Annotated in this window: 84 protein-coding genes, 1 tRNA gene, 1 rRNA gene, 1 pseudogene and 1 riboswitch (1 of these 88 running past the window's edge); of the genes and pseudogenes, 32 read left to right on the top strand and 55 right to left on the bottom strand. The window is 72.7% G+C overall.

Annotation, left to right across the window (positions count from 1 at the left end; all coding sequences use genetic code 11):
* On the top strand, positions 1-138 hold the 3' portion of the coding sequence (locus D7044_RS23405; RefSeq protein ID WP_120690204.1) for a GGDEF domain-containing protein. 510 nt of this gene lie to the left of the window's left edge; only the last 138 of its 648 coding nucleotides appear in the window; the start codon falls outside the window, past its left edge; it ends in the stop codon at positions 136-138.
* A gap of 863 nt (positions 139-1001) precedes the next feature.
* Positions 1002-4355, top strand: coding sequence for a glycosyltransferase (locus tag D7044_RS23395; protein ID WP_120690202.1), 3354 nt, complete (start codon positions 1002-1004; stop codon positions 4353-4355).
* Between the two features lie 71 nt (positions 4356-4426).
* Here D7044_RS23395 and D7044_RS23390 read toward each other — a convergent pair whose 3' ends face one another.
* The 3 genes from D7044_RS23390 to D7044_RS23380 form a co-directional block, all read right to left on the bottom strand.
* Positions 4427-4696, bottom strand: coding sequence for a hypothetical protein (locus tag D7044_RS23390; protein WP_120681806.1), 270 nt, complete (start codon positions 4694-4696; stop codon positions 4427-4429).
* Positions 4697-4870: 174 nt separating this feature from the next.
* A complete protein-coding gene (locus tag D7044_RS23385) occupies positions 4871-5344 on the bottom strand; it encodes an SRPBCC family protein (RefSeq protein WP_120690201.1) in 474 nt (157 codons plus the stop codon).
* Positions 5328-5672: an ArsR/SmtB family transcription factor gene (locus tag D7044_RS23380; protein ID WP_120690200.1), complete on the bottom strand. Its 345-nt coding sequence runs from the start codon at positions 5670-5672 to the stop codon at positions 5328-5330. The genes D7044_RS23385 and D7044_RS23380 overlap by 17 nt, the downstream gene beginning before the upstream one ends.
* A gap of 154 nt (positions 5673-5826) precedes the next feature.
* Here D7044_RS23380 and D7044_RS23375 point away from each other — a divergent pair, with 154 nt between their 5' ends.
* On the top strand, positions 5827-6477 hold the full coding sequence (locus D7044_RS23375) for a flavodoxin family protein (RefSeq protein WP_120690199.1): 651 nt from the start codon (positions 5827-5829) through the stop codon (positions 6475-6477).
* 194 nt (positions 6478-6671) lie between these two features.
* On the opposite strand, the gene D7044_RS23370 is transcribed toward D7044_RS23375, so the two are convergent.
* The gene (locus tag D7044_RS23370) at positions 6672-7166 is read right to left on the bottom strand and encodes a type II toxin-antitoxin system PemK/MazF family toxin (protein WP_120682002.1); all 495 of its coding nucleotides are present in this window, start codon (positions 7164-7166) and stop codon (positions 6672-6674) included.
* Positions 7167-7437: 271 nt separating this feature from the next.
* Between D7044_RS23370 and D7044_RS23365 the strand changes: the two genes are divergently transcribed.
* Positions 7438-8634 (top strand): serpin family protein, encoded by a 1197-nt coding sequence (locus D7044_RS23365; RefSeq protein WP_233563407.1) that lies wholly within the window; start codon positions 7438-7440, stop codon positions 8632-8634.
* Positions 8635-8711: 77 nt separating this feature from the next.
* On the opposite strand, the gene D7044_RS23360 is transcribed toward D7044_RS23365, so the two are convergent.
* From D7044_RS23360 to D7044_RS23315, 10 genes are all read right to left on the bottom strand, one after another.
* A complete protein-coding gene (locus tag D7044_RS23360) occupies positions 8712-14231 on the bottom strand; it encodes a non-ribosomal peptide synthetase/MFS transporter (RefSeq protein WP_120690198.1) in 5520 nt (1839 codons plus the stop codon).
* Positions 14228-17353, bottom strand: a complete 3126-nt coding sequence (locus D7044_RS23355; protein ID WP_120690197.1) for a non-ribosomal peptide synthetase — start codon at positions 17351-17353, stop codon at positions 14228-14230. The genes D7044_RS23360 and D7044_RS23355 overlap by 4 nt, the downstream gene beginning before the upstream one ends.
* Positions 17350-17538, bottom strand: a complete 189-nt coding sequence (locus tag D7044_RS23350) for an MbtH family protein (protein ID WP_120681792.1) — start codon at positions 17536-17538, stop codon at positions 17350-17352. The genes D7044_RS23355 and D7044_RS23350 overlap by 4 nt, the downstream gene beginning before the upstream one ends.
* The gene (locus D7044_RS23345) at positions 17538-18491 is read right to left on the bottom strand and encodes a TauD/TfdA family dioxygenase (protein WP_120690196.1); all 954 of its coding nucleotides are present in this window, start codon (positions 18489-18491) and stop codon (positions 17538-17540) included. Before D7044_RS23345 ends, D7044_RS23350 begins: the two co-directional genes overlap by 1 nt.
* 26 nt (positions 18492-18517) lie before the next feature.
* Positions 18518-23983, bottom strand: coding sequence for a type I polyketide synthase (locus tag D7044_RS23340; protein WP_120690195.1), 5466 nt, complete (start codon positions 23981-23983; stop codon positions 18518-18520).
* A 10-nt stretch (positions 23984-23993) separates the two neighbouring features.
* On the bottom strand, positions 23994-27509 hold the full coding sequence (locus tag D7044_RS23335; protein ID WP_120690194.1) for a non-ribosomal peptide synthetase: 3516 nt from the start codon (positions 27507-27509) through the stop codon (positions 23994-23996).
* Positions 27506-29815, bottom strand: a complete 2310-nt coding sequence (locus tag D7044_RS23330; RefSeq protein ID WP_120690193.1) for a lantibiotic dehydratase — start codon at positions 29813-29815, stop codon at positions 27506-27508. Before D7044_RS23330 ends, D7044_RS23335 begins: the two co-directional genes overlap by 4 nt.
* Entirely contained in the window at positions 29812-32961 is a 3150-nt protein-coding gene (locus D7044_RS23325) for a thioesterase domain-containing protein (protein WP_120690192.1), read from the bottom strand. The genes D7044_RS23330 and D7044_RS23325 overlap by 4 nt, the downstream gene beginning before the upstream one ends.
* Positions 32958-36434 carry an AMP-binding protein gene (locus D7044_RS23320; RefSeq protein ID WP_120690191.1) on the bottom strand — a complete coding sequence of 1159 codons (3477 nt, stop codon included), beginning with the start codon at positions 36432-36434 and terminating at the stop codon, positions 32958-32960. The genes D7044_RS23325 and D7044_RS23320 overlap by 4 nt, the downstream gene beginning before the upstream one ends.
* Positions 36435-36763: 329 nt before the next feature.
* On the bottom strand, positions 36764-37168 hold the full coding sequence (locus tag D7044_RS23315; protein ID WP_120681780.1) for a DUF2267 domain-containing protein: 405 nt from the start codon (positions 37166-37168) through the stop codon (positions 36764-36766).
* 455 nt (positions 37169-37623) lie between these two features.
* On the opposite strand from D7044_RS23315, the gene D7044_RS23310 reads away from it, so the two are divergent.
* A complete protein-coding gene (locus D7044_RS23310; protein WP_158610028.1) occupies positions 37624-38796 on the top strand; it encodes a hypothetical protein in 1173 nt (390 codons plus the stop codon).
* A gap of 235 nt (positions 38797-39031) precedes the next feature.
* Here the strand turns inward: D7044_RS23310 and D7044_RS23305 are convergent, their stop codons facing one another.
* Together D7044_RS23305 and D7044_RS23300 are read right to left on the bottom strand one after the other, a co-directional pair.
* A complete protein-coding gene (locus D7044_RS23305; protein WP_120690189.1) occupies positions 39032-39940 on the bottom strand; it encodes an NAD(P)-dependent oxidoreductase in 909 nt (302 codons plus the stop codon).
* Positions 39937-40806, bottom strand: a complete 870-nt coding sequence (locus D7044_RS23300) for an NAD(P)-dependent oxidoreductase (protein ID WP_120690188.1) — start codon at positions 40804-40806, stop codon at positions 39937-39939. The genes D7044_RS23305 and D7044_RS23300 overlap by 4 nt, the downstream gene beginning before the upstream one ends.
* A gap of 149 nt (positions 40807-40955) precedes the next feature.
* Here D7044_RS23300 and D7044_RS23295 point away from each other — a divergent pair, with 149 nt between their 5' ends.
* A complete protein-coding gene (locus tag D7044_RS23295) occupies positions 40956-41315 on the top strand; it encodes a winged helix-turn-helix transcriptional regulator (RefSeq protein WP_120690187.1) in 360 nt (119 codons plus the stop codon).
* Between the two features lie 22 nt (positions 41316-41337).
* On the opposite strand, the gene D7044_RS23290 is transcribed toward D7044_RS23295, so the two are convergent.
* The 3 genes from D7044_RS23290 to D7044_RS23280 form a co-directional block, all read right to left on the bottom strand.
* Positions 41338-42648 (bottom strand): MGH1-like glycoside hydrolase domain-containing protein, encoded by a 1311-nt coding sequence (locus D7044_RS23290; RefSeq protein ID WP_120690270.1) that lies wholly within the window; start codon positions 42646-42648, stop codon positions 41338-41340.
* A 161-nt stretch (positions 42649-42809) separates the two neighbouring features.
* On the bottom strand, positions 42810-43628 hold the full coding sequence (locus D7044_RS23285) for a sugar phosphate isomerase/epimerase family protein (protein WP_120681770.1): 819 nt from the start codon (positions 43626-43628) through the stop codon (positions 42810-42812).
* Complete coding sequence (locus D7044_RS23280; RefSeq protein WP_120681768.1) at positions 43625-44665, bottom strand: zinc-dependent alcohol dehydrogenase; 1041 nt, start codon at positions 44663-44665, stop codon at positions 43625-43627. Before D7044_RS23280 ends, D7044_RS23285 begins: the two co-directional genes overlap by 4 nt.
* Positions 44666-44782: 117 nt before the next feature.
* Between D7044_RS23280 and D7044_RS23275 the strand changes: the two genes are divergently transcribed.
* The 4 genes from D7044_RS23275 to D7044_RS23260 all read left to right on the top strand — a co-directional run bounded on the left by D7044_RS23275 (position 44783) and on the right by D7044_RS23260 (position 48748).
* Positions 44783-46177 carry an ABC transporter substrate-binding protein gene (locus tag D7044_RS23275; RefSeq protein ID WP_120690186.1) on the top strand — a complete coding sequence of 465 codons (1395 nt, stop codon included), beginning with the start codon at positions 44783-44785 and terminating at the stop codon, positions 46175-46177.
* Positions 46174-47133: a carbohydrate ABC transporter permease gene (locus D7044_RS23270; RefSeq protein ID WP_120690185.1), complete on the top strand. Its 960-nt coding sequence runs from the start codon at positions 46174-46176 to the stop codon at positions 47131-47133. Before D7044_RS23275 ends, D7044_RS23270 begins: the two co-directional genes overlap by 4 nt.
* On the top strand, positions 47133-47999 hold the full coding sequence (locus D7044_RS23265; RefSeq protein ID WP_120690184.1) for a carbohydrate ABC transporter permease: 867 nt from the start codon (positions 47133-47135) through the stop codon (positions 47997-47999). The genes D7044_RS23270 and D7044_RS23265 overlap by 1 nt, the downstream gene beginning before the upstream one ends.
* A 143-nt stretch (positions 48000-48142) precedes the next feature.
* Positions 48143-48748 (top strand): class I SAM-dependent methyltransferase, encoded by a 606-nt coding sequence (locus D7044_RS23260; RefSeq protein WP_120681760.1) that lies wholly within the window; start codon positions 48143-48145, stop codon positions 48746-48748.
* A 47-nt stretch (positions 48749-48795) separates the two neighbouring features.
* Here D7044_RS23260 and eccB read toward each other — a convergent pair whose 3' ends face one another.
* Positions 48796-50181 carry a type VII secretion protein EccB gene (gene eccB, locus D7044_RS23255; RefSeq protein WP_120690183.1) on the bottom strand — a complete coding sequence of 462 codons (1386 nt, stop codon included), beginning with the start codon at positions 50179-50181 and terminating at the stop codon, positions 48796-48798.
* A 114-nt stretch (positions 50182-50295) separates the two neighbouring features.
* Between eccB and D7044_RS23250 the strand changes: the two genes are divergently transcribed.
* The gene (locus D7044_RS23250) at positions 50296-50637 is read left to right on the top strand and encodes a hypothetical protein (protein WP_147434709.1); all 342 of its coding nucleotides are present in this window, start codon (positions 50296-50298) and stop codon (positions 50635-50637) included.
* Between the two features lie 48 nt (positions 50638-50685).
* The gene (locus tag D7044_RS23245) at positions 50686-51402 is read left to right on the top strand and encodes a polyamine aminopropyltransferase (RefSeq protein ID WP_120681754.1); all 717 of its coding nucleotides are present in this window, start codon (positions 50686-50688) and stop codon (positions 51400-51402) included.
* Between the two features lie 69 nt (positions 51403-51471).
* Here the strand turns inward: D7044_RS23245 and D7044_RS23240 are convergent, their stop codons facing one another.
* The 4 genes from D7044_RS23240 to D7044_RS23225 form a co-directional block, all read right to left on the bottom strand.
* On the bottom strand, positions 51472-53283 hold the full coding sequence (locus tag D7044_RS23240) for an acyl-CoA dehydrogenase (protein WP_233565093.1): 1812 nt from the start codon (positions 53281-53283) through the stop codon (positions 51472-51474).
* Positions 53284-53497: 214 nt separating this feature from the next.
* Entirely contained in the window at positions 53498-54250 is a 753-nt protein-coding gene (locus D7044_RS23235; protein ID WP_120681750.1) for a dienelactone hydrolase family protein, read from the bottom strand.
* A 564-nt stretch (positions 54251-54814) separates the two neighbouring features.
* Positions 54815-56647 (bottom strand): ricin-type beta-trefoil lectin domain protein, encoded by a 1833-nt coding sequence (locus D7044_RS23230; protein WP_120690180.1) that lies wholly within the window; start codon positions 56645-56647, stop codon positions 54815-54817.
* 158 nt (positions 56648-56805) lie between these two features.
* Positions 56806-57645, bottom strand: coding sequence for a bifunctional 5,10-methylenetetrahydrofolate dehydrogenase/5,10-methenyltetrahydrofolate cyclohydrolase (locus D7044_RS23225; RefSeq protein ID WP_120690179.1), 840 nt, complete (start codon positions 57643-57645; stop codon positions 56806-56808).
* Positions 57646-57667: 22 nt separating this feature from the next.
* Positions 57668-57747, bottom strand: a riboswitch (ZMP/ZTP riboswitch).
* Between the two features lie 173 nt (positions 57748-57920).
* Here D7044_RS23225 and D7044_RS23220 point away from each other — a divergent pair.
* The gene (locus D7044_RS23220) at positions 57921-58679 is read left to right on the top strand and encodes an SDR family NAD(P)-dependent oxidoreductase (protein WP_120690269.1); all 759 of its coding nucleotides are present in this window, start codon (positions 57921-57923) and stop codon (positions 58677-58679) included.
* A gap of 1 nt (position 58680) precedes the next feature.
* Here D7044_RS23220 and D7044_RS23215 read toward each other — a convergent pair whose 3' ends face one another.
* The 3 genes from D7044_RS23215 to D7044_RS23205 form a co-directional block, all read right to left on the bottom strand.
* Entirely contained in the window at positions 58681-59031 is a 351-nt protein-coding gene (locus D7044_RS23215) for a MerR family transcriptional regulator (RefSeq protein WP_120690178.1), read from the bottom strand.
* Positions 59032-59150: 119 nt separating this feature from the next.
* Positions 59151-59684, bottom strand: a complete 534-nt coding sequence (locus D7044_RS23210; RefSeq protein WP_120690177.1) for an orotate phosphoribosyltransferase — start codon at positions 59682-59684, stop codon at positions 59151-59153.
* 141 nt (positions 59685-59825) lie between these two features.
* Positions 59826-60470 (bottom strand): HNH endonuclease family protein, encoded by a 645-nt coding sequence (locus D7044_RS23205; protein ID WP_233563403.1) that lies wholly within the window; start codon positions 60468-60470, stop codon positions 59826-59828.
* A gap of 167 nt (positions 60471-60637) precedes the next feature.
* Between D7044_RS23205 and D7044_RS23200 the strand changes: the two genes are divergently transcribed.
* The 7 genes from D7044_RS23200 (at position 60638) to D7044_RS23170 (ending at position 65817) form a co-directional block, all read left to right on the top strand.
* Positions 60638-60979 carry a VOC family protein gene (locus D7044_RS23200; protein ID WP_120690176.1) on the top strand — a complete coding sequence of 114 codons (342 nt, stop codon included), beginning with the start codon at positions 60638-60640 and terminating at the stop codon, positions 60977-60979.
* A 136-nt stretch (positions 60980-61115) separates the two neighbouring features.
* Complete coding sequence (locus D7044_RS23195; protein WP_120690268.1) at positions 61116-61541, top strand: GNAT family N-acetyltransferase; 426 nt, start codon at positions 61116-61118, stop codon at positions 61539-61541.
* A gap of 81 nt (positions 61542-61622) precedes the next feature.
* Positions 61623-62204 (top strand): DUF3592 domain-containing protein, encoded by a 582-nt coding sequence (locus D7044_RS23190; RefSeq protein ID WP_120681736.1) that lies wholly within the window; start codon positions 61623-61625, stop codon positions 62202-62204.
* Between the two features lie 125 nt (positions 62205-62329).
* The gene (locus tag D7044_RS23185; RefSeq protein WP_120690175.1) at positions 62330-63580 is read left to right on the top strand and encodes a glycosyltransferase; all 1251 of its coding nucleotides are present in this window, start codon (positions 62330-62332) and stop codon (positions 63578-63580) included.
* Between the two features lie 219 nt (positions 63581-63799).
* A complete protein-coding gene (locus tag D7044_RS23180) occupies positions 63800-64834 on the top strand; it encodes a questin oxidase family protein (RefSeq protein WP_120690174.1) in 1035 nt (344 codons plus the stop codon).
* Positions 64835-64898: 64 nt separating this feature from the next.
* The gene (locus tag D7044_RS23175) at positions 64899-65252 is read left to right on the top strand and encodes a hypothetical protein (RefSeq protein ID WP_120681729.1); all 354 of its coding nucleotides are present in this window, start codon (positions 64899-64901) and stop codon (positions 65250-65252) included.
* A gap of 118 nt (positions 65253-65370) precedes the next feature.
* Positions 65371-65817, top strand: a complete 447-nt coding sequence (locus D7044_RS23170) for an Rv0361 family membrane protein (protein ID WP_120681727.1) — start codon at positions 65371-65373, stop codon at positions 65815-65817.
* Between the two features lie 178 nt (positions 65818-65995).
* Here D7044_RS23170 and D7044_RS23165 read toward each other — a convergent pair whose 3' ends face one another.
* Positions 65996-68797, bottom strand: a complete 2802-nt coding sequence (locus tag D7044_RS23165) for a M20/M25/M40 family metallo-hydrolase (RefSeq protein ID WP_158610027.1) — start codon at positions 68795-68797, stop codon at positions 65996-65998.
* A gap of 745 nt (positions 68798-69542) precedes the next feature.
* Positions 69543-70289 (bottom strand): sigma factor, encoded by a 747-nt coding sequence (locus D7044_RS23160; RefSeq protein WP_120690172.1) that lies wholly within the window; start codon positions 70287-70289, stop codon positions 69543-69545.
* A 368-nt stretch (positions 70290-70657) separates the two neighbouring features.
* Here D7044_RS23160 and D7044_RS23155 point away from each other — a divergent pair, with 368 nt between their 5' ends.
* The 8 genes and pseudogenes from D7044_RS23155 (at position 70658) to D7044_RS23120 (ending at position 80607) form a co-directional block, all read left to right on the top strand.
* Positions 70658-71776 (top strand): NAD(P)/FAD-dependent oxidoreductase, encoded by a 1119-nt coding sequence (locus D7044_RS23155; protein WP_120690171.1) that lies wholly within the window; start codon positions 70658-70660, stop codon positions 71774-71776.
* Positions 71777-71846: 70 nt separating this feature from the next.
* Positions 71847-72599 (top strand): SDR family oxidoreductase, encoded by a 753-nt coding sequence (locus D7044_RS23150; RefSeq protein WP_120690170.1) that lies wholly within the window; start codon positions 71847-71849, stop codon positions 72597-72599.
* 215 nt (positions 72600-72814) lie between these two features.
* Positions 72815-73690 (top strand): endonuclease/exonuclease/phosphatase family protein, encoded by an 876-nt coding sequence (locus D7044_RS23145; protein WP_147434708.1) that lies wholly within the window; start codon positions 72815-72817, stop codon positions 73688-73690.
* Between the two features lie 680 nt (positions 73691-74370).
* Complete coding sequence (locus tag D7044_RS23140) at positions 74371-76917, top strand: S8 family serine peptidase (RefSeq protein ID WP_120690168.1); 2547 nt, start codon at positions 74371-74373, stop codon at positions 76915-76917.
* 333 nt (positions 76918-77250) lie between these two features.
* Positions 77251-77770 (top strand): annotated as a pseudogene (locus tag D7044_RS33450) (site-specific integrase); the annotation flags it as partial.
* 444 nt (positions 77771-78214) lie between these two features.
* Positions 78215-78481: a hypothetical protein gene (locus D7044_RS23130; protein ID WP_120681713.1), complete on the top strand. Its 267-nt coding sequence runs from the start codon at positions 78215-78217 to the stop codon at positions 78479-78481.
* A gap of 539 nt (positions 78482-79020) precedes the next feature.
* The gene (locus D7044_RS23125) at positions 79021-79512 is read left to right on the top strand and encodes a hypothetical protein (RefSeq protein ID WP_120690167.1); all 492 of its coding nucleotides are present in this window, start codon (positions 79021-79023) and stop codon (positions 79510-79512) included.
* 180 nt (positions 79513-79692) lie between these two features.
* Positions 79693-80607: a YwqG family protein gene (locus D7044_RS23120; protein ID WP_233565092.1), complete on the top strand. Its 915-nt coding sequence runs from the start codon at positions 79693-79695 to the stop codon at positions 80605-80607.
* Between the two features lie 261 nt (positions 80608-80868).
* Here the strand turns inward: D7044_RS23120 and D7044_RS23115 are convergent.
* From D7044_RS23115 to ald, 9 genes are all read right to left on the bottom strand, one after another.
* Positions 80869-80942 (bottom strand) — tRNA-Pro (locus tag D7044_RS23115).
* Between the two features lie 333 nt (positions 80943-81275).
* Positions 81276-82679, bottom strand: a complete 1404-nt coding sequence (gene der, locus D7044_RS23110) for a ribosome biogenesis GTPase Der (protein ID WP_120681697.1) — start codon at positions 82677-82679, stop codon at positions 81276-81278.
* Positions 82676-83356, bottom strand: a complete 681-nt coding sequence (gene cmk / locus D7044_RS23105; RefSeq protein ID WP_120690165.1) for a (d)CMP kinase — start codon at positions 83354-83356, stop codon at positions 82676-82678. Before cmk ends, der begins: the two co-directional genes overlap by 4 nt.
* 189 nt (positions 83357-83545) lie before the next feature.
* On the bottom strand, positions 83546-84310 hold the full coding sequence (locus tag D7044_RS23100) for a pseudouridine synthase (RefSeq protein WP_120681693.1): 765 nt from the start codon (positions 84308-84310) through the stop codon (positions 83546-83548).
* Positions 84297-85256: an SMC-Scp complex subunit ScpB gene (gene scpB, locus D7044_RS23095; protein WP_120690164.1), complete on the bottom strand. Its 960-nt coding sequence runs from the start codon at positions 85254-85256 to the stop codon at positions 84297-84299. Before scpB ends, D7044_RS23100 begins: the two co-directional genes overlap by 14 nt.
* A 4-nt stretch (positions 85257-85260) precedes the next feature.
* Entirely contained in the window at positions 85261-86364 is a 1104-nt protein-coding gene (locus tag D7044_RS23090) for a segregation and condensation protein A (protein WP_233565107.1), read from the bottom strand.
* A gap of 299 nt (positions 86365-86663) precedes the next feature.
* Positions 86664-87587, bottom strand: coding sequence for a ParA family protein (locus tag D7044_RS23085; RefSeq protein ID WP_120681686.1), 924 nt, complete (start codon positions 87585-87587; stop codon positions 86664-86666).
* A 189-nt stretch (positions 87588-87776) separates the two neighbouring features.
* Positions 87777-88769, bottom strand: coding sequence for a site-specific tyrosine recombinase XerD (locus tag D7044_RS23080; RefSeq protein WP_120690163.1), 993 nt, complete (start codon positions 88767-88769; stop codon positions 87777-87779).
* A 12-nt stretch (positions 88770-88781) separates the two neighbouring features.
* A complete protein-coding gene (gene ald, locus D7044_RS23075) occupies positions 88782-89897 on the bottom strand; it encodes an alanine dehydrogenase (RefSeq protein ID WP_120681992.1) in 1116 nt (371 codons plus the stop codon).
* Between the two features lie 230 nt (positions 89898-90127).
* On the opposite strand from ald, the gene D7044_RS23070 reads away from it, so the two are divergent.
* On the top strand, positions 90128-90466 hold the full coding sequence (locus D7044_RS23070) for a TM2 domain-containing protein (RefSeq protein ID WP_325050912.1): 339 nt from the start codon (positions 90128-90130) through the stop codon (positions 90464-90466).
* Positions 90467-90533: 67 nt separating this feature from the next.
* Here D7044_RS23070 and D7044_RS23065 read toward each other — a convergent pair whose 3' ends face one another.
* From D7044_RS23065 to recN, 9 genes are all read right to left on the bottom strand, one after another.
* On the bottom strand, positions 90534-91139 hold the full coding sequence (locus D7044_RS23065) for an NUDIX domain-containing protein (RefSeq protein ID WP_120681680.1): 606 nt from the start codon (positions 91137-91139) through the stop codon (positions 90534-90536).
* Positions 91136-92875: a CTP synthase gene (locus tag D7044_RS23060; protein ID WP_120681678.1), complete on the bottom strand. Its 1740-nt coding sequence runs from the start codon at positions 92873-92875 to the stop codon at positions 91136-91138. The genes D7044_RS23065 and D7044_RS23060 overlap by 4 nt, the downstream gene beginning before the upstream one ends.
* Positions 92876-93035: 160 nt before the next feature.
* Positions 93036-95465 (bottom strand): hypothetical protein, encoded by a 2430-nt coding sequence (locus D7044_RS23055; protein WP_233565091.1) that lies wholly within the window; start codon positions 95463-95465, stop codon positions 93036-93038.
* The gene (locus tag D7044_RS23050; RefSeq protein WP_120681676.1) at positions 95465-96631 is read right to left on the bottom strand and encodes a glycosyltransferase family 4 protein; all 1167 of its coding nucleotides are present in this window, start codon (positions 96629-96631) and stop codon (positions 95465-95467) included. The genes D7044_RS23055 and D7044_RS23050 overlap by 1 nt, the downstream gene beginning before the upstream one ends.
* Positions 96628-98322, bottom strand: coding sequence for a murein biosynthesis integral membrane protein MurJ (murJ, locus tag D7044_RS23045; protein WP_120690266.1), 1695 nt, complete (start codon positions 98320-98322; stop codon positions 96628-96630). Before murJ ends, D7044_RS23050 begins: the two co-directional genes overlap by 4 nt.
* A gap of 1 nt (position 98323) precedes the next feature.
* The gene (locus D7044_RS23040; RefSeq protein WP_120681674.1) at positions 98324-99190 is read right to left on the bottom strand and encodes a hypothetical protein; all 867 of its coding nucleotides are present in this window, start codon (positions 99188-99190) and stop codon (positions 98324-98326) included.
* 49 nt (positions 99191-99239) lie between these two features.
* A complete protein-coding gene (locus D7044_RS23035; RefSeq protein WP_120681672.1) occupies positions 99240-100181 on the bottom strand; it encodes a copper transporter in 942 nt (313 codons plus the stop codon).
* A 25-nt stretch (positions 100182-100206) separates the two neighbouring features.
* Positions 100207-101385 (bottom strand): putative cytokinetic ring protein SteA, encoded by a 1179-nt coding sequence (steA, locus tag D7044_RS23030; protein ID WP_120681670.1) that lies wholly within the window; start codon positions 101383-101385, stop codon positions 100207-100209.
* 119 nt (positions 101386-101504) lie between these two features.
* Entirely contained in the window at positions 101505-103262 is a 1758-nt protein-coding gene (gene recN / locus D7044_RS23025) for a DNA repair protein RecN (RefSeq protein ID WP_120681668.1), read from the bottom strand.
* Between the two features lie 70 nt (positions 103263-103332).
* Between recN and D7044_RS23020 the strand changes: the two genes are divergently transcribed.
* A complete protein-coding gene (locus tag D7044_RS23020) occupies positions 103333-104319 on the top strand; it encodes a helix-turn-helix domain-containing protein (protein WP_120681988.1) in 987 nt (328 codons plus the stop codon).
* A gap of 46 nt (positions 104320-104365) precedes the next feature.
* Here D7044_RS23020 and D7044_RS23015 read toward each other — a convergent pair whose 3' ends face one another.
* From D7044_RS23015 to D7044_RS22995, 5 genes are all read right to left on the bottom strand, one after another.
* On the bottom strand, positions 104366-108082 hold the full coding sequence (locus D7044_RS23015; RefSeq protein ID WP_120681666.1) for a S8 family peptidase: 3717 nt from the start codon (positions 108080-108082) through the stop codon (positions 104366-104368).
* A 190-nt stretch (positions 108083-108272) separates the two neighbouring features.
* Positions 108273-109157: an NAD kinase gene (locus D7044_RS23010; protein ID WP_120681664.1), complete on the bottom strand. Its 885-nt coding sequence runs from the start codon at positions 109155-109157 to the stop codon at positions 108273-108275.
* A 94-nt stretch (positions 109158-109251) separates the two neighbouring features.
* Positions 109252-110106, bottom strand: a complete 855-nt coding sequence (locus D7044_RS23005) for a TlyA family RNA methyltransferase (RefSeq protein WP_120681662.1) — start codon at positions 110104-110106, stop codon at positions 109252-109254.
* 13 nt (positions 110107-110119) lie between these two features.
* Entirely contained in the window at positions 110120-110404 is a 285-nt protein-coding gene (locus D7044_RS23000) for a hypothetical protein (protein ID WP_120681986.1), read from the bottom strand.
* 28 nt (positions 110405-110432) lie between these two features.
* The gene (locus D7044_RS22995) at positions 110433-111089 is read right to left on the bottom strand and encodes a phasin family protein (protein ID WP_120681660.1); all 657 of its coding nucleotides are present in this window, start codon (positions 111087-111089) and stop codon (positions 110433-110435) included.
* A gap of 113 nt (positions 111090-111202) precedes the next feature.
* Here D7044_RS22995 and D7044_RS22990 point away from each other — a divergent pair, with 113 nt between their 5' ends.
* Positions 111203-111541, top strand: a complete 339-nt coding sequence (locus D7044_RS22990) for an SCP2 sterol-binding domain-containing protein (protein ID WP_120681658.1) — start codon at positions 111203-111205, stop codon at positions 111539-111541.
* An 18-nt stretch (positions 111542-111559) separates the two neighbouring features.
* Here the strand turns inward: D7044_RS22990 and D7044_RS22985 are convergent, their stop codons facing one another.
* Both D7044_RS22985 and D7044_RS22980 read right to left on the bottom strand, forming a co-directional pair.
* Complete coding sequence (locus tag D7044_RS22985; RefSeq protein WP_120681656.1) at positions 111560-112579, bottom strand: HAD-IIA family hydrolase; 1020 nt, start codon at positions 112577-112579, stop codon at positions 111560-111562.
* Complete coding sequence (locus tag D7044_RS22980; RefSeq protein WP_411710994.1) at positions 112576-113664, bottom strand: tetratricopeptide repeat protein; 1089 nt, start codon at positions 113662-113664, stop codon at positions 112576-112578. Before D7044_RS22980 ends, D7044_RS22985 begins: the two co-directional genes overlap by 4 nt.
* Between D7044_RS22980 and D7044_RS32700 the strand changes: the two genes are divergently transcribed.
* Positions 113623-114993 carry a hypothetical protein gene (locus D7044_RS32700; RefSeq protein ID WP_199716756.1) on the top strand — a complete coding sequence of 457 codons (1371 nt, stop codon included), beginning with the start codon at positions 113623-113625 and terminating at the stop codon, positions 114991-114993. The genes D7044_RS22980 and D7044_RS32700 overlap by 42 nt on opposite strands.
* Positions 114994-115219: 226 nt before the next feature.
* On the opposite strand, the gene rrf is transcribed toward D7044_RS32700, so the two are convergent.
* A 5S ribosomal RNA gene (rrf, locus tag D7044_RS22975) occupies positions 115220-115336 on the bottom strand.
* Between the last annotated feature and the right edge of the window lie 7 nt (positions 115337-115343).

The following is a 115343-nucleotide window of genomic DNA, read 5'->3' as shown; positions in this document are numbered from 1 at the left end:
GGCCTCGCCCCGGTGACCGGCGCGGCCCAGCTGACCGAGGCGCTGCGCCGGGCGGACGCGGAGATGTACCGGGCGAAGAGCCTGAGCCCGGGGCGGCAGGCTCGGCAGCTCGTCGACATCGGACACCTGCCCGAGTGACCCGTACGCCTCGGACCGCGCAGGGGCCACGCCCGTTCAACGCGCCGGAACGGCAAACGCGACGGCCACGGCGTCGATGCCTCAAGCCGCCGTCCCCTCTCGCACCGTCGGCGAACAATCGTCGCGAAAGTGCACGTAACTGACGAGCTGTTACCTACCTGCCTGTAACGGGCGAATATCAACGTTTGCGGACGTCCCTACCGGTCAATCCGGTTGTTCGGAATATGAAATCCCGACCATCCCCTCATCCCCACAAAGTGGACATAAGCGGCTTTCCTCCTCCCTAGCCTCGTCCGGGTGGTCGTTCACATTCACGCCGGCAACTCGCCCGCACCCCCCGGCCAAAGCGCCGCTTCCCGCATCCCGATGCCGATCTTCGTGGACGCGACCGGACGACGTGCGCGCCTCATGCGGTGGTGTGGTGTCCTCCTGGCCGCAGGCACCCTCGCGTACGTGCCGATCGTCGGCGTCGCCGTCCTGACTGGACCCTCGCTGCCCCGCTCCGCGCCACTTCTGGACGACGAGACCGGCATGGAGACCGGTGACCAGCCGCCCGAGCAAGTCGGCCCGCGGGCTCTGCCCGTGTCGGCCGGCGACGAGTCCGCGGGCCCCGTCTCCGCGCTGCCCAACGAGGCACTTCCCCGACCGTCCCTGCTGCCCGAACCGGAGCCGGAGCGTGACCGACCGGTCCCGGCCCCACCACCGCCGACGTCCGACGGAGAACCGTCCCCGCCGTTGCCCTCGACCGCGGCGCCCACCCCGCCGCCCCCGTCCGTCGCGGCCCCGAGCCCGTCTGCCCAGACTCCCCCGCCCGCCGTGACGCCGACCGCGCCCGCTCTCCTCCACGCCGCCGCGAGGGCCCGATGACCGGGACGACGGCGGCGGCGTCCGCGCTGCCCAGAAAGCGACGTCGGCTCCGGCTTCCGCTGCGGACGAGCTGGGTGGTAACCGGGACCCTGGTCACCGTCCTGCTCAGCCTGCTGCTGGTCGAGGCCTACGCGAACTCCGAGTTCACCCCGGACCACTTCCGGGAGGTCGGCGATCAGAGTTCGGTGCCGGCCGAGATCATCTCTGGCGGGCCGGTGATCGACACCACCGGAGGCCGGACGCAGTCCTACCGCATGCCACCTCGCACCATCGCCCTCACCTTCGACGACGGTCCCGATCCGACGTGGACGCCGCGAATCCTCGACGTGCTGCGACACCACCAGGCAAAGGCGACGTTCTTCGTGGTCGGCAGCCAGGTGGCGCGCCATCCCGACCTGACCGGACGGGTCGCTGCCGAGGGTCACGAACTCGGGGTACACACCTTCAGCCACCCGGAGGCGACCCTGCTGCCCAGTTGGCAACGGCGGCTCGAGTACACCCAGACCCAGATGGCGATCATGAACACCACGGGGGTCCGGACGAACCTGCTGCGCTTCCCGTACTCGTCGCGGGCCGACGCCGTGGACAACGAGGCGTGGGCGGCCATCCGGCAGGCCGGAGGCCTCGGTTACCTCACGGCGGTGAACGACACCGACAGCCAGGACTGGGCCAGGCCCGGGGTTGACACGATCGTGCGGAACATGACCCCGCCGACCGGGCAGGGCGCCGTCGTGCTGCTGCACGACGCGGGTGGCGACCGGGCCCAGACGGTCGCCGCGCTCGACCGGTTCATTCCGGCGATGCTGGCCCGCGGCTATGACTTCGTCACGGTCGGAGAAGGCCTCAACCAGACCCGGGACGAGGCAGACGACGACGGCGTGGCAGCGGTCCCCGCGAACCGGCCGGTGTCGGAGGCCGAACGCTGGCGCTCCGGGTCGGCCGTCATGGCGGTGCGGGTCGCCGACCTGTTCATCGCCACGCTCCGGGTGCTGTTCGTGGTGGCCGGGCTCCTGATGCTGCTTCGTACGCTGCTGCTGCTCGTCCTGGCACCCCGGCTGGCCTGGCGTCGTCGGCGCGGGTACTGGGGGTCGCCGGTCACCGAGCCCGTGTCGATAATCGTGCCGGCCTACAACGAACAGGCCGGCATCGTCGCGAGCGTCCGGTCACTGGCCAACGGCGACCATCGCGGAATCGAGGTCATTGTCGTCGACGACGGCTCGACCGACGGAACAGCCGACCTCGCGGAGGCGCTCGGACTGCGCAACGTGCGGGTGATCCGCAAGTCCAACGGCGGCAAGCCGAGCGCTCTCAACACCGGCATCGCCCACGCCAGCCACGAGATCATCGTGATGGTCGACGGCGACACGGTGTTCGAGCGGGACTCCGTACGCCGGCTGGTGCAGCCGTTCGCCGACCCGTCGGTCGGTGCAGTCGCCGGCAACGTCAAAGTGGCCAACCGGCGAGGCCCGCTCGGGTGGTGGCAGCACATCGAATACGTCATCGGCTTCAACCTCGACCGCCGCCTGTACGAGACGCTCGGTTGCATGCCGACCGTGCCGGGGGCCATCGGGGCGTTCCGCCGACGGGTGCTGCTCGCCGCGGGCGGCATGAGCGACGACACCCTCGCCGAGGACACCGACATCACGATGGCGATCCTCCGAGCCGGCTGGCGCGTGGTGTACGAGAAGCGGGCCCGAGCATGGACCGAGGCGCCCGCCTCCCTGACACAGTTGTGGCGCCAACGGTATCGCTGGAGCTACGGCACCATGCAGGCGATGTGGAAACACCGCCGGGCGATGTTCGACACGGGGCCGTCCGGCCGGTTCGGCCGATTCGGTCTGCCGATGCTCGCCCTGTTCGGTGTGGTCCTGCCACTGCTCGGGCCGGTACTGGACGTGATGGCCCTCTACGGACTGTTCTTCCTCGGCGCCACCGAGACCGCCGTGGCGTGGCTGCTGATGCTGGCCGTACAGGCGGTCACCGCCCTGGTGGCCTTCCGCCTCGACCGTGAGCGCCTCCTGCCCCTGCTGGCGCTCCCTCTGCAGCAATTCGCATACCGGCAGCTGATGTACCTGGTCCTGCTCCGGTCGACGATCACCGCGCTGACCGGCACCCGGCTGCGGTGGCGAAAACTGAAGCGTGCCGGTGACCCGCCGACCGATCGCCGCGGGCACGTAGTGGACGGGAGCCTGATGCACGCAAGCGTGGCACGACCAGAGGAGACCGATCGCGCCACCGAGCCGCCCGCCGCCCGAGCAGGCCGTGACCGCTGGTTCGACACACTCCGCGCCCTGGCCCTGACACGGGTGATCACGTACCACATGTGGGGCTACGCCTGGATGAGCTTCGCGTTCCCCGCCATGGGCGTCATGTTCGCGCTCGGCGGCTCGCTGATGGCCCGGTCCCTGGACCGTACGTCCGTTCAAGCGGTCAACAGCCGACTGCGGCGGCTGTTGCCGGCGATGTGGATGCTGGGCGCGGTGCTCGTGCCGGTGATGGTCTGGCAGGGCTGGCCCGATCGCCCGGCGTGGCCCGGGCTGTTGACCTGGCTGATACCGATCGCCCAACCGGCGGGCAGCGCCTGGGCGCAGGACGTGACCGGTGTGCTGTGGTACCTCGTCACGTACCTCTGGCTCGTCCTGCTCTCCCCCGTGCTCCTCGGGCTCTACCGCCGATGGCCGCTACCGACCGTGCTGCTGCCCCTGGCCGCCGTCGTGATGCTGCAGACCACGTCGCCACCGCTCAGCGGCGGCGTCCACTCGGTCGTCGTCGACCTCGCCACCTTCGGCGCATGCTGGCTCGTCGGATTCGCCCATCGCGACGGTGCGCTGCACCGCATTCCCCTGCCGGCACTGGTCATCGCGGCGGCCGTGTGCCTGGGGATCGGGGTCGGGGCCGGGTGGACAGTGGCGGGTTCCGCGGGAGGCATGGACCTGAACGACATCCCGGCCGCGCAGGCGTTCTACTCGCTCGGCTTCGTGCTCCTGCTGCTCCGGGCCCGCCCCCCGATGGCGTGGCTGGCCCGGGCCCGACCACTGGACCGCCTGGTCACCTGGCTGAACAGCCGGGCCCTGACCATCTACCTCTGGCACAACGCGGCGATCGCGGTCTGCTTCGTCGTCGGCGACCGGATCGACGCCTGGCGGCTCGGGCAGGTCGGATACCTGGCGGTGGCGCTCGTACTGCTCTTCGTCGTCGTGCTGCTGGTCGGCTGGATCGAGGACGTCAGCGCTCAGCGGCGTCCCCGGCTGGTGGGATGGCCGTCCCGCACCCCCGCGGCGACCCCGCGCGCCCGACGCGCGTCGGTCCCCGCCACAGCGCGGCAGGTCCGGGCGAGCACCCGGACCTGACCACGGGTCACAGCAGGAAGGAGGTGCACGCGGAACGGGCTCCGACCGGTGGGCCGGAGCCCGTCCGCCCGTCAGAAGGGGCGTCGCTGGCGGGGAAGCCAGCCCGTGAAGCGTTGCTGCAGTACGTCCACCGGAACGCGGCGCAGCTCCGCGGACGCCGCGGCGAGGCAGCTCGCCAGATAGACACCGAGCGCCGCCCGGTCGTGCCCGTACTCTTCCAGCAGCCGACTCTGCTTGGTGGCACAGGGCCAATCTGCACCACAGGTCGAGCAGATCCAGTCCGCCGTGACCGGCAGATGATCGTCGGGGGAGGCTGGGTGTGGACGTGTGCCACCGTTCATCGCGGCATCCCTCTCCGTCTCCGACGGCGATCCCCTCGCCGTCCCCGTGCGGAACCCGGAACGCCTCCCCAGTGGCATAATGAGCAGCGCTCGCGATCCGGTAGGCGTTACAGCACCATCCGACAGAGACGGATCGGGCACGGCGGGGCACCCCGTCGGATGCCCCGCCGTACGTCAGACCAGGGTGGCCAGGTGCCGCTCCAGCGCGGCGTACGACTCGGCCGCACCCTGCGTCATACCGGTGTCGAGCATCCCGTCGCGCTCCTGCTTCGTGTCGAAGCGGCTGGTGCTGGAGACGACGGTCCGCCCGTCCTGCTCGGTGAAGGTGAGCGTCTCCTCCAGCACGTGCCCGGGCATCCCCTCGTACTCGAAGGTCTGCACGATGCGCTCCGGCGCCACGATCTCCCGGAACTCGCCCCGGAACGCGTAGGAGTTGCCGTCCTGGGCGTGCTCCACGAACCGGTACCGGCCGCCCACCCGGAAGTCGATCTCGATGTCGAGCGGGTTGCCCCGCCCCCACCAGTGCTTCAGGTGCTCCGCCTGCGAGTGCGCGGCGAAGACCAGGTCGCGCGGCGCGTCGAAGGCCCGGGTGAGGGTGATCTCCAGGTCCGACGGCAGTTCGATCACGAGGTCACTGAGCTGGCTCATCGTCTTTCCCCTTCAGGTTGTCGAGGTATGCGTCCAACGTGTCGTAACGGTCGTCCCAGAGTTTTCGGTACTGGTCGACCCACTCGGCGAGGGTGCGCAGCGGGGCCGGCTCCAACCGGCACCGCCGCCACTGCGCCTCCCGGGTACGCACGATCAGCCCGGCCCGCTCCAGCACGTTGAGGTGCTTGGAGATGGCCTGGACGCTGACCGGGAACGGCGCCGCCAGCTCGTTGACCGTCGCCTCTCCGGCGGCCAACCGGGCGAGGATCGCCCGGCGGGTCGGGTCCGCGAGGGCGGCGAACACGGTGCTGACCGGATCTGCTGTCATCGCCTTCTCTCAACCACTTGGTTGATAAACCGATGAGTTGAATATACGCCGACCCGGCACGCCGTCAAGCCGAATCGCGCAACTTGGTGCCTCAGGTGTTTCGGACGTCCGGGCGGGTAACAGACACAGAACGCGACACCGGGGAGGAACGAACGTGGCGACGATCCGTGCCCTCGTCCTCAACTGCACGCTCAAGCGGTCACCCGCACCGTCCAGTTCGGAGGTGCTCGGCCGCGAGGTGCTCGACGCCCTGGCCGAGCAGGGTGTCGACGGTGAGCTGATCCGAGTCGTCGACCACGACGTACGCTTCGGGGTCACCACCGACGAGGGCGACGGCGACGGCTGGCCGGCGATCCGGGCCAAGATGCTGGACGCCCGGATACTCGTCATCGCCACCCCGATCTGGCTCGGCCAGCCCTCGGCCGTCACCAAGATGGTGCTCGAACGCCTCGACGCGGAGCTCTCCGAGACCGACGACGAGGGGCGTCTGCTCACGTACGGGAAGGTGGCGGGCGTCGCCGTGGTCGGCAACGAGGACGGCGCCCACCACACCATCGCCGAGGTCCAGCAGGCGTTGAACGAGGTCGGCTTCACCTGCCCGGCCGCCGGCGCCACCTACTGGGTCGGCGAGGCGCTGCAAACAGTCGACTACCTCGACGCACGCCCGAAGCCGGACACCACCGACCGCACCACCAGGGCCCTGGCGCTCAACAGCGCACACCTGGCGCGGTTGCTGGCCGAGCAGCCGTACCCGCCGCCGGACGCGCGGTCCGCTGCGGTCGGGTCGAGCCGCGAGCCCGCCTGACACCCGCGGCCGCGAGGCCGCGGCCCTACTTCCCTACCGGGTTGATACCTCAGAGTCATAAAGATGCCTCTGGGGTATCAAGCTCACAGCGATGCGGGACCCCAGAGCGAGGCCGGCAGAGCCTACGGTGACGCCGCGGGTCGCCGTCCGGGGAGCGGTCCAACAGCGGCCGGGCAGCGACCGGTCGACCAGGATCAGCGCCAGCCGTAACCGGCGCGCAGCGCCCTGCCGATCCGATCGAAGCGGGTCCGGTCCAGGATCGCGCCCTCGCGGCGGATGCTGTCCTCCCGCATGGTGAGCACCCGGTCCAGCCGGATCCAGCTGGGCCGCTTGTCCCGGTCCCACTCGCCGGGGCCGAGCGCGAGCCAGTGCCGCTGCCCGTCCCGGTCGCTCTTGCTGGAGAGCATCAGCCCGAACAGCGTCCGGCTCTTGCGGCCGACCACCAGCACCGGACGATCCTTGCCCTGGCGCGGGTCGTCCTCGTACGGCACCCAGGTCCAGACGATCTCGCCCGGGTCGGCCTGCCCGTCCAGCTCCGGCGCGTACGACAGCTCGCGGCGCTGCAGCGCGGCCACCTGGCGTCGGCGCGCGACCTGGGCCGGCGTGGGCTCGGCGCGTCGCTGGCGGGGAATGACCGCCCCGCCCGCCCGGCTGATGCGTGCCGCCACGTTCCTCAACAGACCTGCCACGGCCAGGAAGCCTATCCGCCCGGTCCGGGCCCTCCGCGCCCAGGGACACGCGACGCCGGCGGGCGGGCGAGCCCCGACCACGCTGATCAACTCGGGCTCCTTGAAGTCGGGGTGACGCTGGGCCCGGGACACCCCGACTTCACCGAAGCCGAGTTGATCTTCGCCAACGACCGTCCCGGGACGGTACGGCGGGGCTGACGGGAGCGCCGGCAGCGGGCACAGTGGAGCGGTGATGTCTTCCACCGGGCCTGTGGTCCGATACGCGGAACAGATGCACCGTCTGATCGGCGGCGAGCACCACATCGCCTCCCCGCTCGGCGCCTGGCTGCTGCTCGCCCTGGTCGGCCCGGCCGCCGCCGGCGGCACCCGGGCGGAGCTGGAGGAGGTGCTCGGCGCCGACGCGGACCGCGCCGCCGCGACCGCCCGCGCGCTGCTGGACACGCCGCACCCGCTGGTCGCCTCGGCCAGCGCGCTGTGGGAGCGTGCGGCGATCGAGGCCCTGGCCCAGTGGCGGGCGGCGTTGCCCGAGAGCACCGAGACGGGTCCGCTGCCCGACCAGCCCGCGTTGGACGCGTGGGCGCGGGAACGCACCCTCGGCATGATCGAGAAGTTCCCGCTCACGGTCGGCCCGGAGACCCTCCTCGTCATGGCCACGGCCCTGGCCACCCGGGTCGCGTGGGCCACCCCGTTCCAGGTGTCGCCCGCCGACGCGCTCGGCCCGGCCAGCGCCTGGGCAAGCGAACTGCGGCAGGTGCTGCGGACGCCGTGGCACGGCCACACCTGTTGGATCGCCGGCACCGCCCGGGCCGGCGACGTCGCCGTGCACGCCGCTGAGGCGAGACCGGAGCGCGTCGACGGCCGGGAGTCCGGGCTCCTGGTCGTCTCGGTCGCCGCCACGCCGGACGTACCCGCACCGGACGTGCTCGCGGCCGCCCACGAGGTGGCGACGAACGCGACGACGTTCCCCGGGCGGGGGCGACGCTCCCTCTACGATCTGCCGCTGGGCGAGACGCCGCTCTGGACGATCCGTGAGGAGCACACCCGGTCCTTCGGGCGTGAGGAGCTGTTCAGCGCCCTGCTGCCGTGCTGGAAGGCGGAGAGCCGGCACGACCTGACGGCGAAGGGGCTCGGCTTCGACACGGCGGTGCGAGCCCTCGGCGAGCTGATGGGCGCTCCGGACCTCGCCTACGAGGCGACTCAGGCCGCGGTCGCCCGCTACGGCCGGTACGGCTTCGAGGCTGCCGCGGTGACCGCGCTCGCGGCGGTGGCCGGTCTGCCACCGGAGGCCGTCGTCCGCGCCGCCGAGCTGCGCTTCGGTCACCCGTACGCCGTCGTGGCCGTCGCCACCGACACCCGCGACGGCGTGCCCGCCGGCCCGTGGCACGGCCTGCCGGTCTACTCGGCGTGGGTGGCCCGGCCGGAGGAGCTGCCCGCTGCGGACCTGTCCGATCGGCCCGACCTGCCTTGACCTGCCGTCGCCGCCGCCCGTCGCCGACGATCGGCGGGGCTGCGGTGGGCCTCCGGCCACGGCCGGAGGCCCACCGCTCACGCGGCTACCGGAACCTTCTCCTCCTGCTCGGCGGCGCGGGCGGCGAGCCGCCGCTCCCGCTCCTGCGCGCCGATCAGGTCGTCCGGCAGCGAGTCCTCGACCTCGAGGTCGAACCGGCGCAGCAACCGGATGGCGAAGCCGCCGACGGTGATGAGTACCAGCATCGCGCCGAAGCAGACGTACGCGAACGCGGTCCCCCGCCCCGGCCCGGTGCCGATCACCGCGCCCACCGAGTCGGCGAGCGCCCCACCGGGGGCGAACATCGGCTCGAAGAGGCCGGTGGCGGCCGGTGCGAGCAGCGCGAACCCGATCGGCAGGGTCGACCAGGAGATGGTCTGGTTCAGGCTGAACACCCGGCCGTGGAAGCGCTGCGGCACCTTGACCTGCACGATGGTGGCGTAGATGGACTGCGCCGTGGTCATCGCCATGGCCAGCCAGAACACCCCCACGCAGATCATCGCGACCGAGGCGTCCAGACCGATCAGGATGCAGCCGATCGCGGTGCCGAGGTTACCGACGAGCACGCCGATCATCCGCCGACGCCGAGGCCCACCCCAGAGCGACATCAGCACACCGCCGGCCACCGCGCCGAGCGCCTCCGCGAGCGCCACCTGCGCCACCTGGGTCGCGGTGCCGAACGACAGCACCAGCGGCGTGATGAGCACCAGCGCCGGGGCCAGGAAGATGTTCCCGAGCGCGAAGTAGCCCAGCATCAGCCGGAACCCGCGGTGCTGCCACGAATAGCGCAGCCCGTTGGCGATCGCCACCAGCAGCCGCTCCCGCGGTCGCCAGCCCAACGCGTCCGGGAAGCGGACCAGGGCGAGGGTGAGTACGGCCACGACGTAGCTGGCCACGTCCAGCAGCACGATGCCCTTCAGCTCGATGGCGGCGAGCAGACCGGCGGCGAAGACCGGCATGAGCAGCATGGCGAAGCCGTTGGAGAGCTGCGTGATGCCCATCGCGTGGCCGAGGTAGCGCTTCGGCACCAGCTGCGGCACGGCCGACTGGAACGCGATCCGCTGGAAGGAGCCGGCCACCTGGCTCAACGCCACGAGACCGTAGATGTGCCACAACGCCAGGCTGTCCGTCCAGAGCAGGGCGGCGAGCACCACCTGCACGGAGCCGGCGCTGCTGCTGGCGATCATCATGATCTTCCGCCGGCTCACCCGGTCGGTGATCGCCCCGGCGATCGGCAGCATCAACACGCCGCAGATCAGGGCCAGCGCCCAGAGCATGCCCAGGTTCGCCACCGACCCGGTCTGGTTGAACAGCCAGATCGGCAGGGCGAAGGCGGTCAGCGCCGACCCGGTGGTGGAGACGAGCTGCCCGGCGGTGACCGCGACGAAGCGGGCCATGCTCGGCTTGACCGTCTCCGCCCGCGGCTGCTCCTCCACGCCGACGCGCAACGTGTCGTGCACGGCCCAGCTGGCGTCCTCGCCCCGCTCCTCCCGGCTGAGTTCGGCGGTGGTCCCGTCGCCGACGGCCCGGTGCGTACGGGTGACGATCTCCGCCAGCTCGTCCGCCCGGTACTTCAGGAAGAAGTGCCCGGCCTGGTCGAGCACGACCAGCGCCAGCGTGTCGCTGAGGAACCGCCACTCCGTGTACCGCTCGATGTAGTAGTCGGTGACCGGATCCTCGGAGCCGACCACCGAGACGATCGGGGCGCGCAGCTTCGTCGCCTGCCGGTCGAGCAGTCCGGTGAAGTACTCCTCCGAGGCGCGGGAGTCGGCCCGCATGTTGCTGATGATCCGGTCGGCCTGCTCCGGATCCAGCTCGTCGGTGTCGACCCCCATCGACTTCAGCCAGCTCGCGTAGTGCCGGTTGCTGCGCAGCGCCTCCAGCCGGGTGCGGATCGCCGCGAAGATCCCCTTCGGGCGGGCGAACGGGAACATCGCCCCGATGTAGAGCGCCTCCAGCTCACGGCCGGCGGCCTCCACCTTGCGCGCCACCTCGGTGACGATCGCGCTACCGACCCCGCAGTGGCCGTAGAGCACCAGCGGGCCCTCGACCCGTTCCAGGATCTCCTCGGCCACCCGGGTGGTCAGCTCGTCGAAGGGCAGCGCCTCCTCGGTGAGCCCGACGTCGTGCCCGGGAATGGCGAGCGACCAGAGCGCGTGCCCGGCCGGCAGGGCGTCGGCGAGGGGCTGGTAGACGATCGCGCTGCCGCCGCCGTACGGCACGCAGACGTACGAGACGACGCGCTGGTTCGCCGGAATCGGCTTGGTCAGCTCGTAGAGCAGCCGGCGGGGCCCCTCCTCACCGGTGGCGCCGGACATGAAGGCGGCCAGTTCCCGGATGGTGCGCTGCTGGAACAGGTCCATCACACCGACCGGCCGGCCGCCGTGCTCCGCCTTGCGGATCTTCGCGACCACCTGGGTGGCGAGCATCGAGTGCCCGCCGAGGTCGAAGAAGTCGTCGTCGATGCCGAGCGTCGGCACGCCGAGCACCTCCGACCAGATTCCGGCGAGCAGCCGCTCGGTGTCGTCGCGCGGCTCGACCAGCGCCACCGACGCCTCGCGGGTCACCACCGGCGCGGGCAGCGCCTTGCGGTCCAGCTTGCCGTTCGGGCTCAGCGGCAGCGCGTCGAGAGTCACGAACGCGGCCGGCACCATGTACTCCGGCAGCGTCTCCTTCAGCGCCGCCTTCACCTCGGTGTGCTCGGCCGCGCCCACCAGGTACGCGGTCAGCCGCTTGTCACCCGGGGTGTCCTCCCGGACGATCACGGCGGCCTCGGTCACCCCGGGCTGCTCCCGCAGCGCGCTCTCGATCTCGCCCAGCTCGATCCGCAGGCCGCGCAGCTTGACCTGGTGGTCGATGCGGCCGAGGAACTCGATCACGCCGCCGGTCGCGGTGGCGTCGCCCGCGGCGGGCGCGAGCCGCCAGCGGGCCAGGTCACCGGTGCGGTACAGCCGGGCGCCCGGCTCACCGGAGAACGGGTCGGGCACGAACCGTTCGGCGGTCAGCGCCGGCCGGCGATGATAGCCGCGGGCCAGCCCCACCCCACCGATGTGCAGTTCGCCGGCGACCCCGACCGGGCACTCGTTCCCGGCGGCGTCGAGCACGTGCAGCCGCAGGTTGGCGATCGGCGCGCCGATCGGCACGCTGCTCAGCCCGCCCAGCAGCGCCGGATCGCAGTGCCACGAGCTGACGTCGATGGCCGCCTCGGTGGGGCCGTACAGGTTGTGCAGCCCGCACCACGGCAGCCGGGCGGTGAAGTCGACGGCGGTCGCCACCGGCAGTTCCTCGCCGGAGCAGATCACCTGCCGCAACGCGGTCGCGGCCTCGACGCCCTCCTCACTCAGGAAGACCGTCAACATCGACGGGACGAAGTGGGTGGTGGTCACCGCCTCGGCGACCAGCAGGTCCCGCAGGTAGCCGGCGTCCTTGTGCCCACCCGGCTTCGCCAGCACCAGCCGGGCGCCCTCGCGCAACGGCCAGAAGAACTCCCACACCGACACGTCGAAGCTCGCCGGGGTCTTCTGGAGCACCGCGTCGGCGGAGCCGATCAGGTACCTCTTCTGCATCCAGTCGAGCCGGTTGACGATGCCCCGGTGGGTGTTCGGCACCCCCTTCGGGCGGCCGGTCGAGCCCGAGGTGTAGATGACGTACGCGAGGTGCTCGGGGCCCGCCACCGGGGCCGGATCGGTGGTCGGCTGATCCGCCCAGGCCCGCTCGTCGTCGAGGACCAGCACGGTCGCGCCGGTCTCCGGCAACACGTCGCGCAGGTGCTCCTGGACCAGCACCACGGGGGCGGCCGCGTCCGTGACCATGAACGCCAGCCGGTCGGCCGGGTACTCCGGGTCCAGCGGCAGGTACGCGCCGCCGGCCTTCAGCACCGCGAGCAGCGCCGCCACCAGCTCCACCGAGCGCTCCGCGCAGACCCCGACCAGGGTCTCCGGGCCGACACCGGCCGTACGCAGCCGGTGCGCGATCCGGTTCGCGGCGGCGTTCAGCTCGGCGTACGTCACCGAACGGCCCTCGAACCGCAGCGCGACCGCGTCCGGGGTGCGGGCGGCCCGCTCCTCGATCGGCGCGTGCAGCGTCTGCGTACGCGGGAAGTCGGCGGCGGTGTCGTTCCAGCCCGCCAGCAGCTCCCGTTCCGCCGGGGCGAGCAGCCCCAGCGCCGAGATCGGGGTGTCCGGGGCGGCCACCACGGCCCGCAGCAGCGCGCCGAGCCGGCCGGCCATCCGCGCGACGGTCTCCCGGGTGAACAGGTCGGTGTTGAACACCAGCTTGCCCCAGAGCCCGTCGACGGTCTCCACCGCGTGCAGCTCGAAGTCGAACCGGGTGGCCCGCAGCTCCATCGGCGTCCAGTCGAACGCCACGTCGCTCTCCCCGGGCACCTCCGCGTACCGGCCCATGTCGTAGTTCTGCAGCACGAACATGGCCTGGAAGACCGGCGACCGGCTGACGTCGCGGGGCAGCCCCAGCTCGTGCACCACCTTCGCGAACGGCACCTCGCCGTGCTCCAGCGCGTCCAGCACACTGCGCCGGGTGCGCTCGAGCAGCTCCGCGAAGGTCGGGTCGCCCGCCAGCTCGGCGCGTAGCGGCAGCATGTTGATGAACATGCCGACGACGTTCTCCAGCTCCGGCGCGGAGCGGCCGGCGACCGAGGCGCCGACCGCGAAGTCCTCCTGCCCGGCGTGCCGGGCGAGGAACACCTGGTACGCCGCGAGCAGCGTCATGAACAGCGTCCCGCCGTAGCCGCGGGTGAGCGCGTTCAACCCGTCCGTGGTCGCCTTGTCGAGGGTGAACTCCACGAAGTCGCCACGGTAGGTCTGGGTGGCCGGTCGCGGCAGGTCCAGCGGCAGCTCCAGCGGGGTGATCCCGGCGAGTCGCTGCTTCCACCACTCCAGGTGCCCCTGCGCGGCCGGACCGGCCAGCTCCTCGGCCTCCCAGACCGCGAAGTCGCCGTACTGGACCGGCAGCGCCGGTGGCTCGCCGCCGCGGTAGAGGGTGATCAGGTCACGCAGCAGCAGGTCCACCGACCAGCCGTCACCGACGATGTGGTGCTTGCCGAGGAAGAGCACGTGCTCCTCCGGGGCCAGCCGGATCAGCAGGGCCCGCAGCAGCGGCCCGTGCGCCAGGTCGAACGGCTCGGCGGCGGCCGCCTCCACCAGCTCCTGCGCGGCCGTCTCGTCGGCGGCGTCCACGATGGTCAGCGGGACCTCGACGGTCTCGTCGACGACGACCGTCGGCCGGCCGTCGGCGTCGGCCGGGAAGCGGGTACGCAGCGACTCGTGCCGCCGGGTCAGGCCGTCGAGCGCCGAGCGCAGCGTCGGCACGTCCAGCGGGCCGCGTACCCGCATCGGCACCGCGATGTGGTACGCCGCCTCCCCCGGGGCGAGCTGGTCCATGAACCAGACCCGTTCCTGGGCGTACGAGAGCGGCACCTCGGCGTCGGTGGGACGCACGGTGATCCGCGCCGCGGGAGCGGCGGCCTGCCGCCGCCGCAACCGCTGCGCGATGAGGGCCTGCCGGGCGGCATCCCGCGCGGGGTCCTTCAGGTCGGTCATGAGGGCTTGTCCTTCTCCGCCGCGAGCAGCGCGGCGACCTCGGTCTCGGAGAGCCCGTCGAGCTCGGCGGCGATCCGCTGCTCGATCTGGGCGGCCAGGTCGGCCACCACCGGGCTGGTGAACAGGGCCCGCATCGGGAGTTCCACCTCCACCTCGGCCCGGATACGGGCCATCGCCCGCATCCCGCGTAGCGAGTTGCCGCCGAGGGCGAAGAAGTCGTCGAGCGCGCCGACCTTGTCCACCTGCAGGATCTCGGCGTAGACCTCGGCGACCAGCGCCTCGGCCTCGGTGCGCGGGGCGACGAAACCGTCGGCGGTGGGGGTGCCGGCCTCCGCTGCGGGCAGCGCCGCGACGTCCAGCTTGCCGTTCGGGGTGAGCGGCAACGCGGGCACCGCCACGAAGGCGGCCGGCACCAGATGTGCGGGCAGCTCCCGGGCCAGGTCCGCGGCGAGCGTCGCCGGGTCGGCGGTGCCGACGAGGTAACCGACCAGCTCCGGCTCACCGGAGTCGGATCGGACCACCACCGCCGCCTCGCGCACGTCCGGCCGGGCCAGCAGCGCCGACTCGATCTCGCCGAGTTCGATGCGCATGCCCCGGATCTTCACCTGGTTGTCGCGCCGACCCAGGTACTCCAGCGTCCCGTCCGGCCGCCGGCGGGCCAGGTCCCCGGTGCGGTACATCCGCTGCCCCGGCGCCCCGTACGGGCAGGGCAGGAAGCGCTCCGCGGTGAGGCCGGGCCGGCGCAGGTAGCCGCGGGCCAGCTGGTCTCCGGCGATGTACAGCTCGCCGACGACACCCGGCGGAACCGGGTTGAGCCCGGCGTCGAGCAGGTACGCCTGCGTGTTCCAGGTGGGCCGGCCGATCGGCACCGGGCCGGCGGGCACCGGCTCCCCCGGCGCGATCCGGGCCGCGACGCAGCCGACGGTCGCCTCGGTCGGGCCGTACTCGTTGATCACCGCGACGTCCTCGTGCCCGGCCCGCCAGCCGGCCAGCTGCTCCCCGGTGAGCGCCTCGCCCCCGATCACCAGGTCGGTGGTGGGCGACAGCTCCGCCTCCAGCAGCGGCAGGTGGCTCGGGGTGACCTTGAGGAACGTCGGGCGGCCGCCGGTGCGGGCGGCGGGGTCGTCGAACGCGGCCAGCCGCACAGTGCCGCCGGCGGTGAGGGTGCCGAGCAGCCCGGTGACGGTCAGGTCGAACGAGACCGGCGAGTGCAGCAGCGCGGTGCCGGCCAGCCCCGGATAGGTGTGCCGGGCCCAGGCCAGGTACGCGGCCACCGCCCGGTGCTCGACCACCACACCCTTCGGTCGTCCGGTCGAGCCCGAGGTGTAGAGCACGTACGCCGGGTGCTCGGGACGCAGCGGGGCGCGCCGCTCGGCGTCGGTGAGGTCCCCGCCGGCCAACTCCGCACCGGTGCCGGCGTCGAGCACCAGCGCCCCGGACGGGACCAGACCGGCGGTGGCGGAGGTGGCCAGCACCAGCGCCGGTTCGGCGTCGTCGATCAGGTACGCGATCCGGCCGGCCGGATACCCGGTGTCGACCGGCACGTACGCGGCGCCGGACTTGAGCACCGCGACGATGGCCACCACCAGCTCCGCCGAGCGGGGCAGCGCGAGCGCCACCCGGGTCTCCGGTCCGGCGCCCCGCCCCACCAGGAGCCGCGCGAGCCGGTTGGCCCGGACGTTCAGCTCGGCGTAGGAGAGCGCGACGCCGTCGTGGACCAGTGCGGTGGCGTCCGGCGTGGCCGCCGCCCGCCGCTGCAGCTCGTCCACCACAGTGGTCGCGGGCACCGCCTGCGCGGTGTCGTTCCAGGCGGTCAACGCCCGCTCCCGCTCCGCGTCGTCGAGCAGCGGCAACGCGGAGACCGGCCGCCGCGGTTCGGTCACCGCGGCGTCGAGCAGCCGGACGTAGCGGGTGGTGAGCGACTCCGCAGTGCCCCGGTCGAAGAGCGCGGTGCGGTAGACCAGCCGGCTGGTCGTGGTGGTGATGTCGAAGGCCAGGTCGTCCTTCGTGGTGCCCAACGCGACCGGGTCCAGGCCGGAGTCGGGGATGTAGTTCAGCGCCGTCTGGAAGATCGGCTGCACCGACGGGTCCCGCTGCGGGGCGACCGCCTCGACGAGCCGCTGGAAGGGTGTCTGCCCGTGCTCCATCGCGTCGACCAGCCCGTCGCGCACCCGGGTCAGCAGGTCGGCGAAGGTGGGGTCGCCGGCCAGGTCGCAGCGGAGCGCCACCGGGTTGACGAACATGCCGATCAGCGGGGCCAGCTCCGGGTTGTCCCGGCCGGCGGTGGAGACCCCGACGACCACGTCCTCGTCGCCGGAGATCCGGGACAGCAGCGCGGCGAACGCGGCCAGCAGCACCATGTACGGGGTGGCCGCCGCGCCCGTGGCGAGCGCGGTCACCCGGTCGAGCAGCCCCTCGGGCAGCTCGAAGTGGACCTCGTCGCCGGCGAAGCCGAGCTGGGCCGGCCGGGGTCGGTCCAGCGGCAACCCGGTCGCGGCGGGCGCCCCGGCCAGCCGCTCCCGCCAGAAGGTGAGCTGCCGCTCCAGCTCCGCGCCGGTGAGCTGCTCGCGCTGCCAGACCGCGAAGTCGGCGTACTGGACGGGCAGCTCGGGCAGCTCGGCGGGCGCGCCGGTCAGCGCGGCGCGGCTGAACGCGGCCAGTTCGGCGGCGAGCAGCACCGCCGAGTGGCTGTCGAAGACCGCGTGGTGCACCACGAAGAGCAGCCCCACCTGCTCGTCGGTGAACCGGAGCAGCCGAGCCCGCCACAGCGGCGGGGCGTCCAGCGGGATCGGCGTGCGACCGAGCGCGGTCAGCTCGGCGTCGTAGCGCCGCGCCTGCTCGGCGCCGTCGAGGCCACGCAGGTCGACCTGGGGCAGCTCGAAGCGCTCCGCCGCGCGGACGACCTGCACCAGCGCGCCGTCGTCGACCCGCAGGTAGCTGCGGAGCGCCTCGTGCCGGGCCACCAGCCGGTTGACCACGTCCTCGGCCTGCTCCGGGGTGATGCCGACGGGGAACCGCCACGGGTTGGAGACGTTGTAGACCGGCGAGGCCGCGTCGAGCTGGTTCGCGATCCAGATCCGCTCCTGGGCGAACGACGCCGGGAAGGCCCACTCCTGGGTCATGACGCCGTCTCCCGTACGCTGCGCGGCCGCATGTCGGTCCAGACGGTGTCGACGTGTGCCAGGCACTCCTCGCGGCTGCCGGTGAACCCGGCGTCGTGCCAGCCCGCGGGCAGTTCCCGGTCGGTCGACCAGATCGAGTACTGCTCCTCGTCGTTGCGGACGACGAGGAATCGGGGTTCGGCCATCACTTCGCTCCGTTGCTCTCAGGGGTGTGCGGCTCGGCCATCGCGACGGCGATCTTGCGGGGGCCGGTGAACGGCTCACGGCCGTGGGCGGCGGTCATGTTGTCCACCACCAGCACGTCGTCGCGCTGGTAGTCGAAGCGGACGCTGGCGGCCCGGTACGCGGCCCGCAGGTGGTCCATCACGTCGGCGGGGATCTCCCCACCGTCGCCGTAGTAGGTGTTCGACGGCAGCTGATCGGCGCCGAACATGGCGAGCAGCCCCTCCTGGTAGTCCTTCGGGAGGGTGCTGAGGTGGAAGAACGTCGCGTGGTTGAACCAGCGCGGGGTCTCCGAGCCGGGGCGCAGGTGCACGGCGTCGCGTACCGCCCGGGTGCGCAGCCCGTTCCTGCCGCGCCACTCCAGCTGGATCCGGTTCGCCGCCGCGTACGCCTCGACCTCGGCCCGGTCGTCGGTGTCGAAGACGTGCTGCCACGAGGTCCCGAAGTCCTCGTGGAAGTTGCGCACCAGCATCCAACCCCGCCGGACGAACTCCTCCCGCACCTGCGGGTCGATCTCCCGGTACACCTGCCGCACATCCGCCAGGGGCGTCGCGCCCTGCGTCTCGGGCGCGGTGACGCAGTAGAAGAACAACGTCAGCGGCCAGCGGGCCTGGTACGAGTTCTCGTTGTGCAGGAAGATCTCCTCGTCCGGCGGGTAGTCGGTCGAGGTGTAGACCTTGCCCTTGATGGCGTGCCGGGGGGACGAGCGCTCGGTGTAGGTCAGCGGCTCCCCGGAGAGGGCGCGCACGACCTGGTCGAATCCGTCCACCCCACCCACGTCGAAGCCGCGGAACAGCAGTCCGCCGTGCTCGACCAGGGCGGCGCGCAGCTCCACCCGACGGTCGGCGATGAGTTCGGTGAGGGCGCGGCCGTCGTTCTCGACGACCACCGGCAGTGTGGCGATCGTGTCGCTCATGGGTTCTCCAACTCCTGTTCTCGTGGTCAGGCGCGCGGCAGTCGCGGGATGGCGGGGATGGCCGCGGGGGTCGGCGGCTCGTCGGTGGCGGGAGCGGCGGCGCGCAGCTCCTCGATCCGGGCGGCGAGGCCGCCCACGGTGGGCGTCTCGAAGAGGCTGCGCATCGGCAGCCGGACGCCCGTGGCCTTGCGCATCGCCGCGATCAGCTGCACCGCCACCAGCGAGTTGCCGCCGAGGGAGAAGAAGTCGTCGTCGACCCCCACCTCGGCCACCCCGAGGGCGTCGCGCCACACCTGGGCGATGGCGATCTCCAGCTCGCTGCTCGGGGCGGCGGAGCCCGCGCCGGACGCCACCGGCGCGGCGGCCGCCTCCGGCTCCACCTCGAGGCTCTCGGTGGTGACCCGGCCGGCCCGAGCGCGGATGTCGGCCACCGGCCGGGTGGCGATGACCACCTGCGCGCCGAGTCCGGCGGTGAGCGTTCGGCGGAACGCCTCCGCCCCGTCCACCGGACGGATGTCCTCGGCCGGGCCGGCCGGCGTCGCCTCGGCCGGTGTGGTCGCGGTCAGCCCACCGGTGACCGCGCCCCGGTCCACCCGCCGCAGCACGAAGTCGCTGATCGCGACCAGTTCGTGGCCGGTCTCGTCGCGCAGCGTCAGGTCGGCGGCGACCACCTCGTCGGTGGCGGCCGCCCGGTGCCGCAGGTGGCTGGTGAAGCGCGCCGGCAGCGGTCCGCGTACCACGATCCGGCCGTACGACAGCGGCAGGTAGGTGCCGGAGCCCTGGCCGCGGCCGAACGCCGTGGCCACGTCGAGCAGGGCCGGGTGCAGACCCCAGGCCGGCAGGTCGGCGGCCGCCTCTGCGGGTGCCTCGACGCGCGCCAACTCCTCCCCCGCACCCAGGTGGTGCTCCCGCAGCGACGTCCAGCGTGGACCGAACGTCAGCATGCTGGTGCGGCCCCGGCCGAACGACGCGTCGTCGTCGACCCGGCGGCCGTCGACGGTCACCTCCCGGGCGGGCGGGGCCGGTTCGGCGGTCCAGCCGGCGCTGCCGTGCACGTGGGTCCGTAGCTGCCCGCCGGCGAGGCTGCGCACCGTGAAGTCGACGCCGTCCTCCGTGGGGGTGAGCTCGACCCGGTACTGCGCCAGCGTGCCGTCCGGCACCGCGAACGGCTCGAGGAAGGCGACGTCGCGGAGCTCCACCACGGCGTCGGCGGCGGGGGCGGGCACGGCGGCGACCACCGCGGCGCGTACCGACTCCAGGTGCGCGGTGCCCGGCACCACCGGCACTCCGCCGATGCGGTGCTCGTCGAGCAGCCAGTGGGTGGCGGCGGAGACCAGCCCGTGCAGCACGGTGCCGTCCGGCCCGGTGACCCGGGTGGTGAGCACCGGGTGGTCGACGCTGCTGGTCACCGTCTCCCGACCGGCGGCCCGGAAACCGGCCGGCATGTCGGTCTCCACGGCCATGCCGACCTCCGCCCAGCCGCCCCAGTTCTGGGAGAGCACCGGGGCCTGCCAGCCCTGGCCGGAGCGGGCGTGCGCGTCCAGGAAGGCGTTGGCGGCGCAGTAGTCGACCTGCCCGAACCCGCCGATCACCGAGGTGATCGACGAGCAGAGCACCACGAAGTCCAGCGGCAGGTCGCCGAAGACCTGCGCCAGCGCGAGCGTCCCGGCGATCTTCGGCGCGAGCACCCGCTCGGCCTCGGCCCGCTCCTTGACCTCGGCCATGCCACCGCCGGGCAGGCCGGCCGCGTGCACGATACCGTCGATCCCGCTGTACGCCTCTTCCGCGGCGGCCCGTACCCGGCGCAGGTCGTCGGGGTCGGTGACGTCGGCGGCGAGCACCAGCACCTGGGCGCCGGCCGCCTCCATCCGGCGGATCGCGGCGATCGCCCGCCCGGACCGGTCGTCGCTGCCGTGCACCGCGAGGTGGTCGTCCCACTGCTCGCGCGGCGGCAGTCCGGAGCGGGCCAGCAGCACCAGCCGCGCCCGGGCCCGGCGGGCGAAGTCCTCGGCGAGGGTGATGCCGATGCCGCCCAGACCGCCGGTGATGACGTACCGGCCGCCGTCGCGCAGCGCACCCGGCTCGCCCTCGGCGTCCAACGTGACCTGCTCGTACTCGGCCACCCAGCGGCGACCGCCGCGCAGCGCCAACTCGGCCCGCGTCGGGTCGTGCGGGCGGCGCAGCTCGGCCACGAGGGCGCGTCCGCCGTCGTCGGTCGGGTCGGCGTCGAGCAGCCGGACGGCGAGCCCGGGGAGTTCGGCGGGGAGCACCCGCGCCAGCCCCGCGAGGGTGGCGTGCTCCGGCCGGACCAGGTCGTCGCCGCGTACGTCGCCGACGCCGGCGGTGACCAGGTCCAGCGTGACGGTCTCCTCGGCGGCGGTGAGTCCGGCGCCGGCGAGCGCCTGCACCAGGTGCAGCGCGCTGAAGAAGCCCAGCTCCTGCGCGGCCCAGGTCGCCGTGAGGTCGGTGCCGGCCGGCTCACCGTCCAGGGTGAACGCGTGCACGATCCGGGTCGGTACGCCGTCGGCGGCCAGCGCGGTGACCAGCGCGTCGTGGTCCTCCCGCGCTCCGGGGCGCAGCCGGTAGCCGTTCGGGGTCGCGGCGAACGCGTCGCCGGGGCGTACCTCCACCGGGTCGGCGCCGGCGGCCCGCAGCCCGGCCAGCAGCGCATCGCCGCGCGGACCGGCGACGAGGACCAGGCAGCGGCCCAGCGGCTCGGTACCCGGCTGCGGGGCGGCCTGCCGCCAGACCGGCACGGCGAACCACTCCGGCAGCGGCCGCGGCCCGGTCTCCACCGGCGTCGCCACCTGCTGCTCCGGGTCCGGGTCGATCCAGTAGCGGCGCCGCTCGAACGGGTAGGTGGGCAGCGGCACCCGACGCGCCTGCGGGTCGACGCCGAGCCGCACCGACGTGCCGGAGCACCAGAGCACGGCGGCGGCGCCGAGCAGGGTGGCCAGGTCGCCGGTGGTGTCGCCGGGGCCGGGGAGGCTGCCCAGCGGGGTGAGTCTGCGCTGCGCGGCCGACGCCTTGGCGACCTGCATGCGGGCCAGGTTGGCCAGCTGCTTGCCGGGGCCGCACTCGACGAGCTGCCAGGTTCCCTCGGCGAGCAGGGTCGCCACGCAATCACCGAAGCGCACCGGCCGGCGCAGGTGCGACGCCCAGTACGCCGGATCGGTGGCCTGCTCGTCGGTGATCCAGGTGCCGGTGACGTTGGAGAGGAACGGCACCGCGGGCGGGCGCAGGGTCACCGACGCCATCAGCGCGGTGAACTCGTCCAGGATGGGCTCCATCATCGGCGAGTGGAAGGCGTGCGAGGTGCGCAGCAGCTTGCTCTTGCCCTTGAGCAGCTCGGCGAAGGCGGCGACGGCCTCGGTCTCGCCGGCCACCACGCAGGTGCCGGGGCCGTTGACCGTGGCGACGGCGAGCCCCTCGGGGAGCCGCTCGGCGATCGCCGACTCGTCCAGCGAGACGGCGAGCATCGAGCCGGCCGGGAGGGACTGCATGAGCCGGCCGCGGGCGGCCACCACCCGCAGCGCGTCGGGGAGGGTGAGCACACCGGCCACGGTCGCGGCGACGTACTCGCCGATGGAGTGCCCGATCATCGCCGCCGGCCGCGCCCCGGCCTCCTGCCAGAGCCGGGCCAGCGCGTACTCGATCACGAAGAGCGCGGGCTGGGTGTAGCGGGTCTGCGTCAGCTTCTCGCCCGCCTCCGGCTCACGGCCCAGGATCAGGTCCCGGATGTCCAGCCCCAGCTCGGGGTGGAGCAGTTCGGCGCACTCGTCGACGGTCGCCGCGAAGCCGGGCTCCTCGGCGTAGAGCTGCGCGCCCATGCCGGCGTACTGGGAGCCCTGCCCGGAGAAGAGGAACGCCAGCCGGGGCGCGGACCCCTCGACCACTCCACGCTGCACGCGGCGCGGGTTGCCGAGCGCGGCCACCGCGTCGGTCAGGTCGGTGACGGCCACGGCCGCCCGGTGCGGGTACTCACGCCGGCCCACCCGCAGTGTGTGCGCGACGTCGGCGAGGTACTCCGGGCCGGCGTCGGCGGCCTCGCCGAGGCGTGCGGTGAGCCGCCGCACCGCTTCGTCGAGCGCGTCGGCGGTCTGCGCCGAGACGTGCAGCAGCTGCGCCGGACGCACCCGGCGGGCGCTGCGGTACGCCGCCGGCGCCTGCTCCAGCACCACGTGGGCGTTGGTGCCGCCGATGCCGAACGAGCTGACCCCGGCCCGGCGCGGACCGTCCTCCGCGTCCCACTTGGTGAGCGTGTTCGCCACATAGAACGGGGTGTCGGCGAAGTCGACGGCCGGGTTCGGCGTCTCGTAGTTGATCGTCGGCGGGATCAGGCCGTGCTCCATCGCGAGCACCGTCTTGATGACGCTGACGATGCCGGAGGGCTGGCTGAGGTGGCCGATGTTGGACTTCACCGAGCCGATGCCGCACCAGCCCCGGTCGTCGGTCTCCCCGCCGTACACCGCGGAGAGCGCGGTCACCTCGATCGGGTCACCCAGGGCGGTGCCGGTGCCGTGTGCCTCGACGTAGCTGATGGTGCGCGGGTCGATGCCGGCCATCGCGACGGCCTGGGCGATCGCCTCGGTCTGCCCGTCGATGCTCGGCGCGGTGAAGCCGACCTTGCCGGCGCCGTCGTTGTTGATCGCGTTGCCGAGCACGACCGCTCGGATCGGATCGCCGTCGGCGATGGCGTCGGAGAGGCGCTTGAGCAGGGTGACCCCGACCCCGCTGCCCCACACGGTGCCGTTCGCGCCGGCGTCGAAGGGTCGGCACCGGCCGTCGGGCGAGGTGAAACCGTCCATGCCGAGGTAGCCGACGTGCGGCAGCTCGACGTTCACGCCGCCGGCGAGCGCCATGTCGCACTCGCCGTTGCGCAGCGCCTCGCAGGCCAGGTGGAACGCGACCAGCGAGGTCGAGCAGGCGGTGTGGACGGTGAGGCTCGGCCCGCGCAGGTCCAGCCGGTACGACACGTTGGTCGCCACGTAGTTCGGCGAGTTGCCGGTGGCGATGGAGACCGCGCTGTGCGGGCTGCCCCCGACACGCTTGTTGCGCAGCACGTAGCGGTGCAGGTACGTGTTGCCGCCGGTGCCCGCGTACACGCCGACCGCGCCGTCGTAGCGGGACGGGTCGTAGCCGGCGTCCTCCAGCGCGGCGTGGCAGGACTCCAGGAAGAGGCGGTGCTGCGGGTCGGTCATCGCCGCTTCCCGCTCGGTCATCCCGAACAGCCCGGCGTCGAACTCGTCGTACCCGTCGATGAGCGGAGCCCGGTTGACCCAGCCGGGGTCGTCCACCTCCTCGACGGTGGCGCCTCGGGCCAGCTGCTCGTCGCGGGTGAGCTCGGTGACCGACTCCACCCCGTCGACCAGGTTGCGCCAGAACTCGTGCACGTCCGCCGCGCCGGGCAGGCGGGCGGCCAACCCGACGATCGCGATCGGCTCGATGCCGTCGCCGTCGCCGGACACTTCGGTTGCGGTCGAAACGTCCATCAGTTGTCCTTCAGTGCGTGGTGCCGCCGGGGCGGCGGGGTGGGTTACGACGGGTACGGCTGCGTCGGGCGGCGGCCCGCAGGGCGGCGCGGGCCAGCTCCGGCCGGTCGGCGGCGCCGTCCAGGCCGGCGGCGAGCGCCCGGATCGTGGGGTGGCGGAACAGGTCGAGCATCTTGATGGAGCGGCCGGTGGCGGCGGTCAGCCGGGCGTGCACCTCGGCCAGGGCGAGCGAGTGCCCGCCGATGTCGAAGAAGTTGTCGGTGACGGCAACCCGGTCGCGTTCCAGCACCTCCCGCCAGATGCCGGCGATGAGCTCCTCGGTCTCGGTGAGCCCCTCCGGGCCGGTCGGCAGCACGACCCGGGGCGATTCGGCGGCGGCCACGGTCATGGCGCCGAGCTGGGCCACCCGGACGGTGGGGCGGGGCAGCTCGGCGGCGACCTGGCGGGCCGGCGCGTCGGGGTTGGCGGCGAGCACGCCGACCAGGGCGGCGAGGTCGGCGAGGAGCGCGTCGATCCGCTCCCCGTCGAAGAGGTCCGGATTGTGCACCACCTCGACGCCGACCCGCCCGGCACGCTCGACCACGTAGACGGTGATGTCGAAGGGTGAGCCGGGCTTCGGCACCGGCGCCGGCTCGGCGGCGAGGCCGGTGAGCGCCAGCCGGGGCGGCGCGAAGTTGAGCACGTTGAAGAGCACCTGCACCAGCGGCGCACGGGAGGTGTCCCGGCCGACGCCGAGCGCCTCGACGATCCGCTCCAGCGGCGCGCCCGGGTGCGTGGTCACCTCGTGCAGCTCGGCGGCGCACCGGTCGACCAGCTCGGCGAAGCTCGCGCCGCCGGTGCGTACCCGGACCGGCACGGTGTCGATGAAGAAGCCGATCACGTCGTCGAAGGCGGCGAGCCGCCGGTCGGCGACGATCGCCCCGAGCACGTGGTCGTCCCCGCCGGTGAGCCGAGCGAGCAGCTCGCCGAAGCCGGCCAGCAGCACCGCGGCGACCGTGGTGCCCAACCGTTCGGCCAGGGTCCGCACCGCCCGATCAGTCGCCTCGGGCAACCGCACGGCGGCCTCAGCCCCGACATAGGTCTGCACGGCCGGGCGCGGGCGGTCCCGCGGCAGCTCCAGCACGGTCGGCGCGCCCTCGAGGTGACCCGTCCACCAGGCCAGATCCGCCTCTCCCCGGCGCCGGTCGCGCTCCGCCCGCCACACCGCGTAGTCCGCGTAGCCGGCGCCCAGCGCCGGCAGCCGCGGCGTACGCCCCGCCACCGCCTGCTCGTACGCGGCCCCGAGGTCGTCGTAGAGGACCGCCTCGGACCAACCGTCGAAGACCGCGTGGTGCAGGGTGATCGCCAGCACGTGCTCGGCCGGGCCGAGCCGGTAGACGGTGACCTGCCAGGGCGGCCCGGTGGCCAGGTCGAACGCGTGCCCGGCCCCGGCGGCGAGCATCTCCGCCAGCTCCCGCTCGCGGTCGGCGCCACCGGTCAGGTCGACCACCGGCACCGCCACGTCCGTCGGCTCCTCACGGACGGCGTACGGCACGCCGCCGGTCTGCGGGATCCGCCAACGCAGCACGTCGTGCCGCTCCGCGACCGCGCGCAGCGCCACCCCGAGCGCGGTGACGTCGAGCGGGCCGTGCAGCCGGTGCGCCACCGCGATGTTGTACGGCGCGCTGGACGGGGCGAGCTGGTCGACGAACCAGAGCCGTCGTTGCGGCGGGGAGAGCGTCGGCGGGTTGCCGGTGGTGAGCCCGTCCCCGTCGGCCGCCGCGGCGGCGGCGACCAGTTCGAGCAGGCCGGCGAAGGTCCGACCGGTGAGGACGTCCCGGGTGTCGACGTGCCGGCCCAGCTCGGCCCGCAACGCGGCGACCAGCCGCATCGCCGCGATCGAGTTCCCACCGGCGGCGAGGAAGTCGGTCTCCGCAGTGGGGGCGGCACCGAGCAGCCGCGTCCAGATGCGCCGCACCGCCGCGTCGAGCGGTTCGTCCGGGTCGACCGGCGACCGCGCCGGATCGTCGGCCCGGTCGGCGGCGGCGCGCGCACGCAGCGCCGCGCGGTCCACCTTGCCGCTGATCGCGCTGATCGGCAGGTCGGCCAGGCGCAGCACCCGGGCCGGCAGCATCGCGGCGGTCAGCCGGGGCCCGGCGTGGCCCCGCAGCCGCTCGTCGTCGGGAGCGTCCGCCGGGGTGACGAACGCGACCAGCTCCGCGCCGGAAGGGCCCGGCACCGCCTCGACCACCACCCGGTCCACCCCGGGCAGCTCGGCCAGCACCGCCTCCACCTCGCCCAGCTCGATCCGCTGGCCACGGATCTTGACCTGCCGGTCGGCCCGCCCCAGGTAGACGATCCGGCCGTCCGCGGCCTGACGGACGAGGTCACCGGTGCGGTAGAGCCGCGCCCCCGGCTCGTCGGAGAACGGGTCCGGAACGAACCGCTCGGCGGTCAGCCCCGGGCGGTTGAGGTAGCCGTCGGCCAGGCCGGGGCCGCCGATCAGCAGCTCGCCGGTCTCCCCCGGCGGCACCGGACGCAGGTCGGCGTCGACCACGTAGGCGCGGTGGTTGGGCAGCGGCCGGCCGATCGGCACCGGATCGGTCACGTCCGCGGTCAGCGGTCCGCTCACCGCCAGCACCGTGGTCTCGGTCGGCCCGTATCCGTTGAGGAAGGTACGCCCCGGCGCCCAGCGGGCGGCCAGCTCGGCCGGCACCGCCTCGCCGCCGCAGAACACCACCTTCCAGTCGGGAAGCTCGGTCGGGTCCAGCATGGCGAGCACGGTGGGCGTGATGAAGCCCCAGTTGACCTGGTGCGCGGCGATGAACCGGGCGAGCCGTACCGGGTCGGCCCGGTCGTCCGCGCCGATCAGCTGCACCGAGCCGCCGAGCAGCAGCGGGACGAACAGGTCCATCGTGACCGAGTCGAAGCCCAGCGACGCGACGCCGAGGCTGCGCACCCCCGCGTCCGCACCGCTGATGGCGGCCACCCCGTGCACGAACTCGACCACGTTCCGGTGGGTGGTGAGCACCCCCTTCGGACGACCGGTCGAGCCCGAGGTGAAGAGCACGTACGCCGGGTCGCCGGGCCGCGCCGGGCAGGGTGCGAGGGGCGCCGGGCCGGGCAGCCCGAGCGCCGCGATCCCCGGCGCGTCGGCGAACTCGGTCTCGGCGGCGTCGCCGATCACCACGGTCACGCCCGCGTCCGCGGCGATCTCCCGCAGGCGGCGGCGCGGGCCACCCGGCTCCAACGGCACGTAACACGCCCCGGCGAGCAGCACGCCGAGCACGGTGGCGACCAGCTCCGGCCGGCGCTGTCCACAGACCCCGACGCGGCTCTGCCGGCCGACGCCGCGGGCCCGCAGCGCGGCCGCCACCCCGGCGGCCCGCTCCAGCAGCTCCCGGTAACTGAGCCGGTCGTCCCACTGGCGCACCGCCACCGCGTCGGGGGTACGGGCGGCCTGCGCGACGACCAGCTCGGCCAGCGTCGCGTCCGGCCAGGGCAGTGGTTCTCCCTGCACCGCGCTGATGGACAGGATGTCGGTCACCCGTTCTCTCCCCGGTAACTCATCGGATCGGTGATCTGCAGACGCAGCTCGCTCACGTGACCGCGCCCGTGCGCGTCGGTCACCCAGGTGTCGGCCGGCTCCGGGAGCAGTTCGCTCACCACCACGGAGACGTCCGGCCCGCTCTTCACCGCGGCGTCGACCATGGCGCAGAGCGACTGGGCGTACAGCGGGCCGGTGAAGTCGACGTAGCAGGGCTTGACCTCGGTGCTGATCTTCACGAAGACCCGCTCCGGCAGGTCGAGCCGCTGCCGCCAGCGTCGTACGGCTAGGAACCGCTCGTCGTCGGCGGTGAGGCCGGCGAGCCCGCAATCCCCGACCGTCGAGCGCCAGGTGCGGCGCGCCACCACCAGCCGGTCGATGGTGATCCGGGGGGTGTGTGGGGCGGGCGCGACCAGCTTGAAGCTGTCCAGCAGCAACGCGCCGAGCAGGTGCCCGAAGATCTCCACCAGGGGCCAGCGGCCGCCGTCGGGCAGGACGGCGACCAGCTCCATCCCGTCGGGTTCGACCCGCACCTCGGTGGCGGCGACGAGCCGCTCGACGTCCGCGCCGCGCGCGGTGTCGATGCCGAGCTGCCGGTCGGCCGGCCCGACGGAGGCGTACGTGGTGCGGGTGGTGATCCGCGGAAAGCCCTCCGGGTAGAGCACCCGCACCCGGGCCGGCCCGAGGTCCGCGTCGAACCCGGCGCGCAGCGCCGCCGGATCGGGGTGGAACGGGGTGAAGACCGCGCTGTCGAACGGCGTGTACGCCGGGTGCAGCTCGCCGAGCACCAGCTGGAACTCACCCCGGTTGATCGCGTCCACGTCGGCGGCGGCGATCGTCACGTCGGGGCTGTGGATCCGGGCCGACGGCCAGCCGGGGCCGGACGCCGCGAAGATCCGCGCCGCCGGTCCGGCCAGGTCCGCGCTGCGCAACCGCACCTCCGCCCGGTCGGCGCTGAGCGCGTCGAGGCCGAACAGCTCCGCCCAGCGGGCGGTGAACTGGGTGCTGGCCTCGGCGAACGGGCCGTCCGGGGCGAGCAGCAGCCCCTGCGCCAACGACCAGACGTCCGCCAGCCGCACCGGTCCGTCGCCCCGCAGCTCGGCGTGCAGATCGTCGAGCAGCCGGCGCATCGCCACGCCGATCTCGGCGGTGAGCCAGCGCGCGGCCTGCAACACGATCGCCAACGGCTCGGCGAGCGCGTCCAGCACCGCCGCGCCGACGGTGAGTTCGAGATCCCGTTCGGTCTCCTCGTAGAGCACCGTGCGGCCCGCGTACATCTGCCCGCTCTGCCGGACGGCCGGCCGGCCGGTGACGGCGGTGAACTCGGCGTTCAGCGCGGTGAGCGCGGCGCGGAGCCGATCCGGGTCGCCGGCCGCGTCGGCCACCACGTCGCGCGCGGCGCAGAGCCGGTCGAATCCGGCGGTCACCTCGACGCGCACCGCCGGTTCACCGATGGCGGCCAGCCGGTCGCGCAGCACCCGCTCGGCCTGCGGACTGATCGGCAGTCCGGCGTCCCAGGTCAGCAGGGACCGTTCCACCAGCCGGTCCAGCAGCAGGAATCCGTCGGCCGCCGAGCGCAGCGGGCGCTCGGCGTCGTGCAGGGCCCGGTCGACCACCGTCGTCGCCGGGGTCCGCCCGTCGCAGTACGCCAGCAGCCGCGCCTCGGCGACGTTGAGCTCCACCGGCGGGTGCAGCGGCCGGCGCAGCTGCCGCCCGGAGACGCTCAGGTGCGGGGGGAGCGCCGGCGCCCACCACCGCCGCACCGCCAGGTCGTCGGCGAGCCGGTCGGCGTACGCGATCAGCGCCCACGCCTCGAAGTGCACCTCCCGCCGGGCGAGCGCCGCGGCGCCGGGGCGCACCCGGGTGGCCGGCTCCTCCGGGTCGAGGCGCCCCCAGCAGACCGGGCCGAAGAAGCCGATGGTCTCCGCCTTGCCGCAGTAGCGCTGCCAGTAGCGCAGCAGCGCCGACTCGCGCCTGCGCCGACGCCAGTTACGGGCCGCCGGGTCGGTGCGCAGCAGCCCGTCGAGCGCGATCAGCATCTCCGGGTTCTGCCAGGTCACCGCCTCGCGCAGCAGCGGATCCGCGGCGATCGCATCGGCCTGCGTGGACGCGTCGAGCTGGGCCCTCTGGAACTCCTTGTCGAACAGCTCGCCGGTGCCCGCGCCGGCCAGCAGCCCGTCGGCGGCGGCCGCGGCCTCCGGCGCGGCGAACGCGTCGAGCCCGGCGGCCGGGAAACCGGCGGTACGCAGCACGACGTCGCGCCACACCCACCAGCCGGTGTCACCGAGCGGGATCCGGTGGCTCACCTGGCCACCTCCACGGCGTCGTCCACGATGTGCAGCCGCAGCTCGCTGAAGTAGCGCCGGCCCTGCCCGTCGGGCACCCAGGCGTCGTCGGGGCTCGGCAGCATCTCGCTGACCACCAGGGACACGTCGTCACCGCCGTCGCCGCGGGCGGCCCGCACCATCGCGCAGAACATGTTGGCGAACGCCGGGCTGCTCAGGTCCACGAAGCAGGGCTTGGTCTCGGTGCCGAGCTTCACGTACACCTGCTCGGGCAGGCCGAGCCGCCGACGCCAGGCGCGGACGGCCAGGAACCGGCCCCGCTCGCCGGTGACCGCGCCCAGCCCGCTCTCGCCGACAGTGGTCCGCCAGGTCTGCCGGGCCACCACGAGCCGGTCCAGCGTGATCCGTGGCGTGTACGGCGCGGCGGCGACCAGCTTGAACCCGTCGACGGCGTGCGCGGCGAGCAGGCCGGAGAAGATCTCGGTCAGCGGCCAGCGCGCTCCGTCCGGCGCCGTCGCGACCAGCCGACCCGCCTCCTCGGCGACGGTCACCGCCACCGTGGGCAGCACCCGCTCGGGCTCGGCGCCGGGCGCCGGGAGGAACGCCAGTTGCCGGTCGGTCGGGCCGATCAGCGCCTCGGCGACCCGGCTGGTGCGCCGGGGCCAGTCGGTGGGGAAGAGCAGCCGGATCCGCTGCTCTCCCAGGTCCTCGGCGAGCGCCGCGCGCAGCCGCTCCACGTCCGGGTGGGCCGGGGTGAACACCTGGCAGTCGAACGACGGCCAGGCGGCGTGCAGCTCACCGAGGACCACCGTGAAGTCACCGCGGCCGAGCGCCTCCGCGTCGGCCGCGCAGATCTGCAGGTCGGGGCTGTGCAACCGGGCGTTGCTCCACTTCGGCCGGACGGTCGGGAACGCCTCGGCCACCCGCGCGGCGAGGTCCGCCACGCACAGCCGGACCTCTGTCGTCCCCGGAGCGAGGGCGTCCAACCCGAACAGTCCCGCCCACCGGCCGGCGAACTCGGCGGCGACCTTGTCGACCGGACGCTCCCCCTCGCCCCAGAACATTCCCTGCGCGAGGAACCACAGGTCGGACAGGGCCACCGGCCCGCCGCCCGCCTCGGTGCGCAGCTCCTCGTGAAGCTCGCGGAACACCGCCCCGTACGCCTCTTCCAGCGCGGCGGCGAGCCACCGCGCGGCCGGGAGCAGCACCCCGAGCGGCCCGGCGATCAGGTCGAGCAGCGGTCCGCCGAAGACGACGTCGAGCTCGCGGCTGGTGTCCTCGTAGCAGAGCGTCCGCCCGGCGTACATCTGGCCGTCGCGTCGGTGCGCCGGCAGGCCGGTGAGCGCGGTGAACGTCTCGTCGAGCGTGTCCAGCGCGACGCGCAGCCGCTCCGGGTCGCCGGCCGTGGCGGCGACCTCGTCCCGAGCGGCGCAGAGCCGGTCGAAGCCGGCACGGGCCCGCTCCCGGGCCTCGACGTCACCGACGCGTTCGATCCGTTCCCGGAGCACGCTCTCGGCGGCGGGGCTGACCGGCAGCCCGGCGTCCCAGGTGATCAGTTCCCGCTCCACGAGGCGGTCGAGCAGCGCGTAACCGTCCTCCGGGCGGCGCAGCCCGATCGCCGGATCCGTGACCAGGTCCCGCGCCGGGCGGTGGCCGTCGGCGGCGGCGAGCAGCGCCGCCTCGACCGGGGTGACCGGCACCGGCGGGCGGCCGGGCCGCTGCACCGCGCGGTCGACCAGGCGCAGGTGCGGGGCGAGAATCGGCGGCCACCAGGCACGCACGGCGAGGTCCGCACCGATCCGATCGGCGTACGCGGCCAGCGCCCACGCCTCGAACAGCACCCAGCGGCGGCGGGTGAGCGTCGGGCCGGGGCGCACCTCGGCGGTCACCGGAAGGGTCGGGTCCAGGGTGACCCAGCAACTCGGACCGAAGAAGCCGACTGTCTCGTTCTTGCCGCAGTAGCGCTGCCAGTACTTGAGCAGGGCCCGTTCCCGGTCCCGCCGGCGTACGTTGCGGGGCGCGTCCGGGCCGGCCCGGTGCAGCCCGTCGAGGGCGAGCAGCACGTTGCGGTTCTGCCAGGTGACCGCCTCGCGCAGCAGCGGGTCGCCGGCCAGCTCGGTGATCTGCCGGGCGCCGGCCGTCACCGCCTCGGCGAACTCCTTGTCGAACCGGTCTTCCCCGGCGCCGGTGGACAGCAGCTCGTCGGCGGCGGCCGCGGCCTGCGGGGCGGAGAGCATGGTGAGCCCGTCAGCCGGGAAGCCGGTGGTCCGCAGGATGGCGTCCCGCCAGACCGACCAGCCGGTGTCACCGAGCGGCACCCGGTGCCCACCGGTCACCGGGGAGGTCACACCGGCGGTGGCGGTTGCGGCCGGCGCGCCGTGCGCCCGGTCCCGCGTGACCGGCTCCGTCGGAGCGCCCGGCACGGCAGCGATCGCGGCGAGCGCGGCGTCCAGGTCGGCGCGGATCACCGCGAGCAGTTCGTCGACGGCGTCGTGCAGGAAGAAGTGCCCGCCGGAGATCTCGTGCAGCGTGCAGCCCGTCGCGCTGTGCCGGGCCCACGCCTCGCTCTGCTCCCGCGTCACCGCCCGGTCGTGCCGGCCGCTGAACACGACGATCGGCACCGGCAGCGGATCTTCCGCCACGTACCGGTAGCTGTCGACCCGGCCGAAGTCGGCGCGCAGCAGCGGCAGCAGCAGCTCCACCAGCTCGGGGTGGTCGAGGACCTCGGCGGGCAGGCCGCCGCCGCCGCTGAGGCGACGCAGCAACTCGTCGTCGTCCACGGTGGAGAGCCCGTCGAAGAGGCTGGGCGCGCTGACGTGCGGGGCGCGGGCGCCGCCGACGTAGAGCCGCAGCGGCAGCGGCAGCCCCTCGCGGCGCAGCTCGCGGAGCACCTCGAAGCCGAGCCGCCCGCCCATCGAGTGGCCGTAGAGGGCGTAGGGGCCGCTGACCCGCCCGGCGATGGCCCGCGCGACGTCCGCCACCTGGAACCGGGGATCCTCGGTGATCCGGTTCTCCCGGCCCGGCAGCTGCACCGGCAGCACCTCGACGCCGGGGCCGAGACCGGCCGACCAGTGCCGGAACGCGCTGGCCCCGGCACCGGCGTAGGGCAGGCAGAAGAGCTGCACCGGGGCCACGCCACGGCCACCGGCGGAGACGAACCAGTTCACCGCATGCCTCTCTGAGGGGGATCGATCCAGTACCGCTGCCGCTGGAAGGGGTAGGTGGGCAGGCCGGTGCGGCGTACCGCGCCTTCGGGGTGCAGCGCCGCCCAGTCCGTCTCCTGCCCCGCCACCCAGGCGGCGGCCAGCTCACGCAGCTCTCCGGGCTCGCCCGCGACCCGGACGCCGCTCTCCAGCAGGTCGTCGAGGGCGGCGACCGCGCCCGCCAGGTCGGTGACCACGACCGCCGCCCGGTACGCGAACACCCGCCGGCCGAGCGCCAGCGTGGCGGCCACCTCGGCCAGCGCCGGGGCGGCGCCGGAGAGGTGCGCCCGCAGCCGGATGAGTGCGTCCCGCAGCGCGGCCGGTGTACGCGCGGAGACCGGCAGCAGGTGCGCCGTGGGGTACGGCTGCTCGTCGACGGGTTCGACAGGCGGCGGCTGCTCGACCACGACGTGCGCGTTGGTGCCGCCCAGCCCGAACGAGCTGACCCCGGCGACGCGGCGCGACGCCTCCGGCCAGTCCCGCACCTTCGTCGGTACGTAGAACGGGCCGGCGGCCAGGTCGATCTCCGGGTGCGGGCGCGTGTAGTGCAGGTTCGGCGGGATGGTCCCGTGCTGGACGGCGAGCACCGTCTTGATCAGGCCGGCTATCCCGGCACCCGCGTCGAGGTGCCCGATGTTGGTCTTCACCGAGCCCAGCGCGCAGCTCTCGGCCGGACCGCCCGCGTAGACCTCGTGCAGCGCGGCAACCTCGATGGCGTCGCCGAGCGGGGTGCCGCTGCCGTGCGCCTCGACGAACCGGACCTCGCCGGGCGCCACCTCGGCGGCGGCGAGCGCGTTCGCCACGGCGGCGGCCTGCCCGGCCGGGCCGGGCACCGCGTAGCCGGCGCGGTCCGGGCCGTCGTTGGTGACCGCCCAGCCGGGCAGGATCGCGTAGATCCGGTCGCCGTCGGCCTGGGCGTCGGCGAGCCGGCGCAGCGCGACCACCCCGACTCCCGAGCCGAATCCGGAGCCGCCGGCGGCCTCGTCGAAGGCGCGGCACCGTCCGTCGGGTGAGGCGAGCCCGCCGGGGGTGTGCCGGTAGCGGGGACCGGTGACGTTGACCCCGCCGGCGAGCGCGATGTCGCACTGGTAGTCGGCGAGGCTCTGCGCGGCGAGGCAGACCGCGACCAGGGAGCTGGAGCAGGCGCTCTGCACGGCCACGGCCGGCCCGGTCAACCCCAGCCGGTACGCCACCTGCCCGGGAAGGTGGTCGGTGAACTGCCGGCCCAGCAGCCGGGCCTCCCAGTCGTCCGGGTCGACGTCGCCGACCACCGCCGGGTTGTCCATGAGGTGGAACAGGAAGTAGCGGTTGGCGGAGGTGGCCGAGAAGACGCCGACCAGGCCGGGGAAGCGGGCCGCGTCGTGCCCGGCGTCCTCCAGCGCCTCCCAGGCGGTCTCGAGGAAGAGCCGGTGCTGCGGGTCGGTCCGGGCCGCCTCCTGCTCGCCGAAGGAGAAGAACTCCGCGTCGAAGTCGGCGACGCCGTCGAGCCGGCCGGCGGCCCGTACGTGCCGGGGGTCGGCTCGCAGCGTCGGTCCGATGCCGAGCGCGGCCAGCTCGGCGTCGCTGTGGTCGTGGATCGAGTCGACGCCGGCGCAGAGGTTCCACCAGAAGGTGGCCACGTCGGGCGCGCCGGGGAAGCGGCCGGCGAGGCCCACCACGGCGATCTCGTCGCCGGTGTACTCACGGGCGGCCACCGGAGGCGCGGGCGGTGTGGCCAGCGCGGGGGCCGGTGCCCGGTCGGCGGGCGGGTCGTCGAGCAGCCGGGCCTGCGCGGCCACGGTGGGGTGCTCGAAGAGCCGCAGCATGGGCAGCCGCACCCCGAACCGTTCGGCGATGCGCTGCTGCACCTGACCGAGGAGCAGCGACTGGCCGCCGACGTCGAAGAAGTTGTCGGTCCGGCCGACGGCCGCGCGCCCGAGCACCACCCGCCAGATGTCGTGCACGGCCTGCTCGGTGGGCGTGGTCGGGCCCGCGCCGGGCGCCACGGTGTGCTCCGGGTCCGGCAGCGCCCGCTCGTCGACCTTGCCGCTGACGGTGAGCGGGAACTCGTCGACCGGCACCACGGCGCGGGGCAGCGCGTACTCGGGCAGTTGACGGGCGAGCGCGGCGCGCAGGGCGGCCGGGTCGAGCGGACCGGCGGCCGGCCGGACGTACGCCAGCAGGGCGCCGTCGCGGGCGACGGCCCGTACGCCCGCGACGCCCGGTTCGGCGGCGAGCAGCGCCTCGACCTCGGTCAGCTCGATCCGGAAGCCGCGCACCTTGACCTGCCGGTCCAGCCGGCCGAGGCAGCGCAGTTCGCCGGTGGGCAGCCGCTCACCGAGGTCCCCCGTCCGGTACGCCGGCACCCCGTCCGCGTCGGTGAAGAACCGGTCGCTGTCCTGGTCGAGGTAGCCGGGGGCGAGGTGGGCGCTGCGTACCACGATCTCGCCGTCCTCGGTGAGGCGCAGCTGGTAGCCGGGGAGCGCGGCGCCGATCGGCAGCGGCCCGGTGCCGCTCGGGTCCGCCTCGGCCAACGGCAGCGCGTACCGGGCGGCGAAGGTCAGCTCGGTGGCGCCGTAGCCGTTGACCAGCAGGCATCCGGGGGCGAACCGCCCCTGCCCGCGGGCGGCGTCGGCGTGGGTGGCCTGTTCCCCGCCGAGCAGCACCACCCGTACCCGGTCGAGCCGCTCGACGCCGGGGGTGTCGAGCAGGAACCGGTAGACCGTGGGCGTCGAGTGGTAGACGGTGACGTCGTGCCGGGCGAGCTGCTCGACGGCGTGCGCGAGCCCGTGGCGGCGCAGGTCGACCGGGATGACCGCGGCGCCGGTGAGCAGCGCCGGGTAGAGGTCGGGGATGGCCGCGTCGAAGCTGAACGAGGCGAGCAGGCTGAGCCGGTCGTCCGGCCCGATGTGGAGGGTGTCGATCTGGTTGCGCACCACGTGCAGCAGGTTGCGGTGGGTCTGCCCGACCGCCTTGGGCACGCCGGTCGAGCCGGAGGTGAAGAGCACGTAGGCCAGCGCGTCGGGGTCGACCCGCACCGGGCGCAGCGGGGCGGGGCGCGGGTCCGCCTGCACGAGGACGCGGGTGGCGGGCCGGTCGGCGACGAGCGCCCGCGCGAGCTCCTCGTGCTCGGGCGCGCAGAGGACGGTCGTCACCGCGGCGCCGCTGAGCATGTGGCGCAACCGGCGGTGCGGGAAGCCCGGGTCGAGCGGCACGTACGCGCAGCCGGCGGCGAGCGTGCCGAGGATGGCGGCGATGGTGGGTGTCCCGTGCGTGGTCAGCAGGGCGACGCGGTCGCCCGGCTCGGCCCCGGCCGCGAGCAGCGCCTCGGCGTACCCGCCGGCGAGGCCGGCGAGCTGGGCGTAGCTGAGCTGCCCGGTCTCGGCGAGGACGGCGGGGCGGTCGGGACAGGCGGTTGCGACCTCGCCGAAGCCAGCTATCAGCGTTTCGTTCGTCATCTCGGGATGTCGAGCTTCATCCACAATGGACGGACGCGCAGCAGTAATCGACAGTGATCATGATCCCCCCCAGGACTTCACATTGACAGCAGCATAAGTCTCAATACCTGGGAGAAAAGTTCATCGATGAGAGTCCGCCCGAAGAGCCGATCGGGGCCTCAGACGAGGGGTCGGGGAAACAGACCGATCATCCCTCTGGCACCTAGAGTAGTTGTCGCATAGAGCGCGACGGGCGGTCAATCTTCCGGCTAACCCGGCCGACCACCGGCAAATTTCCGGAACTTCGGCGAATGTCGGACCTTGGACAGGAGCGCGCGGCTGGTCCGGGCTCAGCCATCGTACGTCGGCGGGAGCGGCTGCACAGCGCCGTCGGCGCGCGTCGGCAGCCGGGCCACCATTTCCTGGAACTCGGCGACGGTGACCGCCTCCCGCAGGGTCGCGAAGACCGCTCCGGTGCCCCGCCGTGCCGTCGCCTCGTCCACCCCGGCCCGCTCCCCCACCCGGCGCAGGAACTCCGCGGGGCCGGCGGGCCCCGACGCCGCGTCCGTCCCCGCCCCCGCCCCCGACAGGTAGCCGTCCAGGTCGTCCGGCAGTCGCCCGGCCAGATCGTCCGTCGGACGACCCGTCACCCGCTCCGCCATCGTCTGCAGCACCGCACGGGCGACGTCGGCCGCCTGCTCCGGCGGAAGCCCGGAGCGCCGGGAGACCGCGTCGATGAAGCGGGGAAACCGCACGCGCGCCTCCTTCGTCGCCGGTCCGGCGCATACCCCGGCCCGACGCCGACAAACCGGCCCCGGATCAGCGCAGCAGCGCCTCGGCGCGCAGCTGGTCGACAAGCCGGTGAGACGCGCTCGCGGTCGGCGTATCCGAGCCAGGCGGCTTCGGCGACCTCACTGGCCGGATGGATCGAGGCGACCTCGTCGATCCCGGTGAGGTCGTCTCTCCGTCGAACGGATACCACCGGGGTCGTTCCTGGGAGCAGTCCCCCGGGCCGGGCCCACGATCGGTCGGCCGCCGCCGTTCACGGACGAGACCGTCCCCAACCAGCGGCCCGCTCGGCACTGTCACGAATGGACGTCCTGGCGGATGGCGGGAAAACCCTCCCCGTTCTCGACCGCGCGAGGGACAACACCCCGACCCGCTCTGGCGCAGAGTGACGGTACCCGTACGCAACGAGAAGGGGAGACGCATGGGGCGCGCAGACCGGATCCGGGGCAGGCTCATCCGTCTGGCGATCGCGGCAGCTCTCGTCGCCGGGCTCGGCACGTTCGGAGCCGGGACGGCGTCGGCCTCACCACCGGCCGACGAGCCACCGGCCGGCAAGCCACCGGCCGGCCCGCCGGCGACCGTAACCTGGCGGGATCTCGGCACCCTCGGCGGCAGTTGGAGCACCCCCACCGACGTGAACGACGCCGGCCAGGTGGTCGGCACCAGCGCGACCGCCGACGGCAGGTCCCGCGCCTTCCGCTGGCAGCGAGGCGTCCTCACCGACCTCGGCGCACTCGGCGAGAACAGCGCGGCGACGGCCGTCAACGAACGCGGCGAGGTCGTCGGCAGCAGCGACGGCCGGCCGGTGCGGTGGCGCAACGGCAGCCCGATCGACCTCGCCGCCGTACAGGGCCCGGCTCAGGCGCTCGACGTCAACGATCGTGGCGAGGTGATCGGCGTCCGGTACACCGAGACCAGCGGCATGTACGGCCAGGGATTCCTCTGGCGGGACGGACGCAGCGTCGACCTGCCGGGCCTGGGCGGTGACAGCTACCCGGTGACGATCAACAACCGGGGCGAGGCGGTCGGGTTCGTCACCACCGCGACGACGAGCGAGGCGGCGCTCTGGCGCAACGGCCGACTGATCCGGCTGGGCCCGCCCGACGCGCTGGCCAGCATGGCGCACGACATCAACGATCGCGGTCAGGTGCTCGGCAGCATGCGCCTCGACGGCGACCCGAACTGGCACAACTTCCTGTGGCACGACGGGGTCCGCACCGACCTCGGCGCCATCACGACCGTCGGGATCAACAGCCGGGGTGAGTTCGCCGGAAACCCCGACGGGCCGGTCGGCACCCGCCCGGTGCGCTGGCACCGGGGCACCAGCACCGAACTCGCTCCCCTCGGCGGCGACTTCGCCCAGGCCTCGGCCATCAACAGCGCCGGCAGCGTGGCCGGGCAGTCGAGCACCGCGGACCAGCAGACCCACGGGGTGGTCTGGACCCGCAACCGGGTCATCGACCTCGGTCCGCTCCAGCACGGTGCCTCCATCGGCGGAGTCCAGTCCATCAACGACCGGGGGCTCGTCGTCGGAGTCCTCAACCCGACCGGGGAGGGTTACCGGGCGGTGGTCTGGGACACCGCCCGCCGGTAGTCTCCCGCGACCGACCTCCCGGGGTCGACGCCGGCCGGCTCCGGGTGTCCTGTGTGCGCCATGACGCAGACCGGTCACCGTCGACCGCCCGACCCGAACGGTCACCTGCTCGATGCTCCGTTGCGTACCACCGCGACCGACCCCGGACCGTCGTCCGGGAACTCGCCAGCGGTGGCACCCACCGGGCGGGCACGGGCGCTGGGGGCTCGCGCCCGCCCGGTGTCCCGGCCGACCGTCAGCCGTCCGCCCTGATCACCTCGTAGAGAGCGGTCCAGTTCCTCGTGCTGTGCCCGGCGGCGATCGCCCGCTCGTAGTGGGACCTGACCGCCTCCGGCAACCGGACGTCGACGCCGGCCCTCGCACTGGTCCGCACGATGTGATCCGCCGTGGCGCCCATCATCAGGGTGGTGCTGAGGTCACCGGGGTGCTCGCCGGCCTCCAGTTGCCGGGCCAGCTGCGACCCGTCGCCGATCATCTCCGGAATGTCGGTGAGGGTGGCGAGCGCGCCCGGCAGGAAGTCGGCCGCCGGCACGCCGGCCGCGGTGACGAGGGCCGTGGCGTGCAGGAGGCTCGACAGCGCGGTGAGGAAGACGTCGAGGTGGGCCTGGTAGAAGAGCTGGGCCAGCCCGGGATCCGCGCCGAGGTACTTCGGCTGCCCGACGACGCTCAGCGCCGGTTCGTGCACCTCGAAGACGTCCTCGGGCCCGCTGTAGAAGACGTACGACCCGGGGTGGCCGATCGCGGGAGCCGGCACCATCACCCCGCCGGTGAGGAAGCTCGCGCCACGGTCGGCGGCCCACGCGGCCGCCTCCCGGGACGCGTCGGGCGTGTCGGAGCTGAGGTTGGCGAGGGTCCGGCCGGCCAGCACGCCGGGCCGCCGCCGGTCGTCCGCCACCGGGCCGAGAATGTCGTACATCGCCTGGTAGTCGGTGAGGCTGAGGATGGTCAGACCGCTCGCGGCGACGGCGTCCGCGGGGCTGGGCGCCCGCCTGGCCCCGGCGGCGACGAGGTCGTCGGCGCGACCGGGCGTACGGTTCCACACGGTCACGGCGTGCCCGGCCCGCAACAGGGCACCGGCCATCGCCCGGCCCATCGGGCCGAGACCGATCACGGTGACGGCGGTCGGCGTGCCGGGGCGGCTCATCGGGTGCTCCTCAGCGCCTCGAAGATCCGGGCGGTGCCGTCTTCGCCGTGGCCGGCGGCGATCTGCCGTCGGACGACGTCGTGCACCGGCTCGAGCACCACCGGGTCGACACCCTGCTCGTCGGTGGCTCTCAGCAGCGTGGCCAGGGCGGTTTCGGTGAACCGCAGGCTCTGCTGGCCGTCGCCGGTGTAGTCCTTCGCGTCGATCGTCGCGGCGAGGCCGGCCAGCTGACCGACCATGGCGGCGAGGAACGGTGCCTGCCGCTGGGCGAACTCGGCCGCCGGGACACCCGCCGCGCCGACCATCGCCGCGCCGTGCAGGAAGCCGGCGAACATCGTGTACATGCCGGCGAGCATCGCCATGTCGTGGAGGGAGGCCATGCCGGCGTCCGTTCCGAGGAAGCTGCTGGTGCCCCAGAGGTCACGCAGCGCCCGGTGCTGCGCGAAGGCGGTGGGCGAGCCGCTGTAGAGGATCGCCGAGCCGGGACTGCCGATCATCTCTGGAACGGCCATGATCGCGCCGTCGAGGAGGGTGACGCCCAGCTCGGCGGCCCAGGTGGCGAAGTCGCGCGACTCGTTTGGCGTCGTGGTGGTCAGGTTGATCACGGTTCGTCCGGAAAGACCGGCGGCGACCGGGTCGAGTACGCCGTGCACCGACTCGTGGTCGAAGAGGCAGACGACGATGACGCCGTCGCCCGCGATCGCCTCCGCCACGGTCGCGGCCACGGTCGCGCCACGCCCGGCGAGCGCCTCTGCCCGGTGTGCGGTGCGGTTCCAGACGACGGTGGGTCGGCCGCCGGCGATCGCCGCCGTGGCCAGCGCGCTGCCCATCGCTCCCAGTCCCAGAAACGTTGTGCTGGTGGTCATCGGAGATTCCTCTGCTCTGCTCGGTGAGTTGACGGGCGCGCCGATGACCATCGTTCGCGAGTACTCTCCGGTGGACAAGTACTCACTAAATTGTTCAATACTTACCTTCTGGTAAGTATTGGCGTGGCTCCTGGCCAGGGGAGGGTGCGGTGGCATCGAGCAGCAGGCGCGGTCCCTACATCTGCGGCATCGATGCCGCGATGGACGTGGTCTCGGGAAAGTGGAAGTCGCTGATCCTCTGGGAGCTGGACACCTACGGCACCCGCCGCTTCGGGGAACTCAGACGAGGCCTCCCCGGCGTCAGCGAGAAGATGCTCATCCAGCACCTGCGCGAGATGGAGGAGGACGGGCTGATCCACCGCGAGGTCCACCGGGAGGTTCCGCCCAGAGTGGAGTACTCCCTCACCGAGCACGGCAGGTCCCTCAACCAGGCCCTCCGCCCGCTCGGCGAGTGGGGGACCCAGCGCGCCACCCGCCTCGCCGCGGAGAGCGCCGGTACGCCCGCGTGACGCCGGGCCGACCGCCGGCCGCTCAGATCACCGGAGCCGGCTCGCGCGTCTCGGCCAGCAGGTCGAGCAGGAGCGCCGCGGTCCAGCCGAAGGCCGGCGAGCCCAGCCCGGCCCCCGTGTCCGGATGGAAGTACTCGTGGCAGCCGGCGGTCGCCACCAGCCCCACCATCGAGCGCGCCAGCCCCTCGGCCAGGTCGGCGCGCCCGTGGCCGAGCAGTCCACAGCGGACCCACCAGTTGACGTTCATCCAGCTCGGGCCGCGCCAGTAACGCAGCGCCTCGAAGTCCGGCGCGGTGCGGTCGTGGCTGGGCAGCGGTCGGGCCATCCGGAGTGCCACGCCGAAGCGGGCCGAGCACGCCTCGGCGACGACCGTCCGGGCCTGCGGCGTCGGTAGGTCGGGCAGGATCAGCGGCGCCAGGCCGAGCACCGTCCGCGCCGGTATCAGCCGCCCGGTCCGCAGGTCCCGAGGCTGGAACGTCCCGGTGTTCGGGTCGTACAGCCGGCGCACGAGCGCCTCGGTGATGCGGGCCGCCCGGTCCCGGTGTGGAGCCGGGTCGGCGCCGACCAGCGGCGCGATCCGGGCCAGCGCGTGCTCCGCCGCGCCCGCCGCCGCGTTGAACAGCGGGCACTCCACCAGGAAGGGATGCCGGCCGGGCAGGTCCTCGTCCCGGTAGCCGCCTTCGCGGTAGGAGGCGACGACCGCCACGTACCGCGCGTAGTCCAGATCGGTGGGGCGGTGCGCGGGGGCGGCGTGCGCGGTGTCGTGCCGGTGGTACGCCCGCATCACCGCCGCGTCGGCCGGCACCGCCGCCAGCGGCGCGTCCCAGGCTGGGCTGTTGTCCAACCCCGACTCCCACGGGTGCACCACGCAGGCCAACCCGGCGCCGCCCACGTTCCGGCGGGTCGCCAGGTAGCGCTGCTGGGCCACGAGCCGGGGGTAGAGCCGGCGCATCGCCGCGCGGGCCGCGTCCGAGGGGGCCCGCCGGTACGCGAGCCAGGCCGCGAGGGCGTGCACCGGCGGCTGGACCAGCCCGGAGGTGGCGGCGGCCGGCGCGCCCTCGGCCCGCGCCGACGCCCAGAACTCGGGCCCGGGGAAGTACGCCCCGACCGGCAGCCGCGGATTGAACACGATGTGCGGCACCCGCCCGTCCGCCCACTGGGCGCGGAACAGGCTCTCCAGCTCCCGCCAGGCGCGCTCGGGACGGGCGTGGGCCCACCCGATCGCGATGAACGCCGAGTCCCAGCTCCACTGGTGCGGGTAGAGCGTGCGCGAGGGCACCGTGTGGTCGTGTTCCCAGTTCGCCTCCAGGGTCGCCACGGCGAGCCGGCGCAGCCGTTCGACGTCGCCACCCGGCCCGCCGACGGCGCCGTCGTCACCCGGCCCGCCGACAGTGCCGTCGTCGCCCGGCCCGTTCGGCTCGTCGGTCGACTCGCCCCGATCGGACCCGCCCGGCGCCGCGTCGAGCGCGCCCTCGGGCCGCAGGCCGCCGGTGTTCACGCCGCCGCCCGGCGCGGCTCGGCGTGCCGCAGCACCGTGGCGGCCTGCTGCAGGGCCCGCACCGGATCGCCGCGGAGCCGACACTCCAGCGCCAGCCAGCCCTGGTAGCCGAGTTCGAGCAGGGTGCGGACCAACGCCGGCCAGTCGAGGTGACCGGCGCCGGGCTGGTACCGGTTGGAGTCGCTGACCTGGACGTGCCCCAGGTACGGCGCGGCGGCGCGCAGCGCCCGGTGCACGTCGTCCTCCTCGATGTTCATGTGGAAGGTGTCGGCGACCACGCGCACCGAGGGCAGCCCGACCGCCGCGCAGAGCGTCATCGCCTCGTCGAGGCGGTTGACCATGTGGTCCTCGTACCGGTTCAGCGGCTCGAGGAAGAGCACGACCCCCTCGCGGCGGGCGTGCTCGCCGAGGAGGCCGAGCGCGTCCACGAGCACCTGCCGGTCGCCGGCCGGCGGCCGGGGCGGCTCGAACGGCGGCAGCCGCCGGGAGAACATCCCCCAGGCGGCGGGGGTCATCACGCCGACGCCGCCCAGCTCGGCGAGGACCGAGAGCTGCGAGCGCAGGTTGCGTACGGCGTCGGCGGAGCGCGCCGGGTCGAAGTCGCCGATGAAGTGGTCCATCTCGACGCAGACGGTGGGCATCACCACGCCGGCGGCGCGGGCCCGGCGCAGTTCGGGAAGCCGCTGGGCGAAGGCCAGGTCGCCGCGTCCGCGCAGCTCGATCCCGTCGTAGCCGAGGGAGACGGCGAGCGCGTACTTCTGGATCAGGTCGGTGCCGGGCAGGAGCTGCTCCTGGCAGGCGATCGGAATGGTCATGGGAACCTCAACACGACTTGGAGGACGTCACCGTCACCGCGGTCGAGCAACGCCAGCGCATCGGCCACCGCGCCGGCGTCGACGACGTGAGTCACCAGCGGCAGCGGGTCCACGTTCCCCTCGGTCACCAGCTCCATGAAGGTCTGGGCGACCCGGGTCCCGGTCCACCGGCCGGCCATGCCGGGCGCCGGGGTGGGCCCGGAGACCTGGGCCGCCACCAGCTGGATCCGGTTGTGGTGGAACTCCTCGCCGAGGCCGAGGCCGTCGGCCTGCCCCTGGTAGAAGCCGGCGGCCACGACGCGGCCGGCGTGGGTGGTGGCCCGGATCGCCTCGTGCAGCGCCGGGTACGCCCCGGCCAGCTCGAGGCAGACGTCGGCGCCCCGGCCACCGGTGGCGCCGCGCAGCACGGCCGCGGCCGATTCGACGCCCGCGTCGACGGTCGACCGGGCGCCGTAGCGGGCGGCGTGCACGAGCCGGCCGGCGACCCGGTCCACGGCCACGACGCGGGCGCCGGAGAGCACCGCGAGGCGGGTGGCGAGCAGACCGATCACGCCCTGGCCGAACACGCCGACCCAGTCCCCGAGGTGCAGGTCGCCGGCGAGTACGGCGGTGAGCGCGATGGCGCCGGGGCGGGCGAAGACGCCCGCCAGCGGGTCGAGCCCGGGGGCCAGTGGCGCGACGGCGTCGGCGGCGAGGACCGCCTCGGCCCGGTGGCCCCAGATGCCCCAGACGATCTGCCCCGGGTGCCGGTCGGTCACCTCGGGTGCCACCTCGACGATCTCGCCGACCTCTTCGTAGCCGAAGCCGACCAGCGGATAGGGCACCGGGGTCTGGCGCGGTACGAACATCCGGCTGATGTCGTCCCAGTCCTTGCTGAGCCGGGGGTTGCTGCCCCGGTAGAGGGTGAGCTCGGTGCCGGCGGAGATGCCGGAGTAGCAGGTGCGGACGCGGACCTGGCCCGGACCGAGTGGGTCCACGGGGCAGGGCTCCAGGCTGATCCGTCGGGGCCCGGCGAGAGAGACAACCCAATTGACCATGAGTCACATCCCGGTAGCGCCGGGCTCCATCGTAGAACAAAAAATCGGCATATGTCTTGTAATTGATCAATCGAAGGCGTTGAATCCCCGATGTACCCTTCGAGAGGAGTGCCGCCGATGTCATTCACTCCGATGCGGACGCTCGCCGCCACCCTGATCATGGCACTGGCCGGGACCACCCTGCTGGCCTGCGGCGCCGACGAGCCCGACAGCAACGACAAGAAGATCACCGTGTGGAGCCTGGAGGACGTCGCCGACCGGGTGACCGCCACCAGGGCGATCATCGCCGACTTCACCGCGACGACCGGAATCCAGGTCGAGCTGGTCACCGTCAACGAGGACCAGTTCCCGGCCCTCATCGCGTCCAGCGCCGCCGCCGGGGAGCTACCCGACGTGGTCGGCTCCGTCTCACTCGCCGGCGTCCGCACCCTCGCCGGCAACGAGCTGCTGCACCCCGACGCCAACGGCGAGATCGTCGAGAGGCTCGGCCGGCAGACGTTCTCCCCCCGAGCCCTGGAGTTGACCAGCGAGCAGGGCCGGCAACTCTCCGTCCCCAGCGACGGCTGGGGACAGCTGCTCGTCTACCGCAAGGACCTCTTCGACGCGGCCGGGCTCCCCGCGCCGGACACGTACGAGCGGATCGCCGCCGCGGCGGCCCGGCTGAACACCGGCGGGATCGCCGGCATCACGGCGTCGACCGCGCCCGGCGACGTCTTCACCCAGCAGACGTTCGAACACCTGGCACTCGCCAACGGCTGCCAACTCACCGACGACTCCGGCGCGGTGACGCTCGACTCGCCGCAGTGCGTCGAGGCGTTCCGGTTCTACGGCGACCTGATGCGTGACCACTCGGTCAAGGGCGCGCAGGACGTCGACACCACCCGCGCCACGTACTTCGCCGGCCGCGCCGCCATGGTGATCTGGTCGCCGTTCATCCTCGACGAGCTGGCCGGGCTGCGCAACGACGCCAAGCCGACCTGCCCGCAGTGCACGGCCGACAGCACCTTCCTGGCGAAGAACAGCGGGTTCGTCACCGCGATCAAGGGCCCGAACGGCGCCGCGCCCGCGCAGTACGGCGAGATCAGCTCCTGGGCGGTGCTCGACGGCGCGGCTGCCACCCCCGCGAAGACCTTCGTCGAGTACCTGCTCGACGACGCCTACCCACGCTGGTTCGGCATGTCCCCCGAGGGCCGGTTCCCCGCCCGCAAGGGCACCACCTCCGAGCCGGAGAAGTTCCTCACCGCCTGGAACAGCAGCCAGGCCGGCGTGGACACGAAGAAGCCGCTCACCGAGGTCTACGGCGACCAGGTCCTCGACGGCCTGCGGACCAGCCCGGACACCTTCCAGCGCTGGGGACTGACCCAGGGGCAGGGCAAGCTCGTCGGCGCGATCCTCGGTGAGCTGCCGGTGCCGAAGGCGCTCAACGAGTTGATCACCGGCAAGTCAGACGCCGCGGCGGCCGCCGGCCGCGCGAAGAAGGACGTGGAGGCGATCAAGGCAGGCGTCAATTGACCACCACCGCGCCGGGCACCGGCCGCTCCCCCACCCGGGAGCGACCGGCCGGCCGGGCACGCCGCAGACCGTTGACCCTGCGCCGACGCGAGTCGCGGGCCGGGCTCGCCCTGGTCGCGCCCACCCTGCTCGTCGTGGTCGCCGTGATCGGCATCCCGATCGTCTGGACCGTGGTGCTCGCCTTCCAGCGGGTCCGGCTGGCGACGCTGCGCCGCACCGGGCTCTTCGGCGAGTTCACCCTGGACAACATCGACCGGGTGCTGCACACCCCCGGCTTCGCCGACACGCTGGTCACCACGCTGATCTACAGCGTCGGCAGCACCGCCGGGTCGATCGCGCTCGGCCTGGTGGCGGCGCTGGTCGTCCGTCGTCCGTTCCGGGGCCGCACCCTGGTACGGGCGTCGATGCTGCTGCCGTACGTGGCGCCGGTGGTCGCCATGACCTTCGTCTGGCAGGTGATGCTCGACCCGCAGCTCGGCGTCGTCAACCACTGGGGTCAGCGGCTGCTCGGCTGGGACGCCCCCGTCCCGTTCCTGTCCCAGCAGTCCACCGCGCTCGCCACCGTGATCGCCTTCGAGACGTGGCGCTACTTCCCGTTCGCGTTCCTCTTCCTGCTGGCCCGCTTGCAGGCGGTGCCGGGTGAGCTGGAGGAGGCCGCCCGGGTCGACGGCGCCACCCCGACGCAGCGTTTCCGGCACATCCTGCTCCCGCAGCTGATGCCGGTGATCGCGCTGCTCGGCGTGCTGCGGTTCATCATGACGTTCAACAAGTTCGACGACGTCTACCTGCTGACCGGGGGCGCGGCCGGCACCGAGGTGGTCAGCGTCCGGGTCTACGAGTTCCTCACGGCGCGTACCGACATCGGCGCGGCCGCGGCGCAGGCTGTCGTACTGGCCGTGGTGCTCGTCGTCTTCGTCCTGATCTACCTGCGCTTCTTCGGCCGGAGGGTGGAGTGATGGATCGCGACCGGGTCGAGACGGTGGGGCTGCGCTGGCTGCGGCGGCTGGTGATCGCCGGGTTCCTGCTGGTCACCGCCTTCCCCTTCTACTACATGCTGGTGCTCTCGGTGCGCCCCATCGAGCGGCTGCTGCTCGACCCCGGCGCGCTGGTGGTCGGCCTCGGCGAGCTGACCGTGAGCACGTACGCCGAGGTGCTCAAGGCCACCGAGGACGGCGGGCAGGGTTTCCTCGCCTTCATCGGCAACAGCGGCCTCGTCGCCGTCGCCGCGACAGTGCTCACGCTGATCGTGGCGATCCCCGGCGCGTACGCGGTGTCCCGGCTGCGCTTCTTCGGCCGCCGTCAGGTCGACTTCCTCTTCCTGGCCGTCTACCTCTTTCCGTCCATCGTGATCGCCATCCCGCTCTTCGTGGTCTTCACCCGGGCGGGGCTGCGCGGCTCGCTCTTCGGGCTGGTGCTGGTCTACATCTCGCAGACCCTGCCGGTCTCGGTCTACATGCTCAAGAACTACTTCGAGACCATCCCGGTCAGCCTGGAGGAGTCCGCCGCGATCGACGGCGCGGGTCGCATCGGCATCATCCGCCGGGTCAGCCTGCCCCTCGCCGCCCCGTCGATCATGGCGGTCGCCCTCTACGACTTCATGATCGCCTGGAACGAGTTCCTCTTCGCCCTGCTCTTCCTCGTCGACAAGCCACACCGGTGGACGGTGTCGCTGGGGCTCGCGCAGCTGGCCGACGGCGTGGAGGTGCCGAAGACGGTGCTGATGGCCGGCTCGGTGGTCCTCACCCTCCCGATCGTGCTGCTCTTCTTCGCCAGCGAACGCCTCCTCACCGAAGGCCTCACCGCCGGCGCCGAGAAGGGCTGACCCCGCTCCCGGCCCGCACTTCCCCACTCCGCCCCGCACTTTCCCGGAAAGAGTGCCCATCCCGCGTGGAATGGCCACTCTTTCCGTGAAAGTGCGCCGAGAGCGCGTGCGGGGCCGGGCATGGGGCTGGTTACGGTGGGCGGATGCCAAACCCGACGCGCTGGGTGACCGACACCGGTCCCGAACACTCGCAGTGGTACATCGACCGGTTCCGCCGGCTCGCGGCCGAGGGGGCGGACCTCACCGGCGAAGCTCGGCTGGTCGACGCGCTGGTGACGCCCGGCTCCCGGATCCTCGACGCCGGCTCGGGCACCGGCCGGGTCGGCGCCGCACTGGCCGCGCGGGGGCACACCGTCGTCGGCGTCGACGCCGATCCGGCGCTGGTCGAGGCCGCCCAGGCCGATCATCCCGGCCCGCGCTGGCTCGTCGGTGACCTCGCCGAGCTGGACCTGCCCGCGCGCGGCGAGCCGGAGCCCTTCGACGCGGCGGTGCTGGTCGGGAACGTGCTGACCTTCGTCGCGCCGGGCACGGAGCGGGAAGTGCTGCGCCGCATCGCCGCGCACCTGCGCCCGGACGGCGTGCTGGCGGTCGGCTTCGGCACCGGCCGCGGCTACCCGCTGCCCGACTTCGACGGCGACGCGGTCGCCGCCGGCCTGCGACTGGAGCAGCGCTTCGCGACCTGGGACCTGCGTCCCTGGCGGGACGACGCGGACTTCGCCGTCACCCTGCTGCGCCGCCCCGCCGACTGAGCGGAGGCCGCCCCACCAGGTGCAGCGGGCCGCTCGACGTCGACCGGTCAGCCCGACGCGGCGGCGGCCCGCGCCGCCGCCGGATCGAGCGTGGCGCCGGCCGGCACCAGGCTCACCACGCCGGCCGGCAGCCGGGCGGGCGGCATGTCCCGATAGCCGAGCATGGCCAGCACCCCACGGTCGGCCACCACGTGCCGCCGGCCGAGGTCGGTGACGACCGAGAGCGACCCGCCGGTGGCGCCGGGCGCCGCCACCGCCTCGACGACAGCGCCCCGGCCCGGTGCCACCACCACCTGGTCGGCGCGCGCTGCGCCACCCGCCCCGTCGGTTCGCGGCACGGCCGCCAACTCCGGCAGGCGCGCCCCGACGCGTACCTCCGCCGCCCCCGCCTCGTCCCCCACCCGGGCGCAGAGCCCACCGCCGTCGACGCCGGCCAGCCGGGGCGGGGCCGCCGGCGGGGCGGCCGGGCCCGACGGGGTCAGGTCGGCCACCTCGGGCAGCGCGGCGAAGCGCCCCAGCGTCATCGGCTCGGGCGCGCCCTGACCGGTACGCGCCAGCAGCAGGCTCGCCTGCAGCTCGGTGATCCCGGCCAGCCCGTCGCGGACGGCGACCGCGAACTGCCTACCGCCACCGGAGTTGCGCACCAGGTAGACGTCGCCGATCTCCGCGCCCGGCACCCGGGTGGACCTCCGGCCCAGGTCGGGCAGCTCGGGCGGCGCGAGATCGACTCCGGCCGCAAGCGTGTTGAGCAGCGCCGGAGCGACCGGGACGGCCCGCGCCCGGGTGGTGGCCAGCGCGGCGAGCACCCGGGCGGGGTCGCGGATCAGGTAGCGCCGCTGATGCCACACCAGGTGCAGCCCGCCGTCGGGGTCGCGCAGCAGCAGCGCCTCGTCGCCGAGACGCCGCCCGCCGCCCGCGTCCTCGCCGATCAGCAGCACCGAGCGGGTGACGGCGCGGCCGGCCTCGACGGGGGTGACCGAGCAGACCGTCCAGGGGGTGGTGGCGAGCCGGGCCGGGGCGGGCAGCGAGTCCGGGGCGTCGGCGATGCCCAGCGGCAGACCGCGCGGCACGCCCTCGATGGAGCGGCGGGACACCAGCACCGTCCGGGGCCGCTCCGCCCCGACGATCAGCAGCGCCGAGGCGTAGTTGAGGACGGGGTGCAGCTTCTGCTCCCGGTAGACGTACCGGGCGCCGGACTCCTTCTCCACGATGACCGCGCCGCTGTCGCGCCAGTTGCTGCCCCCGCCGGCGAAGAGCCCGTACAGCGCGAAGCCCCCCAGCCCGATCACGGCGACCAGCACGCCGGCCAGCGCCGCGCCGGCGAGCCGCCGCAACGGCGACTGCGTCGGGTCGGTGTCCCGCATGACCAGCGCGGCGACCGCCCGCTGGACGGTGAACTGGTACGAGTGCAGCTGGTCCTGCCGCGACGGCATGGGCGTCCTCTCCGATGCTCGGCCGGGGCACAGGATATGCGCTGCGTCGATCCTCGGTGAACCCTCGGTAGTCGGGGGCCGCCGCAGCACCTTCCCCGGCGTACCGTCACCGCCGTGCACCCCTCTGACGGCCGACGCCCATGGCAGCGACCCGACCGCGCCGATCCGGTGATCCCCGGGCCGGCGCCCGGCCCCGAGGCGCTGGCCCTGCTCTGCGCGGTCGTCGCCCCGCCGGGCTGGCTGGCGGTGGCCATCGGCGTCGCGGCGCTCCACGACCCGCAGCTGCCGCGGGCCGCGGGATACGTCTGGGCCGCCGCCCTGGCCGCGTTCGCCTCGGCGGTCACCGGCGTCCTGCTGGTCGTGCTGAAACGGCAGGCTCCGCTGCGTCGCCCGGTCGCCGTGGTCACGGTCACCGTGGCGGCCGTGGTGGTGACGTGCGCGCTCGCGTCGGGCTGACCCGGGCGCCGGTAGCATCCGGCACGGAACCGACGAGATGAGGACCGGGTGGGCGCGCGCTTCGAGGAGTTGGCCTGGCGGCAGACGCCGATCGGCCTGATCAGCCTGCGCCGGCGACGCGACCCGGCACTTCACACCGAGGTGTACGAGGTCAAGCTCGACGACGAGTTCCTGATGTCCAGCCTCTTCCCGGTCGCGGAGATCGAGCTGGCCCGGCTCGGGCTGGCCGCGCTCGCCGACGCCGAACTCGACGTGGTCGTCGGTGGTCTCGGTCTCGGCTATACCGCGCGCACCGCGCTCGCCGACGACCGGGTGCGGTCGCTGCACGTCGTGGAGGCGATCGAGGACGTCATCGACTGGCACCGGCGCGGTCTGCTGCCGTTCGCGGCCGGCCTCGCCGACGACCCGCGGACCCGCCTCGTCGAGGCCGACTTCTTCGCGGCCGTCGACGGCGACGGGTTCGACCCCGACCGTCCGGGGCGCCGCTTCCACGCCGTGCTGCTCGACATCGACCACTCTCCGCGGCACGTGCTGCATCCGCGCAACGCGGCGTTCTACACGCCGGCCGGGCTGCGTCGGCTCGCCGGTCACCTGCACCCGGGCGGGGTCTTCGCGCTCTGGTCGGACGATCCGCCCGAGCCGGCGTTCGAGCAGACCCTCGCCGAGGTCTTCGCCACCGCGCGGGCGCACGTCGTGCCGTTCGCCAACCCGCTGACCGGTGGCGAGTCGGCGAACACGGTCTACGTGGCCCGCCACGCGGCCTGACCGGCGAGGGCCCGCCGGGGGACCCGACCAGAACGAGGCCGGACCGGCGAAGACCCGACGAGAGATCGGTCAGAACCAGGCGTCGCGCATCTCCAGCGTGCTCCGGTCCAGGCTCGCCAGCAGGTCGAACTGAGGCCCGGTACGGGGCAGCTCGTGCCGGAAGAACCAGCGCGCGGCGTGCCGCTTGCCGGCGTACAGGTCGGCGTCCGGGGCGGCGGCGCCGGCGGTCTCGACGACGAGCAGTTGCTCCAGCCACATCCAGGCGACCACCACGTGGCCGGCCGCCTCCAGGTAGACGGTGGCGTTGGCGAGCGCGAGCTGTGGGTCACCGGCGCTCCAGAGCCGGCGGGTGACGTCGGTGAGCCGCCGCACCGAGGCGGCGAGCCGCTCGGCCGGCTCGGTGCACTCCCCACCTGTCTTGCCGGCCCGCTCGACGGTCGCGCCGATCGCGTCGACCAGCGCGGCCAGTCCCGCCCCGTCGCGCATGGTGACCTTGCGGCCCAGCAGGTCCAGCGCCTGGATGCCGTGGGTGCCCTCGTGGATCGGGTTGAGCCGGTTGTCCCGCCAGTGCTGCTCGACGTCGTGGTCGCGGGTGTAGCCGGCGCCGCCGTGCACCTGGATGGCCAGGTCGTTCGCGGCGAGACACCACTGGGCGGGCCAGCTCTTCACGATCGGGGTGAGCACGTCGAGCAGCAGGTCGGCGCGGGCCCGGTCGGCCGGCTCCGGGGCGCTCCTCGCCTCGTCGAGCAGCCGCCCGCAGTAGAGCACCAGCGCCAGCGCGCCCTCCACGTAGCTCTTCTGCGCGAGGAGCATCCGCTTCACGTCGGGGTGGGCGACGATCGGCACCTGCGGCGTCGCCGGGTCCTTCGCGGCCAGCGGCCGCCCCTGCGGCCGCTGGCGGGCGTACTCCAGGGACTTCAGGTACCCGGTGTAGCCGAGGGCGGTCGCGGCGGCGCCCACCCCGATCCGCGCCTCGTTCATCATGTGGAACATCTGCGCCAACCCCTGGTGCGGCTCACCCACCAGGTAGCCGACCGCGCCGGCCCGGCCGCCCGGCCGGTGCGCACCCTCGCCGAAGCCGAGCAGGGTGTTGGTCGTCCCCCGGAAACCCATCTTGTGGTTCAGGCCGACCAGCACGACGTCGTTGCGGTCGCCGGGCGTGCCGTCCGGGCCGAGGAGCACCTTCGGCACGATGAAGAGCGAGATGCCCTTCACCCCGGGTGGGCCACCGGGCAGCCGGGCCAGCACCAGGTGGACGATGTTCTCGCCCAGCTCGTGCTCCCCGCCGGAGATCCACATCTTGGTTCCGTACAGCCGGTGGGTGCCGTCGGCCTGCGGCTCGGCGCGGGTGGTGATGTCCGCCAGCGAGCTGCCGGCGTGCGGCTCGGAGAGGCACATGGTGCCGTGGAAGCGTCCCTCGATCATCGGGCGGGCCCAGGTGTCGATCTGCTCGGGGCTGCCGTGGGCGAGCAGCAGGTTGGTGTTGCCGAGGGTGAGCATCGGGTACGCCGAGGTGGCCACGTTCGCGGCCTGGCACCAGGCGAAGCAGGCGGCGGCCACGACGTGCGGCAGCTGCATGCCGCCGACCGACTCGTCCAGTGTGGACGCCAGCAGGCCGGTCTCGGCGAAGACGTCCAGCGCCGCCTTGACCTCGGGAATCATGCGTACCCGCCGGCCGTCGAAGGTGGGTTCGTCGAGGTCGGCGGCCCGGTTGTGCGGGGCGAAGTGCTCGGTGGCCACCCGCTCCGCCAGTTCGAGCACCGCGTCGAAGGTCTCCCGGGAGTGCTCCGCGTAGCGTGGCCGCTCGGTCAGCCGGGTCACGTCCAGCCAGTCGTGGAGCAGGAACCGCAGATCACGTCGGGACAGCAGGGTGGACGACACGGGTCTCCTCTCGCCGTCCGCCCCCGCGACGGCAGGGGGTCGGATGGTCGGTGGGGCGGCGCTTCGCCCTCCCGTCATCCTGTCCGATCGGCGCGCCGGGCGCAGCACCGCCTCCGGGCGAGGAGACGCCCACCGGCCGGATCCGGGGACCCGGTACGGGGGTGGACGGCCGACGCCGGGCCGAACTGATCGGGCCCGGCGCAGCCGCGGTGGCTCAGCGGCCGAACGTGCGGTCGAAGAGGTCGAACATGGCGGCCCAGTGCCGCTTCTCGGCCGCCTCGTCGTAGGCGGCCGTGTCGGACATGGTGAAGCCGTGGGTCGCGCCCTCGTACACCTCGGAGCGGTACCGGACCCCGGCGGCGTCCAGCGTCCGCTCCAGGGTGGCGATCTGCTCCGCGCTCATCGAGTGGTCCTGGTCGGCGTGGGCGAAGTAGAGCTCGCCGGTGACCGAGCCGACCCCGAGGTGCGGGCTGTCGGCGGCGTCGGTGACCACCCGTCCCGCGTGGAAGCTGCCGAGCGCGGCGATCCGGTCCGGGTACGCCTCGATGGCCCGCAGCGCGTTCATGCCGCCCATGCAGTAGCCGACGACGGCCACCGGCCCGTCCGCCACGTCGTCGGTCGCGGCCAGGAAGTCCAGGTACGCGCCGGTGTCGCGGGTGACGACCTCCGGGGTCAACGCGGCCATGTACGGCCCGATCTTCTCGAAGATGGCGCCCCGCTGCTCCGCGTCGGCGAGCATCGAGAGGTCGAACAGCGGCGACCGGCCGGCCCGGTAGAAGAGGTTCGGCATCAGCACCGCGTACCCCTGGCCGGCGATCCGCTCGGCCATCTCGACCATCCGGGGCCGCAGCCCGAACGCGTCCATGAAGACCAGTACGGCCGGGAAGGGGCCCTCCCCGTCCGGGCGTACGAGGTAGGCGTCCGCCACCCCGTCGCTGGTCTTGACGTCGACAGTCGTCGTCCGCACCGCAGCCTCCTCAGGCGCAACCGTGTCTTCGCCGCAGACGCTACCTCCCGGGTCGTTGCCTCTCGCAACGAATCCCGCTGTTGAGATGATCACCTGAACCGGCCGAACCGTGGCCCGGCGGCCGCCCCACGCCCCCACCGGCGGCGACCCGGTGCCGTACCCTGGCACGGGTACGCGTCCGGCCGCTCGCACCGCGGCCGGACGCGTACTTCTCACCTTCCCGGTCGGCCGGCGAGGTGCCGGTGGCGCCGCCGGACGACGAGCGAGCCGAGCACCGCCGCGACCTGGCCCGGATGGCGTGACGTGCGGCGGGACGGCGAGTCGCCAGCGACGCGGCGGAGAAGCCCGAGCAGACGCAGACTAGCCCCCGACTCGCCGCAGATGGCCCGATCAGGGCGCGAATAGTGACCCTGTTTACATCGATGAACCGACCCTTTTCGGGCTCTGCGACACCGACGTGACCCGAACCGGGGCCACTCCGGGGCGGCGGCGGACCGTTGACCGGACGCGCACGGGGGCGCAGTCGAAACGACTACGCCCCCGCCCGCCACGGCACCGACCGGTTCAGCGGTGCCACTTCTGGTTGGAGGTGCCACCGCAGGACCACAGCTGCAACCGCGTGCCGCTGCCGGTCTGCATGTCCGTGGCGTCGACGCACTTGTCCGCCCGCTTGTTCACCAGGTCGTGCGCGTTGTTCAAGGTGAACTTCTGCGAGGAACTGCCGTTGCAGCCGCTCAACAGGATCCGCGCGCCGTTCGCGGTCGAGCCACCCGCCACCGTCATGCACCGGCCGAACGCCCGGACGGTCCCGTCGCTGTAGATCGTCCACTGCTGGTTCGGGCCACCGTTGCACGTCCAGATCTGCAACTGCGGGTTGCTCTGGTACGCGCCGTCGGTCACGTCGATGCACCTGCCGCTGCCGTACCCGATGATCGCGCCGGCCCCGCCGACCGGCTTAGGCCCCGGATTCGCCGGCGGCGTGCTGGTCCGCGGCGGCGGGGGCACGGCCGACTTCGTCCCACCCGGCTGAGCCGGTGCGCCGGTGCTCGTACCGCCGCTGCTCGTGCCGCCGCTGTTCGTGCCGCCGGTGCTCGTACCACCGCCGTTCGTGTCGCCGCCGTTCGTGCCACCCTGGACCGGCCGGCTCGGCGCGGTGCCGCCCGGCCCGGCGGGCGAACGCGACGGACCGCCCGCCGGCTTCGTCGGGCGCGGGCCCGGCAGCCGTGAGTCGCCCTGGTAGCGGGTGGTGTACGCCTCGGTCAGAGCGATCAGCCGGCGCACCGCCGGCGAGTCCGGAACGCCACCGGCACGCTGCACCGCCTCCGGTCCCCACTGGAACGCGGCGAGCGCCTTCTGGTACGCGTCGCCCTGCCCCGAACGGCCCACCTCGTCGACCAGCCGGCACATCACCGCACCGAGCGCCGCGATCGCCTGGTGCGGGTCCCACGGCGACGCGGCCGTGGCGTTCGGGGCGTACCGCGCCCACACCTCGGGGTTGAACTGGGCGATGCCCTGCGCGCCGGTCGAGCCGAGCAGGTTCGGGTTGAACGCCGAGGCCGCCATCAACTGGGCGGCGATCCGCGTCGACGGCACCGCCGAGCAGGCCTTCCCGGCGGCCACGATCGCCGGCAGGTACGCCTCCGGCACGGGCGTCACCGGCGTACCGCTGCTCGGCTCCACCCCGCCGACCGGCCCCGGGGAACGGCTCGGGCCGCTCTGGGTGAACTCCGGCTGACGCGCGTACCAGCTCGCGTAGCCGGTCACCACGCCGACGTACCCCTCGGCGTCGTCCGGCACCCGGCCGGCGTCGCGGACCGCGGGCAACCCGGAGTGGTACGCGGCCAACGCCAGCCGCCACCGGTCACCGTCCAGCTTCGTCTGCCGGACCTGCCCGGCCAGGTCGCACATGTAGTGCGCGAGCGCGACGATGTTCGCCTCCGCGTCCTCCCGCTGCGCGTCCGCGCCCGGCTTCCACTCGTCCCACACCGCGTCACGCAGACCGGCGACACCCGCGCCGCCGCCCTTGGTGCGGGCGGCGGGATCGAACCCCGACTCGGCCATCACCTGCCCGGCGAGGCGTGCCGGGGTGAGCGCCGGGCAGGCCAGCGCGGCGGCGGAGATGATCTGCACCTGGCTGGCCGGCACCGGAAGGCCCGTGTGCACATCCTCCGCGGTGGCGGCGCCGAACCCCGACACGGCCGCGACCCCGGCCGCCGCGGCCAGGGAGAAGACGGCGCCCGCCGCCACGCCCCGGCGCACCGGCGTGTCCAGCCGCGCCCATCCGCTGCGCAGCACCCGCGCGGCCGGGGGCGGCAGGCCGCGTCGGACCCGACGGGACACGTCGGTGAGCAGGCCCCGAAGCTTCGACGAGCCACCGGTGCCGGGCGTGGGTCGCATCCTGTTGTTCCTCCCTGCGTACCGTCTCCGCAAGCACGACGGCGCGCCGGCCCGGCTGGTTCACCCGCCGCCCGATCTGTTTCGCCGCGCGGAGGCGCCGCGACCCGGCCCGCCGCCTCCGCCGCGCCCGGGCGGCGGAGGGCGGACCGCGAGGAGGGTCAGCCGTGCAGCTCGGCGGCGTCCACGGTCTGCGCCAACAGCGTCGCGATGGTCATCGGGCCCACCCCGCCCGGCACCGGCGTGATCAGGCCCGCCCGCTCGGCGGCGGCCGCGAACTCGACGTCGCCCACGTTGCCGGGGTTGTAGCCGGCGTCCACCACCACCGCCCCCGGCTTGATCCACTCTCCGCGTACCAGCTCCGGCACGCCCGCCGCGGCGACCACCACGTCGGCCTCCGCGACGTGCGCGGCCAGGTCGACGGTGCGGGAGTGGCAGTACGTCACCGTCGCGTCCCGCGCCAGCAGCAGCATCCCCACCGGCTTGCCGAGGATCGCGCTGCGCCCCACCACGACCGCGCGACGCCCGCGCAGCGGTACGTCGTACGCGTCCAGCAGGCGCATGATGCCGCCCGGCGTGCAGGACACGAACCCCCGCTCCCCGAACGCCGTCGCCGCGAACGACGCCCCGGTCACCCCGTCGACGTCCTTGTCCGCGGCGATCGCCTCGAACGCGGCGCGCTCGTCGATGTGCCCCGGCACCGGGTGCTGCAACAGGATGCCGTCGACCGTGCGGTCCGCCGACAGCTCCCGCAGCAGCGCCACGAGCTCGTCGGTGCTGGTCGAGGCCGGCAGGTCCACCCGCCGCGACTCGATCCCCACCGCCGCGGACCGGTTCACCTTCATCCGCACGTACGTGTGCGAGGCCGGATCGTCGCCGACGAGGACCGTCGCGAGGCAGGGCCGGCGCCCGTGCGTACGCGTGAACGTCGCGGCGCGCTCCGCGGTCTCGTCGAGCAGCGTCCGGGCCAGGGTCTGCCCGTCCATCAACGTCGCGGTCATGTGCGGCTCCTCACCTCGTGGTGAGGAGCACCCAGGCGGACGATGCTCCAGCAGACAGCGCTCCCCGGTGGTGGACCACCCTCGCCAGTCGCGCGTTCCCAGGCTACCCCGACCGTTTCGCCGCGTCCGGCCGCACGGCTGCGGCGACACGGCGGCGTCCCCGACGAGGCGCCGACCGCAGGCGTCGAGGTCGACCGGCTTGACCCTGACACTGGTGTCAGGCCCCTAGCGTTGCCGAGTTCCTGGCGATGATCTCGACAGTGGGAGAGGCGGAGATGCGGGTTTCACCGGAGTGGGACGGACGGGTCGTCGTGGTGACGGGCGGCAGCACCGGTATCGGTAGGGCGACGGCTCATCTCTTCGCCGCTCGCGGCGCGCAGGTCGTCGTCACGGGACGCCGCCCGGACCGGCTGGCCGAGGCGGCCGAGGGACAACCGCGGTTGACGTCGATGGTGAGCGACGCCCGGGACCCCGAGGACGCCGAGCGGACCGTCGCGGCGATCACGTCGCGCTTCGGGCGGCTCGACGTACTGGTCAACAACGCCGGCATGTTCGCGGCGCTGCCGCTCGCCGAGGCCGACGCGACGACGGTGGCGGACCTCTTCGCGGTGAACGTGATCGGTCCCACGGTGCTGACCCGGTCCGCGTTGCCGCACCTGCGGGAGAGCCGCGGCTCGGTGGTGAACATCTCCAGCGCGTTCGGGACGCTGCCGGCGCCCGGCTTCGCCCACTACGGGGCGAGCAAGACCGCCATCGACGCGTTGACCCGCAGCTGGGCGCTGGAGTTGGCGGCCGACGGGATCCGGGTGAACGCGGTCGCCCCCGGCCCGGTCTACAGCGACGCGCTGGCCGCCGCGGGACTCCCGGCCACCGTGATCGAGCAGATCCACCGCGACGAGGCGGCCCGCGTGCCGTTGGGGCGGCGCGGCCAGCCGGCGGAGATCGCCGATTGGGTGGTGGCCCTGGCCGACCCGGGGGCGGCCTGGGTGACAGGTCAGGTGATCGCGATCGACGGTGGGCTCACGCTGACGTAGTTCAGCTGCCCCAGTGGCGCAGCTGCGACGCCAGCCGCGTGTGCACCTGGTCGAGGTCGTCGCGGCGTCGCCGCACGGTCGCGAGCCGCCGCTGGTAGACCTCGACGGCGGGCGCGCAGACCGGCTCCTGTGCCAGTTCGCGGTCGAGGCAGGGCAGGAACGTTCGCACGTCGTCGACGGTCAGTCCGTCGGCGAGGAGGCGGCGCACGTTGTCGACCCGGACGACCGCGTCCTCGCCGTAGTCGCGGTAGCCGGTGGCGGTGCGGCCCGCGTGCAGCAGCCCCCGCTGCTCGTAGTAGCGAAGTGAACGTTGGCTGGCGCCCGTACGGGAGGACAGCTCGCCGATCCGCATCCGGGGCTCCTCGTTCGTCTCGCTCCCCCGCTGGTCGCCGCCCAGACTATCCGGAAATGCCGGAACCCTCCCACCAGCAGAGGTGACCGTCACTTCCGCCGGCGGGCCGGCCGAGCCCCCTACCGTCCGGGCGCCTCAGGCGTCAGGTCGGCGCGGGTGAGCAGCGCACGCAGCGCGATCCCCTCGACCGCCAGCGCCTCGGCGCCGCCCTCCTGGCGGTCGATCACGCAGACGGCGGCGTCGACGCGCGCGCCGAGCTGCCGCAGCTCCCTCGTCGAGGCCACCACCTGCCCGCCGGAGGTCACCACGTCCTCGACCACGAGCACCTGCCGACCGGTCACCTCCGCGCCCTCGGCCAGCCGCGCGGTGCCGTACGGCTTCGCCGCCTTCCGGACGAACGCGCACGGCAGCCCGGTGTGCCGGCCGAGCGCCGTCACCACGGCGATCCCGCCCATCTCCAGGCCGGCGAGCACCTGCGTGCCGGCGGGCACCAGGGCGGCCAGCTGCTCGGCGAGGGCGTCCAGCAGCGCTGGGTCCGCCTCGAACTGGTACTTGTCGAAGTACTCGGTGGCCACCCGCCCGGAGCGCAGCACGAACTCACCGGTGAGCCGGGACCGGTCGTCGACCTGGCGGGCGAGATCATCGAGATTCACGGCAGGATCCTGGCACGGCACAGGCACGCCGACAAACCCGTGTCGGCCCCGGCCCCGCCGGGCCGATCGCACCGTCCACGCATCGACCCGGCGTCACCCCGGCAGGCGTACCGACGACCCGTCGGGGCGACGCCAGTCCGGTCAGGAGGAGCAGGTGCTCAGCATGCTCTGCAACGCCGACTTCTCCGCGCTCTGCAGCTTCAGGTTCCAGGTGAACTTGGTGCGGATCCACATCTTCGCGTAGGTGCAGCGGTAGGCGGTCCGCGACGGCTTCCACGTCGACGGGTCCTGGTCGCCCTTGGCCTGGTTGACGTTGTCGGTGACCGCGATGAGCTGCGGACCGCTCAGGTCGTTGGCGAAGGACTGCCGGCGGGCCGTCGTCCACGAACTGGCTCCGGACCGCCACGCCTCCGCCAACGGCACCACGTGGTCGATGTCGACGTCCGCCGGGTTGCTCCACGTCGCACCGTCGTACGGGCTGTACCAGCTGCCCGACGTGGCCGCGCAGGCCCCGTCGACCTGCACGCCGCTACCGTCGCGCCGCAGTACCGTCTCGCGGGTGTTGCAGCTGCCCGAGATCGTGATCCAGTGCGGGAACGCCTCCCGGCTGTAGCCGCTCATACTGCCTTCGGCGGCGACGGTGAGGCTGTTCAGATTGCTCTGCGCGGTCGCCTTGCTCGGAATGCCGGGCGGGGCGGCGGCGGCCGGTCCGGCGATGAGGGTCGTCGTGGCCGCCGCAGCGGCGGCGGCGAGGGTTGCGGCGAGGAGCCGGGTACGGCGTCGCACAGGTGCCTCCCGAGGCGTTGGGTGCGGGACACTCAACGTCGTCGATCGGTGTGATCGCCCCGCAACGGGCAGGTGACCGGACCTCTACGCACACCCGAAGCTCCGGGGTCGGCGCCGGCACCTCGACCTCCCCCACCCGCGGCTGGTGCGGCGCTAGCCTGACGGGCATGGCCGTCGACCTGTTCGCCGGGATCCCCGTCACCGACTACCCCACGGCGCTGAGCTGGTACGAGACGCTGCTCGGCGCCCCGCCGGCGTTCATCCCGAACGACACCGAAGCCGTGTGGGAACTCGCCGAACACCGCTACGTCTACATCGAACTGCTCCCCGAGCACGCCGGCCATGCCCGGCACACCGTCTTCGTGGGCGACCTCGATGCCCGGGTGGCCGCGACCGCCGAGCGCGGACTGGAGCCGGCGAGACGGGAGACGTACGACAACGGCGTACGGAAGATCACCTACGTGGATCCCGACGGGAACGAGATCGGGTTCGGCGGCGAGCCGCGCTGACCGGGGGCCGGCTCGACACCGGCCACCACTCGCCGGTTCGACGGCCACCCGCCGGTCTCGACGGCCGCCCGCACCCACCCGGCTCGCCGCGGCCGCGGCTAGACTCGCCGCCGCCCCTGCGGGAAGGACCGGCGTGGTGATCGAGATTCGACAGTTCGGCTGGCCGGACCACGAGGCGGTGGTCGGGCTCTGGGCGTCGGCCGGTCGCGACGTCGTACCCCGCGACGAGCTGGCCGCGAAGCTGCAGCGCGACCCGCAGCTCTTCCTCGTGGCCGTGGCCGACCAGACGGTCGTCGGAGTGGTGCTCGGCACCTACGACGGCCGGCGCGGCTGGATCCTGCGCCTGGCGGTCGACCCGACACGCCGCCGGCAGGGCATCGCCAGCGGCCTGATCGGCGAACTCGAGGCCCGGTTCGCGGCCCTCGACTGCCCGAGAGTGAACCTGCTGGTCCTGCCGGAGGACGCCGGGGCGCTGCGGTTCTGGCAGGCGCTCGGCTACCTGCCCTGCCCGGACGTGCTCTGCTCCAAGCCGATGACCACCCCCGAGATCAGGATCACTTGACGGCGACCGGCCGAACCGGCGCCCGTCCTCCCCTCGTGGGTGCGGTGACAACGCCGCACACGTGACCGGAGGAGAGCCGACATGGCCAACCAGATCTTCAGGAGGGTGGCCGGGATCCTGACCGGCCGGGCGGCGCGCACCGCCGCCGGCGCGACGCTGGTCGCCGACGGGCTGGTCGGCATCGACGTTCCGGGCGGACGCAGACGCACCGGCATCGTCGGATCCCTCGTGGTGGTCGCCGTCGGTCTGCTCTTCGTCGGGCTCGGCTGGTGGTGGCACGGCCAGCACCAGCCCTACCCGGACGGCACCTCGGCGACCGCCACCGTCACCCGGATCACGACCTCCCGCGACAGCGACGGCCGGACCATGTACTCGCGGGTGCTCACCTTCACCGCCTCGAACAACCAGCCGGTGGAGTTCACCGAGCCGGAGAGCAGCACCAACCGCCCGACCATCGGCTCCACCGCCACCGTCTCCTACCGCCCGCAGGACCCCGGCTCGGCGCGGGTCATCCCGGAGACCGACTGGATCCCGTACGGCATGATCGCGCTCGGCGCGCTGGCCGCGCTCATCGGAGCGGTGACCTTCCTCGTCCGCCTCGTCACCCTCGTCGCCGGCATCTACCTGCTGGCCAGCGCGGCCCGCCGCCGCGTCGGCGGATGAGGCGAATCTGACCCCGGCCCCGGTCGGCGTCGCGCAGATCACTCGAACCCTCGCCCGCGATCCCTCGTGCTAGAGACGCGCCCGACCGTCTCGGGCCCCGACAGCACGCAGACGAAGGAGCTCCCATGGCCAAGGTGATAGTCGGCGCGACCCCCTTCCAGGGACACGTGAACCCCGTCCTCACCGTCGCGGCGGACCTGGTCAAGCGCGGACACGAGGTCGTCGTCTACACCGGGTCCCGGTTCGAGGAACGCGTGCGGGCGCTCGGCGCGCGGTTCCGGGCGCTGCCGCCGGAAGCCGACCTCGACGACCGGGAGTTCGACAAGGCGTACCCGGTGCGGGCCACGCTGGCACCGGGGCCCGATCAGCTGGCCTTCGACTTCGAGAACATCTTCGTCGGTCACCTGCCCGCGCAGGTGCGGGGACTGCGGGAGCTGCTGGCGGAGTTCCCCGCCGACGTGATCATCGGGGAGCTCGGATTCCTGTCGATCCCGCTGCTCAGCCTCTCCACGGCCGCCGAGGACCGCCCGACGCTCGTGACGCTGGGCAGCATTCCCCTGCTGCTGCCGCACGGCGAACCCGCCCCACCCGGCGCTGGCCTCGAAATCCCGCAGGTCCTGGTCGAGCTGCAGAAGTTCAGCGAGGCGACGTTCGAGTCGCTGGGCGCCACCCTCGCCGAGCCGCTCTTCCACGCCCCGGTTCACCGTACGGACCACTACCTGCAGCTGACCGTGCCCGGCTTCGAGTACCCCCGCAACGACCTCCCGGCGAACCTCCGGTTCGTCGGCACGCTGCCCCCGGCCACCGGCGGCGACCACCTGGAGCCGGCCTGGTGGCCGGAGCTCTCCGCCGACCGGCCGGTGGTCGTCGTCACCCAGGGCACCGTCGCCAACGGCGACCTGCACGAACTGGTCATCCCCACGGTGCGCGCCCTGGCCGACCTCGACGTCCTCGTGGTGGCCGCCACCGTACGCGAGGACGGACCGGACCTGGTACGCGAGGCCCTGACCGAGGTGCCGGAGAACGTGCGGCTCGCCGGCTTCGTGCCGTTCGACCGGCTGCTTCCGCACGCCGACGTGCTGGTCACCAACGGCGGTTACGGCGGTGTGCAGACCGCCCTCTACCACGGCGTGCCGCTGGTGGTCGCCGGCGCCAGCGAGGACAAGCCGGAGGTCGCCGCCCGCGTCGAGTGGAGCGGCACCGGCCTCAACCTGCGCACCGGCACCCCGGCGGTGGCCGACCTGCGCGCCGCCGTACGGACCGTGCTCGACCAGCCCGGATACCGCACCCGGGCCAAGGTCCTCGCCGAGGAGATCGGCGGGTACGACCCGTTCCAGGCGATCGCCGAGATCGTCGAGACGGCCGCCCGCCGCTGACCGGCCGAAACGGCAGCTGAGCTCCGAACTCGCGCGGCCCGCCCGGGCCACAGCCGCACCACCGTGGCGACGGCCACCACCCTCGATCTCCACGCTCCGTCCGGGGAGCACCGGGCGGTGGCCGTCCGACCGCACGAACCGCGTGCGCGCGTCGCCCCCAGCACGCCACCCACGACCGCCTCTTGACCTGAACCAAACTTCAATTCCTAGCCTCGTGGCATGACAGGCTCCATGCTCGACGAGGCGTACGAACGCGTGCAGCACACCGGACCGGAGCGGAACGGCTGGCTCTCCAACCACGCCCCCATGGCGGTGGAGGCACTGACCCACCGCGGCCACGGAGAAACCGTCCACCGTTGGCTCGACTCCTACCTCACCCAACTCGAAGACCGCCCACGCGGCATCTCCGCCATCTCCCCCGAACAGTGGCGGGACCCGCTCGGCGACCCGGTACGCACCGGCGACTGGCTGAACTACTTCGACCGCGAACTCGCCGACGAGCCCTGGCGCGACGTACTCGCCCGCTGGTGGCCACGCCTGCTCCCCGGCATCGCGGCCGGCGCCACCCACGGCGTCATCCGGGTCGGCCACGCCGCACGCGCGCTCCTCGACCAGGAGACCGGCCCGCGCATCACCGAACTCGGCCAGGGACTGGCCTACTGGGCCGCCCGCTGGCAACCGCTCGCCGCACCCGGCAGCGGACCGTACCCCAGCACCGATCCACGGTCGGCGCTCGACGCCGTCCCCCTCGTACCCGACCAGCGCGCCGGCATCCGCGCCCGCCTCGCCCAACTGGCCGAGCTGCCCGCGTGGCCGGCAACGGCCGGCGCGGTGCCCGGCGGCGACAACGACGACGTCCGCACGCGCCTCGCCGGGATCGTCGACGCCGCCGTGATCCGCCACGGCACCCACGGGTACGCCAACCCCGTCATGCTCGTACACGCCGCCACCGCACCCAACGCCGTCCTGCGCGCACTGCCCGCCCTGCCGGAGGCCCTCTGGGCGCCGAGCCTCGCCGCCGCCTGGGCCGCGACAGCCGCCGTCACCGCCGCCTACGCCCCGCCCGTAGCGCGCCCCGCACCGGACGTCCACCCCGGCCTCACCGTCGACGAGGTCATGCAACAGGCGACGGCCAGCGCCGACGCCCACGCCATCAAATTCGCCGACACCGCAGCCGACACGTACGGCCGCAGTGGCGACCCCGCCGTCCTCGCCACCGCCGCCCGAACGACAACGCAGATCGCCGACGACTGACGACCCGGCAGTCCAACGCCAACGGCCCTGGCAGCCACCCGTGAGCACCCCCTAGCCTGAGCCGGTGCCCGATCACACCCCACGCCGGTCGCGCCTGAGCGGCCTGTGGGCCTGCTTCGTGGGTGGCGCGCTTCTCGCGCTGCTGTTGGCGATCCTCGACCCGATCACGCGCAGGGAGGACTGCCCGAACTACGGCGGAAACGGCAACGCGAGCTCCTACGCGAACCCCGCCTGGGACCTCTACCTGCCACTGCTGCTGCTCGTCTGGATGGTGCTCATCGTCGTCGAGCAGGCTCTCCCCATCACCCGGCGCAACCGCGATCGGTTCGATGTCGCGACGCGGGCGGCCGCCGCGGTCGGGATCTCGCTGGTCAGCTCGTGCTGCTTCATCCTGCCGATCCAGATCGTCTGCCACTGACCGCGAACCACAACAACCAGGGCTCGTTCCAAGGCTCGCCCTATCGAGCCGAGGGCCGGGCAGCCGGTGTCGTCACCACGCGCAGATCCCGGTTGCCCGCTCCTCCTAGCCTGCGGCCATGGCATACGAACCGATCATGGTGCCGCCGAAGAACCCGCAGCGAAGACGGACCGTGCTCGTCGTCATCGGTGTGGTGCTCTCCCTCTGCTGCCTCGGCGGTGTCGTCGGCGGCTTCGTCCTTCGAGACGTGTTCCAGCAGGCCACCGGGCCGGCCCGGGACACTGTGGACACGTTCGCCGAAGCGATGATCGGGCGGGACTACCCGACGGCCTACGGGCAACTCTGCGGCCAGCTACGGAACCGGCAGAGCCAGGCCGACTTCGCCCGCGAACAGGCCGAAGCCTTCACCCCCACCGACTACGAGATCGTCGGCCTGAGCGTCGTCAACAACAACGGCCGGCTCAACGGGCGAGCAGATGTGCGCTGGACCCTGCCGAACGGCACCAGCGGAACCCAGGTGCTCACCCTGGTCAAGGAAGACGGCGACTGGCGCATCTGCGGCTGAGACCACGCCCTCCCGGCGCCCGATGGCACACAACGGAAGTGGAGCCACCACCTACGGCAATGGCTCCACTTCCGTTGTCACAGTGCCTCGCAGTCCGGCGGCCGCTGACCTCGAGTCGAGGCGTCCTGCCGCCGCGCGTGCCCTCTCGTACGCGTGCTGAGCTTCCGGTTCACCCGCGTCAGACGATGCAGATCTTGCGCACCTGGGTGTTGCCCTTGGTTTCGACGTACACCTGGTAATCGCCGACGCGGTAAACGCCAGAAGCGTTGTTGTGGATGGTGAACGTGGCCGTCACCGCAGACTTGCTGCCGTTGACGTGCGTCTGCTGAACCGTGATGGTCAACTCGTTCTTGCTGCCCTTCAACTTCCTCACCACCGCCGACGGCTCGGCATCGACGACCGCGTTGGCGACCGTCACGTAGACCGCATCGGGCGAGGAGAACTCCGCGTTCTTCTGTCCGTCACCGAACACGAAGAAGCCCCGTTGTTCGATGGCTCCGCGCCCGGGGAACGGATCCGGGTTCGAGGCCAGGTACGTCGGATTGACCTTGTACAGGTCCGTCTTCGAATCCGCGAGGACGGGCTTCACCCCGGTGTACGGGGCATCGGTGATCCCGAGGTTGACCGACAGGTAGATCGCGTCGGGGTTGTTGGCCGAGATGCGCGAGGAGAAGTACTTCTCCGCACTCTGCCCCGCGGGAACGGCCAGCGGCACAACCCTGTCGCCGACGAGGATGTTGAACTGGAAGTCGCCGTAGCCGCCGGCGATGAACTTCGCCCAAGCCGCGTCCGACATGTGGTCGGGGCGCTCCACCTTGAACTCCAGGCGCATCGGCGCCACGTACGTGCTGTTCAGGTACTCGGTGTCGGTCAGGGGCAGGTAGACCCCGCCTGGGGCGTGCCCCAGTGCGTAAGCCGAGGCCGTCGGGGTCGAGTTGCCGCGCCCGTTCCACATCGGGATGTTGAACGAGGTGGCGCCGAGCAGCGCCTGGTTGCCCAACTGGCTCGTGCCGACGGCGGCCGACGCATCCTTGTAGGTGCCGATCGTGACGTCGAGCAGGTCGAGGTCCGCCCGGTCGGCGTTCAGCCCCGGCATGTCCGCCCACATGAACTTGGCACCCGCAGGCCCGGAGTACCGGGCCATCTCCAGCATGCCGTCGGCCATCATCTTGGTCATCTGCACAGCCGAGTCGACCTTCATCCGCTCGTTGGCCGTGTGCCACCAGCGCTCGTTACCCGGGATCACCGCGCCGAAGGCGGTCATCTTGTTGCGGAAGCTGCTGGCCAGGGTGCCACCGGTCGTGCCCTGCGGATAAACCACGTCCCGCAGGGAGTACGGATCCGCGAACTCCTTCGGGTTGCGGTTGATCGAGGCCTGGTAGCTCCCGAACTGAAGAGCCGTCAGCGGGTTGTCGTGCGTGACGTACAACCCGGCGCCGACGGGCGAGCCGAGGTCGCCGATGGTGAACCCCTTGGCCTGGAAGGCGGCCGTGACCGCCGCCGTCGCCTGGCCGGAGTCAGCCGCGTTGACGTGCATGCTGCGCACGAACATCGGAATGCTGAGGCTGCCGGTGGCGTCCGTGTAGAAGCTCGTCGGGGTCTCCGAGTTGATGCCCCCCATGAGGGCGAACGTCAGGTTCGGCGTGCCGTTGCTCGGGTTGCGCAACAGGCTCGCCGGGATGCCCATGTACTTGCCGAGGTAGGCCTCGCCTTCGACACCGTCGCGGAAGAACAGGTCGGCGATGCCGTCGGCGGCCTTCTTCAGCTGCAGGTCGGCGGCCGTGATCTTCAGTGCGCCGAGCCCCTCGGCGAGGAGGAACATTCCCCACACGACGGCATTCTTGCCGTACTGCGGGGTCGGCATCTCCATCGCCACATCGGTGTTGATCTCCAGCGTGAGCGAGTCGCCGGTGATCGTGGTCCGCACCTTGGGCGTGCTGCGGGGAGCGGCCGGAAGCCAACCCTTCGAGGTTGCGGCAGCCTTGATCGCCGATACGAATCGGTTGCGCTCGGCGGGGCCGGCCTTCGCCAGGTCGAGGGTGAAGATGGCCCGCGAGGCGATCTGCGTGGTGCTGCCGTAGGCGATGTCCTTGAGCGTCGGATCGCCTTCACGCAGGGTGACGCCGGCTGTGGCACCCGTCAGCCGGAAGGCCTTGGTGCTGTCCGCGGACAAGCTCATCGACACCGACGGCGTCACCGACCCGGAGTTGCCGACGATGACCGGGAACCGCGAGTCGGAGGTGTAGCCCGCGATCGGGATCTCTTCCCGGTTGAGGTTCTTGTAGGCCCAGTTGTCGTAGAAGCTCGGGTTCGAGTTGTACGGGATGGCCTGGAAGGTGGCGGTGTTCGTCGTCGAGGGGGTGCCGGGGCCGCCGTCCTCGTAGATTCCCATGACGATGCGGATACGTCGGTCGAGGGGCAACCCCGCCTCGAGCAGCGCCTTCGCGGCGAGCAGCGTCGCCAGCGTCGGGCCGCTGTCGTCCTGCAGGCCCGCCCCGTAGACCCAGCCGTCCTGGACATAGGGCGAGTGGTACGCACCAGGAGTGCCGAGGTTGCCATCGGCGTCCCGCCAGCGCGCCAGCTGAGCCGGCGAAACGGAGGCCGTCGGCGAGTCGAGATGACTCAACGCCATGACCATCTCCGGCGCGTCCGGGTCACCGATCTCCGCGTAGACGTACTTGTCCGCCTGGCGTTGGACGACCACCGGGAAACCAAGGTCGGTGGCGAGCTTGACCACCCAGGCGAGCTTGGCGACCTTGCGGTCGTACTCGTACTGGTTGGCTTCGGTGTTGCTGACCGGGAAGGGGTACGCCGTCGCGGCGGTGCCGCCTCGCGAGATGGAGTCGTAGCTCGACCCGTCCAGCATCGCCCCGATCAGACTGAGCGAGTCGTAGGTGCCGTCCCCCGCCCGCGCGCTCTTGACGCGTCCGGCCAACGCCTCGACTTCCGCGTGGATCGCGTCGCGCTCGGCGTTGGTCACCGACAGGTCGTAGGTGACGCTCGGCTGGAAGCGTTCCTCGCCGGAGCCGGTCGCGGACGCGGACGCGGGCCCGCTAGCCGCTACACCTGTGGACAGGAGCAATGACATACCAAGTGTCAGTGCGAGAGGTTTCTTCCGCATCCCCGTGATCTCCCTGAATGGTCAGACCCAAAAAACGTCGGATGATCTTCGTAGGCGAGACCCTTTCAGGCTCTTCCAAGCTTGTCAATGAGCCTTTCCGAGCAACGGTTCGTGGCGCTGCGTGGTCCGGTGGCGCAGTGGTGTCCGACGTGGAGGACGACGAGCGCCGCCCGGGCTCTTCGTGCGGCCTGGCCGCCCGCGGGCTGTCACCGGTGCGCTGGCCGGCGATGGCCAAAGACGCGGCGGCGGGCCGTCGGCCAGGCCCCGGTTCGGAGGCGCGCGGCCTGCGACGCGGGGCCACCTTTATCACTCCACAAAGGACACGCAAATACCATCCGGGCCACCACAATGAGGCGAATGTCGATGGCCCACACCAACGGCGCCATCTCAACAAGCGTCAGCCCATTCCTGCCAAGTGCCGATGGAGCCCACTCCCCCCGCCGAGGGACGTTACCGCGTCGGAGTCAGGCGATCGACAGGCCAACAGGCAGTAGTCGTTACACGTCCACGGTGAAGACCGGCCTAGGCTCATGTCCGACCGGCCCGAATGTCGAGGCGAACCGGGCCGGGGCCGTCCTGTGGAAGCGGCCCCGGCCCTGACGGTTCAGCCGAGTTGGTCGGTCCAGCCGGTGCGGAGGATCAGCTGGTACATGCTGATCCGTACCGGCGAGAGGCTCAACACCTCGTAGGCGAGCAGCTCCCCGGTCTCCGGGGCGAAGATCAGAAGAGACTGCTGGTCATGCTCGCGGTCGTCGAAGGTGATGGCCACACCCTTGCGGCCGGCGCGATCGACCACCTGACCGCGCCACCGGAACCCGGGCACGTCGGCAAGGACCCGCAGGATCTCGGCACGGGTGCGGCGCGGAACGACGTACAGCCCGTACACCCCGCCGACCTGCTTGGTGACGGCGCCGCCGCCGTACTTGATGTGGAGCAGCCTGGTCAGCTGGACACTGCCCGATGGCAGCGGCGCGAAGTCCATCGGTGGCAGTGGGATGCTGGAGGCCGCGGGGGTTCCGGAGGCGGCAGACTCCGGCTTGCGGCGGCGCTGCCAGCAGTCCCGGGACTCCTGGTCCGGAGCAGCGTCGGTCATCGGCAGTAGGTCCGGCGCGGCTCTCCGAGCCCGCCATTCGTTCGCGAGCAGGCGACGAGCCACCACGTACAGCCAGGGCAGGCAGCGGTCCGGGACGTCGCGGCGACGCCGCCAGGCGATGACGAACACCTCCTGGGCAAGCTCGACGGCCGCCTCCCCGTCGGCGAGCCGCCGCTGGCCGTACCGCACCACGTGTCCGTACTCGGCCGCGTAGACCCCGGTGAACCAATCCTCATCGCGTTCCCCCGGTGGACCCATCCAAGACTCCCGCCTGGTCGACGAACTCCCACCCTGGCTTGTGTCACCTCCGGCCCGATGATTACCGCTGATCACCTGTGCGAAATTTGATGGTTGTAAGCGCTTTTGTCGCGTTCGGCGGGTCTCGGCCGCAGCGGGGCCGCTGACCCCAGCCGCTTCCCTCTGCACCCCTCGCGGAATACCGGAGACCCATCTCCGTTATACAGTGTGACGGTGATCCGGAGACAGCTCTCCGGTACAGGCAAGGAGGCGGCCGCCACGGCGGCGTCCCAGATCACCGGCCTGCTCGGCGAGATCTGACCCACCGATCGGCACCTCTGCACCGATCAGAAGACCGCACACATCCCCCCGAAATTAGGAGAACCCTGATGACCGAGAACACCCAGCCACGCCCGACGGTCGTGGTGCTCGGCGGCGGCTACAGCGGGATCACCGTCGCGAAGGCTCTCGACGACATCGCCGACGTGACGCTCGTCGCCCCCTCGGACGCGTTCGTGCACAACAACGCGGCCTGGCGCGCCCTGGTCGAACCGGAATGGGTGGACCGGATCTTCCTGCCCTACGAGCGGCTGCTGAACCGCGGCCACTTCCTACGGGACCGCGCGGTGTCGGTCGACGGCCGGCGGGTGACGCTCGCCTCCGGCCGGCAGCTCGAGCCGGACTTCCTGATCCTGGCCACGGGCTCCAGCTACCCCTTCCCCGCCAAGGTCGACGAGCCGAACGCCGAGACCGGGCGGGCGAAGTTCCGCCAGGCGCACCAGGCGCTACTCGACGCCGGTCGGGTGCTCGTGGTCGGCGCCGGCCCTACCGGACTGGAGCTCGCCGGGGAGATCAAGGCCTTCTACCCCGACAAGCACGTGACCATCGTGGGCGTCGCCTCCGACATCCTCGTCGGACCGTTCGACCAGGAGTTGCGCGACGAGCTGCGGCGACAGCTCGACAAGATGGGCGTCGAACTCAAGCTCGGCAGCCCGTTGCTGAGCCTTCCGGCGGCAGCCCCGACCACGGCGGCCTCGATCGTCGTGACGACCGAGGCCGGCGATGAGCTGAGCGCTGACGTCTGGTACCAGTGCTTCGGCATCACACCGGAGACCGGGTACCTGCGCGGTCCGCTGGCCGCCGCTCGACGCGACGACGGGTACGTCCACGTCGACGAGTACCTGAGAGTCGGCGGCCAGGACGGCGTCTTCGCGGTCGGCGACATCACCGACGCCGACCGCAACGGCACCGGTACCGCCGCGGCGCAGGCCAACCTGATGGCCGCGAACCTTCGGGCGTTGATCACCGGCACCGGCGAACTCACCGCATACCGCCCCGGGCCGCTGGCCATCGCGATCCCGCTGGGCCCCGAGGGCGGCGCCGGACAGCTCCCCGGACTCGATGGCGTCGCCGGAGCCGAGGTCATCGCCGACCTCAAGGGACGCAACATGCTGGTCGAGCCGTGGGCCGGGCTCTTCGACGCGTCGGCCGCGACCGACCACCACTGACCGCCGACCGGGCGGCCGGCGACGCGCCGGCCGCCCGGCACCGAAACACGACGATCATTTGGGAGAAGCTATGGGACGGGTCGACGGCCGGGTGGCCATCGTCACCGGCGGTGCACGCGGAATGGGCGCCGCCATCGTCAGAGCCTTCGCGGCCGAGGGCGCGAAGGTCGTAATCGCCGACATCCTGGACGCCGAGGGCCAGGCCCTGGAGGCCGAGCTGGGCGACCGGACACGGTACCGGCATCTGGACATCACCGACCACGCACGGTGGCAGGAGCTGGTACGCGAGACCGAGGAGCAGCTCGGCCCGCTGTCCATCCTGGTCAACAATGCCGCGGTTCAGCTCCCCGGCACCATCGTCGACCAGGACCCCGACACCTTCCGCAAGGTCCTCGACGTGAACCTGTACGGCACGTGGCTCGGCATGCACAACGCCGTGCCTGCCCTACGCCGCGCCGGCGGCGGGGTTGTCGTCAACATCTCCTCGCTGGCCGGTCTCGCCGGATTCGAGCGCCTGGGTGCGTACGTGGCCAGCAAGTGGGGCGTCCGTGGACTGACCAAGACGGCCGCCCTCGAACTGGCCCGGGACAACATCCGGGCCGTCTCCGTACACCCGGGTCCCATCCGGACCCCGATGCACCCGCCGGCGGCCGACCCGATGCTCGCCGCGCTGCCCATTCCCCGGATCGGCGAGCCCGAGGAGGTCGCCAGCATGGTGCTGTTCCTGGTCGCCGAGGCCACCTTCTCCACCGGCTCCGAGTTCGTCATCGACGGTGGCGCGGCCATCGGCAGCCCCGGGCAGAGCCCCGTCGGCAACGGTTGATCCAGGCCCGGGACGGTCACCGGACCGTCACCGGTCTCCGCTGATCAGGAAGGGCCGTCACCTGGGGGCTTGTCCCCCGGTGACGGCCCTTCCAGAGCGAGCCGTTCGGCGTCAGCCTGTCGATCTTTCGTGGCCCGATGTTCGGCGTCACGTCGATTTTGATCGAAATCCTTCGCTCGCCGCCACCGACGGCGGTTCCGTGCGAAGGGGAATCGATGCGCAAGACAACACACTTGTCGGCCCACGCCGTGGGGGCTCTCGCGGGCGCGGTCGCGCTGGTGGCCGCCCTGCTGCCGGCCACACCGGCCGCCGCGGCGAACGTGCCCTTCACGGCGGCGACGTTGAACATCTACAACGGGCTGAGCCAGGCCGACTTCGTTCACGACCTGAACCTGATCACGGCCAAGGCGGACCTCGTCGGTCTCAACGAGGTCGGCAATCGCAAGGCTTTCCTGGAGAGCTGGGCCGCGCAGAACGGCTGGTGGTTGTACGCGCCGGGCGGAGTCAACCAGGCCGGCGAGGCACTGATCGCCAAGAAGAGCATGTTCGACGTACTCGACAGCGGTTCGATCTTCGTCTGTGACACCAACGGTCCGGGCGAGGTGCCGCCCGCGCGGTACAACAACTGGGTCAAGTACCGACACAAGGCCAGCGGCCGCAACGTGACCCACATCAACGCCCACGCGGTGGCCAGCATCGAGAACGCCGGACGGCCGGAGGACCTGCCGCGCACCAGGTGCGCCGAGGCGCAGTTCCAGGGCCTCAAGGACCTGGCGGTCGACAAACAGGACGAGGGCCAGGTCATCGTCAGCGGTGACCTCAACGTCGACTTCAGCGCCGACCGCAGCTACGGGTACACGAAGTTTCCCTGGCAGGTCTTCGAGGCCAACCAGCTGCCGAACCTGCGCTCCAACTACAACCTCTACGGCGAGATGGGCACCGGAACGCACGGCAACCGGCACATCGACTACGTCTACTTCTGGAAGCGGCTGCCCGAGTACCAGCTCATGTGGATGACCGGCTACGACATCGTCGGCGGCACCAAGTCCGACCACAACGGGGTCGTCGCGACCTTCTCCATCCAGAACTGACGCGCTCGCCTTTCCCGCCGGCTACGAGCCCTCTTCACGCTCCCGCTTCAGGCGGGTGGGGCCGGCCCTCGTCGCCGGCGGGATCGCGAGCAACACGACGCAGGTGGCGACGACAGCCACGCGTTAAGCCGGGAGTCGTAGATTCCCGAGATCATTCGCGCACCCGGTATCGCGGATCTCCTCGTCGGGCAGTCGCCAGACCGTCCGGCCTCCCCAACGGGGACCAGGTGGAGCGCCCTACCGGACGAACGACCTGGGCCCCGTCGGGGAAGGCTGGTAGACGTTGTGGTGCCCGCAGACACCTCGGAGGGCGCCTCAACGAGCACCAAGCCAGCCATGAAGCCCCAGCTCAACAGCGACCGAGCTTCGACCAGGACCGTCACTCATCCCGCCCCGCGAGGAGCCCATGGCCCGGCCCATGACAGTTGCAGGCATCGATGAGGGCGTCGCTCAAACCGCTTTTGGTGGATAGAAGTTGCCCTCTTGACGAGGCACTTCTGCCGCAGTCTAATTGGTGATCATGTAGGGAGGCCACGCGTGGGAGAGGTCCAGTTCGCCGTTCTGACGTGGCACGGTCCTCCTTATTTTTGTCTCGACCAGCGCGTGTGGATAATCGGGCTCGGACGCAACAGACCGCACCCGCTCATTAGAGACGTCGCCCTTTTGGGAAGGAGCCGGGAATGAGCATGAGGTCCACGAATCGAAGGCAGTTCCTGCGACGACTGGGAGGCACCCTTGCTGCCGGAGCAGGCATCGCGTTGTTTCCGGCCGGGTTCGCCTCGGCATCGCCCAAAACTGGTCCGACATCGACCCCTGGGCATACTGGCGGCGGGCTGGCGTACCCGAAAGGCTGCGCGCAGTGTTCGTACCCGGGAGATCCCGGCTTTGTCGCCAGGAGTCCAGGCGAACTAGATGCGGCTAAAGCCAGTTGGGAAACTCCCGAGTATGGCTACTACACCGGCCACAATCCTTCTAATCCTGGCACAGCGGTCGATTCTCCCTGGCAGCTCGTCGCGGTAAACGCGTCCACCGCCTATGCCTTGGGGTACTGCGGGCAGGGCGTCGCGCTGGGCATGATGGACTCGGGCTACAGGACTACACACGAAGCATTTCAAACCAGGCTTATCGTTCCGGTGAGAGCCGCGGGCGTCTACGGCACGTCCGGCTTCGGGTACCGAAACGCAGCAACCCCGGCGAACCCGTTCACTGCGGGCGAGCCGTTCACTGTGGCCGGTGATCAGGCGAGAACAACTGACTACTCGCACGGGACCGGCATGCTCGGAGTCACCTCCGGCATCCGCGATGATAAAGACCAGCACGGCATCGCCTTCGGATCGGTGATGTATGTTGCCAAGACCGGCGGTTCCGATACCCAGTCCCACGGCCCCTTCCACGATTACGTGTACTGGCACACCGCGAACAAGGCCCTGGTCGACGCGGGCGCCCAGGTCATCAACAGCAGTTGGGGCTCTTATGTCCAAACTATCGACAGAAGTCGCTTCGACGGCCTAGGAAACGACCTCGGAGTCAACGGCAACCTCGCCAACGCCTACCAACTGCGTGGCAAAGACAGCGCCAGCGCCACGGCGATGGCGACCATCCTCCCCAACGAGTACCTGAAGGATCTGGAATACCAGTATTTCCTCTTCAAGAAGAGCTACTCGGAAGGCGGCATTCAATACAACCCGAACCACCCCGGGCGCTCCTTCATGGACGCCATCTGGGACGCCATCAAGGACAGCGGTACCGTCAACGTAAGGTCGGCCGGTAACAACGACTGGAGCAACCCGTTTTACCGCCCGGCGTACCCCTTCTTCAACCCCTTGGCGGAGAGGCAGTGGGTATGCGTCGGCGGAGTGCAACCGCCCACGGCAGCCAATCCTGAATACACGAAGCAGTCCGGGTACAACGAGGCGGGGCTCGCCAAATGGTGGACCGTGTCCACCCCTTCAAACAGCGTTCGGACCACGAACAGCGGTGGTGACACCAACTATTCGAACTCGAGCGGCACGTCACCGGCAACGCCCGTTGCGACAGCAGTGATGGGGGTTCTGCTCTCCCGCTATCCGAACATGGACGCCAAGCAGGTTCGTGAACTGATGTTCACCACGGCGAACAACAAGATGTCCGACGGCGTGAGATTCCTCGGCACCGGGCAAACCTCCCCCTCCGGGGCATCCATCGCCTGGACCGCTCCCGACGGCCTTCCGGACGACCGCTGGGGCTGGGGGATCCCGGATCTGGCCAAGGGCATGTACGGCCCCGGCCAGTTCCTGGGCCCCATGACCTACAACATGGACAAAGCGCCCCTGGACGTCTGGTCGAACGACATCAGCCAGATCGCGATCAAGGCGAGGGAGCGGGAAGATCTGGAGTGGCTGGCCGGCTACAAGAAGCAAGGCATCGCCTACGCCGGTGAATTCGGTCCCAACGTGCTGAACCCGGACGGCACGCTCAACGAACAGTCCTTCATGCTTCAGGGCATCTTGGCTGATCCTTACATCCAAGCCATCACCAACGGCCATCCCGAGCTGTACGACAAGATCACCTATGGGGACGCGGTCAAGTGGCGCAAGGAGTGGATGGACAAGCGCGCCGCCTACATTCAGAACAACATCAAAAAGAACCTCTACACGGCATCTCTGACCAAGCAAGGCTCCGGGACGCTGGTCATGACGGGCGACAACACCTACAAGGGCGGCACGACGGTTGAAGGCGGCAAGCTTTCGATCACCGGCTCGCACGCAAGCTCGATCGACGTCAAGGGCGGCACGCTCGGTGGCACCGGTTTCGTGGCAGGCAGCATCGACGTCGACCGCGGCGTGCTGCAGCCCGGTCTGTCGTCCAAGGAAGCGGCGTCCGCGGCGTCCATCACCCTCACCGACGTCGCGCCCGGCAACGTTCTGAAGGTCGGCGGCGACGTGACCGTCAGCCGAGCGGGTCGCCTCGCCGTCACCATCTCCGGCGACCACGACTACACGAGCGTGCGCGCTGCGGGTGACCTGAAGCTGGACGGCAAACTCGCCCTGGACGTTCGCGCGCCCCTCACTCCGGGCACGGTACTGACGATCATGAGCGGAGACTCGATCAAGGGCAACTTCCATTCCCTGCCGGAACGGCGGGTCCTGAACACGGGCCGTCACCTGTTCCGGGTGTCCTACCGAAACGGCAAAGTGACGCTGACCGTCGTGCGGAGGCTGCCCGGGGCAGGGGTCGACCGCGCCTAGGGTCTGTTTCATAAGGCTCGCCCGAGCGAGCCGAGGCCCAGACGGCGGGCCGAACGGCGGTCCGGCAAGGCGGAGGTTCGTGCGGATACCGGTGTTGTATCCGGACGAACCTCCAACACCGTCGGTCATCGCCTGGGGCCGGCGCAGCCGGGCACGGTCTTAGGAAACAGACCCTCGCCGCACGTGGCCTGGTCAGCCAGGCTCAGGGTCGCCTGAGCCTGGCTGACCAGGCCTTCGCCCAGGTTCAGCCGCTCTGACCGCCACGGTCGACAGACCTGCCGAATCTATCCAGAACCCGGTCGTAGGCCTGCGCCACGGCGTTGGCCCCGAGAACACGGCGAGGAATTCTGCGAGCAGTGCCGTGACAACCACGGCATCAACCTCGTCATCGACAAGCAGCTCCAGCGGGTACGCGGCCAGCTCCTGCACCGGGCCACCAAGACCGAGGAGTCCGACGCTCGCCTACCGCTGCCGGCCATCTGCGTCACCGCGCTGCGACTCCGCTATCGGCAACAGGCGGCTGCCAAGGAAAAGGCTGGCGAGACATGGCACGACACGACACGACACGACACGGGCATGATCTTCAAAACCCGCTACGGACTGCCGGTCGAGCCGCGGAACTTCAACCGCTCCTACGACAGCCGCATCGCCAGCGGCGGCGTTCCTAAGATCACGGTCCACGATGCCCGGCCACCTGCGGTTCTCTCCTGGTCGACCTGGACGTCATCCCCGGGTCGCCATGGCGATCCTGAGACACGCGGACTTCTCGATCACAATGGAGATCAACAGCCAGGTCTCATCCAAGGCGACCCGCGAGGCCCTGCGGAAGTGCGGCGAGAGCCTCGATCAATGAGCCGTTGCTGTACTTCGCTGCCGTACAAGATCAGAAAAAGCCACCTGGAAGAATCCAGATGGCTTCTGACCTGCGTCGGGACGGCCGGATTCGAACCGACGACCCCTTGACCCCCAGGACGATTCGCTACGCGTTCCTGCACGTCACACACGCTATCCCCAAGATCAAGCCATGCAGCCGACGACATACCCGGCCACCATCGCGCGCACCGTGTGGTCCCCGTCTGGTCCCCGGCATCGGTACGGGTGGCGACGACAGCCACACGGCTTGGGAGTGTGGTCACCGCCGGGAGTCGGACGGCAATGACCTGGCTTGACCTGCCTCATGACACCGGCAGTCACGTCCAGGAGCTGACCGAGGTTGACCCTGGATCCCGTCCCATCGGGCACGCAACGGGCACGCCGCACTCCCTTGATCCCGATCCGGCTGCGCTAGGTTGCCGGGATGAGCGGTGGAGAGGTCATCCTGAAGCTGAGCCACGACCAGGCGCTGGTGCTCTCGGATTGGCTTGACCGCATGGAATCCTCGCGGGCCTTCGCTCAAGTGGTCGACGACCGGGCCGTCTGGTCTGCACTGCACGCCATCAGCGGCACCCTCGACAAGTCTCTGGTCGGCACATTCAGCCCCGACTACGTGCAGCTCCTTGAGGCTGCTCGCCAACGGTTGCTAGAGACGCTGGGCGACTTCGATCCGATGACCGACGAGTTATGAGATCAAGATGGGCGACCCGGCGAGCTGTGCGGATGGGCTTCTAGCAGCGGAAACACCTCTCGACATCTCACACCACTCCCCCGTCGTCCGTCGACCTCTTGCGGACCAGATGCGGACCGCTCACCTGGGCCCGGGTCGGCCCTACGGATACCCTCGACAGAGTGGAACCAGATCCTCAGGACGCGCAGCCACCTGAGTCTCGCTCGAACGTTCATCGCCGATGCCCCGAATGCCGTGGGGCTGCGCGGCTTCCAGGCATGGTGAAGACCACCGGCATGAGTAAGAGGATGGGAAGCGTTTTCGGGCCCTGCCCCACCTGCGATGGTGTTGGCTACCTGGTCGAGGACGACCTGGCGGACTGACAGCTTGGGAATTGCCGATATCCGCCTGTCTACTGGGTCGGCGGCCTAGTCTCGGCGGTCCCTTGTGGCCGTGGCTTACCCCTGCTGTCCCGGCTCAATGGCACGCTAATGGCACGCGACTGCGCTCCTCGGCAGTAGCCGTCCGATCATGCCGGGCCACCTTCGTACGGAGGTTTTGTGAGTAGGACGTGCTTCGTCGAGTTCAATCGCTCGGGCTTCTGGGCGTTGAGCGACAGCCTTGCTGTCCTGCTCGGTCAGGCCGTGGTGGTGGCGGAGGAGATGGCGGCTGATCGGCACTCGGCGGCCTTTGAGGACGTGGTTGACCAACTTCGTGCGAGTGCGGTCGTGACGGACCTTGGCCTACTTGTCGCCGAGGACTGGCGCGGTGATCGACTTGATCTGCTCATCCAGCTGATCGAGGAGGCAAACCGGCGACTGGGTGAGCGTGGGCGCGTGACAGCATCCGAGGTGAGAGGCTGGACGGCGCTTGGCGACGACGTGATCGAGCTGCGGCGCGACACGGTCGATACGGCGCCGGTGGTCGAGCTTGGGCAGGCCGTGTTGCAGCTGCTCCGAGAGCATCTTCCGCCCGCCCCAGAGGGGACGTGGTGGTTCTACGGCGTGGAAGGTGGCCGTCAGACCATCGTCATGCGGAACGTGGAGAGCTGACCCGCCTTGCAGGTCGCCTCGCCCGTCGCCTGGCTACGCTCCTGTCCAGATGCCGGAACCTCAGTTTGGAAGAGCGTGATCAACCGACCGCGATGTCCGAAACGCCTGCGGCCGGCGGTTCACCCGATTGCTTCTCGTGCCCGCTCGTGACCGCTGCGCGCCCCGGTTACTGGCCCATGGATGGCCCGTGACGGCCTCAATCGAGAAGCTGAGAAGATGCGGGCGTGGTTGCTCCCGGATGTGCCCTTGGCGACGCTGGCGCGTCGCCACTTACCTGCTGCTGTCGCCGACGAGTGGATCGCGCTCATCCGTCCTGCCCTGCACCTGCGACCCGCTGAGTCTGGAGAGCCCGAGGTCGCTCGCTTAGGTGGCCTTCCCGCTCTGCCAGAACACGTTACGTGGCCGCTATGGGAGGGCCACGGGCCGTTGAGCTTTGTCGCGAGCATCGATTGCGAGCGGTTGCCCTCCGATGCGCTCGACATCGCTCTGCCAGCGGAGGGCATTCTCTTGTTCTTCTACCGTCACTCCAGGTGGGAAGACGGAACGGTGATCGAGTCGTCCGCACCAGAGACACAGGCAGGCGCTCGCGTCGTCTACCTACCGCCAGGAACGCAGACCGCCGAGCGCGAGCCGCCTGAATCCACCAACCCGTATCCCCTCGTTCGACTCGCCGCTGATGTCATCGCGAGCGGGCCGGACTGGGAACACCCAGCCCTTCGGGCGGCGCTCGACCGTGTCTCCGACGAAGACCGAGCGTTCATGGATGATCCGATGAACAGTGACCCGTTCCGGATGGCAATGGGCGAAGTCAACTTGGAGCTCGGCCCACAGCACCGGGTCGGAGGTTACGCAGACCCCATTCAGGGCTCGGTCGAGGTCGACGTCGCACGAGCGCAGCTCGGTGGCCGGGTGGCATACGACGATCCGGCCCTGCATGAGGAAGCGCAGCGGTGGACGCTGCTCGCCCAAATAGACAGCGACGACAACGCGGACATGGTGTGGGGTGACCGCGGAGCGTTGTACTGGCTCATCCGTCGCAAGGATCTGGCCGCCGAGCGATGGCAGGCGGCATCGTTTACATGGCAGTGCTACTGAGAGCGGATCTCCTCGTCAAAGAGTGGCCGGCCGGCCCGGCCGATGCCGGCCGGAGGTCGCCAGCAGGCCGGAGCCGGGCCGGCGCGGCCCGCTTGCGGGCCGCCTTGATACGGCAAGCGAAAAATTCGGCAACCAACGGCAGTGGCCGCTAACGCTTGACCGACGGTCAAGGAGCGCTACGTCCAGCCAACTTCACCGATCTTGGTCCCCAGAACGCCAAGAAGGGCCGATCCGAGTACCGAATCAGCCCTTTGACCTGCGTCGGGACGGCCGGATTCGAACCGACGACCCCTTGACCCCCAGTCAAGTGCGCTACCAAGCTGCGCCACGTCCCGATGCTCCCGCGTGGTCTCCCCTGCGGCAGCCGGTACAGCTTAGCGCAGGTTCCTCACGCCGTCCGCACAGGCCCCACCGGCCCCGTAGGGTTCCTCGCCCCTGCGACTGGCGTGACCGACCGCACCACCGCTTGGGCGTCCTAGGAAGATAGGTGGGCAGTCAACGCTGATCCACTCGGGGTCCATGAAGGCGGGGTGTCCACGCGGGTTGGTTGGGCCGACTTCAATGAAGTCGAGTGGATCAAGCAAGCAAGGCGGGTGGGGCGGGATGATTCCCAAAAGACGCGGGCCGGGTCGAGGAATCTCGACCCGGCCCGTTGACGGATCCGGTGGTCAGCCGTGCGCCTTGCCGCGGCCGCCGGGGCCGACCTTCTTGCGCGGGCGTACCGAGATCTCGATGGGGCTGCCCTCGAAGCCGAACTCCTCGCGCAGCTTGCGCTCGACGAACCGCTGGTAGCCGGCGTCCAGCGGCCCGGTGGTGAAGAGCACGAAGCGCGGCGGGGCCGCGCCGGCCTGGGTGGCGAAGAGGATGCGCGGTGCCCGACCGCCTCGCACCGGGTGCGGGGTGGCCTGCACGAGCGCCGTGAGCCACTGGTTGAGCCGCGACGTCGGGATCCGGGTCTCCCAGCTGTCGAGGGCCGTGTGCAGCGACGACGCCAGTTTGTCGACCGCGCGGCCGGTCAGCGCCGACAGGTTGAGCCGGATCGCCCAGGGAATCCGGCGCAGCTCCCGGTCGATCTCCTTGTCCAGGTAGTACCGGCGGTCGGCGTCGACCAGGTCCCACTTGTTGAAGGCGATCACCAGGGCCCGGCCGGCCTCGGTGACCATCGACAGGATCCGCTGGTCCTGCTCGCTGATCGGCTCGCTCGCGTCGAGCAGCACCACAGCGACCTCGGCCGCCTCGATGGCCGAGGCGGTACGCAGGCTCGCGTAGTACTCGGTGCCGCTGGCCTTGCCGACCCGCTTGCGCAGCCCGGCCGTGTCGACCAGGTGCCAGGTCTCGCCGCCGATCTGCACCAGGCTGTCCACCGGGTCGACGGTGGTGCCGGCGACCGAGTCGACAACCGCCCGCTGCTCACCCGAGAAGCGGTTCAGCAGGCTGGACTTGCCCACGTTCGGTCGGCCGACCAGCGCCACCCGGCGTGGGCCGCGCGGGCCGTGCTCGACGATCGCCGGGGCCTCGGGCAACGCCTCCATGATCGCGTCGAGCAGGTCGCCGGAGCCTCGGCCGTGCAGGGCGGAGACCGGGATCGGCTCGCCCAGGCCGAGCGACCAGAGCGAGGTCGACTCCATCTCGATGGAGGTGTTGTCCGCCTTGTTCGCCACCAGGATGACCGGCTTGGCGCTGCGCCGCAGCATCTTCACCGCGGCCTCGTCCACATCGGTCGAACCGACCATCGCGTCGACCACGAAGAGCACCACGTCCGCGGTCGCCACGGCCGTCTCGGCCTGCGCGGCGATCGCCGCCGCCCGGTCCTTCGCGTCCGGTTCCCACCCGCCGGTGTCCACCACGGTGAACGCCCGGCCGGCCCACTGGGCGTCGTACGGAACCCGGTCCCGGGTCACCCCGGGGACGTCCTCGACGACCGCCTGCCGACGGCCGATGATCCGGTTGACCAGCGTCGACTTGCCCACGTTCGGTCGGCCGACGACCGCCACCACCGGCTGCGGACCGGTGGGCTCCTCAGTGGCGAGGTCCGGCTCCCGCAGCTCGACCCAACCGCCCGGCTCGCTCATGCCACGCCCCGCTCGGTGAGCAGGGTGTGCAGCTGCTGGACTACCTCGTCGATGCCCAGCTCGGTGGTGTCCAGCACGACCGCGTCCGACGCCTGCTGCAGCGGCGAGGTCCGGCGGGTCGAGTCCAGGCGGTCCCGGCGGGCCAGATCGGCGGCGGTGACCGCCGCGTCGGTGGCGTCCTCGGCGCTGCGCCGGGCCGCCCGGGCCGCCTCGGACGCGGTCAGGTAGACCTTCAGGTCGGCGTCCGGCGCCACCACGGCGCCGATGTCCCGGCCCTCGACCACGATCCGGCCGGCGTTCACGATCATCTCCTGCTGACGGGCGACGAGCAGCGCGCGGACGGCCGGCACGGCCGCCACGGCGGAGACCGCCTGGGTCACCTCGGGGCCGCGGATCTCCGCGTCCACGCTGACACCGTCAGCGGTCACGCCGTACCCCTGCGGGTCGGTGCCGATGCGCAGGTCCACCTCCTGGGCGACCTTGGCCACGGCCTCCGCGTCGGAGAGGTCGACGCCGGAGCGCAGCACGGCCCAGGTGATCGCCCGGTACATCGCCCCGGTGTCCAGGTAGCGGGCACCGAGTCCGGCGGCCAGCCGCCGGGAGACGGTGGACTTTCCCGAACCGGACGGCCCGTCCACAGCGACCACGCACCGCCCGGTCCGCTCGTTTTCCTCCACCGTCGTCCTCCTCAGCCCGTACCTCACGGATCGCCGGCCTTCCGGCGCCGTGAGCGGATGTTCCTGGTCAATGATGCCCGCCGCTCCGAGCGGAGCGCGCGCGACGCCGCCGGGCGCGACCCGCGCCACCGCGCGGCCGTCACCCGACCGCCACGGAGCCTACCGGCAGCCGTACCCCGTCCGGCGGGGTCAGTCACCCACCGCCTTGAACAGCGCTGCCACCTCGGCGTTGGTGAGTCGCCGGGTGCGCCCGGCGCGCAGGTCACCGAGGCGGATCGGCCCGATCGAGGTACGAATCAGCCGGGACACCGGGTGTCCGACCTCGCCCAGGATGCGCCGGACGATGTGCTTGCGCCCTTCGTGCAGGGTCAGCTCCACCTGGGCGCTACGCCCCAGCGTGTCCACCACCCGGAAGGAGTCGACCTTCGCGGGGCCGTCCTCCAGCTCCACCCCGGCCATCAGCCGCTTGCCGAGGTTGCGCGGAATCGGCCCGGCCACCTCACAGAGGTACGTCTTGGGCACCCCGTACGAGGGGTGCATGAGCCGGTGCGCCAGCGTCCCGTCGTTGGTGAGCAGCAGCAGGCCCTCGCTGTCGGCGTCGAGCCGCCCGACGTGGTAGACGCGCTGCTCGACCCGGTTGCCGAGGAAGTCGGCGAGCGCCGTGCGACCCTTCTCGTCCGCCATGGTGGAGACGACGCCGCGCGGCTTGTTCATGGCCAGGTAGACGAGGCGGGTGTCGGTGACCACCCGTTCCCCGTCGACGAAGATCACGGCGGTGGTCGGGTCGACCTTGTCGCCGAGCTGCGCGACCTGCCCGTTCACCGTGACCCGGCGGCGGAAGATCAGGTCCTCGCAGGCGCGCCGGGAACCCACGCCGGCGGCGGCGAGCACCTTCTGCAGGCGCTCGGCGTCCTCCGGGACGTCGGTGCGGGTGGTGCGGTCATCGCGTGGCATCGCTCAGCTCTTCCACATCATCGGGCAGGAACGGCGCGAGCGGCGGCAGCTCGTCGACCGTGTTCAAGCCCAGCTTCTCCAGGAACAGGGTGGTGGTGCGGTAGAGGAAGGCGCCGCTCTCAGGCTCGCTTCCGCACTCCTCCACCAGGCCGCGGGTGACCAGGGTACGGATCACCCCGTCACAGTTGACACCCCGGATGGCCGAGATCCGCGAGCGGGTGACGGGCTGCTTGTAGGCGACCACGGCGAGGGTTTCCAGCGCGGCCTGGGTCAGCCGTACCGACTGCCCCTCCAACACGAACCGTTCCACGTACCCGGCGTATTCCGGCCGGGTGTAGAGACGCCAGCCACCGGCCGCCCGGCGCAGCTCGAAGCCGTACCCGGAGGCCGTGTAGCCGGCGGCGATCTGGTCGAGCATCGCGCCGACGCGGGCCGGCGGCTGCTCCAGCACCTCGGCCAGGGTCGCCTCGGCGACCGGCTCGTCCACCACCAGCAGGATCGCCTCGAGCGCCCCACGCAGCTCGGCGTCGTCCAGCTCCGGTGCGGGCTCCGGGGCCACCACCACCCGCCGCCGAGCCCCCGGCTGCTTCTTGGGTACGCGACCAGCCGCCCCCTCCCCCGCCACGCCCCCGACACCGGCGTCGGTGTCGGTGTCGGTGTCGATGTCGGTGTCCTGCGCGATCTTGGAAACTCGCGGCCCCTCCACGGGCACCGCGTTTCCAAGATCCACCGCCTCCGCCTCCGCTGCCGCGTCGGCGTCGGCGTCGACTGCGGTGTCCTGCGCGATCTTGGAAACTTCCGGCCCCTCTGGGGGCGTTTCGGTTCCAAGATCTTCCTGGCGGGGCTGTTCGTCGCCCGTTTGCCGGGGTGGGGTGGGGCGTTGCCAGGGCGGGACCCAGGCGGCGGCCTGGTCGGCCAGTGAGTTGCAGGACTCCTCGTTGCTCATCGCGTCAATCCTCGCTCGTGCCCACGTCGCGGCTGCCGGTCGGGCCGGCCTCGGGATCCCCGGCGGCGGCAGGTGCTGCGGCCGGAGCGCCGGCTTCGGCAGGCGCTGTGGCCAGGGTGCCAGGTCCGGCAGGCGCGGTAGCCGGGGCGCCAGGCCCGGCGGGTGCGGTAGCCGGGGCGCCAGGCCCGGCGGGTGCGGTAGCCGGGGCATCAGGGCCGGCCGGCAGGGTGGCCGGGGCACCAGGCCCGGCGGGTGCGGTGGCCGGAGCGGGTGCTGCGGCCGGGGCGCCGGGTTCAGCGGGGGTGCCGGCGTACTCGTCGATCTGCAGGTCCGGACCGCCGTCGGCGGGACCCGTCCAGCGGACGGTCAACTCGTCGAGCGCCTGCTCCTGGACGAAGGCCACCAGCCCCTCCCGGTAGAGCTCCAGCAGGGCCAGGAACCGGGCCACCACCTCCAGGGTGGCCTCGCAGTCGGCGCAGAGCGTCGAGAAGGTGGCGGTGCCCGCCCGGCGCAGCCGATCGCTGATGATCGCCGCGTGCTCGCGGACGCTGACCCGGACCATGTGCACGTGGGCGATGGAGACCTCGGGCGTCGGCTTCGGCGTCATCGCCCGGATGACGAGGGTACGCAGCCGCTCCGCGCCGATGCCGAGCACGAGCTCGGGCAGCGCCTCGGCGTACCGGGGTTCGAGGGAGACCGCTCGCGGATACCGCCGGCCGCCCACCGCCTCCAGGTCGGCGATGTGCGCGGCGGCCTCCTTGTACGCCTTGTACTGCAGCAGCCGGGCGAAGAGCAGGTCCCGCGCCTCCAGGAGGGCGAGATCCTCCTCGTCCTCCACGTCGGCGGCGGGCAGCAGCCGGGCCGCCTTCAGATCCAGCAGGGTCGCGGCGATGAGCAGGAACTCGCTCGCCTCGTCCAGGTCCCACTGGTCGCCCATGGCCCGGATGTAGGCGATGAACTCGTCGGTGACCTGGTGCAGGGCCACCTCGGTGACGTCCAGCTTGTGTTTGCCGATGAGCTGCAGCAGCAGGTCGAACGGCCCGGTGAAGTTCGCCAGCCGGACGGTGAAACCACCGCTCTCCCCCGACGACTCACCCTCCGACGCCACCTCCGGCGACGACGACTCACCCTCCGGCGCCGACGACGGCGCGCCCACCAGCTCGGAGGAGCCGGCCGCCGGGAGCGCGCTCCCCGACCCCGGCTCAGCCGCAGGCGCGGCCGACGGCCCCGGTACGGACTCCGGCGATTCCGCCTCCCCCGAGAACCGATCTCGCGGCGCACCGGACGCGGCGGCGCCGGGGCGGGCGGCGGACCCGGACGGCGGCTGCTCGGGCGCGGCAGGCTGGTCGAGGGGCGGGGCGGTCACCCGACGACCGTAGTTGACGGGGCGCGAAAGAGCACCGGCACCTACCGCTCGGCCTGCGCGGCGATCACCTCGCGGGCCAACTGGCGGTAGTTGCGCGCGCCGGACGAGGCCGGGTCGAGCGTGGTGATCGGGGCGCCCGCGACTGTCGACTCGGGGAACTTGACCGTCTTGGTGATCACCGTCTGGTAGACCTTGTCGCCGAACGCCTCCACGACCCGCTGGAGCACCTGACGGCAGTGGGTGGTGCGGCTGTCGTACATGGTGGCGAGGATGCCCTCGAGCTCCAGGTCGAAGTTGAGCCGTTCGCGGACCTTGTCGATGGTGTCGAGCAGCAGCGCCACCCCGCGCAGGCTGAAGAACTCGCACTCCAGCGGGATGAGCACACCGTGCGCGACGGTCAGCGCGTTGATGGCGAGCAGGCCCAGCGACGGCTGGCAGTCGATCAGGATGTAGTCGTACTCCTTGCGCACCGAGCGCAGCACCCGGGCCAGGGCCATCTCGCGGGCGACCTCGTTGACCAGCTGGATCTCGGCGGCGGAGAGGTCGATGTTGGCCGGCAGCAGGTGCAGCCCCGCCACGTCCGTCTTGATCAGGACGTCCTCGGCGGTGACGTCGTCCTGCATGAGCAGGTTGTAGACCGACAGGTCGAGGTTGTGCGGGTTGACCCCGAGCCCGACCGAGAGCGCGCCCTGCGGGTCGAAGTCGACGAGCAGCACCTTGCGGCCGTACTCGGCGAGGGCGGCACCCAGGTTGATCGTCGTCGTGGTCTTGCCGACGCCGCCCTTCTGGTTCGCCATCGCGATGATCCGGGCCGGTCCGTGCCGGTCGGTGGGCATCGGCTCGGGGATCGGCTTGCGCATCGTGTAGGCGGCGGGATCTGCCGGTCCGAGGTCGTTGCCGAGCGCGGCCTGCTGCTCACGGAGTTCCGACGTCCACGTCTCGGCACGGTCCTCGTTGCCAGCCATGTCCTCGTTGCCCCCTCCCGACAGCCACCCGGCGTCGGAGCCCTCCGACGTCCTTCGCGGCGCCGCTGCGCGCCCCGGCCCGAGAACTCCAGGCGATCCGCGCCGATGCCGACTGTACGCCACCGGCCAGCAGGCGGTTCATTACCCGTTCGGCGTGTCGGGCGGGGCCCGGCCCGACCTGCCCGACAGTCAGCCGCGGGCCCGTGGATGGGCCGTGGCGTACACCTCGCGCAACCGTTCGACGGTGACGAGTGTGTACACCTGGGTGGTGGTCACCGAGGCGTGACCGAGCAGTTCCTGCACCACCCGCACGTCCGCGCCGCCGTCGAGCAGGTGGGTGGCGTACGAGTGGCGCAGCGTGTGCGGGGAGACGGCGGCCGGGCCGTCGACCGGCAGCCCGGCCCGTTCGGCGGCCCGGCGCAGGATCGTCCAGGCCCCCTGCCGGGAGAGCGGACCGCCGCGCGCGTTCAGGAAGACCCCGGAGCTTCCCCGCCCGGCCCTGGCCAGCGTCGGCCGGGCCCGCACCAGGTAGGCCCGGAGCGCCTCGACCGCGTACCCGCCGACGGGCACGAGCCGGGTTCGGCCGCCCTTGCCGCGCAGCAGCACCGTGCCCTCGTCCGGGTCCACATCGTCCACCGCGGCGCCGACCGCCTCGGAGATCCGCGCCCCGGTGCCGTACAGGAACTCCAGCAGCGCCCGGTCGCGCAGCACGAGCGGCGCCGCCGCGCCGGTCACGGCGGCGGGGCCGGCGGTTTCCAGCAACCGGAGCACGTCCTCGACCGACAGCGCGCGGGGCAGCCGACGCGGCGGCGTCGGCGGGCGGACGTCCCGGCTCGGGTCGGCGCCGGCCAGCCCTTCGCGCAGCGCGAAGCGGTGCAGTCCACGCACTGCGCTGGCGGCGCGGGCCGCCGAGGAGACGGCCAGTGGCGGATGGTCGTCGTCTCCGCCGCGCAGCCGGGCCAGGTGCGATTCGAGGACGCCGGCGCCGACCGACGCGAGGTCGGTGACGCCGGCGTCGGCGAGGGTCGCCAGGTAGCGCTCCAGATCGCGGCGGTACGAGGCGAGCGTGTTCGTCGACAGTCCTCGTTCGACGGTGAGGTGGTCGAGGTAGCCGCGTACGGCACGGCGCAGGGCCGGCGCGGGCTCCACGCCCGCGCCGGCCCGCTCCGCCGTTGCGCTCAGACCGTCGCCTCGTCAGGCGAGCACGTCGGCCAGCGGGAGGACGCCCATGCCGTGCGCCTCGGCCACCGGGCCGTACGTGACCTGACCGTCGTGGGTGTTCAGGCCCAGCGCCAGCGCCGGGTCGCGGCGCAGCGCCTCCCGCCAACCCTGGTTCGCCAGCTCCAGGGCGTACGGCAGGGTGACGTTGGTCAGCGCGTAGGTGCTGGTGTGCGGCACCGCGCCGGGCATGTTCGCCACGCAGTAGAAGATCGAGTTGTGCACCCGGTACGTCGGCTCCGCGTGCGTGGTGGGCCGGGAGTCCTCGAAGCAACCGCCCTGGTCGATCGAGATGTCGACGAGCACGCTGCCCGGCTTCATCCGGGAGACCAGCTCGTTGGAGATCAGCGTCGGGGCCTTGGCGCCGGGCACCAGCACCGCGCCGATGACCAGGTCCGCGTCGAGCACGGCGCGCTCGACCTCGTACGCGTTGGAGGCGACCGTCTGCAGGTGGCCCCGGTAGATGGCGTCGGCCTGGCGCAGCCGCCCGACGTTCTTGTCCAGCAGCAGCACCTCGGCCTGCAGGCCGAGCGCGATGGCCGCGGCGTTCATGCCGGACACGCCGGCGCCGATGACCACGGTCTTGGCCGCGTACACGCCGGAGACGCCACCCATGAGGATGCCGCGCCCGCCGCCCTGCGCCTGCAGGTGGTACGCGCCGACCTGCGGGGCGAGCCGGCCGGCCACCTCGGACATCGGGGCGAGCAGGGGCAGCGACCGGTCCGGCAGCTCCACCGTCTCGTACGCGATGCCGGTCACCTTGCGGTCCAGCAGCGCGTCGGTGCACTCCTTGGACGCGGCCAGGTGCAGGTAGGTGAAGAGCACCTGCCCCTCGCGCATCCGGTGGTACTCCTCGGCGACCGGCTCCTTGACCTTGAGCACCAGCTCGGCGGTCTCCCACACCTCGTCGGCGGTGGCCAGGATCTTGGCGCCGGCCGCGGCGAAGTCGTCGTCGCTGATGCTGGAGCCGACGCCGGCACCGGCCTCGACGAAGACCTGGTGACCGCTGCGGACGAACTCGTTGACGCCCGCCGGCGTGATCGCCACGCGGTACTCGTGGTTCTTGACCTCGCGTGGGATTCCGACCTTCACGATGCAGACACCTCTCTTCGGGGCGGCGCGCTCCCCCGACTGCGCGGTGCGCGACGGCCCCATTGCCGACGCGGTCCACCGGTCCCGCCGGCGGCAGTCTAGGCGCGCCGTGGCCCCGAGCGGGCCAGCAGAGTGACATCCGGTGCCGGAGCCCGCTGACGGACTGTCAGGTGTCGACCCGGGTCGGCGGTGGATGTCGGCATCAGCCGTCAGGACAGTGTTCGGTCCTCATCGTCCCATCACCGGGGTGCCGCTGCGGACAGGACGGCTGTGGATCACTATGGTGTCCGCTCATGACCACTCCTCCTTACCAGCCCGGGTACCCCCAGGGACCCGGATATCCCCAGGGCGTTTCTGACAAGAGCAAGGTTGTGGCCGGCATCCTCGGCATCCTGCTCGGCACGTTCGGTGCCGGTCGGTTCTACACCGGCCACACCAAGATCGCGGTCCTCCAGCTCGTCGTGAGCTTCGTGACCTGCGGTCTGGGCGCCCTCTGGGGCCTCATCGACGGCATCCTGATCCTGGTCAACGGCGGTACCGACGGGCAGGGTCGCCCGCTGCGCGACTGACACCCGGCGACAGGAAAGGGGCCGTGCGGCGTACCGCACGGCCCCTTCTCATTGCGAAACTCCCGGGTCAGCGCACCAGCGGCGCATCCGCCCTCCGCAGCAGCGACCAGCCGGCGTCGCGGGCCCGAGCCGCGGCGAGCAGCCCGGCCACGCAGGACGCGTTGGTGATCTCACCGGCCAGCACCATGGCGACCGCCTCGTCCAGGTCGATCCGTACGACCTGCAGGTCGGCCTCCTCGTCGCGCCGCTCGTGCCGCTGCTCGGGCGGCACGTCGGCCAGGTCCCGGGCCAGGAAGACCCGGACCAGTTCGTTGGTGAACCCCGGCGAGCTGTGCAGGTCGACCAGCACGTCCATCCGCCCGGCGGTCAGGTCCGCCTCCTCGGCCAGTTCCCGCGCCGCCGCGGCGGGCAGGTCCTCACCGGAGACGTCCATCAGCCCGGCGGGCAGTTCCCACAGGTGCCGCCCGACCGGATGCCGGTACTGCCGGATCAGCACGACCTGGCCGGCGTCGTCGAGCGCCACCACGGCCACCGCGCCGACGTGCCGGACGATGTCGCGCAGTCCGGTTCCGCCGCCCGGCATGGTCACCTCCTCGGTGACCACGTCGAAGATCCGGCCGGACCAGCGCTGCTGGCGGGAACGGACCTCGTAGCGGTGCTCGACGGCGCTCACGACGACGACGCCGCCTTCGCCGCGGCCCCGTTGCGGGCCGCCTGCTCGGCGGCGGGCGCGTCCAGGTCGACCGGGAGCTGGTCGGCCTGGGAGTAGGTGATCGCGGCCTTGACGAACGAGGCGAAGAGCGGGTGCGGTCGGGTCGGCCGGCTCTTCAGCTCCGGGTGGGCCTGGGTGGCGACGAAGAACGGGTGGACCTTGCGGTCGAGTTCGATGAACTCGACGAGGCGGCCGTCCGGGGAGGTGCCGGAGATGCGCAGGCCGGCCTTGGTGAGCTTGTCGCGGTAGGCGTTGTTCACCTCGTAGCGGTGCCGGTGTCGCTCGCTGATCTCGGTGGAACCGTACGCTTCGGCGACGATGGAACCGTCGGTGAGCTTCGCCGGGTACGCGCCCAGGCGCATGGTGCCGCCCAGGTCGCCCTTGCCGGCGACGATGTCCTGCTGGTCGGCCATCGTGGCGATCACCGGGTGGCGGGCGTTCTCGTCGAACTCCAGGCTGTTCGCGGCGTCGAGGCCGGCCAGGTGCCGGGCCACGTCGATCGTCATGCACTGCAGGCCGAGGCAGAGCCCGAGCAGCGGGATGCGGTTGTCCCGGGCGTACCGGGAAGCGCCGATCTTGCCCTCGATGCCGCGGACCCCGAACCCACCCGGGATCACGATGCCGTCCACGCCCGCGAGGGCGGCAGCCGCCCCGGCCGGGGTCACGCACTCGTCGCTGGGCACCCACCGCAGCTGCACCCGCGCCCGGTGACCGAACCCGGCCGCCCGGATCGCCTCACTGACCGACAGGTACGCGTCCGGCAGGTCGACGTACTTGCCGACCAACGCGACGGTCACCGTGTGCCGCGGCTGGTGCACCCGCTCCAGCAGGTCGTCCCAGCTGGCCCAGTCCACGTCCCGGAACGACAACCCGAGCCGGCGCACCACGTACGCGTCCAGGCCCTCACGGTGCAGCACCTTCGGAATGTCGTAGATGCTCGGCGCGTCCGGAGCGGCGGTGACCGCCTCCCGGTCCACGTCGCAGTACAGCGACAGCTTCTCCTTCACCTTGTCCGGGATGTCCCGGTCGCAGCGCAGCACCAGCGCGTCGGGCTGGATACCGATGCTGCGCAGCTGCGCCACCGAGTGCTGCGTCGGCTTCGTCTTCAACTCCCCCGACGGCGCCAGGTACGGCACCAGCGACACGTGCAGGTAGAAGCAGTTGTCCCGGCCCAGGTCGTGGCGGACCTGCCGGATCGCCTCCAGGAACGGCAGCGACTCGATGTCACCGACCGTGCCACCCACCTCGGTGATCACCACGTCCGGCACCTGGCCGTCGGCGTCCGGGTCGGCCATCCCCAGGATCCGCGCCTTGATCTCGTTGGTGATGTGCGGGATCACCTGCACCGTGTCACCCAGATACTCGCCGCGCCGCTCCTTCGCGATCACCTCCGAGTAGACCTGCCCGGTGGTGACGTTCGCCTTGCCGGAGAGCGCCCGGTCGAGGAACCGCTCGTAGTGCCCCACGTCGAGGTCGGTCTCGGCGCCGTCCTCGGTGACGAAGACCTCACCGTGCTGGAACGGGTTCATCGTCCCCGGATCCACGTTCAGGTACGGGTCGAGCTTCTGCATCACCACGCGAAGCCCACGCGCGGTGAGCAGATTGCCGAGACTGGAGGCGGTCAACCCCTTACCCAGCGAGGAGGCGACGCCCCCGGTGACGAAAATGTGCCTGGTCGTCCGTGCTGAAGGGGCCAAGGCCTGCTCCCGTGTCGTCCGTAGCGGTCGTGCAGAACGCCGAGCCGATCAGCAAAGTGATCACGCGATCCACGGGATTCCACGGTAACACCTCGACGGCGGGGGGAAGCAGCCCGTACCGAGGTCACCGGCCGACGCCGGAGCGCCGGAGCACGGTCGGTCAGCGGGTGGTCACCTGGCGCGACGTACCCGGCGTCGGTCGTGGTCCCGGAACCGTCCCCGGCCGGTCGGCGCGGGCCTCTCCCGGCTCCGCGGCCTCGCCCACGTTCCCGGCCGAGGCGGCCGTAGCTTCCGGGGCGGCGCCACCGGCCGGCCCGTCCGACGTCGCCGTCCCGGACGGGGCGGATCCGGCGCCCCGGCTGCCGGTCGTACCACCCGCGCCGCTCGGTCCACCGTCGCCGAGCGGCCCGTCGCCGCCGGTGCCGCCGCCACCGTCGGCGCCCGGCCCGTCCTCGCCGGCCACCCCCGAGCCCACCGGGCGGGGACGGCCGGTGGCCGGCACGGTCCGGTCGGTCGAGTGATCCAGCACCCGCAGTGCGGCGAGCGCCGCCATCGGCACCACCAGCGCGGCCGCGGCGCCCGCCACGTCCAGCGCCACGCTGCCGAGCACACCGCCGATGACGGCCGCCACCGCCGTGCCGGCCATCGCCGCCCGCATCGCCGGGTAGATGCCGAAGAGCCGCATCAGCCCACCCCAGGGCTGCAGCAGGGCGAACCACACCAGCAGCGCGCCGGCCAGGGCCAGCACGGTCAGCGGACTGCTCACCAGCGTGTCGAAGTTGGCGGTGCTGAAGCGGTGCAGGGTGAGCCCGCCGGTGCCGTCGCCGAAGGCGGCCAGGAAATGGCCCAGGCTGCCCCGCTCCACCGCCGGACGGCGCAGGTCCAGCACCGCGAGACCGATGGTGACCCCGAGCGCCGCCATCACCGCCCAGGCCAGGCGGCTCACCGTCAGCCAGCCACCGGCGCTGATCACCGCCGCGACGCTCAGCCCGGCGGTCAACGCGATCGCCCCGATCGGGTCGGCGCCGAGGTACGGGCTGCCGATGATCACCACGGCGAGGCCGGTGACCCCCACCATCACCGCCGGCCGCCAGCCCCGGCGTACCTGCTGGGCGAGCCAGCCCGCGCTCAGCAACGCGGCGGCCAGGAAGACCCCCAGCCCGACGGTGCCGAGCCCCGCGTACCGGCCGCCCGCCTGCGCCGAGTAGCCGACCACCCCGTTGAGCTGCAGCCGCGCCCCGGTCAGCACGTCGACACCCACGACGAGCGCGGTGAGCCCGGCGACCACGCCCAACGGTCCGAGGGTGCTGTGGTAACCCCGCGCGAACCGGACCGTGGCGGTGCCGGCGACCACCAGCAGGGCGGTCACCCCGGCGAACGTCAGGCCGGGCCGCTCCGCCCGCCACCACGGCACCGCGTCGGCGAGCAGCGCGGCCGGCACCGCGAGCGCAGCGGCGACGAGGAGCAGCTCCACCACCGCCACCACCCGCTGCGGGACCGGCGCCGGACCGTGCGGGCCGGCGTGCCGGCGGGCCCTGCGCAGCAGCGGCAGCACCACCACGGCCAGCAGCATCAGGGCCGCGGCGAGCAGCGTGTAGAACCAGGCGGCGACGCCCCGCTGGTTCGCCGCCTCCCGCTCGGCGTCCAGCGGCTTGGCGATCGCGTCGGCCAGGTCGGGACGACCGTCGACCGCGAAGGCCGGGCGTCCCACGAAGAGCCGCTCCGGCATCGGGCGGCCCAGCGCGGCCAGCGCCGTCGGCGCCAGGTCGACGAGCTGCAGGTACCCGTCGCGACCGGTGGTCGCCGAGGTCAGCCAGCCCCGCTCCCAGCCCGGGCCGTCGGCCACCGCCACGTGCAGCCGGGCCGACCGGTCGGTGTCCGACACCCCGGCGACCACCACCAGCGAGTGCGGCGGACGGGCGGCGAGCACCCGGGCCAGCTGCGCGTCGGCGGTACGGGCCGCCGCCGCCCGCTGCTCCTTGGTGTTGCCCGTTACGGTGCCGAGGTCGACGATGCTGAGCACGCACGAGCCGAGCAGTGCGGTCGGGTCGTCCGGCAGCGCCGGCGCGTACCGGTCCACCCGGCCGAACGGACGGGCGGCGGCCACGGCCGCGCCGGGACCGACCGCCACCGAACAGCGCACCGACTCGGCGAGCGATCCGGGCACGGCGCCCCAGGGCAGCTGTTCCTGGTTGTAATGGACCACGCTCTCCTGCTCGGGCAGGTTCGCCCCGGTGCCATCGGGCCGCTCCACCGCCACCGTCCGTGGCGGGCAACTGCCGGCGGGCCGGTTGCCGTTCCACGAGGCGAAGCTGCCCGCACCGAGGGTCAACCAGCCGTCCTCCGGGCAGGTGGGGCGGTGCGCCGAGCGGACCGAGAGGGAGCCGATCGAGCCCCGCTCGGCCATCCGCCACAGCGTGGGGGTGGTCCGCGGGTCCACGTCCTCCCAGCGCAGGCCGGCGACCCCGGCGACGACCACGAAGTCGGCGGTGCGGGGCGGGGCGCTGCGCTGCGGCCGCGCCGCGAGCGCCGTGACGCCGAGCACCACCACCAGCAGGCTCAGCACGACGGGGGCGAGTCGGCGCAGCATCAGCGCGATCCCGTCCCGGGTGCGTCGACGTCCGCGCCGGCGGGGCCGGGGCGGGCGGTCAGCTCGGCGTAGAGCGCCGCCAGGGTGGCGACGGTGTCCGCCTCGGTGGGCCAGGTGGCCGCGTGCTCCGCACCGCGGCGACCCAGTTCGGCCCGGCGGTCCGGGTCGTCGAGGAGGTCCCGCACCGCGGCGTCGATCGCGTCAACGTCGCCGGGAGGCACCAGCGACGCCGCGTCGCCGACGAGGTCCGGCAGGCCGCCGACCGCGGTCGCCACCAGAGGTATGCCGGCGCGCAGCGCCTCCTGCGCGAAGAGCTGGCGGGCCTCCCAGTCGCTGGAGACCACGGCGAGGTCGGCGCCGGCGAGCAGGTCCGACACGTCGGTGCGGTGACCGAGCAGGGTCACCGGCGCCCGCTGCGCGGAGATCCGCGCGGCCAGCGGCAGGTACGCCGGACCGCTGCCGGCGATCACCACGACCGGCGCCGGGTCGCGGGACCGCCAGCGCGCCGCCGCGTCGATCAACACGTCGTACCGCTTCTGCGGGTGCAGCCGGCCGACCGAGAGGATGAGGGGCTGCTCGGCCCGGACGCCGAACTCGGCGCGGACCGCGGCCCGGCGGCGGCGCGGGGCCGGCAACGTGGGGGCCGCGACCGGGGCCAGCCGGGCGTCGGCGGCGCCGAGCGCGGCGGCACGGTCGACCAGGTCGGCGGAGGCGCCGAGCGCGACCCGGGCACCACGAGCGACGATCCGCTCGACGAGCCGGGAGAGGGCGCCGCGCACACCGCCGGCGAGGACCGCGTTGTGCCAGGTGACCACGACGGGCGCCGCCGGCCGCGCGAGCACCGCGACCAGCCCCGCGCGCAGGCCGTGCGCGTGCACCACGTCCACCGGCGTGCCGGCCAGGGCGCGGCGCAGGGCGGCGACCGCCCGGGCGTCGCCCGGGGTGGGCTTGGCGGGGATCTCGACCGGCTGGAAACGTGCGCCGACGCCGGTGAAGTCGAACTGCTCCTGGGTGGCGGCCGGCCCGCAGACCAGCACCGTGGCGCCCCCGGCGGCGAGCCCGCGGGCCACCGACCGGACGTGCTGACCCACGCCACCGGTGCTGGAGGCGAGCAGCAGCGCCACGCTGCCCGGCCAGCCGGGTGTCGGTTCCGTCGCCGCGCTCACCCGGACACCGTCTCCTTCCCGTCACCCCGCTCCGGAGGGCTGCCGTCCTGTTCCCGTGCCGTGCCCGCGCTCTCCCGCCCACCGCCGCGCCGCAGGCGTCGCAGCACCCCGGCGAGCAGCGGTCGGACGGCCTGCCGGTCGACGAGCCAGACCACGGTGAGGAACACGACGCCGACCAGAACTCCGGACAGCATGCCCTGACCGAGTGCCGCCCCGACCGTCGGGGTGCCGTCGCCCGGCGTGTCGAGCCAGCGGAGCACGCCCACGCCGGCCAAGGCCCCGGCGAGCCCGCCGAGCAGCCCGGCCACCGCCGCCCGGGGCGTCCCGGCCAGCGCCGCGGAGCCCGCCGTGCGCCGCACCGCGACGACCAGCAGGCCGCCGAGCAGCAGCATCCCGACCGAGTTGGCCAACGCCACCGCCAACACCCGGTCCCCGGTGGGCAGGAGCGCGGCCAGCGGAAGTGCCGTGACCGGTACGGCCAGCCAGCCCACGGTGATCGCCGCGGTGGCCGGCCGGGTCGCCCCGCGGGCGTAGAGGGCGCGCGAAAGCACCGCGAAGAGGCCGTACCCGATCAGCCCCGGCGCGAATCCGGTGATGGCCGCCGCCGTCGAACCGGGATCCGCGCGATAGAAGAAGGCACCGATCGGCCCGGCGGTGCCGGCCAGCGCCGCCGCGCCGAGACAGCTGAACAGCAGCACACCCCGGACGGTCGATGACAACGTCTCCCGGAACCGCTGCTCGTCCCCGCCGGCCGACGCGTCGGCGAGCGTCGGGTACGCGGCGACGGCCAACGGCACCGCGAGCACCGCCCACGGCAGCAGGTACATCGTCTGAGCCAGGTTGAACACCTGCGGCGAGCCGGTCGGGCCGCCGGAGACCCGTTTGAGCACCACCACGAGGGCCAACTGCTGGGCGGTGACGGTGACCGCCCCGGCCACCGCGAGCGCCCGGATCCGCGCCCGTGCGTCCGGCGCGAAGGCGTAACCCGGGCGTATGCGCAGGCGTAGCCCCCGCAGCGGGATGAGCAGTGACAGCGACAGCACCACCACTCCCAGCGTGGTGCCGCCCGACAGGATCAGCTCGCCCCCGCGACTCGCCTCTCCGATGCTCGCTCCGCGCCCCTGTGTGCCGACGAAACCGAGGTAGACCACGATCACCGTCAGGCTGGACAGCAGCGGCGCGATCACCGGCCACGCGAACCGGCGGTGCGCCTGGAGCACACCGGTGAGCACGATCCCGATGCCGTAGAGCGGCAACTGCGGGGCGAAGACCTGCAGCATTCGGGCGCCGGTGGCGAGTTCGGCGTCGGTGCGTCCCTCGCTGACCAGTCCCACGATCGGGCCGGCGAAGACCGCGACCAGCACGGCCAGCGGCACCAGCAGGGTGACCGTCCAGGTGAGCAGGGCGCCCGTGGTGGCGGCCACCGCCCGCCGGTCACCGGCGGCGATCGGCCCGGCGAGCATCGGTACGACCAGGCTCGCCAGGGCCCCACCGGCGACGATCTCGAAGATGATGTTCGGGACCGTGTTGGCGATCACGTACATGTCGCCCAGGTCGCTCTTGTCCATTACCCAGGTGAAGACGGCCGTGCGGCCGAAGCCCGCCAGGCGGCTGACCACGGTGAGGACGGCGATGAGCGCGGCTGCTCCGGCCACCCGGCCGGCGCCGGCGAGGGGGGCCGGTCTGGTCACGTCAGTCGGCGCGTCGGCCCAGCGCGTCGAGCTCACGCAACCCCGGCGTCCGCTGGATCACCTGCGTGAAGCTGACCTTCTCACTGGCGGCGGTGAGGCCGGCCAGCACGGCGAGCAGTCCGGCCCGGCCCAGCGGGCCGGTGCGGGCGGCGAGCGCGACGCCGAGCACCGCGCCGAGGGCGTTCGCACCGCTGTCCCCGAGCATCACCTCCTCGCCGAGGTCGTCGGGGAGCAGCCCGGCGGCCGCCCCGGCCGCCCCGGCGGCTATCCCGCCGTGCGGGCCGCCGGCCAGCGGGGCGCCGAGCAGCAGGCCGGACTTGAGCGCCCGCCCGGGGCGCAGGTCGAGCAGGTTGAGCAGGTTGGCGGTGCCGGCTACCACCCCGGCGCCGAGCAGCACGTCCGCGCCGCGGCCGAGCGCGCCCAGCCGTTGCCGGCGGCGGTGCCCGGCGACCCGGGGGTCGGCGGCGAGCAGCGCGGCCGCGCCGAGCCCGGCGGCGCCCACCCCGACGATCTTGACGAGGCCGGCGGTGACCCGCCCCTCCCGCAGCGCGGCGAGGTGACCGGCGAAGCCCTTGGCGGTCTTCTGCTCCGGACGGGCGCCGACCACGTCGTCGTAGAGCCCCACCGCGCCCGCGCCGAGGCCCGCCACGATCGTCGCGGCGCCGGAGGCCGCGCTGGTGGCGCCGAGCGCCGCGCCGCCGGACGCGCCGACGGCGAGCGCCGGCCCGGCCGCGAGGCTCACCGACCGGCCTCGGAAGTTGGTACGTGCCAGCGCCGGCCCGGCCGGCGAGGTACGCACCTCACGCAGCGCGTACCGGGCAGCGACCGCCCCCGCGCCGGCGGCCAACAGCCGGCCCAGCATGCTCACGCGGTCACTCCGATCGGCTCGTCGACGTCACATCCGGTCCGTGATTCGGTCACTGGGGCAGTTTAGGCAGCTGCGATTCGGCGTTGTCGCCCATGCCGTACTGACCGGCCTTCTTCTCGGTGAGCTGCTGCACCAGCGCGAGGGTGGTGACCAGCTGCCCCTGGATGGTGTTCGCGTTGTCGACCGTGGAGATCGACTGGGAGAGCACGGCGTCGCCCCGGACGATCGCCACCAGGTTGCCGCCGTCCGACCCGTTCCCGCCGACCACGATCGCGCCGGTCCGGTCGAACTGCTCGGCGACCTTCACCACCGACTCGTCCTTCTTCGCCGAGTCCTTGTCCACGTACGGCTGGCCGCTGACCACCACGACCGCCTCCGCCGGACCGCTGATCCGGTCCTCGGTGGTGAGGTAGCCCTCGTTGGTGTACGCGGCCAGCACCGCCCGGCGGTCGGCGTCGCTGACCGCCGGGACGCCCGCGCCCCGGTCGAGCAGCACGCTGGCCAGCAACGCGCTGGAGGTCTCCACGCCCTGCCCGTTGCCGGGCAGGGTGCTGGTCTGCGCGCTGGTCGGCCGGACCGCGGTCACCGCCAGCTCCAGCAGGTTGTTGTTGTTGTCCGGGTTGATGAACTTGTCCTGCAGGTCCACCCGGCCGGTGAGGTTCGCGCCGGCCATCTGGAGCATCTTCAGCACGCCCTCGGTGTGGTCCCGCCCGGTGGGTAGGCTGAGCACCAGGACCCGGCGGCCGGTGAGCTTGCCCGGGAGGACGACCTGCGACATCTCCGCCGCGAAGCCCTCCTCCGACTCCAGCTCCTTCTCCATGTTGTTGTACGCCTGGCGCATCTGCTGGTTGTCCTTGCGCAGGGCGGTGACCTGCTCCTTGAGCGAGTCGGCCACCGGCCCGTTGAGGGCGGCGGTGCCGACCACCAGGCCGATGGCGAGCGCCAGGAACACCGCGGTCAGCGACACCACGTGGTAGCGGAAATTGATCACGCTTGCAGCCTCTTGATCGTCGGAGCTAGAAGAGCTGGCCGAGCTGGAAGACGAAATTGTCCCACCACTCGGAGACCACGCCCAGGTACGCCTTTCCGACCGTGGAGACGGCCACCGCGGAGGCCATCGCGGCGACCGCCGAGAGCACCAGCAGCAGCAGCGACGAGCCGGAGATGCTCTGTCGGTAGAGCCGGCTCACGCCCTTGGCGTCGACCAGCTTGCCGCCGACCTTCAGCCGGGTGAGGAAGGTCGAGGCCATTCCGCCGCGGCCCTTGTCGAGGAACTCCACCAGGGTGGCGTGCGTGCCGACGGCCACCAGCAACGAGGCGCCCTTCTCGTCGGCGAGCAGCATCGCGAGGTCCTCGCTCGTCGCGGCGGCCGGGAAGGTCAACGCCGGGACGCCGAGCGCGGTCACCCGGGGCAGGCCGGGCGCCCGCCCGTCCGGGTAGGCGTGCACGATCACCTCGGCGCCGCAGCGCAGCACGTCGTCGGTGACCGAATCCATGTCACCGATGATCATGTCGGGGGTGTAGCCCGCCTCGACCAGCGCGTCGGCCCCGCCGTCGACGCCGATCAGCACCGGCTTGAACTCCCGGATGTACGGGCGCAGCACGTCGAGGTCGGCCTTGTAGTCGTAGCCGCGGACCACGATCAGGCAGTGCCGGCCCTGGATCTGGGTCTGGATCTCGGGTACGCCCACACCGTCGAGCAGCAGGTCCCGCTCCTGCTTGAGGTAGTCCATGGTGTTGGCGGCGAACGCCTCCAGCTGCACCGACAGCCCCTCGCGGGCGTCGGCCATCGCCTTGGCGACCGTCTCGGCGTCCTGCAGGGCGCCGTGCGCCACCGGCTCCTCGCCGACGTAGACGGTGTTGCCCTCGATCCGCACGGTGTCGCCCTCGCGGATCTGCTCGAAGATGCTCTCGCCGAGGTCGTCGAGGAGCGGGATGCCCGCGCCGATGAGCACCTCGGGGCCGAGGTTCGGGTAACGCCCGGAGACCGACGGCTTGGCGTTGAGCACTGCCGCGACGCCGACGGCGACCAGCGAGTCGGCGGCCACCCGGTCCAGGTCGACGTGGTCGATCACCGCGATGTCGCCGGGGCGGAGCCGGCCGACCAGCCGCTTCGTACGGCGGTCCAGGCGCGCGGTGCCGAGGACACTGCCCGGTTCCGCGTTCCGGGTCCGGCGCAACGTGGGTAGACGCATCGTGACCATCCTGGCATGTGAGGCAGGGTTTTCTGTCGCGACATGCCTGAGCAGGGCCGCCTACCCAGGGAAGCACACCGGAGCGCAGGCTGGTGTGCTTGCGCTCACAATACCGGCGGTCACGCCCGCCTTTCCTTGGCCGCCACGGCCAGGAGCTCCTCGGCGTGAGCGATACCCAGATCCGAGTCGGGCAAACCTGCCAGCATGCGGGCGAGTTCCCGCGCCCGCTCTGTGTCCTCCACCACACGCACCCCGCTGGTGGTCACCGCACCGCCGGTGTCCTTGGCCACCACCAGATGCCGGTCGGCGAACGCGGCGACCTGCGGCAGGTGGGTGACGACCAGCACCTGGTGACTGCGGGCCAGCCGGGCCAGCCGGCGGCCGATCTCCACCGCCGCGCGACCGCCGACCCCCGCGTCGACCTCGTCGAAGACCAGGGTGGGCGGGCCGCCGGAGCCGGCGAAGACCACCTCGATGGCGAGCATGACCCGGGACAGCTCGCCGCCGGAGGCGCCCCGCTGCAACGGCAGCGACGGCGCGCCCGGATGGGCCAGCAGCCGCAGTTCGACCTCGTCGCCGCCGTCCGGGCCGACCCCGACCTCGGCCCCGTTGACCGTCAGCGTGGGCTCGGCGCGACCGGCCGGCCGGGGCAGCACCGCCACCTCGATCCGGGCGTGCGGCATGGCCAGCCCGGCCAGCTCGACGGTGACCTGCTCGGCGAAGCGCTGGGCCGCCTCCTGCCGGGACGACGACACCCGACCGGCCAGCTCCGCCACCTCGGTGGCGAGCCGCTGCCCCTCCCGCTCCAACTCGTCGAGGAACTCGTCGGAGGTGTCCAGCTCGGACAGTCGGGTGCGGGCCCGCTCCGCCCAGGCGATCACCCCGTCGACGTCGTCGGCGTACTTGCGGGTCAGCGCGCGCAGCGCCGCCCGCCGCTCGTAGAGCGTCTGCAACCGGGCCGGGTCGGCGTCGAGCGAGGCGAGATAGGTCGACAGCTCAGCGGAGACATCGGTGACCAGGGTGGCCGCCTCCTCCAGCCGCGCCGCCAGGTCACCCAGGGACGCGTCGGTGCCGGCCTGCGCCTCCAGCGCCCGCCGGGCGGCGCCGAGCAGCGCCGTGGCGTCTGGGCTGTCGTCGGCCGCCTCCGCGCCGCCGGCCACGCACTGCTGCGCGAGCTGCGCCGCGGTGCGCAGCCCCTCGGCGTGCTCCAGGCGCTGCGCCTCGGCCTTGAGCTCGTCGTCCTCGCCGGGCTGCGGATCCACTCGGGTGATCTCGTCGAGCCCCAGCCGCAGCAGATCGGCCTCCTGGTGCCGCTCGCGGGCGTTGCGCCGCCGGTCGGCCAGGTCGTCGACGACCCGCCGCCACCCGGTGTACGCCTCGCGCAGCGTCTCGAGCAGCTTCTCGTGCTCCGGGCCGGCGAACCGGTCGAGCGCGGAGCGCTGCTCGGCCGGACGCAACAGCCGCAGCTGATCCGACTGGCCGTGCACGGCCACCACCTGCTCGCCGACCTCGGCCAGCATCGACACCGGCATGCTGCGGCCCGCCACGTGCGCACGGGAGCGGCCCTCGACCGTCACCGTGCGGCTCAGCAGCACCGCGCCGTCCTCGTCCGGTTCGCCGCCGGCGTCGGTGACCCGGGCGTGCACCGTCTCGGCGACCCGGCCGGCCAGCCGCAGCCGCCCCTCCACCACGGCGCGGCCCGGCTCGGCCCGCACCCGCCCGGCGTCGGCCCGACCCCCGAAGAGCAGGCCGAGGCCGGTCACCACCATGGTCTTGCCCGCACCGGTCTCGCCGGTGATGACGTTCATCCCGCCGGTCAACGGCAGCGTGGTGTCCTCGATGACGCCCAGTCCGGTGATGCGCAGCTCGTCCAGCACAGCACCCGACAGTAGCCGCGTGGTCCGACAGTTGACCAGCCGACGACCCCACGTCGTAGTGTTCAGCCCCGTGTTTGAGGTGATCGGCCTGACCCCGGACGAGGAGCGGCTCTACCGCGCGCTCATCCAGCTCACCGCCGCGCGGGTCGACCAGCTGGTCGAACGGCTGGGCCGGCCCCGTACGGAGGTGTTGGCGCTGCTGGAGGCGCTGCGCGGCAAGGGGCTGGTACCACCGGCCGGCCCGGACCCGGACGCCCCGCTGCGTCCGCTCGCACCCGACGCGCCGCTCGGCGCGGCGCTGCTGCGCCGGCAGGAGGCGCTGGAGTCCGCCCGCGCGGCGGTCAACCAGCTGACCGAGGAGTACCGGGCCGGGATGCGCCGCCACGACGCCGCGCACCTGGTGGAGGTCGTCCACGGCGCCGCGGCGCTCCGGGAACGCCTGCGTGACCTGCAGAACGGCGCCCGCCACGAGGTGTTGTGGTTCTGTCGGGCCAACCCGCTGGCCATGCCCGGGCAGGACAACCTCGAGGAGTTCGACGCACTGGCCCGCGGGGTGCGCTACCGGGCCGTCTACGAACGGGAGATGCTCCTCGAACCCGGCGCGCTGGAGGACCTCGAGCGGGGCGTACGCGCCGGTGAGCAGGCCCGCCTGCTGGACCGGCTGCCCGTGCGGCTGGCCATCGTGGACGGCCGGACGGCGATCTGCCCGCTGGTGCCCGACCGGGCCAGCGGCGAGACGAGCGCCGCGGTCATCGGCCGCAGCCAGCTGCTCGACGCGCTGCTCGCCCTCTTCGAGAGCCACTGGCGCATCGCCACGCCGCTGCGCTCGACCGGCACACCACCGCACGAACCGGGCGGCGACGACTACCGGCCGGACACCGACGAGATCCGGCTGCTCGCGCTCTTCGTGGCCGGCGTACCGGACAAGTCCATCGCCTCCCAGCTGGGGGTGAGCCGCCGTACCGTCCAGCGGCGGCTGGCCGACCTCATGACGGCCGCCGGGGTGGACACCCGGCCGGGGCTGGCCTTCCAGGCCGCCCGCCGCCGCTGGCTCTGAAGACCGGTCCGGGGGCGGGACGGTGACCGTCCCGCCCCCGGTCGCGTCAGCGCAGGCCGTACGCGTCGATCACGGTCTGCTCGACCGTGCTGCCGGCGCGGTCGCCGGCGTGCACCCGCAGCGACACCGTGCCGTGCCCGGCCGGCACCGTCGCCGTGAACCGGGTGCCCGAGCCCTTCACCGGCACCGACCGCCAGCGGTGGCCGCCGTCGAAGGAGACCTCCACCCGCAGGCTGGTGCCGGTCGGCCCGGCCACACCCGCCGGCTGGCGCAGGGTCAGCCCGAGCTTGTGCGCCTTACGGCCCGACACCTCACCGTGCAGGTCGGCCGGGACGTCGTAATCCACCTGCAGCAGCGGCAGCGGCTTCGCCGCGTCCCCGCTCGGCCGGGCCGACGTGAACTGCCACGCCGTCTCGGTACGCGTCGCGTACCGCCACTCCTCCGAGGAGCGCCCGGTGGTGACGTCCAGCCGGTAGCGCGCCGGGCCCGGGGTGGTCTGCACGGGCGCCCAACCAGCGGAGAGGTCGGCGATCTGCTCGCCGTCGCGGCTGAGCCGGGCCTGCCTCGTGTCCTGCTCCTCGCCGGCGCCCGCCGGGCTGAAGTGCCCGTCGGCGTCGACGAACTCGAACACCCGCAGGTCGAGGTTGTCGCCGGTACGCGTCGGCGCCGGCCCGGTGGCCGGCACGGCCGGACGCACCACCGGGGCGTACCAGCTCGTGTCGATCCGGTCGTCCGCCTCGTACCGGCGCGGCTGTTCGATCAGACCGCCGAGCAGCGGCCCCCAGGAGTACTGCGTCTTGTGCAGCACCCGCTGCTGCCACCACGAGTCACCGGAGCTCACGAACTCCTGCCGGGTGGTGCCGGTACGCACGATCCGCTGGTCGTCGTTCCAGGAGTACTCCTGCCACGGCCGCCAGCCGAAGCGCTGCTCGGTCGCCCAGTCGAACCCGCCGGTGTCGCCGTAACGGGCGGTGACCTCGGCGGTGTTCGCCGCGGTGACCTTGTGCACGATCTTCTCCGGCACCCGCCCCTTCGACACCTGCCACACGTCGTACAGGTAGGGGCTGTCCACCGTCAACGTCAGCGCCACCGTCGCCCGGCCGCCCCGCGCCGCCGCGATCAGCTTCTGCCCGTCGTCGTACGCCACCGCCATCGCGGGGATCGGCAGGCGCTCCCCCTGCGGGTTCCAGACCGTCCAGGCGCTGAAGTCGACCGGCCGGATGATGAAGACCGCGGCCGCCCCGGCCGCCGCCGCGGCGGCGATCTGGTCGTCCTCGGCGCGGTCCGGGCTGCCCTCGACGAGGACGGCCGCGCCGCGGGCCCGGGTCAACTCGGCGGGAGTTCCGCCGCCGCCCCAGACGACCGGCAGCTTCCGCCGGCCGGCCGGCGCCGGTGAGGTGTGCATCAGGTTGATGTCCAACGGCCCGGAGACCTTGCTGAACTCGGCGTCCACCATGGGCGCGACGAGCTGCCAGCGGGAGGAGAACTCGAACTCGCCCTGCCGCACCGGCCGGGTCGGCGTGACGTTCACCTGCTGAACCGTGCTGAACGCCATCGTGCCGTGGTCGATCTGCCGGCCGTTGCCGAAGACCCGGTGCTCGTAGAAGCTGATGATCGCGCGCTGCTCGGTCGGCTTCGGCGTCTCGATCCGTACCGGGGTGCCCTTGCGCGGGTCGAGCACCACCGTGAGGTCCCGGTCGACCGTCAACTCCGGGTCGGTGACCAGCGTGAGCTGCTCGTCCAGCGGCGCGCCGTGCTCGATGAGGCCCTGCAGCAGGTACGGGCCCTCCTCGACCTGTACCTGCGACTCGCCGGGAACCCAGCCGAGGTAGTCGGACTCGGGGTGCTCGCCGAACAGGGTGAGCACCGTCGCCACGCCGGGCTGCCCCGCCATGTCCAGCGAACGCAGGGTGACGGTGTGCACCGGGCCGCTGATGGTCAGGCCGACGGCGGTGCGCACGGCGACGCCGTCCGCGCCCGTGGCCACCAGCCAGCCGCCGTGCGGGCCGCGGTCCAGCTTCGCCGGGTCGGCGCGCAGCACGACGGGCACGCTGCCGCCGGCCGGCACGGTCACCTCGGCGGCGCCGACCGACACGCCGTCGCTCTCCACCGCGCCGCTGTCCAGGTTGCGCAGCTCCAGCGCCAGGCGCAGGGTCTGCGCCGCGCCGGTGCCGTTGGTGTACGTGACGGTCCGCTCGGCCGCCGCGCCACCGGTCGCCACCCGGCCGAAGTCGGCGGTGGCCGACCCGTACACCCGCTGGCCCAGCGCCCGGGCCACGTCCACCCGGCCGCCTCCCTGCTCGAAGACGGTCAGCTCGGGGTTGCCCTTCGCGGTGCTGACCAGCGCGTCCTTGAGCTTGCCGGCGGTCCAGTCGGGGTGCTCCTGGGCGAGGATGGCGGCGGCGCCCGCGACGTGCGGGGTGGCCATCGAGGTCCCGGACGCGGTCGTGTACGCGTCGCCCACCGGCGTACCCATGGTGGTGCCGGCGGCGCGGGCCGCCACGATGTCGACCCCCGGGGCGGTGATCTCCGGCTTCAGGCCGTTGTCGCCGAGCCGCGGCCCACGGCTGGAGAAGTCGGCCAGGTCGTCGTTACGGTCGACCGCGCCGACGGTGAGCGCCGAGGTGGCCGCGCCGGGGCTGCCGACGGTCCGCGCGGCGCCCTCGTTGCCGGCGGCGATCACGAAGAGCGTGCCGGTCTCGGCGGTGAGATCGTCGACCGCCTGGCTCATCGGGTCGGTGCCGTCGGTCGGCGCGCCGCCGAGGCTCATGCTGACCACCTTCGCGCCGGAGTGGGCGGCCCACTCCATGCCCGCGATGATCCCCGAGTCGTAGCCGGAGCCCGAGTCGTCGAGCACCTTGCCGATCAGCAGCTTCGCGCCGGGCGCGACGCCCTTGCGCAGCCCGTCGGAGGCCGCGCCGCTGCCGGCGATGGTGGACGCCACGTGGGTGCCGTGCCCGTGGCCGTCCCGGGCGCTGCCGGTGCCGGTGAAGTCCTGCGCCTCGGCGATCCGCCCCGCGAGGTCGGGGTGCGTGGCGTCCACACCGGTGTCGAGCACCGCGACCTGCACGCCCTCGCCGTTCCGGCCGGCCGCCCAGGCCGTCGGCGCGCCGATCTGCGGCACGCTGTGCTCCAGCGCCGGGTGGACCCGTCCGTCCAGCCAGACCCGCTCGATGCCGGCGCCGAGCTTGGCGGTCGCGCCGGCGGTCGTACGCCCACCCGGCGTGCTCCGCAGCGCGCCCCACAACTCGTCCAGGTCGTCCTTGCCGACCCGCAGGGCGGCGCCGTTGATGCTCTCCAGCGGCCGGGCGGTGGTGGCCCCGGCGAGCGGCCGGACGCGGCCGGCGGCCGGCTGCTGGTAGCGGACGATCAGCGGCAGGACGCCCTGCGCGCTGTCGCCGTACCCCTGCGCGGCGAGCTCCTCCACGTCGAACAGGTCCGCGTCGAGCACGCCCGCGGAGACGTACGGCACGACGTCGCTGGGCAGCACCCGCAGCCCACCGTCGGCCGACACCGTCTGGAACGTGATCCGCTCGCGGCCGGGGCCGGGGCGAACGGTGGCGGCGACCCGGCCGGGGGCGGCCGGGGCGAACTCGACCTGGTCACCGGTGATCAGGGTGACGCGGGTGGGCGCGGCGCCCGGGGCGAACGGGGCGGGGTTCCCGCCGGCCGGCCGGGCGGGGTCGGCGGACGCCGGTGCGGCGAACCCGACCACCAACGCCCCGACCGCGCCGGCGGCGAGCCAGCGTGAGGGCCAGTGCATGCGATGCGCTCCTCTACTCCAGAATCGGCGCCCTCGGAGGGCGACCGATCGGAGTCTGCGACGGAGATCACCAGGCGGTCACTAGCTGACGCACGCCGCACCGGCGACATGTCGCCAGGTGGACATCTTGGCCACCCTTGGAACAACCACCACGTGTCCGGCGGGTTACCGACGGCACCTGTCGCGTCGTTCAGCTACGCGAGCCCCGCCAGCCCTGCACCGGCAACCCGAACTTGGCCACCATCCGGTCGGTGAACGGACGGTCCCGCAGCCGGACGATCCGCACCGGCAGGGCACCCCGACGCACCGTCACCCGGGCGCCCGGCGGCAGGTCGTACACCCGGCGCCCGTCGCAGCTCATCACGGCGAGGGTGGTGAACGGGTCCACGGTGATCGCGAACGTCGAGGTGGGCGCGGTGACCAGCGGCCGGCTGAACAGCGCGTGCGCGCTGATCGGCACCAGCAGCAGCGCCTCCACCTCCGGCCACACCACCGGCCCGCCCCCGGAGAAGGCGTACGCCGTGGAGCCGGTGGGGGTCGCGCAGACCACCCCGTCGCAGCCGTAGCGGGACAGCGGCCGGCCGTCCACGTCGACGAGGAGTTCGAGCATCTGCGCCCGCTCCCCCTTCTCGACGCTGATCTCGTTGAGCGCCCAGGACTCGATCGTCGGTCCGCCGTCGAACTCGGCCGTGACGTCGAGGGTGAGCCGCTCGTCCACCGAGTAGTTACGCGCGACCACGTCGCGAACCGCGCTGTCCAGGTCGCCGATCTCCGCCTCGGCGAGAAAGCCGACCTTGCCGAGGTTGATGCCGAGCAGCGGAACCTTGGCGGGCCGCGCGAGCTCCGCCGCGCGCAGGAACGTGCCGTCCCCGCCGAGCGCGAAGACGATCTCGGCGCCCTCGGCGGCCTCCAGGCCGGTGACCGGCACGACACCGGGCAGATCGAGGTCGTCGGCCTCCTCGGCGACGACGCGTACCTCGAAACCAGCGGCGATCAGGTCGGCGGCGACCGCCCGGGCGTGCTCGGTGCTGCGTCGCCGACCGGTGTGGGTGACCAGCAGCGCGGTCCGGGTCATCGGGGCCGCCTCGTCGTTGCGCGACGCGAAGGGGCACCCGCGCACGCCCTGAGGCGGGCCGGCCGGCCCGCCGCGCGCCCTGCACTGCTCATGCTCACCCTGCGACCTCCTCCGCCGCCGTTCCCGGCACGTCACCGGGCGTCGCCGGGCCGAGCGGCCCGGCCGCCACCACCGCCCGCACCCGCTCCGGGTCGGCCACTGCGGCGTCCCGGCGTAACCATACGAAGAACTCCACGTTGCCACTCGGCCCCGGCAGCGGACTCGCGGCGACGTCCGCCAGGCCCAGGCCGAGCTGCGCGGCGGCCGCCGCCACGTCGAGCACCGCCTCGGCGCGCAACTCCGGGTCGCGCACCACCCCGCCGGCCCCCACCCGCTCCTTGCCGACCTCGAACTGCGGCTTGACCATCAACGCCAGGTCACCGTCGGGCCGGGTGCAGCCGGCCAGCGCCGGCAGCACCAGCCGCAGCGAGATGAACGACAGGTCGGCCACCGTCAGGTCGACCGGACCGCCGATCGTCTCCGGGGTGAGGGTGCGCACGTTGGTCCGCTCCAGGACCCGCACCCGTTCGTCGGTGCGCAGCGGCCAGGCGAGCTGGCCGTAGCCGACGTCCACGGCCACCACCTCGGCGGCGCCCGCGCGCAGCAGCACGTCGGTGAAGCCACCTGTCGACGCGCCGGCGTCCAGGCAACGCCGGCCGCTGACGGCCAGCCCGCCGAACGCTTCGAGCGCGCCGGCCAGCTTGTGGCCGCCCCGGGAGACGTACTCCGAGGTCGGGTCCGCTCCGGTGACCAGCAGCGGATCGGCGGGGTCGACCATGGCGGCGGGCTTGCGCGCCGGTACCCCGCGCAGCTGGACCCGGCCGGCCGCCACCAGTTCGGCGGCCTGCTCCCGGGAGCGGGCCAGACCACGGCGGACGAGTTCGGCGTCCAGCCGGTTGCGACGTGCCATTCGTTCTCCGGTCTCAGGCCTGGTCGATGCTGGCCAGGGTCTCGCGCAGCGTCTCGTACGCCGCCTCGTACTGGGCGATCTGGTCCGCCGGGGCGAGCGACGAGGCGTTGATCATCGCCTGCACGGCCGCGTCGACCGCCGGGTGCCCCGGCCCGTCGAGCTCCTCGACGGACGGCTGCGCCGGGCGTACGCCGGGCGGTGGGCCGGGCCGCGCGGCCGGGAGACCGCCGGGGGGCGGACCGGGCCGCGGTACCGGCGAACCGCCGGGCGGTGGACCCGGGCGGTACGGGCCGCTCACGACCGGCTCCCCGCAGCGGTCGGCCGGTTCACTCGGCCCCACCCGGCTGCTGCTTGCGAACGGCCTTCTTCGGCGGGCGCGCCGGCTCGGCGTCCCCGCCGGTCGGGCTGACGGTGCCCGGCGAACGACGCATGACGGTCTTGCCGGGCTCGGCCTTCTTGGCCACCGCCTTCTTCGCGACCGCCTTCTTCGCGACGACCGCCTTCTTCGCCGGCGGCGTGGCGACCGGGGCGGAGAGCGACCCGCTGGACGGCACCGGACCGGCCGTGGGCGGCGCCGCCGGCCCACCGGCCGCCCCGGAGTCCTGGCTTGCGGTCACCGGTGCCGGCGGCTGCGGCGGGCCGCCAGGAGCCGCCGCCGGCCGGCTCGTGCCGGCGGCGGCCGACCGCGCCTCGCGCAGCTGCCGCTCCAGCTCCTGCACCCGCCGGGTCAGCTCGGCGACCTCCTCGGCGGTGGCGAGCCCGACCCGGCCGAGCGCCCGGTCGACCTCGAAGCGGACGAGCTTGGTCAGCGCGTCGCGGTTCGCCATGCCCGTGGAGATGAGCTCCTCGCCGAGCGCCTGCAGCTGGGCGGCGCTCGTGCCACCCGAGCCGGCAAGCCGGCGCACCACGTCCTGGGCCTTCTTCCGGGGCGCCTCCGTCAGGCCCATGGCCAGCTCGAGGTAGGCGCGCCACGCGTCCTGCATGCCTGAGTCCTTCCGCGGGGCGGGGTGTGCAGGTGTCACGCTACCGGGCACCGGTGACCGGCCCGTGCGGTACGGTGCCGAGGACGGTGTGGCGCACGGTGAGGAGGCGGCGGGTGGCCAGCGTGGACGAGTGTCGACAGGCGTTGCAGGAGCTCGCCGGCCGGCTGGACCGCAACGCCGAGACGGTGCGCGAGCGCGTCGACCTGGACCGGACGCTCGCCTGCCGGATCACCGACCTGGACACCGCCTTCCACGGTCGCCTCACCGGCGGCCGCCTGATCGACCTGACCGACGGCGACGACCCGAAAGCCAAGATCGTGCTGAGCACCAGCAGCGACGACCTCGTGGCGCTCGTCGACGGCGGACTCGACATCGCCCGGGCGGTCGCCTCCCGCCGCGTGTCGATCAAGGCCAACCCGTTCGACCTGATGAAGCTCCGCAAACTGCTCTGACTCGCGCCGAGGCGTCGCTCAGGCCGAGAGGCCGAACGTCGCCAGCACCCGGGTCGCCTCCGGCGACATCGCGCGGATGGGCGGCACCGTCGACGCCGACCAGGCCGCGGCGCAGAGCGCGGCGACCGCGTCCAGCGGGGACCCGGCACCGCCGAGCTCCAGCCCGCCGTCGCGCGCCGTCACCGTCCAGCCGCCGGCCTCCGTCGGGCCGGGCACGCGTACCACCGCCGCCGGGTCGAAGAGCCCGGCCAGGTCCCGCGCGAGGTACGTGGGCCGGCGCGCCGGCTCAGCGGCGAGCAGCTCGGCCACGTCGCTGACGCCGGTGAGCACCAGCAGGCTCTCCAGCCCGGCCCGGCGGGCGCCCTCGATGTCGGTGTCCAGCCGGTCGCCGACGACCAGCGTCCGGCCCCCCTCGACGCGCCGGGCGGCGGTGGCGAAGAGCTCCGGCTCGGGTTTGCCCACCACGACGTCCGGGTCCCGGCCGAGCGCGGTCCGTACGACGGAGACCAGTGCGCCGTTGCCGGGCAGCGGACCTCGGCCGCTGGGCAAGGTGCGGTCGGTGTTCGTGGCGACCCAGATCGCACCGGCACGGATCGCCACGGTCGCCTCGGCCAGCTCGACCCAGCCGACCTGCTTTCCGTACCCCTGCACCACCGCCTGCGGCGAGTCCTCGGCCCGGTCGACCGGCACGAGCCCGACCGCGGCGATCTCGGCGCGCAGCGCCTCGGCGCCGACCACGAGCACCGGGGCGCCGGAAGGCAACCGGTCCCGCAGCAGCTCCGCAGCCGCCGCCGCGCTGGTGAGCACCTCCGCCGCCGAGGCCGGCACACCCATGCCGGTGAGCAGCTCGGCGACCTCACTCGACCGGCGGGAGGCGTTGTTCGTGGCGTACGCGACCGCCCGCCTCTCGGCGTGCAGCCGACCGACGGCCTCGACGGCGCCGGGGATCGGCCGGTCGATCAGGTAGATCACGCCGTCCAGGTCGAAGACGACCTGGGCGTACCCGTCGACCAGCCGCGCCCCGACGTCTCCCGTCACCGGCTGACCGGGCCCGTCTCGTCATCGCCCACCGGGGCCTCCGCCCCGGCGCGTGCGCCGAGATCGGGGTCGTCCGGACCGCCCCGGCCGACGACGTCTTCCCGGCTCACCGGCTCGACCCCGGCCTGTCCGGTCCCGTCCTCGTCGTCGTCGTCCTCGTCCGAGTCGTCGTCGTCCTCGTCCGAGTCCTCGTCGTCCTCGTCCGAGTCGTCGTCGTCCGAGTCCTCGTCGTCGTCCGAGTCCTCGTCGTCCGAGTCGTCGTCCTCGTCGTCCGAGTCGACGTCCTCGTCGTCCGAGTCGTCGTCGTCCTCGTCCGAGTCGACGTCCTCGTCGTCCGAGTCGTCGTCGTCCTCGTCGTCCTCGTCCGAGTCGTCGTCGTCCGAGTCCTCGTCCTCGTCCGAGTCGTCGTCATCCTCGTCGGCGTCTTCGTCATCCGAGTCGGCGTCAACGTCGGCGGCGTCCTCCTCGTCGGCGTCGCCCTCGATGACCACGCCGTCGAGCTCCAGCAGCCGCTCGGCCGCGTCGGTCTCGCCGTCGGCGTCCAGCTCCGAGGCGCGGGAGAACCACTCCCGTGCCTCCTCGCGGCGGTCGACCGCGAGGAGCGCGTCGGCGTACGCGTAGCGCAGCCGCGCCGCCCACGGCTCGGTGGCGTCGCCGGTCAGCTCGCGCACCTGGAGCATCGCGACAGCGGCGTCCTTCTGCCCGAGGTCGCCGCGCGCCCCGGCGGCGACGATCAGCAGCTCGATGGCGGTGGCCGGGTCGAGAGCGTCCCGGTCCGCGCCGCGGAACAGGTCGATGGCCCGCTCCGGGCGGCCGAGCGCGCGCTCACAGTCGGCCAGCACGGCGATGTGGCTCTGCACTCCGGTCATCCGGTGGTACGTCCGCAGCTCGGCGATCGCGGTCTGCCACTCACCGGCGTGGTAGGCGGCCAACCCGACCGCCTCCCGTACGGCGGCGATGCGGGACGCCAGCCGGCGGGCCGCCAGCGCGTGCGCCAGGGCCTCGGCCGGGTCCTCGTCGATCAGCACACCGGTCGCGACCAGGTGCCGGGCGACCGTCTCGGCGACCGGCTTCGCCAGCGACAGCAGCTCCGCCCGGACGTCCTTGTCGAGATCGGTCGCGACGATGTCGTCCGGCAGCGCGGGAGCGGCACCGCGTTCACCCGCGGCCCGCTCCGGCCCGCCCTCGGTGCGCCGATCTCCCTCGTCGCGCCGGCCACCGAAGCCGCCCTCACGCCGCCGGTCGTCGAACCGACGCTCATCCCGCTGCGACCGCTCGCCGCCACGGAAGCCGCCGTCCCGGTCCCCACCGCGGAAACCGCCCTCGCGGCGGTCACCGCCACGGCCCTCACGGTCGCCGCCACGGAAACCACCCTCACGGCGGTCACCGCCACGGAAACCACCCTCACGGCGGTCGCCGCCACGGCCCTCACGGTCACCACTACGGAAGCCACCTTCGCGGCGGTCACCGCCACGGCCCTCACGGTCGCCGCCGCGGAAACCACCCTCGCGGCGCTCACCGCCCCGGAAACCACCCTCACGACGGTCACCGCCACGGAAACCGCCATCGCGATCGCCGCCCCGGAAACCACCCTCGCGACGGTCGCCGCGCGGACCCTGGTCCCGGTCACCACCGCGGAAACCGCCCTCACGGCGATCCCCGCCGCGGAAGCCCTCACGGTCGCCGCCGCGGAAGCCACCCTCACGGCGCTCGCCGCCACGGAAACCGCCCTCGCGGTCGCCGCCGCGGAAGCCACCTTCGCGACGGTCGCCGCGGGGACCCTGGTCCCGGTCGCCGCCACGGAAGCCACCCTCACGACGGTCCCCACCACGGAAGCCACCCTCGCGACGGTCCCCGCCACGGAAGCCCTCACGGTCACCGCCACGGAAACCGCCCTCACGGCGCTCGCCACCGCGGAAGCCCGAACGGTCGCCGCCGCGGAATTCGGCGTCCCGGTCGGCAGGTCGGAAGCCGCCGGGCCGATCCCCGGAGCGGAACCCGCCGGCGCGGTCACCGCCGCGGTAGCCGCGCTCGCGGTCACCGCCCCGGAAGCCACCTTCGCGACGGTCGCCGCGGGGACCCTGGTCCCGGTCGCCGCCACGGAAACCACCTTCGCGACGGTCCCCGCCACGGAAGCCCTCACGGTCACCGCCGCGGAAGCCACCTTCCCGGCGCTCGCCGCGGGAGTCGTCCGGCCGGCCACCGCGGTAGCCCTGGTCGCGGTCGCCTCGGAAGCCACCGGAACGGTCCGTACCACGGAACCCGCCCTCACGGCGCTCCCCGCCACGGAAACCGCCCTCGCGGTCGCCACCACGGGAGCCGCCGCGGGGACCCTGGTCCCGGTCGCCGCCACGGAAACCGCCCTCGCGGCGGTCGCGGAAGCCACCCTCACGATCGCCGGCGTACCCGCGTGAGCCGCTCCGGTTGTCGCGGTCGCCGCGGTACGGCGGCCGATCGCGGTCGTCACGCCGCGGCGACCGATCACGCCCGTCCGACCGATCCGTACGGTCGTCCTGACGACGGGGGCGGTCGCCGCCCTGCGGTCCTGAACTCACGGGGTACATCCTTCCTGATTGCGCCACCTGTGGCGCCACGCAGTCGAGGGCCGACCCGGATGGGGCGGCCCTCGACTGGAAAAATGTCCGGCGGTGTCCTACTCTCCCACACCCTCCCGAGTGCAGTACCATCGGCGCTGGAGGGCTTAGCTTCCGGGTTCGGAATGTGACCGGGCGTTTCCCCTCCGCCATGACCGCCGTAACTCTAT

This window comes from Micromonospora musae, from assembly GCF_003626635.1.
Taxonomy (GTDB): domain Bacteria; phylum Actinomycetota; class Actinomycetes; order Mycobacteriales; family Micromonosporaceae; genus Micromonospora; species Micromonospora musae.
This window is presented reverse-complemented; position numbering and strand designations above follow the sequence as displayed.

Bases quoted from the DNA above. Each gene is read 5' to 3' on its own strand.
- D7044_RS23130 (WP_120681713.1), top strand. From the start codon at position 78,215: ATGAGCGGTGGAGAGGTCATCCTGAAGCTGAGCCACGACCAGGCGCTG.
- steA (WP_120681670.1), bottom strand. From the start codon at position 101,385: ATGCGTCTACCCACGTTGCGCCGGACCCGGAACGCGGAACCGGGCAGT.
- D7044_RS23390 (WP_120681806.1), bottom strand. From the start codon at position 4,696: ATGAACGGTGGCACACGTCCACACCCAGCCTCCCCCGACGATCATCTG.
- D7044_RS23260 (WP_120681760.1), top strand. From the start codon at position 48,143: ATGCCAAACCCGACGCGCTGGGTGACCGACACCGGTCCCGAACACTCG.
- D7044_RS23170 (WP_120681727.1), top strand. From the start codon at position 65,371: ATGGCATACGAACCGATCATGGTGCCGCCGAAGAACCCGCAGCGAAGA.
- D7044_RS22995 (WP_120681660.1), bottom strand. From the start codon at position 111,089: ATGCAGGACGCGTGGCGCGCCTACCTCGAGCTGGCCATGGGCCTGACG.
- D7044_RS23005 (WP_120681662.1), bottom strand. From the start codon at position 110,106: ATGGCACGTCGCAACCGGCTGGACGCCGAACTCGTCCGCCGTGGTCTG.
- D7044_RS23180 (WP_120690174.1), top strand. From the start codon at position 63,800: ATGACAGGCTCCATGCTCGACGAGGCGTACGAACGCGTGCAGCACACC.
- D7044_RS23310 (WP_158610028.1), top strand. From the start codon at position 37,624: ATGGGGCGCGCAGACCGGATCCGGGGCAGGCTCATCCGTCTGGCGATC.
- D7044_RS23395 (WP_120690202.1), top strand. From the start codon at position 1,002: ATGACCGGGACGACGGCGGCGGCGTCCGCGCTGCCCAGAAAGCGACGT.
- D7044_RS23365 (WP_233563407.1), top strand. From the start codon at position 7,438: ATGCACCGTCTGATCGGCGGCGAGCACCACATCGCCTCCCCGCTCGGC.
- D7044_RS23015 (WP_120681666.1), bottom strand. From the start codon at position 108,082: ATGCACTGGCCCTCACGCTGGCTCGCCGCCGGCGCGGTCGGGGCGTTG.
- D7044_RS23100 (WP_120681693.1), bottom strand. From the start codon at position 84,310: ATGCCACGCGATGACCGCACCACCCGCACCGACGTCCCGGAGGACGCC.
- D7044_RS23355 (WP_120690197.1), bottom strand. From the start codon at position 17,353: ATGACCCAGGAGTGGGCCTTCCCGGCGTCGTTCGCCCAGGAGCGGATC.
- D7044_RS23120 (WP_233565092.1), top strand. From the start codon at position 79,693: ATGGCCCGTGACGGCCTCAATCGAGAAGCTGAGAAGATGCGGGCGTGG.
- der (WP_120681697.1), bottom strand. From the start codon at position 82,679: ATGAGCGAGCCGGGCGGTTGGGTCGAGCTGCGGGAGCCGGACCTCGCC.
- D7044_RS23300 (WP_120690188.1), bottom strand. From the start codon at position 40,806: ATGACCACCAGCACAACGTTTCTGGGACTGGGAGCGATGGGCAGCGCG.
- scpB (WP_120690164.1), bottom strand. From the start codon at position 85,256: ATGAGCAACGAGGAGTCCTGCAACTCACTGGCCGACCAGGCCGCCGCC.
- D7044_RS23160 (WP_120690172.1), bottom strand. From the start codon at position 70,289: ATGGGTCCACCGGGGGAACGCGATGAGGATTGGTTCACCGGGGTCTAC.
- D7044_RS23285 (WP_120681770.1), bottom strand. From the start codon at position 43,628: ATGACCATTCCGATCGCCTGCCAGGAGCAGCTCCTGCCCGGCACCGAC.
- D7044_RS23230 (WP_120690180.1), bottom strand. From the start codon at position 56,647: ATGCGACCCACGCCCGGCACCGGTGGCTCGTCGAAGCTTCGGGGCCTG.
- D7044_RS23145 (WP_147434708.1), top strand. From the start codon at position 72,815: ATGCGCAAGACAACACACTTGTCGGCCCACGCCGTGGGGGCTCTCGCG.
- D7044_RS23220 (WP_120690269.1), top strand. From the start codon at position 57,921: ATGCGGGTTTCACCGGAGTGGGACGGACGGGTCGTCGTGGTGACGGGC.
- D7044_RS23085 (WP_120681686.1), bottom strand. From the start codon at position 87,587: ATGGCTGGCAACGAGGACCGTGCCGAGACGTGGACGTCGGAACTCCGT.
- D7044_RS23360 (WP_120690198.1), bottom strand. From the start codon at position 14,231: ATGACCGACCTGAAGGACCCCGCGCGGGATGCCGCCCGGCAGGCCCTC.
- D7044_RS23010 (WP_120681664.1), bottom strand. From the start codon at position 109,157: ATGACCCGGACCGCGCTGCTGGTCACCCACACCGGTCGGCGACGCAGC.
- D7044_RS23265 (WP_120690184.1), top strand. From the start codon at position 47,133: ATGGATCGCGACCGGGTCGAGACGGTGGGGCTGCGCTGGCTGCGGCGG.
- D7044_RS23380 (WP_120690200.1), bottom strand. From the start codon at position 5,672: ATGACAGCAGATCCGGTCAGCACCGTGTTCGCCGCCCTCGCGGACCCG.
- D7044_RS23345 (WP_120690196.1), bottom strand. From the start codon at position 18,491: ATGAGCGACACGATCGCCACACTGCCGGTGGTCGTCGAGAACGACGGC.
- D7044_RS23350 (WP_120681792.1), bottom strand. From the start codon at position 17,538: ATGGCCGAACCCCGATTCCTCGTCGTCCGCAACGACGAGGAGCAGTAC.
- D7044_RS23150 (WP_120690170.1), top strand. From the start codon at position 71,847: ATGGGACGGGTCGACGGCCGGGTGGCCATCGTCACCGGCGGTGCACGC.
- D7044_RS23280 (WP_120681768.1), bottom strand. From the start codon at position 44,665: ATGGTCAATTGGGTTGTCTCTCTCGCCGGGCCCCGACGGATCAGCCTG.
- D7044_RS23225 (WP_120690179.1), bottom strand. From the start codon at position 57,645: ATGACCGCGACGTTGATGGACGGGCAGACCCTGGCCCGGACGCTGCTC.
- D7044_RS23305 (WP_120690189.1), bottom strand. From the start codon at position 39,940: ATGAGCCGCCCCGGCACGCCGACCGCCGTCACCGTGATCGGTCTCGGC.
- D7044_RS23275 (WP_120690186.1), top strand. From the start codon at position 44,783: ATGTCATTCACTCCGATGCGGACGCTCGCCGCCACCCTGATCATGGCA.
- D7044_RS23190 (WP_120681736.1), top strand. From the start codon at position 61,623: ATGGCCAACCAGATCTTCAGGAGGGTGGCCGGGATCCTGACCGGCCGG.
- D7044_RS23340 (WP_120690195.1), bottom strand. From the start codon at position 23,983: ATGGACGTTTCGACCGCAACCGAAGTGTCCGGCGACGGCGACGGCATC.
- D7044_RS23385 (WP_120690201.1), bottom strand. From the start codon at position 5,344: ATGAGCCAGCTCAGTGACCTCGTGATCGAACTGCCGTCGGACCTGGAG.
- D7044_RS23200 (WP_120690176.1), top strand. From the start codon at position 60,638: ATGGCCGTCGACCTGTTCGCCGGGATCCCCGTCACCGACTACCCCACG.
- D7044_RS23155 (WP_120690171.1), top strand. From the start codon at position 70,658: ATGACCGAGAACACCCAGCCACGCCCGACGGTCGTGGTGCTCGGCGGC.
- eccB (WP_120690183.1), bottom strand. From the start codon at position 50,181: ATGCCGTCGCGGCAGGACCAGCTGCACTCGTACCAGTTCACCGTCCAG.
- D7044_RS23055 (WP_233565091.1), bottom strand. From the start codon at position 95,465: ATGCTGCGCCGACTCGCCCCCGTCGTGCTGAGCCTGCTGGTGGTGGTG.
- D7044_RS23320 (WP_120690191.1), bottom strand. From the start codon at position 36,434: ATGACGAACGAAACGCTGATAGCTGGCTTCGGCGAGGTCGCAACCGCC.
- D7044_RS23215 (WP_120690178.1), bottom strand. From the start codon at position 59,031: ATGCGGATCGGCGAGCTGTCCTCCCGTACGGGCGCCAGCCAACGTTCA.
- D7044_RS23140 (WP_120690168.1), top strand. From the start codon at position 74,371: ATGAGCATGAGGTCCACGAATCGAAGGCAGTTCCTGCGACGACTGGGA.
- D7044_RS23185 (WP_120690175.1), top strand. From the start codon at position 62,330: ATGGCCAAGGTGATAGTCGGCGCGACCCCCTTCCAGGGACACGTGAAC.